This window comes from Burkholderia sp. BCC0419 (assembly GCF_902830285.1).
Taxonomy (GTDB): domain Bacteria; phylum Pseudomonadota; class Gammaproteobacteria; order Burkholderiales; family Burkholderiaceae; genus Burkholderia.
The window spans coordinates 1705886-1821228 of sequence record NZ_CADESR010000001.1; the positions used below are offsets into that span (position 1 = coordinate 1705886).

Below are 115343 nucleotides of genomic sequence, written 5' to 3' on the forward strand. Positions count from 1 at the left end.
GCATCGCCGAGCCGGTACGCCGCGTAGTCTGCAACGTCCGCGCGTCGTTCGCGGTATCCATTTGTAACCAATTGCACGGATGCATACGGAACGACGGGCGGCACGCTGCCCCGCCGCCGTTCGCACCGACCGCCGCGTTTACTGCCGTTCCTGCTTCACGCGGCTGACGAGTTGGGTCGGACTGACGAACTGCAGCGCGATCACGACCCACACAAGGGTGATGGCCATGTAGATCATCGCCATCGCGTCGATCGACTGCGGCGCGCGCACGCCGGTCGAGAACACCGCGTAATACAGCGCGACGACGAGCGTCTGCGTGCTCGGGCCCGCGGTGAAGAACGTCAGCTCGAACAGCCCGATCGTGCGCACCAGCACGAGCAGCCCCGCCGCGAGCATGCCGGGCACCAGCAGCGGCAGCAGCACGTAGCGGAAATAGCGCCACGTGTTCGCACCGAAGATGCGCGCGGCGGCTTCCAGGTTCGGATCGATCTGCTCGACGAACGGCGTCATGACGAGGATCACGAACGGCAGCGCCGGCACGAGGTTCGCGAGGATCACGCCCGGCAGCGTGCCCGCGAGCCCGATCTTGTACATGACCGTCGCCATCGGAATCCCGTACGTGACGGGCGGCACCATCAGCGGCAGCAGGAACACCAGCAGCGCGAAGCGCTTGCCGCGAAACTGCACGCGCGCGAGCGCATACGCGGCCGGCACGCCGAGCGCGATCGACAGCAGCACGACCGCGCCGACGACCTCGACGGTCACCCACAGCACGCTCGCGAGCTGGAAGTCTTCCCACGCCTTCGCATACCAGTGCAGCGTGAAGCCCTGCGGCAACGGCGTGCCGAACCAGCGCGTCGCGACCGAGTTCACCGCGACGGTCGCGATCAGCAGCATCACGTTCAGCAGGAAGAACGCCATCAGCCCCCAGACGAGCGCCTTCCACGCGCGGCCGGCGAGATGGCTTCTCATCGGGTGCGGTTTTCCCGTGTCGACGGGGCGCGCGTCGGGTGCGTCGTGCTTCGGCGGCCACGTGCGAGCGGCATGATTGTCGGTCGCCATCAGCCCTTGCCTCCCGTCACCGCGCCCGTATAGAAGAAGCGGCGCGCGCCGAGCATCGATGCGACCACCAGCAGCTGCACGAAGCCCATCACGATCGCGATCGCCGACGCGAGCGAATAGTCGTAGCTCTCGAACGCGGCTTCGGCCGCCGCGATCGAGATCACGCGCGTCGGGCCGGCCGGCGCGCCGAGCAGCACGGCCGACGGGAACACCGAGAACGCCTGCACGAACGACAGGCACGCGGCCATCGTGAGCCCGGGCACGAGCAGCGGCAGGTAGATCTGGCGAAACTGCTGCCACGGGTTCGCGCCGAGCGTCGCAGCGGCACGCGCGAGCGTCGGGTCGATGCCGCTGATGTACGACAGCATCAGCAGGAACGCGAACGGAAACCCCGACACGATCAGCGACAGCAGCACGCCCCAGTAGTTGTGCGTGAGGCGCACTTCGTCGGTGTACAGGTGCAGCCCCTGCAGCGCCTGCGGGAACCATCCGTTCGGCCCGAAATACGTGAGCATCCCGTCGGCGACGAGCACCGTGCCGAGCGTGACGGGAATCACGAGCAGCGTCGTGACGAACTTCTGGTACGGCGAGTTGCGGCGCAGTGCGAACGCGACGGGCACCGCGATGCCGACGTTGAGCAGCGTCGCCGGCACCGCGAGCTTCAGCGTGACGAGCACGGTCGGCCACATCGCGGTGTCGGTGAAGAACTGCACGTAGTTCGCGAGCGCGCCGCCGCCGTTCATCGGCTGGAACGACAGCACGAGGCCGTACGCGAACGGATAGATGAACAGCGCGGCGATGAACGCGAGCGCCGGCGTGACGAGCCAGGCTTTCGCGTCGCGCAGTGCGCGGCCGGTCGCAAGCGTGCTCATGCGGCCTCCGGGCGAGACGCCGCCGCGCATGCCGTCTGGCGCAGCCCGTTCATGGCACGTCTCCCGCATAGACCAGCGTGCGCGCCGGCGCCACGCGCAGCCGCAGCGGTTCACCTTCCGTGAACTCGCCGGCCACACGGGCCCAAATCGCGCCGAACGGCGTGATCGCGCGGATCAGCGAGTCGCGGCCGCCGTACTCGACGGTCTCGACGGTCGCGTCGAACGCATTGTCGGCGCCTTCTTCCGCGCGCTCGATGTCGTCGGGGCGCAGCGCGACCACGACCTCCTTCGCGTCGAAACCGGCCATCGGCACGCCCGCGAGACGCACGCCGCCCGACGCGACGTTCACGTAATCGCCGGCCATCCCTTCGAGCGTAAACGGCAGCACGTTGCGATAGCCCATGAAGCGCGCGACATGCAGATTGTGCGGGCGCGTGTACACGTCCTTCGGCGACGCGACCTGCTGCACGACGCCCTCCTTCATCACGACGATGCGGTCGGCCATCGACAGCGCCTCGTCCTGGTCGTGCGTCACGTAGATCGTCGCGCGTTCGAGCTGCGTGTGGATGCGGCGGATCTCCGCGCGCATCTCGATGCGCAGTTTCGTGTCGAGGTTCGACAGCGGCTCGTCCATCAGCACGAGCGGCGGCTCGATCACGATCGCGCGCGCGATCGCGACGCGCTGCTGCTGCCCGCCCGACAGTTGCCCGGGCAGCTTGCCTTCGTGGCCGACGAGCTGCACGAGCTCGAGGGCCTGCTGCGCGCGCCGCCGCGTTTCCTGCTTCGGCACGCCGCGCATCTTGAGGCCGAAGCCGACGTTGTCGAGCACCGACATGTGCGGAAACAGCGCGTAGTTCTGGAACACCATCCCGAAGCCGCGACGCTCGGGCGGCAGCACGTCGATGCGCGTGTCGTCGAGCCAGATGCCGCCGCGCGTGAGCGGCTGCAACCCGGCGATGCAGTTCAGCGCGGTCGATTTGCCGCAGCCGGACGGGCCGAGCAACGCGATGAACTCGCCGCGCCGGATCTCGAGGTCGAGCCCGTTCAGCGCGGCGACCTGCGCGCCTTGCGCATTGGTGAAGCTGCGGGACACGCCGTCGAGCCGCAACCGTTCGAAACTGTGCTTCATTACGCGAACTCCGTCGGCGCGGGCGCCGCGGCGCCCGCGGGTTCATGCGTCATTTCGACTTCTGCGAACCGATCTCGCGGTCCCACTTCTGGAACGCGGCGACCATCGCCTGCGCGTTGAGCGGCTGCACGTGCGGGCGATCGGCGAGCAGCTTCGCGTACTCCGGGCGACCGAATTTCCGGATCACTTCCTGGCTGTGCGCCGGCGCCATCTCGAGCGTCACGCCTTTCACCGCCGGGCCCGGATAGAAGTAGCCGTCGTCGTAGGTCATCGCCTGCTGCGCCGGTTCGAGCAGGAAGTTCATCAGCTTGAACAGCACGTCGAGCTTGTCCTTCGGCACGCCCTTCGGGATCACCATGTAGTGCGCGTCGTTCACCCACGTCATGTTGTCGAACGCCTGGATCCGGAATTCGGCCGGCACGATGCCGAGCGCGCGCGGGTTGAGGTCCCAGCCGGTGACGGTCACGGTCATGTCGCGCGTGCCTTCGCCGAGCTCCTTCATCACCGCCGACGTGCCGCCCGGGTAATACGGCACGCATTCGTTCAACTGTTTCAGGAACGCCCAGGTCTTGTCCCAGCCGTTGATCGGGTCCTGCGGATTCTTGTCGCCGAGCACGTACGGCAGCCCCATCAGGAACGTGCGGCCGGGGCCCGAGTTCGCCGGGCGCGCATAGATCAGCTTGTTCGGGTGCGCCTTGCACCAGGCGAGCAGTTGGTCGGGCGTCTTCGGCGGGTCGCTGACCTTCGCCGGGTTGTATTCGAGCAGCGGGCCGGCCGGCATGTAGGTGACTTCGAGGCCGAAGCCCTGCGCCACATCCTGCATCTTGCGCGGGCCGGGCGCGTACCTGTCGAGCACGCCGGGGAAGGCGGCCGCGTTGTCGGGCAGGAGCTTCTGCCACAGGTTCTGCTCGATGCCGGCAGCCAGCGCGTCGGTGCCCGTCAGCACGAGGTCGATGTCGGAGCGCCCTGCCGCCTGCATCGCCTTGATCTTGCCCGGCAACTGCGGCGCGGGTGCGTTCGTGAACGTGACGTTCGCGACGAGACCCGGGTTCTTCTCCTTGAACGCCTCGATGGCCTTCTGCGTGAGCTGCAGATTGCCTGCGACGTCGACGATGTTCAGCGATACGGGGGCGGCAACGGCCGCGGCGGCCGACAGCGTGAAGCCCAGTGCGAGTGCGATCCGGCGGACACGGCGAGCGATCGGGGTGGTGTTCATGTCTCCTCACTTCGGTCGGTGGATGGGACCTTTCTTGTCAGGAAATCATGACGGCGTTATACGATGTCGGTCAACAAAAAACCACGGAATGCGGGGGCGGGACTTTCCCTGACAAAAAGCTTCCGTTCGGTGATGAATTGCGCGCTGACCAAGGTCACGGCATCGATGGCGTAGTAAGTGTTAGGACATCGTATCTCGCCGGGCGGCGAAACGGAATCGAGTCGGGGCCGTTTGGCGGCCCGTCGGGGACGGAAGGCGCGCCAGTGGCTCGATCAGCTCCGGTGCGCGGTGGATGGATCTTCAGTCAGGCCGCGCCGAGCGCCGCCACTTCGCCGATCAACCGCTCCGCATCACACCACTCGCCATACCCGGACGCCGGGTTGAGGTGCCCGACCTCGCCGAGATCGACGAGCCGACTGCCCCACCCTGCTGCCAGTGCTCTGGTGCGCTCGAAGCGCGCGAGCGGATCGTTGCGGCTCGCAGCCACGATGCTCGAAAACGGCAGCCGCCCCGTCGGTACCGGGGTCCAGCCGTGCGCGGCGAGCGCCTCAGGCGTCGGATAGCCTTCGGGCATCGGCGTATCGAGATCGGCCGGCGCCGCGAGCAGCGCACCATGAATCGCGCGCGTGGCCTGCCGCGCCCAGTGCGCGACGATCATCACGCCCGCACTGTGCGCCACGAGCATCACCGGGCCGTCGATGGCGGCCAGCGCCGCATCGAGTGCTGCGACGCGCGCGGCGCGGCTCAGCTTGTCGGCGTCGAGCGGCGCGACAGAGCGCGTGTTCGGCAAGCGTCGTTCGAGATGCGTCTGCCAGTGATCTTCGACATGATCGCGCAAGCCGGGCACGATCAGGATGGTGGGTGCGGTCGCCAGGGTCATGCAGCCTCCAGGAAGCGTCAGGAAGAAGGTTCAGGAAAGTCGTGTCGCGCGCCGTTCGCGTTCGACGCGCGCGAGATCGGCCGCGTAGCTCGCGCGCCCGACCGCAAACAGCACGGCGGCCGCGAGCGGCACGACCGGGATCCATTGCAATGCGCCGACGAGCCCGGCGCGGTCGGCCGCCCACCCTGTGAGCAGCGGGCCCGGCGCCATGCCGAGCAGGTTGTTCGCGAGCGTGAGCGTCGCGAACGCCGACGCGTGGATCGCGGCCGGCGTGAGGTTCGCGACCATCGCGCCCGATGCGCCGGACGCGCCCGCGCCGACCAGCATGCCCGCGCAGATCAGCGCGAGCTGCAGCGGCCCCGGTGGCAGCCGGAACGCGACCGCGAGGCAAACGCCGGTGAGCACGCAATACGCGATCGCGGTCAGCCATTTGCGCGAGCCGTCGGCCCGCCCGACGCGGTCGGTGACGATGCCGCAGCCGACCATTCCGACGCCGGCGAGCAGCACGAAGCCGGCCGCGAGCACGGCCGCGCGGTCGGGCGCCATCGCGTAGTAGCGGTTCAGGTAGCTCGGCAGCCACGCGAACAGCGCGCCGGGCACGAACAGGTGCAGCCCGCTGCCGACATACGCGCAGATCACCGAGCGCGATGCGAACAGCCCCGACATCAGCGCACGCACGCTGCCGCGCAGGTCGCGTGGCGCATCGGCATCGGGCCGGCACGGTTCGACGCGGCATGCCGCGAGCCGCCGTTCGGTTACTACGCAGCGGTACGCGACGAGCAGCACGATGCCGAGCGCGGCCATCACGCCGAACGACCAGCGCCAGCCGAGATGCGCGCCGACCAGCCCGCCGAGCGCCATCCCGAACACGGACCCGAATGCGCCGCCGGCCATGAACGCGCCGGTCAGCGTCGCACGCAGCCGGGCCGGAAAGATGCTGAGGATCAGCGCGACGCCGACGCTGCCGTACGCGGCTTCGCCGAGCCCGACGAGGCCACGCGCCACGAGCATTTCCGCGTAGTTGGTCGACAGCGCGCAGCCGAGCGTCGCGACGCTCCACAACGCGGCCATCAGCACGATGCTGCGCACGCGCCCGAAGCGGTCGGCGAGCACCGACAGCGGAAACGTCAGCAGCCCGACCAGCAGCGCGACGACGCCGGACAGCGAACCGAGCTGCGTGTCCGACAGCGCCCACGCGTGCTTGAGCAGCGGAAACACCGCGTTGAGCACCTGCCGCGACATGTAGTCCGACAGCAGCAGCCCGACGGTCAGCCCGAACACGAGCCACGCATACGCAGGTGCGCGACGCTCGGTGGCCGTCAGGTCCTGCAGCGACGGCTCGACGTGATGAATCAACATGCGTGTCTCCTCCGGCACTGGGGCGGCAACGCGCCCGGCGCGGCTTGCGCGGCCCCGCTCCGTTTCGCGGAGCTTGCCTCGCGCAATACCGATACGCGAGGATGGGTGCCGCGCCACATCGATCGGCGGGCGGCGCTCGCGGGCCGCCCGGATGCGCGGCGCGTCAGGCCGCGCGCAGCGGCACGCTCACCTGGCCCGGCCGGCGGTTCGGCGCCATCCCGAGCTGCGCGAGCGTCTCGTCGACGCCGTCGTACTGCACGCCGATCCGGTAGATCGCCTTCGCCTCCTTGCCGGTCGCGATCTCGCGGCCGAGCTCGCGCGCGATCCGCACGCACTGCTCGACCTGCTGCACCGACGTCATCCGGTTGCCCTTCTGGTCGATGATCGTGTCCTCGATCCCGCAGCGCGGATGCAGGCCCAGCGCCATCGCGACCGTGTTGATCGGCAGCACGTTCTTCATCAACGATTCGAGCGTGATGCACGCGCCGTCCGGGCAACGCCGCACGAATTCCATGAAGTTGTACGGATTCGGGCCGTCGAAGCCGCCGCCGATGCCGACCCACGTGACGTTCAGCGGGCCGCGATAGACGCCGCGGCGGATGATCCGCTCGAGCGTTTCGAGCGCGTGCATGCCGGTGAGCTGGAAATGCGGCTGGATGCCGGCCGCCTGCAGGCGGCGCAGGTGTTCGTCGACCCAGCCGGGGCCGGCCGGCACGGTCATCTCGCGGTACGCGTCCCACAGCGCGGCTTCGTTCAGCGACGTGCCGGCGATGTCCTTGCGGCTCATCAGCTCGGTAATGTTCATCTGCACGGTGTTGATCGCGACCGTCACCTGGTCGGGCTTCGGCGTCAGCTCGGCGAGCATGTGGCGCGTGTCGTCGGACAGCCATTTCGCTTCGGCGCCGTCGCCTTCCGGCGCGAACGAGATCGAGCCGCCGACCTGCAGGATCATGTCGGGCACCGCTTCGCGCAGCCGGCCGAGCAGCTCGTTGAATTTCGACAGCCGCTTGCTGCCCTTGCCGTCGAGTTCGCGCACGTGCAGGTGCAGCACCGTCGCACCCGCGTCGTAGCAATCGACGGCCTTCTGCACGTGCTCGTCCATCGTCACCGGAATGTCTTCCGGAAAATCGGCGGGCATCCATTCGGGGCCGTACGGCGCGACCGTGATGACTACCTTGTCCTGGTTTTCCGGGTGCAGCGAATCGTCGAGAAATTGCATGTCGTCCTCCAGTGGGAATCGTTGTGTTTCGGGCGTACGACCGTACAGGCGTGCGTATCCCACCGCGCCGGGCGGCGGGCCCGGTGCGTTGCGTTGCGTTGGGTCGAGAATCGGTTACGGTGCGGGGGCGCTGAGGTCAGAACGGCACGTCGCCGACGATGCCCGCGCGCTCCATCCTGCGCACGCACGGCGGGTAGTCCATCACCGCGTAGTGCTGGGTGCTGCGGTTGTCCCAGATCGCGACGCTGTTCTTCTTCCAGCGCCAGCGCACCTGGTATTCGGGGATATAAGCCTGGCTGATCAGGTAGTGCAGCAGCTGGCCGGCGCCGGGGTTCGCGTCCTGCCCGAAGCGCACGCGCCCGGGCGTGTGGAAGTTCGTGAAATGCGTCGTGAACGCATTCACGTACAGCACCTTCTCGCCGGTTTCGGGGTGCGTGCGCACGACCGGGTGCTCGGCGTCCGGATACTGCGCCTTCAGCGCGAGGCGCTTGTCGATCGGCATCGCCGCGCCGAAGCTCGCCTCGATGCTGTGGCGTGCACGCAAGTCGTCGATCTGCTGCTTCACGTGCGCCGGCAGGTTCTCGTATGCGAGCACCATGTTCGCCCACATCGTGTCGCCGCCAACCGGCGGACCGTCGATGCAGCGCAGCACACAGCCGAACGGCGGCGCCACGCGCCAGCTCGCATCGCTGTGCCACGCATTCTCGTAGCGGTCGTTCGGCTGGTCGGGCGACTTGTAGATCCGCACGAGCCCCGGGTGCTCGGGATCGCTGCCGGCGACCGGATGATCCTCGAGCTCGCCGAAGCGGCGCGCGAACGCGACGTGCTCGGCGCGCGTGATGTCCTGGTCGCGCAGGAACAGCACGCGATGGCGCAGCAACTGCGTGCGGATCTCGGCGAACAGGCCGTCGTCGTGCACGGCGTCGGCGAGGCTCACGTCCAGCAGTTCCGCGCCAATCGCGCAGGTCAGGGGTTCGACTCGCATGCGCGCCTCCTCAGACGATGAATACCGACGAACCGGTCGTCTTGCGCGATTCGAGATCGCGGTGCGCTTGCGCGGCGTCCTGCAGCGCGTAGCGCTGGTTGATCTCGATCTTGATGCGGCCGGCCGCGACGTGTGCGAACAGTTCGCCGGCCAGGTCGTTCTTCTCGGCCGGATCGGCGATGTAGTCGGCCAGCGCCGGGCGCGTCAGGTACAGCGAGCCCTTCATCGCGAGGCGCTGCGGATCGAACGGCGGGATCGGGCCCGACGCGGTGCCGACGCAGACCATCAATCCGCGCCGCTTCAGCGAATCGAGCGAGCCTTCGAAGGTGTCCTTGCCGACGCTGTCGAACACGACGTCGACACCGGCGCCGTCCGTCAGCTCGCGCACGCGCTTCGCGACGTCCTCGCGGCTGTAGTCGATCGTATGGTCGCAGCCGTGCGCGCGGGCGATCGCGGCCTTGTGTTCGCTCGACACGGTGCCGATCACCGTGAGCCCGAGCAGCTTCGCCCATTGCGACACGATCAGCCCGACGCCGCCGGCGGCCGCATGCAGCAGGATCGTGTCGCCCGGCGTGAACGCATGGATGCGGCGCAGCAGGTAGGCCGACGTGAGGCCGCGCATCGTCATCGCGGCAGCCGTTTCGCACGCAATACCGGCCGGCAGCCGGACGAGCGGCGCGGCCGCGATCAGCCGCTCGGTGCTGTACGCGCCGAGCGTGTTCAGGAAGCCCGTGTAGGTCACGCGGTCGCCGACGGCGACGTTCGTCACGCCCGGGCCGACGGCCTCGACCACGCCGGCCGCCTCGACGCCGATGCCGGCCGGCAGCGGAACCGGATACAGGCCGCTGCGGAAATACGTGTCGGCGAAGTTCAGGCCGACCGCCTCGTGCCGCAGGCGCACCTGGCCGGGGCCCGGCTCGCCGACGTCGACCGCCTCCCAGCGCAGCACGTCGGGGCCGCCGGTTTCATGGAATCGCACTGCATGTGCCATCTTGTTCTCCGTCAGTCGTCAGTCCGATGCGCGTCGCGCATCGGCGGGTTCGTTCGTGCCCGGCGTCGTCGCGGTTGCGTCGTCCGCCGGCGGTTGGTCCAGTCCGGCCCAGTCGGCGTCGCCGAGGTAGCGCCGCGCGGCCGGGAAAATCACGCCTTCCATCCGCCCCATCTGCTCGAACGCGCCGTGCGCATAGCGGGCCAGCGCGGTGTCGAACGCGGCCGACGGCAGCCCGTCTTCGGCGAGCCGGGCGAGCGCGCCGAGGGCGTGCGTGTCGCGCTGCCGCTGGCGGTCGAGTTCGTCCAGTTCGGCCGCGACGCACTCCGTCCGAACGCGCAATGCCGCGAACAGCCGTGCTTCGTCGGCCGTGCCGAACCGGGCGTTCTGCAGCGCGGCGAGCGACGCCAGCGCACGCCGTGCGTCAGCCGCTTGCCGCTGCGGCGCGTGCGCGGCGTCGCCGGACGCCATCAGCGCGTGCAGCAGCACGCCGACCATGCGATGCGCATCGAGGCAACGCGCGATCACGCGCGCCGCTGCGGGCGCCCGGTGCGACGGGCAGACGAGCACCGGCACGCCGCTCGTCGCGAGCAATTGCCGCCGCCGGGCGCAGGCCGCCGCATCGGCATCGGCCGGCAGCGCCGCGACGCCGATCAGGTCGCAGTCGAGTTCGGCGGCCAGCGTGCCCGGTGATGCGTCGCCGCTCACCGGGTGGCCGGCCCCCGGATGGCCGGCCCCCGGATCGCCGGCCGCCGGATGGCCGGCCCCCGCGATCGCATGGGACAGGCCCTGCGCCCGCGCGGCGGCTTCCACTTTCGCACCGTGTTCCGGCAGCCGCGCTCCGGATAAACGCGAGTCCGGCGAGGCGGTGGGCAGCACGAACGTGACGCGGGCACCGACCGCACGTGCCAGTTCGAGCGCATCACCGATCGCGTCGATGCCGCCGGGCGCGCCGTCGACCGTCACGAGCAGATGGCGGTACATCGTGCCGCTCCGCTTATCCGGCGGTCGGCGCGCTGCACTGCGCGCCGGTCGATACGATCTTCATGGCTGCCCTCCTCGTCGTGTTCGTCATGCATCGGAATCCATGCTATCGGCGCCGTGCCGGCGCGGCCCCACTCGCCGCGGGGGGGATTGACGCGCGAACGCGGTTCGACCGATCCTTCCCCCACGCCCACCCCGGACGCTGGCCCGCAAGGCCCCGCCGGACTCCACTGCTGCCCCGATGGCCCACCCACCCGATCGCGCCGACGCGCCCCCCACCGAACTGGTCCTGAAGACGACCGCGCCGCGCGTGCCGGCGCAGTTGCTCGCCCGCGCGCGGCTGAGCCTTGCCGCGCCGGCGTTCGACGGCCGCCCGGTCACGCTGGTGCAGGCGCCGGCCGGTTACGGCAAGACGTCGCTGCTCGCACAATGGCGCCGCGAAACCGTCGCGCTCGGCCGCGCGGTCGTGTGGTTGTCGGCCGACGAGCGCGACGACGCGCCGCGGCTGCTGCAGGGGCTCGTGCAGGCGGTGCGAACCGGCTGCGCGCGGCCGGGTTTCGGGCGGTTGATCCCGGGCGGCGCGGCGCGTGCGCTGGATGGCCTGACCGCGTGGCTGGCCGAGGTCGCGCAACTGTCGATGGAAGCGCTGCTGATCGTCGACGACGCGGAGCGGCTGCCGGCCGCCGGCCTCGATGCGCTGACCTACGTGCTGCACAACGCACCGCAGAACCTGCATGTCGCCGTCGCGGCGCGGCGCGGGCTCGATCACGCGGCCGGCGACCTGCTCGCGGGCGGCCAATGCACGCTGGCGGGCCCCGACTGGCTGCGCTTCACGCTCGACGAGACGATCGCGCTGGTCGGCGCGCGCTTCGCGCAACGGGTGGATGCCGACGCGTGCGCGCGGCTGTTCGAGCGCGTCGACGGCTGGCCGCTCGGGCTGCAGCTCGCGATGGCCGCGATGGCGCGCTCGGCCGATCCGCGCCAGGCAGTCGATGCGCTCGCCCAACGCGTGGACGGTACGCGCGACCGGCTCGTCGAGCTGCTGCTCGCGAACCTGTCGGTCGACGACACCGCGTTCCTGACGCGCACGAGCATCGCCGATCGCCTGCATCCGTCGCTGTGCGCGGCGCTGCTCGACGATGCGCATGCGCCCGACCGTCTCGCGCGGCTGGCGCGCGACACGCCGCTGTTCATCGCCTCGGACGATTCGGACTGGTGCCGGCTGCATCCGCTCGTGCGAGACACGCTGCGCGATCGGCTGGCTGCGCGCCCCGCCACCGAGCGCAACGCCCTGCATGCCCGCGCGGCCGCTTGGCTCGACGCACACGGAATGACCGAGGAAGCCGCGCGCCACGCGTATGCGGCCGGCCAGTTCGAGATCGCGTACGCGCTCGCGCAGCGCTGCCTCGAGGATGCGATCAAGCAGGGCCGCATCAACGACGTGCTCGACTGGCTCGCGCTGCTGCCCGATACGGAGCTCGACAAGCGCCCGACGCTGCGGATCGCGGTCGCGTGGGCACTGGCGCTCGGCGAGCGCCACGTCGAGGCGCAGCGCCAGATCGCGGGCATCCTGGCCGACGACGGCACGCCGGCCGCGATGCGCTACGAATGCGCGCTGATCCTCAGTGCGGCCGCGTATTACGCCGACGAAATCGACCGCTTCGTCGAACTGTTCGAGCCGTGGGCCGACTTCACGCCGCCGGCGGCGACGTGGCTCGCGCAAATGCACGCGAACCGGCTGTCGGCGCGCGCAATCATCGTCGGCGAACCGGCGCAGGCGCGCCGTTTCCAGCAGGCCGCGCCGCGCGGCGAGACGGCGGCCGGGTTCGGCTACGTCGCGCGCTGGGGCGAGCTGATCACCGGCCTGAGTTATCTGCGCGAAGGCCAGATCCGGCTCGCGGACGACGCGCTGTCGCCGGCGCTGGCGCGCGCGGAAGCCGATCTCGGGCGGCGCCATCCGTTGACCTGCATGCTCGCGGCGATGTGCGCGGCGATCACGTACGAGGCCGATCGCGTCGACCAGGCCGCCGCGCTGCTCGCGAACCGGCTCGACGTGCTCGAACACGCGGGCACGCCCGATACCGTGCTGCTCGGCTATCGGACGGCCGCGCGCATCGCGCTGCTGCGGGGCGTCGAGCATCGCGCGATCGACCTGCTCGAGGCGCTCGACGCGATGGGTGTTGGCCGCCGGCTGCCGCGCCTGTCGGTCGCGAGCCTCGCCGAGCAGGTGCGCATTCACGCGGCGCGTTATCGCGAGGCGACCTGCCATGCACTGGTCGAGCGGATCGATGCGATCGCCGCGGCTGAATTTCCCGCGCACGGGCCGCTGTGGCGGCGCCCCGTCGTGCTGCTGCAGGCGACCGCGCATGCGTATGCGGCGCTTGCCGCGCGTCGCTGGGACGACGCGTGCGCGGCGCTCGACGAAGCCGCCGTGCTGGCCCGCGAAATGAGCCTGGGCCGCGAGCGCATCGAGATCATGGCGCTCAGCGCATTCGCGCTCGAGCAATCGGGGCACGGCGGCCGCGCGTTGCTCGACGAGGCGATGAACCTCGCGGACATGTTCGGGCTCACGCGCACGCTCGCCGACGCGCATCCGGCCGTTGCCGACTGGGCGCGCCGCGTCGGCGACGAGGCGGCCGCCGGTGACGGCCCCGCGCGACACGCGCTGCCGCAGCCGCGCATCGTGCCGCCGGCCCCGCGTGGCGCGGCGAGCCCGCGTGCGGTGCCGAGCGTCGTGCTGACGCCGAAGGAGCGCGCGATCCTCGAACTGCTCGCGCGCAACCTGTCGAACAAGGAGATCGCGGTCGCGCTCGCCGTCGGCGAGGAAACCGTGAAATGGCACCTGAAAAACCTGTTCGGCAAGCTCGACGCGAGCTCGCGCAAGCATGCGGTGCGCCGCGCGCTGGTGCTCGGGCTGCTTGAAAGCGCGCCTTGATGCCGGCCTGAACTGCCCGCCCGTGGCAGCGTAGCCGGCGATCCCCCTCCGATTCTCCGCAACCCTGCCCCCCGCGCATGGGGGGGAGCGGCTGCCTGCCGTTGCGTAGTCTTTCCGCACGGCTCGCGCCGGCGCCGCATGTCGCGCCTTCCCGCTGCCTCGATGCTTCCCCGCTTTACCCGGATGGGCTCGATCCCGTCCGGTCCATGACGATCCTGGAGACTTCGATGAAGACGAAACTGGCCGTGCTCGCGGCGCTTGCCGGCTGTTCGGCGCTCGCCCATGCGCAATCCTCCGTCACGCTGTACGGCGTGATCGACACGGGCCTGCTGTACCAGAGCACGTCGGCCGCGTCGTTCAGCCCGAGCGCGCCGAACACCGGCAAGGTGTTCCGGATGAAGGACGGCGGCATCTATTCGAGCTTCTGGGGGATCAAGGGCAGCGAGGATCTCGGCGGCGGCTACAAGGTCAACTTCAAGTTGCAGGGTTCGTTCGACAGCGGTACCGGCAGGCTGCAACTGAGCGACACGCCGGGCGCCGTCGCGATCTTCAACCAGGTCGCGTCGCTCGGCGTGTCGGGCCCGTTCGGTTCGTTCACGGCCGGCCGCCAGATCGTGCCGATGATCTACGCGATGGCCGACACCGACGTGCGCAACGCGCAGTTCTTCGGCAGCGTGCTGACCGCATGGCTCGGCCTGAATACCGCCGCGGGCTGGCCGGGCACGAGCACCAACGGCTCGATCGGCGCGCTGTACGACAGCAATGCGCTCGTCTACCAGTCGCCGACGTTCGCGGGCGCGTCGATCGCGCTCGAATACGCGCCGGGCGGCGTCGCCGGGCAGTTCCAGGGCGGCACGCGCGAATCAGTCGTGCTCAGGTATGCGAACTACGGGCTGAATGCGTCGGCCGTCTACTACAACGGCCACGACACGAATCCGGCGCCGGGCGTCGCGCCGACCGGCATCGACAACAATCGCTTCGCCTACGTCGGCGCGAAATACACGAACCGCGATTTCTCGGTGTCGGCGTCGTACGGCAACGGCAGGAATCCGTCGCATGCGGACAAGGTGAACCTCGACATGCTGTCGGCAGGTGTCGGCTATCGTTTCACGCCCGCGCTGCAGGTGAGCTCCGCCGTGTACTACCAGAAGGACCGCAACCGTTCGGAAAACCGCTCGACGGCGATCGTGCTCGCGGCCGACTACAGCCTGTCGAAGCGGACGATGGTCTATGCGCAGGTCGGCCACGTGAACAACCGCGGCACGATGGACCAGATGCTCGTGTACGGGCAGCCGGTCGCGCCAGGCGTCGGCACGACGGCCGCGATGGTCGGGCTGCGGCACAACTTCTGACGGCATCGGGCCAGGCGGCGCGGGCACGTGCGTAGCCGGCGCCAGCATCGATTCCGGGGATCGGCTACAGTGGGCGTCTTCGGCGCGCTCCGGCCCGCCGCCGCGCCGTGGATCGTGTTTGGGCGCGGCAGCGCGAACGCAGCGCGGATCATTCACTTCGACGAGCGAACCTTCATGCCCGATCTGTCCGCCTTCCCGATCACGCAAAAATGGCCGGCCCAGCATCCCGACCGTCTCCAGCTCTACTCGCTGCCGACGCCGAATGGCGTCAAGGTGTCGATCATGCTCGAGGAAACGGGCCTGCCGTACGAGCCGCACCTCGTGCGCTTCGACACGAACGACCAGTTGTCGCCCGAATTCCTGTCGCTGAACCCGAACAACAAGATCCCCGCGATCATCGATCCGAACGGCCCCGACGGCAAGCCGCTGCCGCTGTTCGAATCGGGTGCGATCCTGATCTATCTCGCGGACAAGACGGGCCAGCTGATCCCGAAGGATCTCGCGGGTCGCTACGAGACGATCCAGTGGGTGATGTTCCAGATGGGCGGCATCGGGCCGATGTTCGGCCAGGTCGGCTTCTTCCACAAGTTTGCCGGCCGCGATTATGAGGACAAGCGCCCGCGCGACCGTTACGTCGACGAGTCGAAGCGCCTGCTCGGCGTGCTCGACGCGCATCTCGCGAACCGCCAGTGGGTGATGGGCGATAGCTACACGATCGCCGACATCGCGATCTTCCCGTGGGTCCGCAACCTGGTCGGCTTCTACGAAGCAGGCGATCTGGTCGGGTTCAGCGAATTCCGGCACGTCAAGCGGGTGCTCGATGCGTTTGTTGAGCGGCCGGCTGTCGCGCGGGGGCTCAATATCCCGGCGCGCGGCTGATCGGTTACGCGGGCGCACCACGTGCGGCCCGCGACCTGCGACGCCCGCCGCATTGTGCGGCGGTTTTTGGGGGGTCATCGCGAATTTTTGGGGAGCGCTGGGAAGACTGTCGGTGTTTGGCCAATTTCTGCCTCTCGCCTGAGCCGTGCAGTGGTCACTTGAACGGCTAGTTCACTTCGAAACCCGCCCAATGCGCGACGCGCTTGTGGCCAAAGCCGACGTTGCCGAAGACTGAGGTTCGCGTCAGCAATGCGGCAAATCGCCGTCGGTGAGCTTCTCGCATGAGCAGACTCACGCTCGCGCCCCATTGCGACCTTCGTCTCGTCGATCTCGTGGTCCGCAAGCGGTCACTCTCTGCAGATTCGGAGGGCCTGCTATCGGTGCAACATTTTTCCCACAGCGACTTGGCGTCGATTGTCTCGCAACAAGTCAAGAGTCTCCAGCCTGATTCGAACCGCACTACGAGATACACCGTACTTTTGCATCAATCGTCCCGTTATAAAATCGTAATTTTGTATGTTGCACGGCTGATCGTCCACGTACAGTGAGCCAAATCCTTTATCCGATAACCCGATTGTCTGAAGGAGGTTGTTAAAATCGGCAATAATTTGGGCGCGCGGCAAGAGTATGCTTGAAGCCATGTAATTAGCTTGAAATTCGAGGCGTGAAATTGCCGCGTCATTCAGACCTGCACGGTGTAGAACGAAGTCGTCGTTATCACAAGATTCGCTTATCAGATATCGACCGTGATCAAGGAAGTAGTGCGCCATCTCGTGGGCCAATGTGAACCGTTCTCGGCCTCGGTTTGGCTCCTGTTGCGCGTAGACATCGATGATCGGTGGATCAAACGTGATGCGTCCTAGTGCATCCTGCCCTGCGCCCGAATTGACCACTGGGTGGTTCAGCCGCAACTGGAGTCCAGTTCGTTCAGCCTCCAGCCTGCAGATTTCTTGAAGCGCGACTTCACCGTCGGCGTAGCCGATTCTCGATAGGACGGATGCACCCATCTCTTCAATTGCTCCTTTTCCAACGAAAGCGACTTCTTCCAAGTCGCGTCGTAGGTTCTTCAATTCTCCTATGGCTACGCCCGGCGCCGATGTAAGGTCAGAAAAAGCATCGTCAATAAATTCCCACAGCGAATTAGTCAGCCGCCTAGGCGATTGAAAATAGAAATCGAACGATGAGCTCTTGAACGTTTCGTCGGAAAGTCCCAGTTCAACATTCCCATTTGAATCAGCGTTTCTTCGAACTGTCGTTGACGGTGAGCGCCTCAATTCCCATTTAAAATTTTCTGGCCCGAAATAACGTGCAAGGCCAATTCCCTTGGCCTTTGCAAACTCAAGCGCACCCCTTTGAAATGCCGCTGTACTGACCACCACAGCCTTTGTGTTCGCGGCTCCGACTTGTTGAACCTTTGTGAAGAATTCTTCGATATCATCAACCGGTACAGCATGTGAGTATCGCTTGCACTCAATGAGAAGCAGCATTGAATATTCCTGCGCCCCGGGAAAGTACAGTTCGATTGCAATATCAAAGACAATTTCCGAACAGCGATCGCGCGAATGGTAGCCTTTTTTTGAAAAAAGCTTGCAGCATTCTCTTTTAAACGGAAGGCGCTCAGCGTCTATTTCTGTTCGAAACAGCTCAAAAATACGTTTCTCGAATTCGTCGCCAACCCGTGTTGTATTTTGCAGTGTGCTCATCTAACGAAATCCGAAGAGTGGGGCCGCCACATTCTAGTTCGGCGCAGCGATTCGAAGTCTAGATGCAACTTTAGCGATTCTCTCACGCGTCGGCAAATCGTACGTCTTTGGCCATGAACGTCGGTGATACACGAGGGAAGTCTTCGGTGCGCGTGTATGAGATATCGGACATGCAGATGTCCGTGGCGACGATAACGATACGGACGGCGTCACTTGGTTTCTCGGTGTATCTGTCTAGGCCTTCGCTGAATGCCTTGGCTCAGCCTCTTTGGTCGAACAGGCATGGTATTTGCCGAAAATCAACGGTTGTATTTGACCCCTTGAACAGCCTTTGCGACCGCCGACTCTTGTCACGGCTGGCAAATGAAATGGTGGTTGGATGATCGTTTCGATACAGGAAAGCAGTCAGTCGCAGCCTGACCAACGTCGATACCGAATGACGGATCAGGCCGAGAACTTGCCAGCGGGAAGACTGCGCGAATGGCCGTTCCAGCTTGCAATCGGTCATAGCCCTAGCATTGGCTCGAAAGACGTTTGTGGGTTGGCAAGCGACGTCCACGAAAATTCACGAAGAACTCTTTTGCCCGCCGCGTCCGTTTGCATCACGCATTCTTCAACGCGACTTCCCTTCCTCCCCATCCGGCGCCGCGCCTCCCAACCCCGCCAGCAGCTTTCCCAGCAGATCCGACAACTGCGCCTGTTCCCCCGCCGACAACACAGCCAGCAGCGCACGCTGATTATCGATGTGCGCAACAACCGCTTCATCGATCAGCGCCCGCCCGGCATCCGTCAGCGCGACGAGCGTGCCGCGCCCGTCGGCCGGGTTCGGCCGGCGCTCGACCCACCCCGCCTTCTGCAGCCGGTCGATGCGCGCAGTCATCCCACCCGACGACATCATCAGCGCGTCGTACAGCGCGGTCGGCGTCAGCGCGAACGGCGCACCGCTGCGCCGCAGCGTCGCGAGCACGTCGAATTCGCCCGGCTGCATGCCGTAGCGCGCGAACAGCGGATTGAGACGATCGCGCGCGATCACGAGCGCGGCTTCCTGCAACCGCCCCATCACCACCATCGACGTTGCGTCGAGATCCGGGCGCTCGGCGCGCCATTGCGCGAGCGCATGCTCGGCTCGATCCATTAACCCTCCTCGGCTCACCAGTTATCTTGACGTCGAGATAAATCGCCGTTTATCTTGATGTCGAGATACTTTACCTGAAAACGCGCGGCGCCTCGCCGGCAGCCGCGCATCGATATCGAGGACCATGCAATGAATCGCTTCACTTCCCCCGGATGGCGGCTCGCCGCGATCGTGCTCGTCGGGCTGAACCTGCGGCCGGCGCTCGCCGCGGTCGGGCCGCTGCTCGACATGATCCAGCGCGCGACGGGGATCGGCGACGGCGCGGCCAGCCTGCTGACGACGATCCCGATTCTGCTGATGGGGCTCGGTGCGCTGAGCGCGCGGCGCCTGCAGCGCATCACCGGGATCGCGGGCGGCGTGTGGCTCGGCGTCGCGTTGATCGGGCTGGCGTGCGTGTCGCGCGTCGGGGCGCAGCACGCATGGCTGCTGCTCGCGAGCGCGTGCTGCGCGGGCGTCGGGATCGCGATGGTGCAGGCGCTGTTGCCCGGCTTCGTGAAGGCGCATTTCGCGACGCGCATCGGCGGCTCGATGGGCGTCTATTCGACGTCGATCATGGGCGGCGCGGTGCTCGCGAGCGTCGTCGCGCCGTTCGCCGCGGCGCGCTGGAACTGGCTCGCCGCGCTCGCGGGCTGGGCGCTGCCGGCAGCGGTCGCCGCACTGGCCTGGCCGCTGGCCAGCCGTGGCGGCGACGCACTGGCCAGCGGGCCGGCGTCGGTATCGGGTGAGCGGCCGTCGCGTTCGCCGCGCGCATGGCGGCTCGCGCTGTTCTTCGGCATCGCGACGGGCGCTTACACGCTCGTGCTCGCGTGGCTGCCGCCGTACTACATGCGGCTCGGCTGGTCGCCGACCGCGGCCGGCAGCCTGCTCGGCGGCGTGACGCTCGCGGAAGTCGTCGCAGGGCTGACGATTGCCGCAACGATCGACCGCCTGCCCGATCGCCGGCCCGCGCTGCATGCGGCGATCGCGTCGCTGTTCGCCGGGTTGCTGGTGATGCTGGCCGCGCCCGACGCGCTCGCGTTGCCGGCCGCGCTGCTGCTCGGCGCGGGGATCGGCCCGCTGTTTCCGCTGTCGCTGATCGTCACGGTCGACCATGCGGCGACGCCCGCCGATGCCGCGTCGCTGACGGGGTTCGTGCAGGGGATCGGCTACCTGGTCGCCGGACTGTTTCCGTTCGCGGCCGGCATCGTGCGCCAGCATCTCGCGGACCTGACGCCCGCGTGGGTCGCGATGGCGTGCCTGTGTGTCGCGCTGTTCGCGCTGGCGGCGGGGTTTGCGCCGAAGCGGGTGCTGCACGCCGCGCGCGCATAGCGTCGGCCGCCGCTCAGTTGACCGGCTCGCAAAACGAGATCTTGCCGCGCAGCGCGTTGCCTGCGGCGGCCGGGTCTGGTCCGGACGGCAACGTGACGGAAACCGACGTATGCCCGGTCTTGCTTTGCGGTTCCTGGCCCGGCCAATGGCGCTCTTTCCAGGTGGCGATCCAGTCGAGATTGCCGGCGCTTGCACCGGGCACGAAGCGCAGCCGTAGCGAACCGTCGAAGTCCTCACTGCAATGCGGCGAGTGCTGATAGTCGTGCTCGGTGAAGCAGGCTCGAATCTGCTTGTTGCAGCTGAACGGGAGCCTCGATACGCGCGGTGTGCGGGCATGTTCGCCGTTCGGCCGCAATTCGACGAAATCGGCGTTTTCCCAGCTTCCCCCGCCGCCTGAATAACTTTCGGACCAACCCGCGAGCACCGCGACCGAGAAGCGTTCGCCGCCCAACGGGTACAGCGCGGGATAGATTCGAAGTGGCGGCGGCTCGCCGTCGCCGTCGACCCGGTCAACGGGCTGGTAGTCGGAGAAATCCCAGCGCTGCACGACCTTCCAGCCCGCGGCGGGCGTGAAACTCGCTTTCAGCAACTGCGGGCCCGGCAGGATCGCGTAGTAAATGCCCGACGCGTCGTTCCGGGCGCGGTACAGCGACGGTGCGTTGTCCGCGTCGGCGGACTGCCCGACGACGCCGCACGATGTCGATGCCAACTCGCAAAGCTTGCGCGGCCAGTCGCGATCGGGCACGGCGGTTTTTGCGACTTCGGCGAAAGGCACGGCGCGGGCTTCGGTGACTTCACCGGCGGCATGGACCGCGGATGCCGCCAGCAGCGCGACCGTCAATCCCGCGATGCCGAACATGCCGGATCGAATACGGGTATCCATTCAACGTTGTCCTTGTGAAGTGGCTTGCGCGTCGTGATCGCGCGAAGTGGCCCGGCCTGCGCGAAAGTACCGGTTGGTTCGTGCGGGCTCAGCCCACGCTCGCGTACAGCGTCGAATCCGCGAACCCTTCGGCGTCGAGCACGCGGCCAATCAGGATCAGCGCGGTGCGCTCGATCTGTGTGCCCTGCACCTTGCCGACGATGTCGGCCAGCGTGCCCGTCACGCGTTCCTCGTCGGGCCAGCTCGCGCGATAGATCACCGCCACCGGGCAATCGGCACCGTAATGCGGCAGCACTTCGTCGACGATGCGCGCGAGATGGCGCACGCCGAGATGGATCGCGAGCGTCGCGCGATGCGCGGCGAGCGAGCCGAGCGCTTCGCCTTCCGGCATCGTCGTCTTGCCCGCGAAGCGCGTGAGGATCACCGTCTGCGCGACGCCGGGCAGCGTCAGCTCGACACCGAGCGTCGCCGCGCACGCGGCCGTGGCCGTCACGCCCGGCACGATTTCGTACGGAATCCCGAGCGCTTTCAGGCGGCGGATCTGCTCGCCGATCGCACCGTACAGCGACGGATCGCCCGAATGCACGCGCGCGACGTCCTGCCCGTTCGCATGCGCGGCGGCGAGCAGTGCGACGATCGCGTCGAGGTCGAGCTCGGCCGTGTTGACGACCTGCTCCGCGCAGTGACCGTCGAGCACGGCGGCCGGCACGAGCGAGCCCGCATACAGGATCACCGGGCACGTGCACACGAGGCGCTGGCCCTTCACCGTGATCAGCTCCGGGTCACCGGGGCCCGCGCCGATGAAATACACCGTCATCGAAATTTCTCCGTCAATTCGTGGGATGACCGCTGCGTCGCGTCAGGCGCGCGCGGCCGGATCGAGTGCGTCGATGAGCGCCGTGACCGAGTCGAACGCGCGGTCGGCGTCGGGCAGCGGCGGCCGGCGCAGCATCACGACCGGCAGCCTGCGTTCGCGCGCGACGTCGAGCTTGGCCTCGGTGGCCGCGCCGCCGCTGTTCTTGCTGACGACGACGTCGATGCCCGCCAGCGCGAACAGCGCGCGCTCGCCGTCGGGCGTGAACGGCCCGCGCGCGGCGACGATCTGAGCGCGGGCGTTGCCGGGGTGCGCATCGAGGCAGCGTACGAGCCAGAACTGGTGCGGCGGGATCGCGTCGAGATGCGCGAGCGGTTCGCGGCCGAGCGTGAACAGCGGGCGTTTGAACGGCGCGAGCGCGGCTTCGATGCCGGCCCAGTCGTCGACCATCCGCCAGTCGTCGCCCGGCTGCGGCGTCCACGGCGCGCGTCGCAGCGCCCAGAGCGGCACGCCCGCGTCGTGCGTCGCCGCTGCGGCGTTCGCGCTGATCTGCGCGGCGTACGGATGCGTTGCGTCGATCACGAGGCCGATGCCGGCGTCGCGAAGATACGCGGTGAGCCCCGCTGCGCCGCCGAAACCGCCGACGCGCACGTCGCAGCGCAAGTCGTCGGGCGTCTTGCCGAGGCCGGCGAGACTATAGACATGATGCGGGCCGAGCGCGCGCGCGATTTTCAGCGCATCGCCGGTGCCGCCGAGCAGCAGGATGCGTGGGCTCATCGCGCCTCCCCGACGAAGCGGCCCTGCCGGTCGATCGCGAACATCTCGACCGCGACCGACGGCGGCACGATGTCGCGCGCCACCCGCAGCGCGTGCGCACAGACGAGATCGCCGAGCGGCACGCCGTCGGCCTGCGCCAGTTTCAACGCTTCCTGGCTCGTGTTCGCGGCGCGCATCGCGGCTTGCAGCGCATCGCTCGCGCCGGCTTCGGCCACCCACTGCGCGAGCAGCGGCAGGTCGATGCTCGAATGGCGGCTGTGCAGGTCGAGGTGGCCGGCCGCGAGCTTACTGAGCTTGCCGAAGCCGCCGCACATCGACAGCCGCGCGATCGGCGCGCGCCGCAGGTGCTTGAGCACCGCGCCCGCGAAATCGCCCATCTCGACCAGCGCCATGTCGGGCAGATGATAGTGCGCGCGCATCGCGTCCTCGCTCGTATTGCCCGTGCACGCGGCGATATGCTCGATGCCGTTCGCGCGTGCGACATCGATGCCCTGGTGGATCGACGCGATATAGGCCGAACACGAAAACGGCCGCACGATGCCGGTCGTGCCGAGGATCGACAGCCCGCCGACGATACCCAGGCGCGGGTTCATCGTCTTGAGCGCGAGCGCCTCGCCGCCTTCGACGCCGATCGTCACGTCGAAGCCGCCCGCGTAGCCGTGCTCGGCTGCAAGCGCTTCCAGGTGCGTGGTCATCATCTGGCGCGGCACCGGGTTGATCGCAGGCTCGCCGACCGGCAGCGTGAGCCCCGCACGCGTGACCGTGCCGACGCCCGGCCCGGCATGAAAGCGCACGCCGGGCGCCGCCGCGAGCGCGACGCGCGCGAAGATCAGCGCGCCGTGCGTGACGTCCGGATCGTCGCCGGCATCCTTGATCGTGCCGGCTTCGGCGCCGTCGGCCGTGGCGCGGCAGAATTCGAGCCGCATCATCACGCGCTGCCCCTTTGGCAGCACGATCTCGACCGCGTCGTCCGCCTGGCCCGCGAGCAGCAGCCGCGCGGCCGCGAGCGACGTCGCGGTCGCGCAGCTGCCGGTCGTGTAGCCGAAGCGCAGCGGCGCGGGCCGTTCGGGGGTTTCGTCGCGCATCACGCGTCCGTTGCGTTCGATGGAATCGACATATTCGACGAGCCGGCCGTGTCGGCCGCGTCGGGCTTGCGCACGTCGTAGAGCGTGACCGGCAGCGGCTGCCGCCACGTGTCGAAGCGGCCCAGCGGTTCGGCATGCGCGAGCGACACGCGCGTGAGCGTGCCGCCATGCGCATCGCGCCACGCGGCGAGCGCCATCTCGCCCTGCAGCGTGACCGCGTTCGCGACCAGCCGTCCGCCGGGTTTCAGCGACGCCCAGCACGCGTCGAGCACGCCGGGCGCCGTCGCGCCGCCGCCGATGAAGATCGCGTCGGGCGCGGCGAGCCCCGTGAGCGCATCGGGCGCACGGCCCGCGACGAGTTGCAGGCCCGGCACGCCGAGCGTATCGCGGTTGTGTTCGATGAAGCGCTGCCGCTCCGCATGCGCTTCGATCGCGATCGCCTGGCAGGATGGATGCGCGCGCATCCATTCGATGCCGATCGAGCCGCTGCCGGCGCCAACGTCCCACAGCAGTTCGCCGGGCGCGGGCGCGAGGCGCCCGAGCGTCATCGCGCGCAGGTCGCGCTTGGTGAGCTGGCCGTCGTGGCGGTACGCGTCGTCGGGCAGGCCGGGCGTGAGCGCGCGGCGCGGCGCATCGGCGCCCGCCCGGCAGTCGAGCGCGACGAGATTGAGCGCGGCCGTTTCGTCGACGTTCCAGTCTTGTGCGAGGCCATCGATACGCCGCTCGAGCGGGCCGCCCAGATGTTCGAACACGCTGACGCGCGTCGGCCCGAAGCCGCGGGCGGCGAGTTCGGCCGCGACGGCGGCCGGCGTGCGGCCGTCGGCGCTCAGCACGAACAGGCGCCGGCCCGGCAACAGGTGGCGGGCCAGTGTCGCGAGCGGACGCCCGACGAGCGAGACCGCGCCGACATCCTGCAGCGCCCAGCCGAGGCGGGCGGCCGCGAGCGACAGCGACGACGGCGCGGGCAGCACGCGCCATTCGTCGGGAGAAAGCTCACGGGCGAGCGTCGCGCCTACGCCGAACAGCATCGGGTCGCCGCTCGCGAGCACGCACACGGGCGCGCCGCGGCGCGCGAGCAGCCCCGACAGGTCGAACGGCGACGGCCATGCTTCGCGCGCGGCCCGCAGCCGCGCGGGCAGCATGTCGAGATGCCGCTTCGCGCCAACCACGTGCGTCGCGTCGAGCAGCGCGCGCCGCGCGTGGCGTCCGAGCCCCGCGTAACCGTCGTCGCCGATGCCCACTACCGTCAGCCACGCCGTCATGCACCCTTCCCCATCGTTCGATTTCATCGTGTCGCCGCGCGGCCATGAAAGCGCCGGTGCGTCCGTCCGCGTTGCAAAAAACGGCATGGTACCGTGTTCCACCCCGCGTTTCACCTGCCTGCCCGCACGTGCCCGACCGTTGCCCGCTTCGCTTGCCGCGAACGGCCAGCCGGTCGCGAATCGCGACCGAAATCGGGTATCCTACGGCCGTTCGTTCGCCGGTGCCCCTCGGGGCCGAAGAGGGAACACAGGGCGCACCGCGCGCCGCTGTGGCTGCCCCCGCAACTGTAGACAGCGAGCCGATCCCCCCTCATGCCACTGGTTTCACCGGGAAGGCCGGGAGCCGGCGCCGACCTGTCAGCCAGGAGACCTGCCGGCCAGAAAGTGCGTGCGTGCCAGTCGGCGTCGGGCGGGGTGTACCGATGCGTTGGCCGCGGCGCCACACTGTTCCGGTATCCCGTTGAATTCCGCCCACGATTCGATTCCTGCGTCGCCCGTCGTGCGCCCGTCGGCCTGCCCGGGGCTCGTGCGCGTGGTCGCGGCCGCCGACGGCGGGCTGTGCCGGATCAAGCTGCCGGGCGGCCGGCTCGACGCGCGCCAGGCGCACGCGATCGCCGCCGCTGCGCGCCTGTACGGCTCCGGCGTGATCGATGCGACCAATCGCGCGAATCTCCAGTTGCGCGGCATTCGCGACGGCGCGGCCGATGCGCTGGCGCACGCGTTGCTCGACGCGGGGCTCGGCCCGCGCGCAAGCGCTGACGACGACGCCGCCGATGCGGCCGCGCTCGCGGCGAGCGACGACGTCCGCAACGTGATGCTCAGCCCGCTCGCCGGGCACGACCCCGCCGCACTCGTCGATAGCCACGCGCTCGCCGTGCCGCTGCTCGACCTGCTGGCGAGCGAGCCGCGCCGTGGCGAACTGTCGCCGAAATTCTCGATCCAGCTCGACGGCGGCGAAGCGGTCGCGGCGCTCGATCATCCGCACGACATCTGGCTGGCCGCATGGCGTCGCGGCGACGGCGCGGTACGTCTCGCGGCAGGGCTGGCCGGCTGTCCGCCGGTGGCGCACGGCGACCGGCCCGCGTCGGTCGACGTATCAATCGATCAGGGCGTCGCGCTGGTTCGCGCGCTGCTGCTCGCGTTCCTCGATCTCGCGCCGGCCGACGTCACGCGGATGCGCGCGTTGCTGGCGACATGCAGCGAACGCACGCTGCTCGAGCGCGCCCGGCACTACCTGCCCTTTCCGCTCAAGGCCGATCCGGCGCTTGCCGACTGGCGGCGCACGCGTGCCGACCCTGCGTTGCGTTTCGGCGCGCGCCCATCGCGCGACGCGGCGCGTTGCAGCGTCGGCGCGCAATTCGTGCTCGGGCGGCTCGACGCGGCGCAACTGGAACGGCTCGCCGCGCTGGCCGAAGCCGACGGCGACGGCACGCTGTCGATGACGCCGTGGCAAGGCGTGTTCATGCACGGCGTGCCGAACGAACGCGCGGCTGCGATGCGCGAAGCACTCGCGTCGCTCGGCCTCGTATGCGCAGCGTCCGACCCGCTGGCGACGCTCGTCGCCTGCACCGGCAGCACGGGCTGCGCGAAAGCGCACGCCGACACGAAACACGACGCGCTCGCGCTCGCCGCGCACGTCGGCCATCCGCTCGACGTGCATCTGACCGGTTGCGAGCGCCACTGCGCGCTGCCTCACCCGGCCGCACATACGCTCGTCGCGGTGGCGCCCGCGCACTACGACCTTTACCGGCGCGACGCGGCCGCGGGCCTCGGCGCCCCGCTCGCGCGCCATCTGACGATTGACCAGGCCGCGGTCCGACTCATGGACGCACGGCACAGCCAGGACACCACCGATGCTTGACTACATTCGCGACGGGCAGGAAATCTACCGCCAGTCGTTCGCGACGATCCGCGCCGAGGCCGACCTGTCGCGGGTTCCGCCCGATCTCGAGAAACTCGCGGTGCGCGTGATCCACGCATGCGGCATGGTCGACGTCGTGTACGACCTGCGCTTCTCGGCCGGCGCCGGTGCGGCCGGCCGTGCGGCGCTCGCGGCCGGCGCGCCGATCCTGTGCGACGCAAGGATGGTCGCCGAAGGCATCACGCGTGCGCGGCTGCCCGCGGCCAATCGCGTGATCTGCACGCTCGGCGAGCCGGAGGTGCCCGACCTCGCGCGGCAGCTCGGCAACACGCGTTCGGCCGCCGCGCTCGAACTGTGGCGGCCGCATCTCGCGGGCAGCGTCGTCGTGATCGGCAATGCGCCGACCGCGCTGTTCCACCTGCTCGACATGATCGACGCCGGCGCGCCGCGCCCCGCGCTGATCCTCGGTTTCCCGGTCGGCTTCATCGGCGCGGCCGAATCGAAGGCGACGCTCGACGCCGACAGCCGCGGCGTGCCGTACGTCGCGCTGCTCGGCCGGCGCGGCGGCAGCGCGATGGCCGCCGCCGCGGTCAATGCGCTTGCCACGGAGGTCGAATGACGAGCGTGCGCGGACGGCTGTTCGGTGTCGGGGTCGGCCCCGGCGATCCCGAACTGATGACGATCAAGGCGCTGCGCGTGCTGCAGGCGGCGCCCGTGGTCGCGTATTTCGTCGCGAAGGGCAAGAAAGGCAACGCGTACGGCATCGTCGAAGCGCACCTGCTCGACGGGCAGACGCAACTGCCGCTCGTCTACCCGGTGACGACCGAGGCGCTGCCGCCGCCGCTGTGCTACGAGACGGTGATCGCCGATTTCTACGACACCGCGGCCGAGATCGTCGCGGCGCACCTCGACGCAGGCCGCGACGTCGCGGTGATCTGCGAAGGCGACCCGTTCTTCTACGGCTCGTACATGTACCTGCACGACCGCCTCGCGCCGCGTTACGACACCGAGGTGATCCCCGGCGTGTGCGCGATGCTCGGCGGCACGGCCGTGCTCGGCCAGCCGCTCGTCTATCGCAACCAGAGCCTGTCGGTTCTGTCGGGCGTGCTGCCCGAACACGAACTGCGCGAGCGGCTCGCGCGGGCCGACGCGGCCGTCGTGATGAAGCTCGGCCGCAATTTCGACAAGGTGCGGCGCGTGCTCGACGAACTCGGGCTCGCGAAGCGCACGCTGTACGTCGAGCGCGCGACGATGGCGAACCAGCGCATCGTGCCGCTCGACGAGGTCGATCCGATGGCGTCGCCGTATTTCTCGCTGCTCGTCGTGCCGGGGGAAAAATGGCAAGGATGACGACGCCGCCCGCGATCGTGATTCTCGGCGCGGGCGCGATCGATACCGCGCGGCGTATCCAGGCGCGTTACCCGGGCGCCCGTGTGCACGGTCTCGCGTCGCGCGTCGACGCCGACGTGCCGTTCGACGAACTCGGCGCGCACCTGCGCGAACTCTATGCGCGCGGCTTGCCGATCGTCGCGCTGTGCGCGGCCGGCATCGTGATCCGCTGCCTCGCGCCCGCACTCGCCGACAAGGGCGTCGAGCCGCCGGTGCTCGCGGTCGCGGAGGACGGCTCGGCCGTCGTGCCGCTGCTCGGCGGGCTGACGGGCGTCAACGTGATCGCGCGCGAAATTGCCGAATGCGTCGGCGTCGCGCCGGCGATCACGACGAGCGGCGAACTGCGCTTCGGCGCGTGCGTGCTCAATCCGCCGGAAGGCTATGCGCTCGCCGACCTCGCGCAAGGCAAGCGCTTCGTGTCCGACCTGCTCGCGGGCGCGTCGACGCGCATCGACGGCGCCGCGCCGTGGCTCGACGAGGTCGCGCTGCCGCGCGATGCCGCGGCCGCACACGCGATTCGCGTGACGCCCGATGCGTGGCGTGGCGCGCGCGACGAACTCGTGATTCATCCGCGCAGCGTGGTGGTCGGCGTCGCCGCGGATGCCGTGCATGCCGACGAAGCACTGGCCGTGCGCATCGCAGCCGCGCTCGACGCACAGGGCCTGGCGCGGCTGGCGCTCGCGACCATCGTCGCGCCGGCATCGGCGATCGGCGAACCCGCGCTGGAAGAAGCGTCGAGCGTGCTCGACGTGCCGCTGCGTTTCGTCGATAGCGATAGCGACGCACCCGCCGATGCCGCCACGCTGCTCGGCCGCGCGTTGCGCGTCACCCACACGATGCGTGCGGCATCGCACGGTCTCGCGTGCGCGGTCGCATCGCATCCGGTCGACCCGGCCACGCTCGGCCGCGCACGCGGCCGCCTGACGGTGCTCGGCCTCGGCCCGGGCGGCGCCACATGGCTCACGCCGGCCGCGCGCGCGGCGCTCGCCGACGCGACCGACATCCTCGGCTATACGACCTACGTGAACATGGCCGGCCCGTTTCGGGCGGACCAGCGCGTGCACGGCACCGACAATCGCGAGGAAATGCAGCGCGCACGCCATGCGTTCGAACTGGCGGCCGAGGGTCGGCGCGTCGCGGTCGTGTCGTCGGGCGACCCCGGCGTGTTCGCGATGGCCGCGGCCGTGCTCGAAGCGCTCGACGAAGCGCGCGACCCGCAATGGGCCGCGGTCGACCTGCGCGTGGAGCCCGGCATCTCGGCGTCGCTGGCTACTGCCGCGCAGGCCGGCGCACCGCTCGGCCACGATTTCTGCGCGATCTCGCTGTCGGACAACCTGAAGCCGTGGGACGTGATCGAGACGCGCCTGCGGCATGCGGCGCAAGCCGATCTCGTGATGGCGTTCTACAACCCGATTTCGCGCGCGCGGCCGTGGCAGCTCGACCGTGCGCTCGATGTCGTGCGCGCGCATCGCACGGCCGATACGGTGGTCGTGCTCGGCCGCGACATCGGCCGCCCGGGCGCGACGCTCGCGACGACGACCCTCGGCGCGCTGCGCAGCGACCAGGTCGACATGCGCACGATGGTGATCGTCGGCTCGTCGACGACGCGGCGCTTCGCGATCGGCAACGCACGCGAATGGGTCTATACGCCGCGCTGGTATCGCTGAATGCCGCTGCGCCCGGCGCGGCGCGCGTACCGAATCCGGCGGCGCTCGCGTGAATGCGCATGCGAGCTAGCCGGTAATCGGCGGGCGGGCGCGTCACCGGTTCGCTGGAACCGGTCCACGCGCACCGCTTCGCGCGATCGGACGGAAAAAGTGCCCGCCCCGCGTTTCGAAATGCGACCGAATCGGCAAGTTCGTTACGTATCGAGAATCGAATAACAAAAAGAAGAACACCTAAGTTTCCTATTCGACGCGAATCCTCCAAGATAGGCACGCCGCTAGCGGGACACGTGCCTTTCCCACCGGCGGCGATACGCAGGCCAGCGTATCCCTCTTCCACTTGGAGAACACAGAATGAACAACAATGTGTTGTCGCGTTTCGTTCCGCGTGCGTTTGCCGCGGGTTGTCTGCTCGCGATGGCGAGCGTGTCGCAAGGCGCCGGCGTCTATGCGCCCTTTGTCGACGTGACGCTTTATCCGACACCGTTGGTCGACCAGATCGGCGTGCGCCAGGGTATCCAGCAGTTCACGCTCGCGTTCGTGGTTGCGGGCAACGGCTGCGTGCCGTCGTGGGGCGGCGTGCAGCCGATCGGCAACGGCGCGAGCGGCGGCCTGCTGACCGCACTGTCCACGTCGATCGCGAGCTACCGCGCGAAAGGCGGCGAAGTCGCCGTGTCGTTCGGCGGGGCGAACGGCACGCCGCTGATGCAGGCGTGCTCGACGGTGCCCGCGCTGAAGACTGCATACCAGACGGTGATCGACACGTACGGCCTCACGCATATCGACTTCGACATCGAGGGCGCGTCGCAGCAGGACACGGCGGCGGTCGCGCGCAATTTCCAGGCGGTCGCGCAACTGCAGGCCGACTATGCGGCGAAGGGCAAGCCGCTGCACGTGACGCTGACGCTGCCGACGATGCCGACCGGGCTCACGCAGGACGGTGTGAACGTCGTCAACGCGGCCATCGCGAACAAGACCACGTTCGACGCGGTGAACGTGATGGCGATGGATTACGGCCCCGCGAACATCGACATGGGCGCCGCCGCGATCAGCGCCGCGCAGGCGCTCTACTCGCAGCTCGACACGGCGTTCAAGTCGGCCGGCCAGCCGAAGACCAATGCGCAGCTGTGGCAGATGGTCGGCGTCACGCCGATGATCGGCGTGAACGACGTGCAAGGCGAAACGTTCACGCTCGCGAATGCGCAGACCGTGCTGAACGCGACAGTTGCGAACGGCTACGGCTTCTTCGGCAACTGGTCGGTCGGTCGCGATCAGGCCTGCCCGTCCGGCGGCACGTATGCGTCGCCGACCTGCTCCGGCGTCGCGCAGCAGCCGTACGCGTTCGCGGCGATCTTCAAGAAGCTCGATGGCAAGTGGGGCGCGGGCGTCACGCAGGACCCGAACTACGGCGGCGGCTCGGACGGCGGCACGCCGCAGCCGGGTGCGCCCTGGGCGGCCGGCCAGGTCTATACGGCCGGCGCGACGGTCACCTACCAGGGCACGACGTACCAGGCGCAATGGTGGACGCAGGGCGACGTGCCTGGCCAGGCGGCCGTGTGGAAGCCGGTCGGCGGCGGCTCGCCCGTGTGGTCCGCCACGACCGCCTACCAGGGCGGCACGTGCGTGACGTATCAGGGCGCGAAGTATTGCGCGAAATGGTGGACGCAGGGCGACAACCCGAGCGCGGGCGGCGTGTGGGTGAAGTCGTGATGTCGCGACACGCTCGTGCGTGACGCGCGGCGGGTCGTTTTCGGCGTGGCAGGACCGCACGCCGGCGACGGCCCGCTGCCGGCCCGTCGCGCGCCGCTGCCCTACCCGCGCGCGTGCTCGGCCAGCAGCCGCGCCTTCGCGTCGATCAGCAGCGCCGCGTGCGTGTCGCGATGCTGGCGGATCCGCTCGGTCGGCCCGACGACCGACAGCCCGTACCAGTCGCCGTCGAGCGTCAGCGCCACCGCGAGCGCCGACAGCTCGGGCGCGCTCTCGCCGAAGTTCTCCGCCCAGCCGAGTTCGCGAAACCGCGCGGTCTGCGCGACGAGCGCCGGCAGGTCGGCCACCGTCGCGTCGGTGAAGCGTTCGAACGACAGTTGCGTGCCGAGCGCCTGCTGCGCATCGCTCGCGAGTTCCGCGAAGATTGCCTTGCCGATCGAGTTCGCATGCAGCGGCCGCAGCTCGCCCGGCTGGCGCGTATAGCGGATCGCCTGCTCCGATTCGACGACGTCGAGGTACGTGACCGACGCGCCCTGGATCTTGCCGAGCACGGCGGTTTCGCGGCTCGCGTCGCGCAGCGCGACGAGGTGCGGATGCACGATGTCGACGACCGGATCGGTCGCGTCGATCGCGGCGGCGACCGTCTGCAGGCGCCGCGTCGGGTAGTAGCCGCCGCGCTTGCGCACTTCGTACAGGTAGCCGCGACTCACGAGCGTGCGCGTCATCGCCAGGCAGCTCGACGCCGGCACGTTGAGCAGGCGCGCGAGTTCGGTGAGCGGCAGCGGCCGCCGTTCGGCGGCGAACAGCTCGAACAGGTCGAGCGTGCGGGCAACGAGTTTGACGTCCATGACGAGCGCTTGATTCGGAATGGGAAACCGCGCGCCGGGCGGGCCGCCAGGTCGATACGGTAGTCAGTACGACTTCGGCAGCCCGAGCACCTTCTCCGCGATGTAGCACAGGATCAGTTGCGGACTCACGGGCGCGAGCCTCGGAATCATACACTCGCGCAGGTAGCGCTCGACATGGTATTCCTTCGCGTACCCCATCCCGCCGTGCGTCGCGATCGCCGTCTGGCAGGCCTGGAACGCGGCTTCCGCGCCGAGGTATTTCGCCGCGTTCGCCTCCGCGCCGCACGATTGGCCCGCGTCGTAGCGCGTCGCGGCCTTCATCACCATCAGCCACGCGGCCTCGAGCTGCATCCACGCCTGCGCGAGCGGATGCTGGATCGACTGGTTCTGCCCGATCGGCCGGCCGAACACGACGCGCTCGCACGCATACTGCGTCGCGCGGCGCAGCGCGGCCTGCCCGAGCCCGATCGCCTCCGCGGCGATCAGGATCCGTTCGGGGTTCAGGCCGTGCAGCAGATAGCGGAAGCCGTCGCCTTCGTTGCCGATCAGGTCGTCGCGCGACACGCGCAGGTTGTCGATGAACAGCATGTTCGAATCGACCGCCTTGCGGCCCATCTTCTCGATTTCGCGCACTTCGATGCACGAACGGTCGAGGTCGGTATAGAACAGGCTCAGCCCGTCGGTCGGCTTCGCGACCTGGTCGAGCGGCGTCGTGCGCGCGATGATCAGCATCTTGTTCGCCACCTGTGCGGTCGAGATCCAGATCTTGCGCCCGCTCAGCACGTAGTGATCGCCGTCGCGGCGCGCCTGTGTGGTCAGGTGCGTGGTGTCGAGGCCGGCGTCGGGTTCCGTTACCGCGAAGCACGCCTTGTCGCGCCCGGCGATCAGCGGCGGCAGGAAGCGCGCCTTCTGCGCATCGTTGCCGAACACCTGCACCGGGTTCAGCCCGAAGATGTTCATGTGGACGGCCGACGCGCCCGACAGCCCCGCGCCCGATGCGCTGATCGTGCGCATCATCAGCGCCGCCTCGGTCATCCCGAGCCCGGCGCCGCCGTAGGCCGGATCCATCGCGATGCCGAGCCAGCCGGCGTCGGCGAGCGCCGCGTGGAAATCGGCCGGAAAGCCGCCCGCGCGATCGCGTTCGAGCCAGTAGTCGTCGCCGAAGCGTTCGCAGATTTTCTCGATCGCGCTTTCGATCGCGCGCTGGTCGTCGGTCAGGTCGAACTGCATGGATTGCTCTCCAGGAAAACGTGAACGGCCGCGCCGTTCTCAAGACAACGCGGGGGCTTACGTTGCGAAGACAGTCATCGTCGGGGCGGCCGGCGTGAAGCGACCGGCCCGGGCGCCCTCACAACGGAAACACGCCCGTCGCGACCGCGGCGAATACCATCAGCACGGTGGCGGCGAACAGGAACGGAATCGTGAATTTCTGGTGCTCGGCGAGCTCGACACCGGTCAGGCCGACGATCAGGAACGTCGCGGGCGTCAGCGGGCTCACCGGAAAGCCCGTCGTCATCTGGCCGAGCAGCGCGGCCTGCGCCATCTGGATCGGCGGCACGCCGAGCAGCTTGCCGCTCTCCGCGAGCACCGGCAGCACGCCGAAGTAGAACGAATCGGGATCGAACAGCAGGCTGAGCGGCATCGACAGCAGCCCGAGCACGAACGGCATGTGGCGCGCATGCTCGACCGGCACGTGCGCGACGACGACCTCGGCCATCGCCTTCAGCATCCCGGTGCCGGACATGATGCCGGTGAACGCGCCGGCCGCGAGCAGCACGCTCGCCATCATCAGCGCGGCCTTCGCATGCGCGTCGATCCGCTCGCGCTGCGCCTGGACGTCCGGATAGTTGATCACGAGCGCGGCGACCGTGCCGAGCATGAACATCACCATCGGGTCGACGATGCCCGACACCAGCGTGCCGAGCACGACGAGCGTCAGCGCGACGTTGATCTCGAAGCGGCCCGGCCGGCGCAACGCGCGTTCGGCGTCGGTCAGCTCGCGCGGCGCGATCGCGAGCGACGCCGCGCCGGCGCGGTCGAGCCCGAGCCGTTTCGCCTCGCGCACGCCGAGCACGTAGGCGGTGCCGAACACGAACGCGAGCCCGACGATCTGCACCGGAATCATCGGCGTGAAGATCGCCGAGCCGGGAATGTGCAGCGCGGCCGACGCGCGCAGCATCGGCCCGACCCACGGCAGGAAGTTGACGCCGGCCGCCATCGACGCGACGCATGCGAGGATGCGGCGATCCATCCCGAGCCGCGTATAGAGCGGCATCATCGCGGGCAGCGTGACGAGAAACGTGACCGCGCCCGAGCCGTCGAGATGGATCAGCAGCGCGAGCAGCGCCGAGCCCATCACGATGCGCGGCGGATGGCAGCCGATCACGCGCAGCACGCCGGCGATGATCGGGTCGAGCATCCCCGCATCGGTGAGGATTCCGAAAAACAGAATCGCAAAAACGAACATGCCGGCGATCGGACCGATGTTCTGCACGCCGTGCACGATGAACTTGCCGGTCTGCAGCCCGAAACCGGCCGCGAGCGACGCGGCCACCGGCACGACGATCAGCGCGACGAGCGGCGACAGCCGCTTCGTGATGATCAGGCCGAACAGCGCGACGATGGCGACCGCGCCGATCCATGCGAGCATGATGCGTCTCCTCTTCAGCCGGTGCGCATGTCGATGCGTGTCGATGCGCGGGCCGGCGTGATGTCCGAATGTTGGTGTGCCGGCACGCACGGCCGTGCGCCGCAGTGCGGCACGGCCGGCGGCAGCGATGCCGGTCAGGTCCGGCGGTTGTCGTCGTTGTCGTTGTCGTCCGCGAACACCTGCGCCGCATGTTCGTTCAGCGCGGGCGGCGGGCGCCGGTACGTGGCCGGCGTGCGGCCGAGCTTGATCGGCGACGCGATGCCGCGATGCCGGCCCAGCTCGACCTTCATCTGCCGATGCGCGACATGCGAATGGTCGAGCGCCGCATCGAGCCCGAGCACGGGCGCGCACGGCACGCCGTGGCGCATCAGTTGCTCGGCGAGCGTCGCGCCGTCGTGCGCGGCCAGCGCCGTTTCGAGCAGCGTGCGCAGCGCGGCGCGATGCTGGCTGCGCGCGCGGTTGTCCGCGAAACGCGGATCGTCGAGCCAGTCGCGCGTGCCGAGCACGTCGCACAGCGCGGCGAACTGCCCGTTGTTGCCGACCGCCAGAAAGATGTCGACGCCCGCCGTCGGAAAGCTGTCGTACGGCGTGATGTTCGGATGCGCGTTGCCGGTGCGCACGGGCGCCTTGCCCGAATGGAAGAAGTTCGGCGTATGCGGATGGAGGATCGACAGCGCGCAGTCGAACAGCGTCGACTCGACGAACTGGCCGCGGCCGCTGGCGTCGCGCTCGCGCAGCGCCATCAGCACGCCGAGCGCCGCGTTCAGCCCCGTGACGAGATCGACGATCGGCACGCCGACGCGCAGCGGCGCGCCGCCGGCTTCGCCGTTGACGCTCATCAGCCCCGCGAGCGCCTGCACGGCCGCATCGTAGCCCGGCAGCCCGCCGAGCGGGCCGTCCGCGCCGAAACCCGACACGCGGCAATAAACGAGGCGCGGAAACCGCGCATGCAGCGCGTCGAACCCGAGCCCCCAGCGCTCCATCGTGCCAATCTTGAAGTTCTCGACGATCGCATCCGCGTGTTCGAGGAGGCCGAGCAGCCGCTCGCGATCGGCCGGTTGCGTCAGGTCGAGCGCGATGCCGAGCTTGTTGCGATTCACGCCGAGGAAGTACGACGCGGTGTCGCCGTCGAACGGCGGGCCCCACGTGCGCGTCTCGTCGCCGGACGGCGGTTCGACCTTGATCACTTCCGCGCCGTGATCGGCGAGGATCTGGGTCGCGTACGGACCGCCCAGCACTCGCGACAGATCGATGATGCGCAATCCCGCCAGCGCGCCCTGCTGCTCGTGTTCCGCCATGCGTCTCGCTCCTGGTTCCGGTTGATCGGACTGCCGGTTCCGGCGGCTCGGCGCGTGCGTGCGGCCTCTCCGGATTCGACGAATAATTCTTGTATGTGAATTTATATTCACATTCAGGAATTTCGTTGTCAAGCTCGGATGGACCCTGCTGCGCGCGGATCACGTCGTCGTGCGCAAGTGGGGTCGACACCGAACGCGCGCCGGTTGCGGTCGCGCCCCGCCGTTCGCTAAGCTGGCGGGCAACATTCATCCCGAACGATAAAGGCGGAAGATTCATGAAACGATTGTGGTTGGCGGCCTTCGTGCTGGCGTCGACGCTGGGCGTCGCGCACGCGCAAAACCAGACTTTCCACTTCGGCGAAGGGCAAACCGGAGTGCCGGGCGCCGCGCCGCATGCTGCCGCGCCGGCGGCCCGGCCCGCGCCCGCACGCCGGCACGTCACCGCGCCGTCGCCGCATCACCGGCGTGCCGTTCACAAGCGCCGCCATTCGCGCCACGCGAAGCCGGCGCGCAGCGGGATCTACACGCACGCGTGAGCGGTCGTCCGTGGCGCGACCGCGGTGCACGGAACTGTCACGAACGGCCGGTAATATCGGCGTGGCGGCCTGCATGCCGTCGCTGCCGGCTGGCGAACCACGCGCCGCCGACGTGCCTTTCCTCCACGATTCAGCACCTGTTTTGCCAGAACATGAGCACCGGGCCGGATACCCTCGCCGTCATCAAGGAACGCGCCACGATCGTGTGCCGCCAGCGCAGCAGCGTGCTGCTGGTCGCGCGCCCCGCGGCGCGCTGGTCGCTGCCCGGCGGCACGATCCGGCGCGGCGAGACGCCGCTCGAAGCCGCGCAGCGGGAGCTCGCGGAGGAAACGCGGCTGGAGGGGCTCGCGCTCGACTACGCGGTGCAGTTCGGCGGGCTGACGAAGCTGCATCACGTATTCGTTGCCGACGTGCCGGCGCACCTGACGCCGCGCGCGAGCAACGAGATCGCCCGCTGCAAGTGGTTCACCGTCGACCGGCTCGACACGCTCCGGGCCAGCGTGCCGACGCGCAAGATCATCGAGCTGCTGCGGCTCGACAGTTTTTCTGCATTCGTGAGCGGGCCGCTTCGCTGAGGTCGATGCCGGCTCGGGCTCGGGCACTCATTGCGGCGATTACGCGCGCAGGAACGGGCCGGCCTTGCGTTCGAGCAGCGCGACGAGTTCGGGTTGCATGAACGCGTAGCGGTCGGGGATGTCGAGGCAGACGATCTTCTTGTGCTTCAGATGCGCACCGAATTGCGTCGACAGCCTGGCCTTGTGCGCACGCTCCATCACGAACACGATTTCGGCCCAGTCGAGTTGCTCGGCGGACAGCCGCACGTCCGCGTCCGGAGCGAGGCCCGCGGAGTCGGTTTCGATGCCGGGCCACGCGGCGAACACCGCTTCGGCCGTCGGGCTGCGCAGCCGGTTGCGGCTGCAGATGAACAGTGCCCGTGTCATGTCGCTTCGCGGCGCCCGAGGGGCCGGCTCAACCTTGCGGAATCGTGCCCGGCCGGACGTACGCGAGCATGTGCGGCACGTAATCGGCCTTGCCGAGTTCGACGCCGTGATGGCGCAGGATCGCGTACGCGGCGATCGCGTGAAAGTAGAACTGCGGCAGCGCCCAGTCGCGCGCGTACTGTTCGCCCGTCATGTCGAATGCGATCCCGTTCGGCAGCTCGAGCGAGACCGGCCGCGCGGCGCCGCCATCGAGCGCATCCGGTGCGAGTTCGCCGAGAAAAGCGAGCGTACCGGCGATGATCGCCTGCGCATCGGCCGGCGAACCGGGTTGAGTATCGGCGTTCCAGCCCGCCTCGCGCAACGCGAGCAATGCAGCCGGCAGCGGTTCGCCGCGCAGCCGGTGAACCGGCTCCATCGCCTGGAAACACGAGAAGCGCACCTGGGCGGCGAGCGGATACATGTCGGGCGCCAGCCTCAGCGTCATCACCGCGTCGGGTTCGTCGCCCGCGGCCTGCCGGTGCGCGACGGCCTTGTCGAGCCACGCGGACTGCGCACGCAGCATCTGGGTGTAGGTCGGAACGAGAAGTTGGGTCGGTGGCACGCGTGCGCTCCTGTGCTGAGGGTTCGCGCCACACGATAGCAGCGTGGGCGCAAACCTGCATCCTGGCCGGGCGCCGACGGGTGCCGTTACGGCTTGCCGTGCCGCGCCAGGAACCGGTCGAGCTGCGATGCAAACGTCTTGCCGTCGCGCGGGCTGAACGGCGCCGGCCCGCCCGTGTCGATGCCGGCGCTGCGCAACTGGTCCATCATCGCGCGCGTCGACAGGCGTTCCTCGATGTTCTCGCGGCTGAACCAGTTGCCGCGCGGGTCGAGCGCATGCGCGCCCTTGTCGAGCACGGCGGCGGCCAGCGGGATGTCGGCGGTGATCACGAGATCGCCGGGTTCCGCCAGCTCGACGATGCGCGCATCGGCCACGTCGAAGCCGGCCGGCACCTGCACGGCCTTGATGAACGGCGACGGCGGCGTGCGCAGAAACTGGTTCGCGACCAGCGTCACGCAGATTTCGGCGCGACGCGCGGCGCGAAACAACATGTCCTTGATGACGGCGGGACACGCGTCGGCATCGACCAGTACTTGCATGGCGGGGGTTTCCAGTGGGCAGAAGCAGAAGCGGCGATCATAGCGCACCGCCGGCCGGCCATCAGCCGGCGAGATCCGTGCGAAGCGCGTCGGCCGTCAGCCACTGTGCACCCCACGCCGCGGCGAGCCGCATGCCCTGCCCGATCCGCACGGCCGCATCGTCGAAATCGACGAACACGACGTGATCGGCTGCCGCGGGTTTGGCCGGCATCTCGCGCGTGCGCCCGTCGGACAGCACCCACAGCCAGCGCGTTTTGCCGGGCTCGCGCCGCGCCGCGCGGGCGAGCAGCTGCGCGGCGGCCGCGATGCCGTCCGCCAGCGGCGTGCCGCCACCGCCGTCGACCGGTTCGAGCCAGCGCGCATTCCACCAGCGCGGCACGGCCGGGCCGAAGCGCCGCGCGGCGCCGTTGCCGCCGAAGCAAATCAGCGCGGTTTCGACACGCTCACGCGCGGCCTGATCGAAATACGCGACGATCAGCCCCTTCGCGAGCGCGAGCCGCGCGTGCGACAGCATCGACGCCGAACAGTCGAGCACGAAGCAATGCAGCGCGTGCGGCGTGCCCGCGCGTTTCCCGTAGCGCAGATGATCGCGATGCAGCGGGCTGCCGCGTTTCGCGGCGAGCGTCGCCAGCCACGCGACGGCCGTGCCCGCGCGCACCGTGCCCGGCACGCGCGCGGCTGCGCCTGGTTGCCATCGAGGACCGCGAATCGCGTTCGCGGTGGCGCCGGCTCGATGGCTCAGCGTTTTTTTAGCGGCAGCGGCACCACGCTTTTCACGTCGCGCAGCCCGGCCGGTTCGGGCGGCAGGTAGCCCCAGTCGCCCTGCGATGCCGACGCGTCGGCCTTCGTGTCGCCCGTCTCACTCGGTCGGTCGCCGGGCCGCTGGCGCGGGTCCGGCGGCGGACGATCGTCGCGTTCGTCGCCGTGTTGCGACGACTGGTGTGACGATTGGTGCGACGGCGGCGGCCCCGCATGGCGTCGGTGCCGCAGCACGGCTTCGGCCACGCGCGCCACATGCGACACTGTCACCGCCGCGGCCCGTTCCAGCGCGGCAAGCGCACGCGCGGCGCGCAGCATCACGAGATCGGCACGCAACCCGTCGACGGCCGCGTCGATGCACAGCGCGCTGACGCGCGCATGAACCGCATCGTCGAAATCCAGCGCAGGCAGCCGGGCGCGCGCCGCATGAATCCGGTCCGCGAGTTCCCGCTGAGCAGCCGCGTGACGCGCGCGAAACGCATCCGAATCGAGATCGAACGCGAGTCGCGCCTTCACGATCCGTTCGCGCTGCGCGGCGTCGAAGCAGTTCTCCAGTTCGACCATCAGCCCGAAGCGGTCGAGCAACTGCGGGCGCAGCTCGCCCTCCTCGGGATTCATCGTGCCGACCAGCACGAAACGCGCGTCGTGCGCGTGCGACACGCCATCGCGCTCGACGATGTTCACGCCGCTCGCGGCGACGTCGAGCAGCGTATCGACGAGCCCGTCGGCGAGCAGGTTCACTTCGTCGACATACAGCACGCCGAGATGCGCGCGGGCCAGCAGGCCCGGCCGGAAGCGCACGCCGTTTTCGGCAAGCGCATGCGCGAGATCGAGCGTGCCCGTCACCTGCTCGTCGCTCGCCGACAACGGCAGCGTGACGAACTGCCCTTCCGGCAGTAGCTCCGCGAGGCCGCGCGCGGCAGTCGATTTCGCGGTGCCGCGCGGGCCGCTGACGAGCACGCCGCCGAGCGACGGATCGATCGCGGCGAGCAGCAGCGCCTGCTGCAATGCGTCCTGCGCGACGAGCGCCGCAAACGGAAAAACCGCGCGGGCGCGGTGCGTCGTCGGATCGGTCATCGCCGTCCTCCTTCCTGGCGTTGTTCGCTGGCGAGCCAGATCGCTTCGATCCGCTCGCGATAGTGGCCCGGCTGCTGCCACAGCCCGCGCTGCATCGCTTCGACGAAGCGTTCGCAGATGCCGTGCAGCGCCTTCGGGTTGTGCCGTTCGAGAAACGCGCGGGTCGCGTCGTCGAACAGGTACGCGTCGGCGACGAGCGCGTACTGGTGGTCCGACAGCACGCGCGCGGTCGCGTCATAGCCGTACAGGTAGTCGACGGTCGCGGCCAGCTCGGCCGCGCCCTTGTAGCCGTGACGCTTCACGCCGTCGAGCCATTTCGGGTTGACGACGCGCGAGCGGATCACGCGTGCGATTTCCTCGCGCAGCGTGCGCATCTTCGGCGCGGCCGGGTTCGCATGGTCGCCGTGGTAGATGCTCGGCTGCTGCCCGGACAGGTGCCGCACGGCCGCCGTCATCCCGCCCTGGAACTGGTAGTAGTCGTTCGAATCGAGGATGTCGTGCTCGCGGCTGTCCTGGTTCTGCACGACGACGTCGATCGTCGCCAGCCGCGCGCCGAACACGTCGGCCGCGGCGTCGCCCGCGCTGTTCTGCGCGTACGCATGGCCGCCCCATTGACGGTATGCGTCCGCGAGATCGGCGTCGCTTTGCCAGCGGCGCTGGTCGATCAGGTCCTGCAGGCCCGCGCCGTAGCTGCCCGGCCGCGCGCCGAACACGCGCCAGCCGGCGCGGCGCCGCGCTTCGTCGGGCGCCACGCCCTGCTCGACCCACTTCGCGCGTTCGCGCTCGATGCGCGCGCGGATCGGGTTCAGTTCCTCGGGCTCGTCGAGCGCCGCGACGGCCTGCACGGCCGCGTCGAACAGGTGCATCAGGTTCGGGAACGCGTCGCGGAAGAAACCCGACACGCGCAGCGTCACGTCGATGCGCGGCCGGTCGAAGATCTCGATCGGCAGGATCTCGAAGTCGGTCACGCGATGGCTGCCGTGCGCCCATTTCGGGCGCACGCCGAGCAGCGCGAACGCCTGCGCGATGTCGTCGCCGCCGGTGCGCATCGTGGCCGTGCCCCAGACCGACAGCCCGATCGCGCGCGGATAGTCGCCGTGATCCTGCAGATGACGCTCGATCAGTTGCTGCGCGGATTTCAGGCCGAGCGACCACGCGGCCTGCGTCGGCACCGCGCGCGTGTCGACCGAGTAGAAGTTGCGGCCGGTCGGCAGCACGTCGGGACGGCCGCGCGACGGCGAGCCGCTCGGCCCCGGCGGCACGAAGCGGCCGTCGAGCCCGCGCAGCAGCTGACGCATTTCCTCGCCGCCGCACGCGTCGAGTGCAGGCAACAGCGTCGAACGCACGCGTTCGATCACCGCGAGCGTATGCGGCCATTCGCCGGGCGGCGGCATGTCGATGCCGGGATCTTCTGAAGCGGATCCGCACACGGCGTTCAGCCAATGCTGCGCAAGCCGTTCGAGCCGCTCGCGCGTGTCGCCCGCGTGACGCCACGGCGATTCGTCGAGCGCTTGCAGGACGGCCGGCCGCGGCCCCGCCCACGGCGCGGCCCAGTCGGCCGCGAGCGGATCGAAAGCGTCGCCGAGCGCGAGATCGCGCGCGAGCGCGCCGATCAGCCCGGCCCGTTGGCCCTTGCCGTCGCCGACCGGAAAGCGTGCAAGCGCGAGCAGCGTGTCGCGCCGCTGGCGCTCGACCGGCGACGCGCCGAACACGTGCAGCCCGTCGCGAATCTGCGCTTCCTTCAACTCGCACAGCCACGCATCGACGCGCGTGAGCAGCGCGTCCTCGTCGCCCGCATCGCGCGGTGGCGACACGCTCAGCTCGTCGTGCAGACGATGCTCGGCGATCGTCGCGAGGATCGTCTTGCGCAACAGCTTCGCGCGCCGCGCGTCGACCATCAGCGCTTCGTAGTATTCGTCGACCTGCCGCTCGAGATCCTGCAGCGGGCCGTAGTTTTCCGCGCGCGTGAGCGGCGGCATCAGGTGATCGACGATCACGGCCTGCGCGCGGCGCTTCGCCTGGCTGCCCTCGCCCGGATCGTTGACGATGAACGGATACAGGTGCGGCAGCGGCCCGAGCGTCAGGTCGGGCCAGCACGCGTCGGACAGCGCGACGCTCTTGCCGGGCAGCCATTCGAGATTGCCGTGCTTGCCGAGATGGATGACCGCGTCGACGCGATACGCATCGCGCAGCCAGAAATAGAACGCGAGATACGCATGCGGCGGCACGAGGTCCGCATCGTGGTAGCTCGCGTAGTCGTTGTCGTCGCGCGAGCGCGACGGCTGGATGCCGACGAACACGTTGCCCGCGCGCCAGCCGGCGATCGTGAAACGCTGTTGCCGCAGCGTCGGGTCGGCTTCAGGCGGCCCCCAGCGTGCGTTCAGCGCGTCGCGCACGGCCGCCGGCAGCCGCGCGAAATGCGCAGCGTAGTCGGCCAGCGGGAAGCTCTGGAACGCCGGCCGCAGCGCGTGCACGGCCGCGTCGTTGGTCACGCCTTCGGTGAGCCGCGCGATCAGCGCGTCGCCGTCGGGCGGCAGGTCGGCCACCGTATAGCCCGCGTCGCGCAGCGCCGCGAGCACGCGCAGCGCGGAGGCCGGCGTGTCGAGCCCGACGCCGTTGCCGATGCGCCCTTCGCTTTGCGGATAGTTCGCGAGAATCAGCGCGACGCGCTTGTCGGCATTCTCCAGCGTGCGCAGCCGGCACCAGCCGCGCGCGAGCGCCGCGACGAACGCGATGCGTTCGGCATCCGGCTGGTAGCGCACGACGTCGACCTCGGTGTGCGGGCAGCGATACGCGAGCCCTTTGAAGCTCACCGCGCGCGTGACGATGCGCCCGTCGACCTCGGGCAGCGCGACGTGCATCGCGATGTCGCGTGCGTGCAGGCCCTGGTTGTCGGCCACCCAAGCGTCGCGATTGCCGCCGGACAGGATCACCTGCAGCACCGGCGCGTCGCCGGCCAGCACGTCGGGCTCGGGGCTGTCGATCGCACCGGCCGCGAACGCCGTGGTATTCAGCACGAGCGCGACGTCGTGCGTATCGCAGAGTTGCGTGATGACCTCGCGGCTCACCGCATCTTTCAGCGACGTCACCGCGATCGGCAGCGGATTCAGTCCTTCGTCGATCAGTGCGTCGGCCAGCGCGTCGAACACGGCCGTGTTCGCGGCCTGCCAGTGCGCGCGATAGAACAGGATCGCGACGCCCGGCGCGCCGGGCGTCCAGCGCGGCCGCCAGTCGTCGACGCTCGCGCGGTCGCGCGCCGGGTGATACAGCGCGGCGGCCGGCAGCGGGCGCGGCAGTTCGGGCTCGTCGCCGAACCCGAGCGTGTGAAACGCGATGCTGCGCAGCAGCGCGTCGGCGTTGTGCACACCGCCTTCGCGCAGATAGCGCCACCACAGCCGGCACAGGTCGGCCTTCACCGTGCTCTTCGCGACGAGGTTCGGGTCCTCCTGCAGGTCGCCCGAGAACATCGCGAGCTGCTGCCCGCGCTTCGACGCGAGCGACACGGCCTGCTCGATCCCGTACGGCCAGTACGCTTCGCCGCCGAGATGATCGATCACGACCGTCTTCGCGTGACGCAGCACGTCGTCGACATAGAAATCGACCGACGCCGGCTGCCGCAGGAACGTGACGTTCGCGAGCCGCACGCTCGGGAATCCTTCGGGCAAGTGCGGCACGACGCTCGCGAGCAGCGACAGCGTCGTGTCGGCCGAACTCAGGATCACGATGTCGGCCGGCTGCTGGTCGATCCGGACGACGCCCTGCGTATCGTCGACGAAGCCGCCCGGCGTGGTGCGCAGCAGATGCATCGTGCGTTACGCCTGTTGCGGCTCGGCCGCGCACGCGGCGTCGAACGCGCGTTGCAGCGCGGCCGCGTCGAGATCCTCGCCGATCAGCACGAAGCGGCTCGCGCGCGTTTCGCCGTCCTGCCAGCGGCGGTCGAAATAGCTGTCGAAGCGGCGGCCGACACCCTGGATCACGAGCCGCATCGGCGCACCGGGCAGCGCGGCGAAGCCTTTCGCGCGGTAGATCGTGTGCGCTTCGACCACACGCTGCAACGCGGCGATCGTCGCTTCGCGCGTGCCGGCGTCGCCCGACACCACCACCGAGTCGAAATCGTCGTGATGGTGATCGTGATCGCCGTCGTCGGCCGAGCCGTGATGGTCGTGACGCAGGTGGATCGTTTCCTCCGACGCCGATTCGAGGCCGAGCAGCATCGCGAGGTCGAGCTCGCCGCGCGTCGCGCGCACGATCTTCACCTGCGGCGGGATCTCGTCGCGGATCGCGGTTTCGATCCGCGCGAACTCGGCGTCGCCGACGAGGTCGGCCTTGTTCACGATCACGAGATCGGCGGACGACAGTTGATCGGCGAACAGTTCGTGCAGCGGCGATTCGTGGTCGAGGTTCGGATCGGCGCGGCGCTGCGCGTCGACGGCCTGCGGGTTTTCCGCGAACTGGCCGCTCGCGGCGGCCGGCCCGTCGACGACGGTCACGACCGCGTCGACCGTGAAGCTGTTGCGGATCGTCGGCCAGTTGAACGCCTGCACGAGCGGCTTCGGCAGCGCGAGGCCCGACGTCTCGATCAGCACGTGGTCGATGTCCGCGCGGCGTTCGACGAGCGCTTCCATCACCGGATAGAACTCTTCCTGCACGGTGCAGCACAGGCAGCCGTTCGCGAGTTCGTACAGTTGGCCCGATGCTTCACCCTGCGCGCCGTCGGCATCCTCGCAGCCGATGCCGCAGCCCTTGAGGATTTCGCCGTCGATGCCGAGCTCGCCGAATTCGTTGACGATCACCGCGATGCGGCGGCCTTCGGCGTGCTGCAGGATATGGCGCATCAGCGTCGTCTTGCCGCTGCCGAGAAAGCCCGTGACGATCGTGACGGGAAGCTTGCGTAGGGTCATGGTAGGTCCGGTGACGAGTATGGAATCAGGACGGGATCGTCGCGTCGGTGGCGGCGCGGCCATTCACGGGACGGTACGCGGGAAGGTCGCCGCGCAGTCCGGCCGGACAGCCGCGGGACGGGCGGAACAACGAATCGGGCATGGTGCTTCCTTGCGAACGGTCGACATCGTGAATGCCAACACGGCTGCCGCGGCCTCGCCGGCGCCACCTGCCGTCCATCGTGCCGGCCGGGCGCATTCGCGCGCGGGCAGATCGGCGGAGACAGCGGGAAACACCGGGCGTCGGGCCTGCTGCGGCCGTGGACGATGCGCCGCCTCCCCGCGGCGCTGAACCCCAACGTTTAGGCCGGTATCCGGGCTGACGAACACGCCGCTTCGCCTTCCCGGATACGCGCGGCATCCAGTGGCGGTCGTCCGCATGCGCATGGCATGCGGCGAAGCGGCGCTGCATCGCGCTGCGCGCGACGCGTTCGCTTACCGTTGCGGGGGCAGCACAGGTTGGCTCGACTGCGGCGCAGGCAGCTCCCTGTTTCCCGTTTAACTGCGCACGCCGGAGCGGCGCGCGCGAGCACCAAAACGCGTGCGAGTGTAGGCGGCGGTGCGGGGAGCGTCAAGGCGAGCGGCCGGCGGAGAATGCGAATGATTGTCGTTTTAAATCAAACGAGATAAACTTCGCCCGACAAAAACGCAAACAAACGCGCAACGGCCATGTGAGGCAATCACTCAGTCATCCTTAAATTTCCATGTCGAAACGACAGATATCCGGGCGGCGTTTTCCTGTGCTGGCCCTATCGCTGTGCTCGATCGCCGGCGTTGCTTCCTGCCCTGCCCCGGCGGCCGAGTTCGACGACGAACTGCCCGCGGTCGAGGTGCGCAGCCGCCGCCATCCAAACGATCCGCGCGCCGAAAGCGTGAGCACGGCGACCCGCACCGCGAGCGATCCGCGCGACATCCCGCAAACCATCGACAGTGTCCCGGTCGAGGAAACGCTGTCCTATGGCGGCCGCACGCTGGCCGACGCGCTGGCCGGCGTGCCGGGTGTGTCCAATACGTCGGATACGCGCTTCGATTCGTTCCGCATTCGCGGCTTTTCCGCCGCGGGCGACCTGTTGCTCGACGGCATGCGCGACGATGCGCAATACGTGCGCAGTCTCGGCAACATCGAACGCGTCGAAGTGCTGAAAGGGCCGGCGGCGGCGCTGTACGGGCGCGGCAGCGGCGGCGGCGTCATCAACCGGATCACCAAGCAGCCGTTGCCGGAAAACTTCGGACATGTGTCGGCGGCAACCGGAAGTTATGGACGGCTCGGCGCCACGGTCGATCTGAACCGGATGCTGTCGAGGGCATGGAGCGTGCGGCTCAACGCCGGACGCGAACATGCAGGCAGCTTCCGCGACCATGTCGACGGCACGCGCCAGTACGTCGCGCCGTCGATCAAATGGCAGGACGCGCGGCGAAGCTGGCTGCTGCAGTTCGAATACGACACGTACCGACGCGTGCCCGATCGCGGCATGCCGGCGCCGGTCGCCGCGGTCGACGCGGCCGGCAAGCCGTTCGCGTTCTCGCTGCCGTCCGCGCCGCGCGCAACCTTCTTCGGCGCGGCGGGCCGCGACACCATCCGCGACGAGAACATGAACTGGCGCTCGGTCTTCACGCACGCGCTCGATGGCGACTGGGAACTGCGTCATACGCTGGGCGTGCTGGATTTGCGCAGCACCTTCGACAATACCTACGTCACGCAAAGCTACGTCACGAAGCCGCGCGACTACCGACACGTGCAACGTGCACGCTATCTGCAGGACATGACACATCTCAACGTGCAGACCGGCGTCGAACTGGGCGGCAAGGTCGCGACCGGACCGGCCTTGCATCACCTGCTGTTCGGCATCGAATACGGCTGGCAGAAACGCACCCCGACGCTGTGGCAGGCCGACGCGGCGCCGGTTCCGATTACCGGACCGGATCGTCTCGCACCGGTCGGCTCGACGCCGCGCCCGTATGCGATGAACCGCCACCGTGTCAGCGACTACGCGATCTTCGCGCAAGATCGCATCGACCTCGGTCGTGCGTGGAAGCTGCTCGGCGGCCTGCGCGGCGAACGTTTCGACGTCGATTCGACCAACGTGCTGAACGCTCTGCGTTCGCGGCGCACGACGACGGCATGGAGCCCGCGGCTCGGCGTCGTGTGGTCGCCGGTCAGCGCGCACAGCGTGTATGCGTCGTACAGCAAGAGCTTCGCGCCGGTCGGCGGCGACCTGATCGGCATCACGCCGGACGCGCGCGGCAACGCCAACGATCTCGGCCCGCAATACAACCGCCAATACGAGATCGGCGTGAAAAGCGACTGGCGCGGCGGCGCGCTGAGCACGACGCTCGCGCTGTTTCAGCTCGATCTGTACAACCGCCGCGTCGCCGACCCGGTTCGGCCGGGGTTTTTCGACCTCACCGGCCTCGAGCGCAATCGCGGCCTGGAACTGGGTGTCGCCGGCCGGCTCACGGGCGACTGGTTCGTCCGCGGCGGCATCGGCTGGCAACACGCGCGGGTGGTCGACGCCGAGCCGAAGTACGCGGGCAAGCGGTCGGCGGGCGTGTCCGGGTCGAACGGCAGCCTGTTCGTCAGCCATGCGCCGCTGCGCGGATTTTTCGCCGAACTCGGGCTGGTGTACGAAGGGGCGCGTTACGCCGATCGCGACAACCTGCTCGAACTGCCCGCCTACGTCCGTTGGGACGGCAAGGCCGGATATCGCACGCGCGACCTCGAGGTGACGCTGGCGGCCGTCAACCTCACCGATCGCGACTACTACGCGAATGCGACGGGCCTCGCGCAGATCATGCCCGGTTCGCCCCGCACGTTCACGCTGACGGCGGCGTACAAGTTCTGACCTCGCGGGCCGCGCCGACGCCCCGCGCAGCCGGTCCGCCGGGCGGCTGGTGCGTTGCACGCCTGTGCTATCGTATGCGCCGCGTTCGGTGCTCGCATGCGCATTCCGTGCATGCAGTTAAACGGGAAACAGGAGGCGGATATCCGCCCGGCCTGTGCTGTCCCCGCAACGGTACGCCGCCCGCGCCACGCGCTTTCCCGCGCGTGCGCCCAGGCCGCCCGCGATGCCACTGCCCTTCGACCGGGCGGGAAGGCTGCGGCCTGGCAAGCGGCCAGCCCGGATACCGGCCGACGCAAGGGGCGAGCGCGATGCTCGCCGAACGCCCGATCCGCGGGGGACGGATGGGGTGCGCATTCCACTCGCGTTCGCGCGGGTTTCGCCCGATCCGTCATGCACTGCCTGCCCGCCGGCCGCCGATGTGCCGCCCGCCTTCCCTGTTCCACTGTTTCGACACGGTGCGCGCCGTGCCGCGCGCGATGAGCCGCGCATGGCTCGTCGGCGCCGGCCCCGGCGACGCCGACCTGCTGACGCTCAGGGCCGTGCGCGCGATCGGCGCGGCCGACGTGCTGCTCGTCGACGATCTCGTGAACCCCGACGTGCTGCGCCATGCGCGCGCCGATGCGCTGATCGAGCACGTCGGCAAGCGTGGCGGCCATGCGTCGACGCCGCAGCAGGCGATCGTCGCCGCGATGCTCGCGCACCTGCGCGCAGGCCGCAGCGTCGCGCGGCTCAAGGGCGGCGATCCGTTCGTGTTCGGCCGCGGCGGTGAGGAACTGGTCGCGCTCGGCGCGGCGGGCTTTCCGGTGGAAGTCGTCAACGGCATCACCTCGGGCATCGCCGCGCCGGCCGCGCTCGGCATTCCGGTCACGCACCGCGGCGACGCGCAGGGCGTGATCTTCGTCACCGGCCACGGCGCGGGGGCCGACGAGCCCGACTGGCGCGCGCTCGCGGCCACGCGCATGACGATCGTGATCTACATGGGCATCCGCCGGCTCGACGCGATTGCCGCGGCGCTGCGCGACGGCGGCCTGCCCGGCGATACGCCGTGCGCGGCAATCGAGAACGCCACGCGCCCCGAACAGCGCCACATGCTCGCGACGCTCGATACGCTCGTCGAGCGCGCCGGCGCGGCCGGGATCGGTTCGCCGGCGATCGTCGTGATCGGCCGCGTCGCGGCGCTCGCCGACGATCCGGCGGTGCGTGCCGCGCTCGGCGGCCGCGCATGATGCGCGTCGCGCTCGGCGTCGGCTTTCGCGCGGGCGTCACGGCCGCGCAACTCGATGCCGCGATCCGCGCCGCGCTCGCGCGCTACCCGGCCGCCGAACCGGCGCTCGTCGCGACGCTCGCCGACAAGGCACGCGCCCGTGCGCTGCGCACGCTGTGCGCGCGCCGTGGCTGGCCGCTCGTCGCGTTCGATGCGGCGCAACTCGCGAGCCGTCCGGAACTGGCCGCGAGCGGCCCGTCGGACGCCTCGCTCGCGCGCTTCGGCGTCGCGGGCGTGGCCGAGCCGTGCGCGCAGCTCGCCGCGCCGCACGGCCGGCTGCTCGGCCCCAAATCCATCCGGGACGGCGTGACGGTCGCGCTCGCCGGCCCGCTCTGAACCCATTGTTTCGCTTTCGACAGGACGATTCCCGATGAAGACCGATTCCGAATCCCATCAGCGGATGGCCGAACGCCGCCGCGCCGGCCACGAGAAGAAGCAGGCCGCCGCCACCCAGGAGAAGGGCCTGCTGATCGTCCACACCGGCAACGGCAAGGGCAAGAGCACGGCCGCGTTCGGGATGGCCGTGCGCGTGCTCGGCCACGGCATGCGGCTCGGCGTCGTGCAGTTCATCAAGGGGGCGCTGCATACGTCCGAGCGCGACTTCCTCGGTGCGGTCGCGGAATGCGATTTCGTGACGATGGGCGACGGCTATACGTGGAACACGCAGAACCGCGACGCCGATATCGCGACCGCGCGCAAGGGCTGGGACGAGGCGCGCCGGATGATCGAAAGCGGCGACTACCGGATGGTGATCCTCGACGAGCTGAACACCGTGCTGAAGTACGAATACCTGCCGCTCGACGAAGTGCTCGCGACACTCGTCGCGCGCCCGGAGTCGGTGCACGTCGTCGTCACCGGGCGGCACGCACCCGATGCGCTGATCGATGCGGCCGATCTCGTCACCGAAATGCGGCTCGTCAAGCATCCGTACAAGGAGCAAGGCGTGAAGGCGCAGCGCGGCGTGGAGTTCTGAGCATGCCGGCCTGCCCCGCGCTGTTCGTCAGCGCGCCCGCGTCGGGCCAGGGCAAGACGTCGGTGACGGCCGGCCTCGCGCGGCTGCACCGCCGGCTTGGCCGCCGCGTGCGCGTGTTCAAGACCGGGCCCGATTTTCTCGATCCGATGCTGCTCGAACGCGCGAGCGGCGCGAGCGTGCATGCGCTCGACCTCGGGATGGTCGGCGAGGCCGGCTGCCGCGCGCTGCTCGCCGAAGCCGCGCGCGACGCGGACCTGATCCTGATCGAAGGCGTGATGGGGTTGTTCGACGGTACGCCGAGCAGCGCCGATCTCGCGGCCGCGTTCGGCGTGCCGGTCGTCGCGGTGATTTCGGCGAAGGCGATGGCGCAGACGTTCGCGGCGATCGCCTTCGGGCTCGCGCGGTTCCGGCCGGGGTTGCCGTTTCACGGCGTGCTGGCCAATCGCGTCGGCTCGGCGCGGCACGCGCAATTGCTGCAACAGGCGTTGCCCGACGACCTGCGCTGGCTCGGACACGTGCCGGCCGATGCGGGCATCGCGCTGCCGGAGCGGCATCTCGGCCTGCATCAGCCGGCCGATATCGACGATCTCGACGCGCGGCTCGAGCGCGCGGCCGATGTGCTCGCGCAGACGGCGCTGGCCGATTTGCCGCCGGCCGTCGCGTTCGCGGAACCGGACGTGGCCGCGCCGCTGCCGCGCGCGCTGGCCGGCAAGCGGATCGCGGTGGCGCGCGATGCGGCGTTTTCGTTCATCTATCCGGCCAATCTCGCGTTGCTGGATGCGCTCGGTGCGACGCTGCGGTTCTTCTCGCCGCTCGCCGACGAACCCGTGCCCGACGATTGCGACGCGCTGTTTTTGCCGGGCGGCTATCCGGAACTGCATGCGGCGACGCTTGCCGGGAATGCCGCGACCGCACGGACGATTCGCGCGCATGCGGCAGCCGGCCGGCCGATCGTCGCGGAATGCGGGGGGATGGTGTATCTGTGCGAATCGCTGACCGATGTGGATGGCTCGACGACGCCGATGCTCGGCCTGCTGCCGGGCCACGCGACGATGCAGCGCCGGTTCGCGGCGCTCGGCATGCAGCAGCTCGATACGCGCACCGGGCCGATGCGCGGCCATACGTTCCACTATTCGCGGCTCGCGACGCCGCTGGAACCGGTCGCGCGCGCCGCGCGCCCCGACGGCGCGCCGGGCAGCGGCGAAGCCGTCTATCGCAGTGGTGCAATCGTCGCGACGTACATGCACATGTACTGGCCGTCGAATCCGGATGCGGTCGTGGCGTTGTTCAGTGGGGACGCGTTCTAGACTGATCGATGCCGTGCCTGCATCGGGGCGGCACAAAGCCTGTCGGGATTGAGCGTTGCTTTGTAGCGACTACGGCATTCGACGCGCGCGACTACAGATGTCGTTCGATGCCCATCCGTTGATGCAGGATACGGATGAACGTCGATGGTTTCATCCGTTTCGCGGTAGAACACGACGTGAGAGCCAGCGGGGTATCGGAAATACCCGTCGCGAACAACGCAAATCCGCCCCGTTTTTTTGCCGCGCGCCAGCGCTTCCATAGTGCCAATCAGATCGCGGTGATAGTGCTCTGCCTGCTCAGGCGACCCACGCTCGGCGGTATAGCGCCACATGTCTTCAAGATCGATTCAGCCAACGGGGTCAGCCGAAGTTGTCTGCCTTTAACCGCCATGCGTTGCCCGCATGCGGGCCAGGAAGGCCTCGCTGTCGAAGGGCCTGGGCGCCCCGGACGCCTCACCAGCCTTCAATGCTTCCTGCAACGCACGCATTTGCGTTTCGTGTGATTCGAGAAGCCGCAATCCGGCTCGCACGACGTCACTTGCGGAACCATATCGCCCCGATCGCACCTGAGCATCGACGAATTCGGCAAAGTGATCGCCAAGGGAAACGAATGTGTTTCGCGACATGAGTCACCTCCTTTCGATGCGGTCACCATTACCAATTTTCGGTACATTTCGCATGCGGCTCCTACGAAGTCGGGCCGATGCCGCATGTCTTGCATCCTCCGTCACACCAGGAACGCCTCGGTCAGCTTGACCCAGTACGACGCGCCGGTCGGCAATGCCGCGTCGTTGAAGTCGTAGCCGGGGTTGTGCACCATGCAGCCGCCCTCCCCGTCGCCGTTGCCGATGATCAGGTAGCAGCCCGGCCGTTTCTCGAGCAGGAACGCGAAATCCTCGCTGCCGGTGAGCGGCACCATTCCGTCGATCAGATTGGCTTCGCCGACCCATTCACGTGCGACGCTGCGCGCGAACGCCGTCATCTCCGTGTCGTTCACGAGCACCGGATAGCGGCGCTGGTAGTCGATCGTCGCGGTCGCGCCGAACACGGCCGCCTGCGCATGCACGACCTCCTTGATGCGTGTTTCGAGCAGGTCGCGCACGTCGGGCTTCAGCGCACGCACCGACAGGCGCATCTGCGCGCGATCGGGAATCACGTTCGGCGCCTCGCCCGCGTGGATCGCGCCGACCGTGATGATCGCCATGTCGAGCGGCGACACGTTGCGCGACACGATCGTCTGCAGCGCCAGCACGATCTGCGCACACACGACGACCGGATCGATCGCCCGGTGCGGCACCGCGCCGTGGCCGCCGCGGCCCTGCACGTCGATGACGACGGTATCCGACGACGCCATGAACGACCCCGGCAGGAAACCGAATTTGCCGGTCGGAAAGCCCGGCATGTTGTGCATCGCGAAGATCGCGTCACAGGGGAATTGCTCGAACAGCCCCTCGTCGAGCATCTTCTTCGCGCCGCCGAGCCCTTCCTCGGCCGGCTGGAAAATCAGGTTCAGCGTGCCGGAGAAGCGGCGTTCGCGAGCGAGGTGCTTCGCGGCCGCGAGCAGCATCGCCGTGTGGCCGTCGTGGCCGCATGCGTGCATCTTGCCCGCGATCGTGCTCTGGTACGGCAGGCCCGTTGCTTCGTGGATCGGCAGCGCGTCCATGTCGGCGCGCAGGCCGAGGCGCTGCTTGCCGTCGCCCACTTTCAACTGTGCGACGACGCCGGTGCCGCCGAGCCCGCGATGCACGGTGTAGCCCCATGATTGCAACTGCTCCGCGACGAGATCGCTCGTCGCGAATTCCTCGAAACCCAGTTCGGGATGGGCGTGGATGCGGTGCCGGATCTCGATCATTTCGTCGGCGAGGCCTGCGGGAATCACGCTGTGCGTCACGGGTGTCGTCTCCTGAAGTGCGGTGGGGAATGTGCAGGCAAGGATAGTCAGTTCGACGGCAACCGGGCAGACGGATAGTCGTCGCGGTAGCAACTGATGGTTGCCATACGTTGCCATGCGGGCCGGCCATTCGGATGACTGCCGCGGAGGAACCGAACACGCGAAACTGCGCGCTCCACCTCGATTTTCCCTTCAGGAGGCGCCGGCGATGACCGTTCGAATATCGGAAATACCGCCAGCACATCAAAGGCTTGCGAATTTTTGTTCATTTTTTGACGCTTGTACATTTTTTGTGTACGCTGATAAAAAAGTGAACAAGCGATCCGTCTTGATGCCCAAGAACGCCACTCTCCCGATGTCGGAACAGCACGTGCTCGACGAAGCGTGCGCCGCGTTCGGCCGCGTAACCCGGCGCTTCAATGCGCGGCCCGTGCGCGTGCCGGCGGCATACCGCGCGCGTGCCGACGCGATGATCCGCTTCGACGTGGCGGGACAGGTAGTGGAGATGCCGGTCGCCGTGAGCCTTCGCGTGGAATCGCTGGCGGGCGCGCTCGCGGAATTGCGTCGCCGCGGCGGTGGGACCGCGCCCGCCTCCGGCGAGCGGCCGCTGATGCTGGTCGCGCCCCATCTTTCCGCCGAACTGGCCGCCGGCCTGATCGACCAGGGTATCCCGTTTCTCGACACCGCCGGCAACGTATGCCTGATCCAGCCGGAAGTGACCGTCATGATCGCGGGCCGGCCGAAACCTGCCCGCACGCCGCGCCGGCAGGCGTCCCGCGCGACCACGCCGAAGGGGCTGGCCGTGATGTTCGCGCTTGCGACGCAGCCGGGCCTCGTCGCGCAGCCGTATCGGGAGATTGCCGCCGCGTCGGGCGTCGCGCTCGGCACGGTCAATCTCGCGATGGACGATCTGATCGCGCGCGGCCTCGTCGGGCAGCGCCGCAACGGCGAGCGCCTGATTCCCGACTGGCCGCGCTTCGTACAGGAATGGGTCGCGCTGTACCCGAGCCGCTTGCGTGCGAAGCTGCCCGCCCGGCGGTTTGCTGCGCTCGCCCCCGACTGGTGGCGCGGCTTTGATTTCGCGGCCTTCGATGCGCAACTCGGCGGCGAGCCGGCGGCCGATCTGCTGACGCACGACCTGAAACCAGCCGCGATCACCGTTTATACGCACGGCGCCGTGCCGAACCGCCTGCTGCTGCAGGGCCGCCTGCGTCCGGACGCGCGCGGCGACGTCGAAATCCTGGAAGCGTTCTGGCCGCGCTCGCCGACGCTCGACTGGCGCGAGCAAGATGTGCCGCTCGTGCCGCCGCTCCTGATCTATGCGGATCTCGTCTCGTCCGGAGACAGCCGCAATCTTGCCGCCGCCGAACATATCCATGACCGATACCTCGCTCACCCGCCCGCTTGAAGTCGATGCGAGCCGGCCGCTCGAGCCGGCGGCGGTGGCGCTGCTGCAGTCGGTTGGCGCGGCCTGCACGCAACTCGACGCGGCATTCGTCGTGGCCGGCGCGACCGCACGCGACCTCCTGATGTGGCATGTCCACGGCATCCGGCCGGTGCGTGCGACGCGGGACGTCGACGTCGCGGTGTGCGCGGTCAGCTGGCCGTTTCATGAACGGCTCGTCGATGCGCTCGTCGCGACCGGGCAATTCGCCCGCGCGCCGAAGCATCAACAGAAACTGCTGTTCGACAGCGGCATCCCCGGCTTTCGCACCGAGCTCGATCTGGTGCCGTTCGGGCCGCTCGAAGCGCCCCCCGGCGAAATCGCATGGCCGCCGGGCGGCGACTTCGTGCTGAACGTGCTGGGTTTTCAGGAGGCGGTCGATACCGCGCTGGCCGTGTCGATCGGCGCCGGCATCATGGTGCCGGTGGCGAGCCTGCCGGCGCTCGCGCTGCTCAAGCTGCTCGCGTGGAAGGACCGGCGCGCACGCCAGAACAGCGACGCGTACGACCTGCTGTTCCTGCTCACGCATTTTCACGATGCGGGCAATCGCGAGCGCATCTGGGACGTCGCGCCCGACCTGCTCGAACGACATGGCTTTCAGCCGGCGCTGGCGGCAGCGGCGCTGCTCGCGCGCGATGCGAAGCGGATCGCGTCACCGCACACGCACGATGCGATCCGCGCGCTGTTGTCCGACGAAGCAACTTACGCGACGCTCGGGCAGGATCTGCAGGCCCGCGCGTTTGCGCTGTTGCCGGGTGAATTCAGCGATGACGCCGATAGGTATCTCGACGCGTTTCGCAACACCTTCCTCACTGACCCGCCCGCCCTGCACGGGTGACGCGCCGCTGCGGGACAGCCGCGCGATCGGGCGTTCGCCCCGCCGCGCTCAGGCTACCCAGTCTTCGAGCGACAACCCGGCGACACGGCCGAACTCGCGGCCGTTGTTCGTGACGAGCACCGCACCGGCCGCGATCGCGTGCCCGGCGATCGACGCATCGTTCGTGCCGATCGGCGTGCCGCGTACGGCGAGATCCGCGCGAATCGCGGCGGTGGCGTCGACTGCCGCGGAATCCCACGACAGCACACCATCCAGCCGCGAAACGAACGCCGTCACGAGTTCCGCATGCTTCGGGGACGCTTTCTTGCCAACCGCGCCAAAGCGCATTTCGGCATAGGTAACGGCCGACACGACGATCCGGTGCTGCGCGTTGACGCACGACTGCAACCGCGACAGCACCACGGGCGGCCGCTCGCGCATGATGAACGAACAGATGTTCGTATCGAGCATGTAGAGCGTGGTCACCGGCTGGACTCCGTCGGCGCATCGGCGTCGCCGGACAGGTCGAAGCGACCGGGCTCGATGACGGCCGGGCGTTCGGCAAGGAAATCGGCATCGGCCACGGGTTCGTTCGCGAACGACAGCCACGTGGGACGTACCGGTCGCAACAGCAGCGTATCGCCCTCGCGGCGGATCTCGAGTTCCGTGACGCCCTCGAACTCCATGTCCTTCGGGATGCGGATTGCCTGGTTACGGGCGTTCTTGAAAATGGAAACGGTGCGCATGAGCCACTCCATGGGAGTACGATGCGTCCATTTTAGACATATGCTGGCATATGTCAATTTGGCGGGAGGCGAATTCGCCGTGGCGTCCCACGTTGTCGAGGATGTCTGATTCATGCTGCCGGCCTGTCGTCGATGAGAGGAGCGATCCATTCTTCATGACGCAGGCCGCGCGGTCCATATACCGGACGGCCAATGCATGCGCATCGCAAGGCCGCGCACACCGTCGCACCGACGCTGCGCGCCCCGCCCCCGTCACGGCAACCGGAAAGTGTCAAAGAACGTATCGCGCTCGATCACCGTGAGCGCCGCGCGCTTGTGCGGGAAATCGAATTCCTTCAGCGTGTAGAACCCGAGCCGGTGCATGTACGCGATATGCCGCACGTGGTCGACGCGCGGCTCGCCGACGAGCCGCTGCGTACGCGGTTCATCGACGAACATGTAGTGCAGCACCCCGCTCCACCACGCATGCAGCTTGCCGGCGCTCTGGAAACGCGAGTCGCCGATCAGCAGGTGCAGCCCGCGATCGTAGTCGTGCGCGTCGTAGAACGGCGCGAGGCGGTCCTCCTTCGCCCAGTAGAACTCGAAATAGCCGAACGGCGTGTCGTCGAAATAGCCGATCATCGGATGCATGTGCGGGTCGGCCAGCCGTTCGGCGAGATATGCCGCATGCTCGTCGAGCGTGCCGCGCTGATCCCAGAAATGCGCGACGCGATCGAGGTTCATCCAGTCGCTGAACAGTTGCGCATGCGCGTCGATGTCGACGGTGCGCAGGCTGAACGTCATGCCGACCTGCGGCATATCGCGCGCATAGATCTCGCCGGCCGGCGACGGCGGCCGCACCGGATGCCGGTGGCCGTTCGTGATCGCGTAGCGCAGCGGCATCCCGCCCGACGCGGGCGCCTTCAGCCACGGCCGCGGATTCTGCCAGAACGTCGTGCGCGACACGGTGAGCCGCAGCGTGTCGCCCGCGACCTGCGCGCCGTCGATCACGCCTTCGCGCACCGCCCGCGCGACGTACGATGCCACGGCCGCCGCATCGGCGCCGCCGAGCGGCACCGAGATCGTCGCCGCGTCGTGCCGCGTGTCGGTGTTGAACAGCGCGACGAACGTCGCGAGCAGCGCATCCGGCGCGTCGTCGGGCCGCCATGCGTCGAGCGCATGCTCGACGACGGCCGGCGCCTGCCCGTGCGCGGCGCCGTCGAGCGCCGCGGCCACTTCACCTTCGACGGCGTCGGCAGCGCCGGCCGGTTTCGTCAGCGTGTCTTGCATCACAGTGCTCCCGCGTCGTGGCGATCGGCGAGCACGTGCAGCCCGCGTTCGAGCGCCGGAAACAGGCTGCGCTGGAAGTTGTTCCAGCGCAGCTCGAGGATCGTGTCGTCCGGCGCGATCGGCGTGTCGAGCACGTCGCAGATCACCTCGCCGGAATCGATACCGTTGTCGACGTAGTGGAACGACGCACCCGTCATCGTCACGGGTTCGATGGACGACGTCGCGCCGGTGGCCCAGTCGACCCGTTCGCCGCGTGCGCCGTGCAGCGCGTCGAGCGTCGCCCACGCGCCGCGCCGCTGGTACGGCGAAGCGTCGGCCGTGATGCCCGGGTGGATGTTCGCGATGCGCCGGTGAAAGCGCGCGCCCGGCCGCACGAGTTCGTCGAGGATCACGAGCAGCCCGTCGAGCACGACGATGTCGGCGTCGAGTTCGAGCAGGCGTTCGAGCAGGCGGCGCTCGAACGCCTGTTTGCCGGCCACGCGCTCACGCGCGTCGCGCGGCAGCCGCCGGTACGTCGACGCAATCGTGCAGAACAGTTCGTCGATGGGCCGGCCCTGCACCGTCAGGCCTTCCGGCAGGATCCACGGGCGGCCCGGTGTGCGCGCGAAACCGTAATCGGCTACTTTCGCGCGGTCGGCCGGCGACCCGTCGTCGTCGTCGACGATCACGCCCTGGAGCGTGTAGCGTTCGCCGAGCGGCGAATCGTTCAGGCGCTCGACGAGGAATTCGAGCGGCGCCTTCATGTAGCGCGTGCCGCCCCGATAAGCGACCGGCTGGCCGGCGCGATCGGCCGCGCCGTTGCGCAGCGACTGGATATAGACGAGATTTTTCTTCGGCATGGAGGCGTCGTGGAAAAGCGGACGAAGGCGCCGCGGCCGGCCCGCACCGGCCACGAAGGCCGGCCGGCGCGCCGCGGCGCGCGACGTCACCAGTTGTATTTCGCGGTGGCGATTACCGTGCGGTCGGTCCCGAAAATGCAGACGTTCATCGACTGGCAACCGCTGATGTAATGGCGGTTGAACAGGTTCGTCCCGTTCACGGCGAAGCGCCAGTTGCGCGTGTCGTAATGCAGGCCCGCATCGAACAGCGTGACGCTCGAGACCGTCAGCGAGTTGTCGGCCGCACCGGCCGACGCGCTCTGGTAGCGAATGCCGCCGCCGAGGCCGAAGCCGGCGAGCGGCCCCGTGTACCAGGTCCAGTCGGTCCACAGCGATGCCATCTGGCGCGGCCGCGGAATGTCGACCGGCCAGTTGTTCAGCGAGACGTCGTTGGCCTGCACGTTCTTCACGTCCTGATAGACGTACGACGCGATCACCGACAGGTTCCGCGTGACCTTGCCGGTCGCGCTCAGCTCGATCCCGCGCGAGCGCACCTCGCCCGTCTGCACCGACTTCGTGCCGGTCGTGTCCTGGCTCGGCAGCGCCGACGTGAGCACGTTGGTCTGGTTGATCTGGTAGATCGCCGCGTTCAGCATCAGGTTCTTGCCGGGCGGCTGCCAGCGCAGGCCGGCTTCGATCTGCTTGCCGCGCGTCGGCTGCGGCAGTCCGCCGCCGACCAGGTTCACGCCGATCAGCGGATTGAACGACGTTGCATAGCTGATGTACGGCGACAGCCCGTAATCGCCCTGGTAGGTGAGGCCGACGCGGCCGGTGAACGCCGTGACGTCCGCCTTCGTCGACGTGCCGCCCGCGCGATCGTCCATCCGCATGTTGACCCAGTCCTCGCGGCCGCCGAGCGTCAGCGTCCAGCGGTTCCACTTGATCTGGTCCTGCGCGTACAGGCCGAACGTGTTCATCGTCGTGTACGTGTTGGTGCGGAACGTCGAGTCGGGTGTGAACACCGCCGTCGTGACGGGCGTGTACACCGGGTTGTAGAGGTTCAGCGTCGGCGCGGCGGCCAGCCATTCGCTGTCGGTCGCGGTCTGCCGGTTGTACTGGAAGCCGAGCAGCAGCGTGTGCTGCAGCGGGCCCGTCGCGAAACGGCCCTCGAGGTTGTTGTCGATGTCGAAGCGGCTGTAGTTCATCTGGAACACGCCGGCCCAGCGGTTGACGGTGGTCAGCGTGTCATCCGAGAAGCCGTTGCCGAACACCGACCCGTTGTCGAGCGACAGGTGCATCAGGCGCGTGTTCTGGCGGAACGTCCAGGCCGGCGTCAGGTTGCGCTCGAACTGGTAACCGACCGACCACTGCTTCTTGCGGTAGTAGTTGAAGTTGCCGTCGCCTTCGTAGATGTCCTTGTTGATCTGGCCGTTCGGGTTCGGCAGCACCGTGCCCTGCGCGGGCAGGAAGTTCGACGAGATGTCGCCCCAGTCCTGCAGGTAGGTCGCGGACAGCGTCAGCGACGTATCCGCGTCCGGGCGCCAGCGGAACGACGGCGCGAGCGCGACGCGCTGGTCGTTGTTCGGGCCCGTCAGCGCGTTGCCGTCGCGCGCGACGCCGACGAACCGGTACGCATACTTGCCGTCCGGATCGAGCTTGTCGCCGACGTCGATCATGAACTGCTTGCGCGCATAGTTGCCGATCTGCACGCCCGCTTCGCGCACGCGCTCGCCGTCGGCGAGCTTGGTGTGCACGTCGATGATCGCGCCCGGATCGCCCGCGCCGTACAGCACCGAGGTCGGCCCGCGCAGCACGCTGATGCTGTCGATCATGTACGGATCGACGCGCCAGCTCGCGAGGTTGATCGTGTTCGGCACCTGCAGCCCGTTCACGTAGGCGGTCGGCGTGAAGCCGCGCAGCGCCGCGTACCAGTCGGAGCGGTTGTCCGACCCGTACGACGAGAAGCCCGGCACGTAGCGCAGCGCCGCGTTCACGTCGGTGGCGCCGGTCATCTCGATCTGCTGCGCGGTGACGATGTTGATCGTCTGCGGGATCTCGTTGAGCGGCGTATCGGTCTTGGTGCCGGTCGTGCTGCGCTTCGCGACGAGCCCGACCGTGCCGTCTCCCGCCGAGGCCGCGTTGACGGTGATCGCCGGCAGCGTGCCGTTTTGCGCGGCGGCCGACGTATTCGCCGTCGCGCCGTTTTGCGCACTGCTGGCCGACGCCACGGCGCCTGCGTTCACGGCCGGCGCCGTCTGCGCGTAGGCGTGCCCTGCCGCCGTACCGAACGCCACGCTTGCCGCGGCTGCGATCGCACGCAAACGCGTGCCTGTTGCCCACTCCATCTTCTTCTGCTCCACTTTTTTCATGCGGTCTCCGACCGCGCCTTTGTCAAAGAGCGAAAGCCATCCGGCCCGCGCTCACCCCGTTGTTCGGTCGTTTTTCGTGCGCTGCCCGGGCCACGCTTTCGTCATGCGCGGGCGCGATCCCGTCTTCGAGCGACGCGCAGATTTCGTCCGCGCGGCGCGCCAGTACCGACAGCAGCGTGTCGGACAGGCCGTGGCTGTCTTCGCAGCAGCCTTGCAGATAGATGCGCGGCGCGAAGTGCTCGGGCGTCGCGAGCAGGTAGTCGCGCGTGACGTCGCCGCGCGTGAGCGCATCGCCCAGATGCGGCGCGAGCCCTTCGAGCAGCGCCGAATGCGTGTCGCGGCGATAGCCGGTCGCGAGCACGAGCGCATCGAAACGCTCGACGCGCGTGGCGCCGCTCATCCGGTCGCGCAACGTCAGCTCGATGCGGCCGTCGGCGGCGCGCACCGCGGCCTCGATCGCGCTGTTCGCGAGCAGCGCATGACGCGGCGTGCCGTCGATGCGCTGCAGGTACAGCATTTCGTAGATCTGCTCGATCAGCGGCCGGTCGACCACCGCGTAGTTCGTGTCGCGATAGCGCTCGAGCAGCGCGCGGCGCGCGTCGTGCGGCTGCGCATAGACGACGTCGGTGAATTCGGGGCTGAAGATTTCGTTGACGAACGGGCTGTCGTCGGCCGGCTTCAGCGCGCCGGCACGCATCACGAGGTTCGCGTCGACGTGCGGGAAGCGGCGCGCGAGGTCGATGAACACCTCGGCCGCGCTCTGCCCCGCCCCGATCACCGCGACGCGGCGGCGCTCGCCGTCGGGCGACGCGACGAGCCGGTCGATGTCGGTCAGGTACGACGACGAATGGATCACGCGGTCGCGGCCGAGCGCGGCGAACGCATCGGGAATCGCCGGCGTGCCGCCGACGCCGACCGACAGCGCACGCGTGACGCGCTGGCGCTCGTGGCCGGCCGCGTCGCGCGACAGCACGCGCAGTGCGTCGATCTTCGCGCCGTCGCCGCGCACCGGTTCGATCCCCAGCACGGTCTCGCTGTAATGGACGCGATCATCGAACGCGTCGGCCACCCAGCTCAGGTAGTCGTGGAATTCGACGCGGGTCGGATAGAAGTTCTTCAGGTTGACGAATTCGTTCAGCCGGCCGCGTTCGAACAGGTAGTTGATGAACGTGTAGCGGCTTTTCGGATCGCGCATCGTGACGAGATCCTTCAGAAACGAGATCTGCATCCGGCAGTCATCGAGCAGCATCCCGCGATGCCAGCCGAACTCCGGCTGGCGCTCGATGAAGCAATGGGCGAGCGTGTGCGCACCGCCGCGCTCCGCGAGGCGCACGGCCAGCGCCAGATTCGACGGCCCGAAGCCCACGCCGATCAGGTCGAATACGGTTTCTCTCTGCATGTCTCAGTTCCCTTGTCGGTGAATCCGGCCCGTCAGACGTGACGGCCGGAGAAGAACGTCTCGCGCAGCGTGCGCATCCACAGCGGCTGCGCGTCGGCCAGTGCGAGACGGCGCTGCCGCGCGAAGCCATGCCGCGCGAGATGGTCGGCAACCCGCGTGTGGCCGGCCGGAACGGCACAGCCGACCGCTTCGGTACGCAGGTCGTCGAGAAACAGGTAATGCACGACGGACGGCAACCAGCCGGCCACGCGGTGCGGGCCGCGCCAGCGCGGCTCGCCGACCAGCATCCGCAGCCCGCGGTCGTAATCGCGCGCCGCGACGTGCGGCGCGAGCGCGTCCTCCTTCAGCCAGAACGCTTCGAAATACGCGAACGGCTCGCCGTCGAAACAGCCGACGAGCGACGTCACGTGCGGATCGGCTTCCTGCGGGCCTTCCGCGCCGCATGGCGCGGGCTGTGCGCCCGGCCAGCCGTCGCGCACGCGCGGCTCGTCGAACCAGCGCGCGAGCCGTTCGGCGTCCTCCGCCGGCTGCCAGCCGCGCAGCGTGAAGCGCACGCCGAGCGCCGGCAGGTCGCGCGCGTAGACGTCGCCGCGCGGCGCGGGCGGTCGGCGCGGATGACGCCGGCCGTCGGTGAGCGTCGGCAGCGTCGCGCACGGCAGAGGTGGGCCGACGCGCCACAGGTCGGCCTGTTGCGCCCAGCCGTCGCGCAGGCAGCGGCCGCCGTCGGCGAGCACGCCGCTCGCGCGCAGCGCGTCGAGCGCGACCGCCGGCCACGCGGCCGGGTCGAGCCGGATCGCCGCGTGGCGCGCGCTGTCCGAGAACGCCGCGGCCAGTGCGGCCAGCAGCGCCCGCCGCTGGTCGGCCGGCGCCGCGCGATGGTTGTAGGCGACGAGGCGCAGCGCGCCGTCGTCGCCGAGCTGCGCGCGCAGCAACTGCGCGCCGATGCCGTCGCCCTGCGCGACGCGGATCTCCGCGCCGTCGCGCGCGGCGAACAGGCCGTCCGCGAACGCGAGGCGGTAGGTATCGAGCATCGTGAATCCGTCCGGACGCACCTCAGCCAGCATGGCGCGCCTCCTGTCCCGTTTCCGCTTGCGCATCGAGCCGCGCGCCGAGTGCCGCGAGCGTCGGCGCCGCGAACACGTCGGCGACCGTCAGCGCGTGACCGGCACGGCTTGCGGCGTCGACGAAGCGCACGACGTCGAACGACGTCGCGCCGGCTTCGAACAGGTTCGCGTCGGGCTCGGGGGCGGCCGTCGCGAACGTGTCCGACCACAGCGCGGCGAGCACGGCGACGGCATGCGAAGGCATTGCGTTGTTCCGTGTTTCCGCATTCGCGTGGGCGCCGAACGCAGCGCGCGTGGCTGCGCGCGCATCGGGCGCGCCGAGCGCGGCTTCCGACGCGCCGGCGAAACGTGCGACTTCGTCGTGATACAGATCGACGAGCGTCTCGACGAAATCGCGTGCGAGCAGTTCGTCCGCATATGAGAACGCGGCGCTCACGCGGCCGTCCGGATGCTCGACGACGTCCAGCTCCAGCGTGAACACGACGCGATGGCGCACGTCGTCGAATTCGGCCAGCGACAGGCCGGCCCAGTCGCGCGCGGCGGCGCCGGTCGGGCGCAGGTAGTTGAACATCACCTGGAACAGCGGATTGGCCTGCGCGGCACGCGGCGCACGCAGCGCAGCCACGACGTCGGCGAACGGCACGTCGGCATGCGCATACGCGGCGAGCGCCGTGTCGCGCACCTGCGCCAGCACGTCCGCGCGGCGCGCGGCGGGGTCGAGCAGCGTGCGCACGACGACCGAGTTGATGAACAGGCCGAGCGCGGCGCGGGCCGCGTCGCCGGTGAGTTCGCGCGTCGACGCGAGCACGCCGACCGGCTGGTCGGCCGCACCCGTCGCACGGAACAGCGCGGTGTTGAGCGCCGCGTGCAGCAGCATTGGCAGCGTGGCATGCGAGGCCGACGCCGCGTCGCGCGCTGCACGAATAAGCTGTGCATCGAATTCGAACGCGATACGGGCCGCGCGCCATTGCGGCACGGTCGGCGCGTCGGCGCGCTGCGGCAACACGCGCGACGGCAGATCGGCAAGCGCATCGCGCCAGTACGCGACACGGGCCGGATGGCACGGCGCGGGCAGCACGAGCGGGACGGCCAGTTGGACGACCGGTTGGACGGCTTCATCGGCCGGCACGGCGCGGCGCTGCACGCGGGCGACATAGCGGGCGCGCACCGCATCGAGCCACAGCTCGATCGATTCGCCATCCGACACGATGTGGTGGATCGTCACCGACAGCACGTGATCGTCCGCACCGAGCCGCAACACGCGGGCGCGCCACAGCGGCGCGTCGGCTGCGAGGTCGAACGGCGCGAGTGCATCCGCGTCGGTCAACGCGGCCGCGCGGGCCGGCGCATCGGCTTGGGCCGACAGGTCGATCAGCGGCAGATCGACGGCAACGCCTGCGTCGATCCGCTGGCCCGGCAGCGCGCCATCGCGGACGACGAGCCGCGCACGCAGCGCCGGATGTACGGCCGCCGCATCCGAAAACGCGGCGCGCAGCGCATCGACATCGAGCGGGCCGCGCACGCGCAGCGCGACCGGAATGTTGTACGCGGCGCTATCCGGCTGCGCGCGCCACAGGAACCACAGGCCGAGCTGCGCGGGCGACAGCGGCCACACGCCATGCGCGTCCGGCTTGACCACCGCGACGCCCGGCGCCGCGGCGCCCGCCTGCGCGGCGCGCGGCGCATCGGCCACCTGCAGCGCGTACTGCGCGAGCACCGGCGCCTCGAACAGCGCACGCACCGGCACGTCACGGCCGAGCCGTTCGGCCACGCGCGTCGCGACGCGCACGGCCGCGAGTGAATGACCGCCGAGATCGAAGAAGTGATCGCCGCGGCCGACGCGTTCCAGGTTCAGCACGTCGCACCAGATCGCCGCGAGCGCGGCTTCGTCGCCGTCGCGCGGCGCCTCGTACACGCGTACGACGCGCACCGGCGCCGGCAGCCGCGCACGGTCGACCTTGCTGTTCGCGTTGCGCGGCAGCGCGTCGAGCACGATCAGTTGCGCGGGCACCATGTAATCGGGCAGCGTGCGGCGCAGATGCGCATCGAGCGTCGCGGCTTCGACCGGCTGCGCGGCCGCCTGCGCTTCGGCGGTCAGCTCGACGTACGCGACGAGCTGCGCGAGCGCGCCCTGCCCGTGCACGACCGCGCAGGCTTCGCGCACCGCGTCGTGCGCGGCGAGCTGCGCTTCGATTTCGCCGAGTTCGATGCGCAGGCCGCGCAGCTTCACCTGATGATCGACGCGGCCGATGAAATCGAACACGCCGTCCGCGCGGCGCCGCACGAGATCACCGGTCCGGTACAGTCGCGCGCCCGGCGCGCCGTACGGATCGGGCACGAAACGCTCGGCCGTCAGCGCCGGACGATCGAGGTAGCCGCGTGCGACGCCGATCCCCTCGCCGCCCAGATACAGTTCGCCGATCACGCCGACCGGCAGCGGATGCAGCCGCGCGTCGAGCACGTGCGCGGTGCGCGCGCCGACCAGCGTGCCGATCGGCAGATACGCGGCGTCACCGAGCTTCGCGAGATCGTCGCCGGGCCGGAACATCCACAGCGTCGGCGTGATGACCGTTTCCGTCGGGCCGTAGCCGTTGACCACGCGCACGTTCGGCAGCGCGCGGCGTAGCATCGCGAACGCCTCGCGCGACGTCGCCTCGCCGCCGACGGTCAGCGAACGCAGCGTCGGCGGTGCGCCGTGCGCGAGCGCCCATTCGGCGAGCTGTGCGGCGCAGCCGGGCGGCACGTAGGTCATCGTCACGCCGTCGCGGATCATCATTGCGCAGGTCTGCGCGGGCGGCCACAGCACGTCGGCCGTTACCGACACGGCCGCGCCCGACATGTATTGCGAAAACCAGCCTTCGTGCGCGCCGTCGAAATTGACCGACTGGAACAGCAGGAACACGTCGTTCTCGCCCGCGCCGTAGCGCTCGGCGATCGCCGCGCAATGCAGCGCGAACGACGCATGGTCGACGATCACGCCCTTCGGCTTGCCGGTCGAACCCGATGTGTAGATCGCGTACGCCGCGTGGCCGGGCAGCACGTCCGGCAGCGCGACGTGCGCGGCTTCGTCGAGCGCATCGATCGCATCGGCGCGCCATACGCGCAGCGCCGGCAATTCGGGCAGCGACGCGGCGCTTGCGGCGTCGGTCAGCACGTGCGCGATGTTCGCATCGCCGACGATCTGCGCGAGCCGTTCGCGCGGGTGGGCCGGATCGAGCGGCACGAACGCGGCGCCCGACTTCAGCACCGCGATCAGCGCGACGAGCAGGTCGACCGAGCGCTGCAGCGCGACGCCGACGCGCATCTCGGGCCGCACGCCGGCCGCCACCAGATGGCGCGCCAGGCGCGCGGCACGCGCATCGACTTCGCCGCGCGTCAACGCGCGATCGATATCGGCGACGCCGCGTGCACCGGGCCGCGCGTGTGCATGCGCGGCGATGCGCGCATGCACCGGGACGAACGGCTCGGCAGCGGTCGCGCCGTCCGGCGCGTTCCACGCGAAGAGCTGCGCGCGCTCGTCGGCGGGCAGCCAGTCGAGATCGCCGATCGGCATGTCGGGGCGCGCGAGCGCATCGGTCAGCAGCGTGGCGAAGCGCGCGGCCAGCCGTGCGATCGCATCCGCGTCGAACAGGTCGAGCGCGTAGACGAAGGCGGCGTCGAAGGTGCCGTCCGGCGTCGCTTCGACGGACAGCGTCAGGTCGAATTTCGCGGACGGCGTGCCCGACGGCAGCAACGCGGCCGACGCCGCGCCGAGCGCCGGTAGCGCGCGGCGTTCGCCATACGCGGCCATCACCTGGAACAGCGGATGGTGGCTTGCGCTGCGCGGCACGCCGAGCGCGTCGACCACCTGCTCGAACGGCACGTCCTGGTGCATCTGCGCGTCGACGAGCGCGCGCTGCGTACGCGCGACCAGCGACGAGAAATCGCCGTGCGCGGGCACGTCGACGTCGATCGCGAGCGTGTTGACGAAGAAGCCGATCAGGCCGGCGACTTCCGCGCGCTCGCGGTTCGCGGCCGGCACGCCGACGCAGATCCGTGCGTCGCCGGTCGCGCGCGCCAGCAGCGCATCGAGCGCGGCGAGCAGCACCGCGAACGGCGTCGCGCCGGACGCGGCCGCGAACGCGCGCAACCGCGCACCGATGCGCGCGTCGAGCGCAAACACATGGCGCGCGCCGCGCGCACTGCGCCGCGCCGGCCGCGCGGTCGCGCCGGGCAGCGTCAGCACGCCGCGCTGCGGATCGAGCCGCTCGCGCCAGAACGCGAGCTGACGGTCGCGCTCGCCGGCGTCGAGCCAACGGCGCTGCCACAGCGCGTAGTCGGCGTACTGGATCGGCAGCGGCGCAAGCGGCACCGGCTCGCCCGACGCATACGCGCGATAGAACGCCGCGAGTTCTTCGAGCATCACGCCCGACGACCAGCCGTCCGACACGATGTGATGCACGGTCAGGGCGAGCCAGTGATGCGTCGCGTCGAAGCGAATCAGATGTGCGCGCACGAGCGGCGCCGTGCCGAGATCGAACGGTTCGGCTTCGTCGGCCGTCGCGACCGCTTCCGCGCGCGGCACGCGTTGCGCGTCCGGCAACGCGTCGAGATCGGTTTCGCGCCACGGGCAGCGCAGCGGCGCGTGGATCGTCTGCGCGACGCCGTCCTGCGCTTCGTCGAAGGTCGTGCGCAACGCTTCATGGCGCGCAATCAGCGCATCGCATGCGAGGCGCAGCGCATGTACATCGAGCGGGCCCGTCAGCGCCAGGCGCTCGGTGATGTGGTACGCGTCCGGCGCATCGATCAGCCGTGCGTGCAGCCACAGCCGCGTCTGCGCGAACGATGCCGGAACGCGGTCGCCGCGTGGCGTGCGCGGCGGGATCGGCAGCACGCGGAAGTCGATGCCGGCCGCGCCGAGCTTGTCGATGAAAACCGCGCGCTGCGCGTCGGGCAGTTGCGCGAAACGCGTCGCGAGCGCAAGCCAGTCGGGTTGAACCTTCGTCATCCGTCGTCCTTATTGGGTTTCCAGTTCGCCGAGCAGCGCGTCGATCGCGCTCGCCGCATCGGTCGCGCCGCGTGCCGCGCAGGCCGCGTCGATCGCTTCCGCGCAGCGCGCCAGCGTGCGCGTGTCGAACAGCGTGCGCAGCGGCAGCGCGAGCCCCCAGTGCAGGTTCGCCTGCGCGTGGGCCTGCGTCGCGAGCAGCGAGTGGCCGCCGAGCAGGAAGAAATCGCCGTCGCGGCCAATCGCGTCCACGTGCAGCACGCGCTGCCAGATGTCGGCGAGCGCGCGCTCGGTATCGGTCGCGAGTTCGACGGCTTCAGTCGCTTCGCGTACCGGCGCGGGCAGCGCATGGCGGTCGCACTTGCCGTTCGGCGTGACGGGCAATGCATCGAGCTCGATCAGTTGCGACGGCACCATGTACGCCGGCAGTTGCGCGCGCAGCGCGTCGAGCAGCGCCGCACGATCGAGCGGGCCTGCATCGCCGCGGGCGACATAGCCGACCAGTTGCTCGTCGCGCACGATCACGACCGCATCGTTGACGCCCGGCGCCGCGCGCAGCAGCGCCTCGATTTCGCCCGGCTCGATCCGCTGGCCGCGCAGCTTCACCTGCGTGTCGACACGGCCGAGGTAGTCGAGCGCGCCGTCCGCGCGCCGGCGTGCGAGGTCGCCGGTGCGGTACATGCGGGCGCCCGGCACGAACGGATCGGGCACGAAACGCTCGGCGGTCAGCGCGGGACGGCCGAGATAGCCGCGCGCGAGGCCCGCGCCCGCGAGATACAGTTCGCCGGTCGCGCCGGCCGGCACCGGCTGCCACGCGGCATCGAGCACGTGCAGTTGCAGGTTCGCGATCGGATGGCCGATCGGCACCGCGACCGCGTGCGCGTCGTCGGGGCCGCAGGTCCAGTGCGACACGTCGATCGCGGCTTCGGTCGGCCCGTACAGGTTCACGAGCGTCGCGTTCGGCAAGAGGCGCGCCATCTTCGCAACGAGTTCGGGCGCCAGCGCCTCCCCGCTCGCGACGATCAGGCGCACGCTGTCGCATTGCGCGGCGGCCGAGAAATCGTCGAGATGCGCGGCGAACGCGGCGAGCATCGACGGTACGAAATGCAACACCGTCACGCCGTGCGCGTGGATCGCGGCGGCCAGGCGCGCCGGGTCACGGTGATCGCCCGGCGCGGCGATCGCGAGCTTCGCGCCGATCGCGAGCGGCCACACGAATTCCCACACCGACACGTCGAAGCCGAACGGCGTCTTGTGCAGCACGACGTCGTCGCGCGTCAGCCGGTACGCGTGCTGCATCCATGCGATCCGGTTCGCGAGCGCGCCATGCGTATTGCCGGCGCCCTTCGGCTTGCCGGTCGAGCCGGACGTGTAGATCAAGTACGCGAGCTGCGCGTCGTCGATCGCGGCGGTTTCATCGTCGACATCGTCCGCTTCGTCGGCCAACAGGTCCGCGACCGTCAAGAGTTGCGTATCGGCGCCCTCGCCCAGCGCGGCCTCGACCTGCTCGCGCAGATGCGCCTGCGTGATCGCGACGGCCGGCCGCGCGTCGCGCAGCAGATACGCAATGCGCTCGGCCGGATAGTCGGGATCGACCGGCAGGTACGCGGCGCCGGCCTTCAGCACGCCGACGAGCGCCATCACCATGTCGAACGAGCGCTCAACGCACAGCGCGACGGGCGTATCGGACCGCACGCCGCGCCGGCGCAGCGCGGCGGCGATCCGCGACGTAGCGGCGTCGAGTTCGCGATAGGTCGCGCGCTGCACGCGGCCGTGAGCGTCCGCGTATTCGAGCGCGATCGCGTCGGGCGTCGCCCGTGCCGCATCGGCGAATTGCAGGTGCAGCGGCTGCCGTTGTTCGGTCGGCCAGGTACGCGCGGTGTCCTGCGCGCGCACCAGCGCCTCGCGGGTCGCATCGTCGGCGATCGACAGCGTGCCGAGCAACGCGTCCGGCGTACGGGCCAGTGCATCGAGTGCGCAAGCGAACGCGCGATGCCAGGTCTCGACCTGACGCGCGTCGACGCGTGCGGTGTCGTAGCCGTAGTCGATCGTCAGTTCGGCGCCGCTTTCGATCACGAGCGTCAGCGCGAAATCGGTCGCTTCGATGCTGCGTACGCCGCTCAACGCCAGTGCGCGCGGATCGGCGTCACGCGCGATGTCGTCCACCGGATAGTTCTCGAACACGACCAGCGTATCGAACAGTGCGCCGCCCGACCCGCGCGCCCAGCGCTGGATATCGGCGAGCGGCGTGTGCGCGTGTTCGGCGGCGGCCGCGTTCTCGCGTTGCAGCGTTTGCAGCCAGTCGGCCGCACGTTGCTGCGGCGCCGGCGCGGTGATGACCGGCAGCGTGTTGATGAAAAGACCCAGTACCGAGTCGACGTCCGCGAGCGCATCGGGACGGCCCGCGACGGTCGCGCCGAACGCGACGGCCGGCTGGTGCGTCATCCGCTGCAGCGCGAGCGCCCATGCGCCCTGCACCAGCGTGTTGACAGTCAGTTTCAGCGCGCGGGCGGCCTGCGCGACGCGCGCCGTCGTGTCGGCATCGAGCGTCGCGCGCCACGTGACCATCTCGGCATCCGCGCGGTCGGCCGTGCGTTCCGCGATCAGCGTCGGCGCGTCGAGACGCGCCAGGCGGTCGGTCCAGAAGCGCTCGTCGGCGTCGCGGTCGCGCGTGCCGAGCCACGCGATGAAGTCGCGGTAGCGCAGCGCCGGGCGGCTCGCGAACGGCGACACGGCGTCCGGCTCGCGGTAGTCGCGCAGCACGTCGGCGAGCAGGCGCGCGGTGCTCCAGCCGTCGAGCAGCACGTGGTGACGCGTCCATACGACGCGCCATGCATCGTCCGTCACGCGGATCAGCGTGAGCCGCATCAGCGGCGGCTCGCGCCAGTCGAAGCCGCGCGTGCGGTCGGCCGCGAGCCACGCGTCGAAATCGGCGTCGAGCGTGTCGCCGCGCGTGCGCCAGTCGAGCTGCTCGACCGGCATTTGCGCGTGACGATGCACGCACTGCAGCGGCGCGGCTTCATCCGGCATCACGCTCGTGCGCAGGATGTCGTGACGCGCGACCGACGCGTCGAACGCGGCCGCAAGCCGGTCGGCGTCGAGCGCCGTTGCGGTCGCGACGAGCTGGTTCACGTAGCTCGCGTGGCCGGGCGCGAACAGCGCATGGAACAGGATGCCCTGCTGCATCGGCGACAGCGGATAGACGTCGTCGATCGTGCGCCAGTCGAGCGGCGCGCGTTCGATCGCGGCCTGCGTGAGGCCGGCGGCCTGCGCGAGCGGGAAATCGCCCGGCGTCGCGCCGGCGCCGCGATGCGCGACGCGCGATACGCATGCGTCGACGAGTTCGCGCAGCTCGGCCGCGAAGCGTTCGGCGAACGCGTCGATCGTCGCGCGTTCGAATTGCGGCGCACCGTAGACCCAGTGAACCTTCAGCGTGCGCGCGCCGTCGCCGTCCGTGTCGAGGTACGCATGGATCGCGAGCGTATTGCCGAGCGGTCCTTGAGGATCGCGCTCGACACCGGTGCCGCCGAAACGCGGGACGAGCGTCGCATCGCGCGGCGCGTCGAACTGGCCGAGATAGTTGAACGTGACGCGCGGGCGCGGCACGGCGGCCAGCGCCGCGCGCGTGGCCGTATCGCCATGGTGCGCGAGCACGCCGAAGCCGAGCCCCTTGTGCGGCACCGCGCGCAGCGCGTCCTTGACCGCGCACAGCGTGTCGCGGGCCGTCGCTTCGACCGGCAGCGTCACCGGGTAGTGGCTCGTCAGCCAGCCGATCGTGCGGCTGGCATCCGCGTCGTCGAACAGCGCTTCGCGGCCGTGTCCTTCCAGTTCGACCCGGCACGATGCGGCGCCGCGCGCGCCGGCCAGCGCCAGCGCGAGCGCCGCGCCGAGCAGTTCGATCGTCTGCGTGCGATAGGCCGCGTGCGCGTCGGTCAGTGCGGCGCGGGTCAATGCCGCGTCGATCGTCTGCACGACGACGGCCGCATCGGCGTTCGTCGCCACTGCGTCGGGATGATCGGGCACGATGTCGTCGCCCTGCGCCATGCCGGCCCAATAAGCGGCCTCGCCCGAGAACGGCGACGTCGGCTCCGTTGCCGCGCGGGCGAGCCGTGCGGCCCATGCGTCCGCGCGCAGGCCCGGTGGCGACAGACGGACCGGCGTGCGCTCGCATGCCGCGCGATAGGCAGTGTCGAGGTCGTCGAGCAGGATCCGCCACGACACACCGTCGACGATCGCATGGTGAATCGCGAGATAAAGTCGTGTCGAACCGTCCGGCAGCCGTGCCGCGCACGCGCAGGCGAGCGGCCCGCGGCCGAGGTCGAGACGGCGTTGCAGCGCGTCGAAGCGTGCCAGCGCGTCGGCTTCGTCGCGTGCGGGGACTTCGACGAACGGCAGCGCTTCATACGGCTTCGCCGCATCGCTCGCGTGCCACGTGCCGTCCGCGCTGCGTGCGAAGCGCTGACGGAATGCGTCGTGATGCGTGAGCAACGCGTCGAATGCGTGTGCGAATGCGTCCGCGTCGAACGCGCCGCGCACATCGAACGACACCGACTGGTTCCAGTGGCCGCGGTGCGGGATATCGAGCGCGAAGAAGCGCTGCTGGGCGGGCGTCAGGACCGGCATGGCAGTCGGTGTCGCATTTGCCGTTCCGACCGTGCTCGCAGGCTGCTGCGTGGCAACGGCCGTGTCGTCCGTTTTCGCGATGCGTGCAAGTTCGGCAACGGTCGGCCCGTCGAACAGCTGCTTCGGCGTGAAGCGCACGCCGCGCTTGCGCGCACGGGCGATCACCTGCAACACGAGGATCGAATCGCCGCCGAGTTCGAAGAAGTTGTCGTCGCGGCCGACCTTCGGCGCCTTCAGCACGGCCTGCCAGACATCGGCGAGCACCGTCTCGACCGCGCCCTGCGGCGCATCGCCTGACGCGACCGCGACCGGCACGGCCGCCCGTTCGCGCAATGCCGCGCGGTCGATCTTGCCGTTCACCGTCACCGCCAGGCGCGCGAGTGCGACGAACTGCGCGGGCACCATGTAGTCGGGCAGCGTCGCGGCGAGCGCGGCGCGCACCGCGGCTTCGTCGAACGCCACGCCGTCGCGCATCACGACGAACGTCGCGAGCCGCAGACGGCCATCGTGTTCGATCGCGAGCGTTTCGGCCTGCGCGATCGGGCCGGCCGCGCGCACGGCCGCACTCACCTCGCCCGGCTCGACGCGGTAGCCGCGAATCTTCACCTGATCGTCGATACGGCCGAGGAATGCGAGGCGGCCGTCCGTACGCAACCGCACGCGGTCGCCGGTGCGATACAGCCGTGCGCCCGGCGTGAATGGATCGGGTACGAAGCGCTCGGCCGTTTGCGCCGGACGCCCGAGATAGCCGCGCGCGACGCCCGGCCCGCCGAGATACAGCTCGCCCGTCGCGCCGGCCGGCACGCAGGCGCCGAACGCGTCGAGCACCAACGCGCGCGCATTCGGCAGCGGCAGGCCGAGCGGCACGCCGCTCGCGGGATCGCGCGCGTCGGCGGCAATCGACGCCGTGTCGCATGCGATCGCGCCGACCGTCGCTTCGGTCGGCCCGTAATGGTTGATCACGCGGCAGGCCGGCGCAAGCGCGGCCAGGCGCGCGACGAGCGCCCACGTGAGCGTCTCGCCACCCGTCACGAGCGCATGGCGCGGCAGCACGTCGGCCGGCACGCGCGCATCGAGCAGCGCTTGCAGGTGGCTCGGCACGATCTTCAGCACGCCCACTTCACGGCGGCGCATTTCGTCGGCGAACAGGTCCGGATCGAATGCGCACGCGGCCGGCAGCAGGTGCAGTGTGCGGCCTGCACACAACGCGCCGAACAGCGTCGTGTGGCCCAGGTCGGCCGCGACGGTCGATACCATCGCGAACGACGCGTCCGGCGCGAACGCGAGTTCGTCGAGCATCCCCTGCACGTAGTCGGCCAGCGCGCCGTGCGAGACGACGACGCCCTTCGGCGTGCCGGTCGAGCCCGACGTGTAGATCAGGTACGCGCCCTGTTCCGGGTGCGGCACGACGCGCACGCCGGCCGCATGGGCGAGCGTCGCGTCCTGCGCGAGCGCGTCGACGTCGAGCGGCTGCGCGTCGATGCCGGCCGGCCACGCGGCCGGCTCCGCGACGAGCGCCCAGCGCGCGCCGCAGTCGGCAGCCGCCGCGGCAAGGCGCGCGGCCGGCTGCGCGGGGTCGAGCAGCACGGCCAGCGCGCCGGCTTTCAGCGCGCCGAGCAGGCCGACGACGAAACGCGCCGAACGCTCGATGCAGACGACGACGGCCGCTTCGGCGGCCACGCCGCGTTGCGTCAGCGCCCGCGCGATGCGGTTCGATGCGTCGTCGAGCTCGGCGAACGTCAGCGATGCCGATGCGTCGGCAAGCGCGACACGATGCGGATACGCGGCCGCCTGCCGTGCGAAGGCGGCGACGATGTCGGCATGTTCGACGCGCCGCGCGCGGCCGTCGCGTGGCTGGCGCGACGCAGCCGACGCATCGCACGGCAGCGCGGCCGTCGTGTGCTGCGGATCGTGCGCGGCCGCGCCGACGAGCGCCGCATAGCTGTCGAGCCATGCACGCGCGGTATCGGCATCGATGCAGTCGGTCGCATAGGCCGCGACCAGTTCGATCCCGTTCGCGTCGTCGGTGAAATCCAGCGCGAAGTCGAAGCGCGCGGCGAGATCCGGCCCCGGCGTCGCGACCGCCGTGGCGTCCGGCAGCACGCTGTCGTGCCGTGCATCGAACTGCTGCGCGAACTTCACGCGCAGCCATTCGTCGCCGCGCTTGACGGGCGGCTTCACCGCGTCGACCACGCGCTCGAACGGCACGTCCTGGTGCGCAACCGCGTCGAGCGCCGCGGTGCGCGCCGCGTCGACGAGCGCACGGAACGGCAGCGTCGGCGCCACGCGGACGCGCAGCGCGACCGTATTCAGGAAAAGGCCCAGCAACGCACGCGTTTCGGGGCGCTGGCGATGCGCGACCGGCACCGCGACGACGACATCCATTTCGCCGGTCAGGCGCGACAGCCATGCGTCGAGCGCGGCCAGCAACACCGTGAAGACGGTCGCCTGTGCGTCGCGTGCGAGTTGCCGCACGTCGGCCGCGACCGCATCGGGCAGGCGCACCGACACGCGCGCGCCGTGCAGCGTGCGCGCCGCGCCCGGCTGGCGGTCGACCGGCAGCGCGAGCGGGCCCGGCACGTCGCGCAACGCGCCGCGCCAGTAGTCGAGCTGACGCTCGCCCTCGCCGCCGGCCAGCATGTCGCGCTGCCAGTCCGCATAGTCGGCGTACTGGATCGGCAATGCGGGCAGCGACGGTTCGCGGCCTTCGGCATATGCGCGGTACGCGGCCGACAGTTCGTCGAACGCGCAGCGCGAGCTCCAGCCGTCGGTGATCGCGTGGTGCGCGGTCAGCAGCAGGCGGTGGCGATCGTCAGCGAGCACAATTAGCGTCGCGCGCAGCAGCGGGCCGCGCGCGAGGTCGAATGGCTCGGCCGCGTCGCGCTCGGCGAGACGCGCGGCGTGCGCATCGCGGGCGGCCGGCGGCTGGTCGCGCAGGTCGACAGCGCCGATCGACACCGGCAGATGCGCATGAATCCGCTGCATCACGACGCCGTCGTCGTTGTCGACGAGCGTCGTGCGCCATGCTTCGTGGCGACCGATCACGTGATCGAGCGCACGCTGCAGCGCGTCGCGGTCGAGCACGCCGTCGATCGTCCAGTGCGCGGCGATGTGATACGCGGCGCTTGCGTCGCGCGTTTGCGCGAGCACCCAGAAGCGTTGCTGTGCGAGCGATGCCGCACGATCGATGTACGGCGCATCCGACGCGGCCGCATCGGCCGGCGCGCGGCGCGCGGCGATCGTGACCAGCGGTTCGCCGGTCTCGCGTTCCGCGCGATCGACCGTTTCGGCCAGTTCGGCGAGCGCCGGGTCGGCGAACAGCGTATCGAGCCGCAGGTTCACGCGCACGGCCGCACGGATCGCGGCCTGCAACTGCATCGCGGCGAGCGAATCGGCGCCCAGCGCGAAGAAGCGATCGTCGCGCGACGGCGTGACGTCGAGGCCCAGCAGCGTCTGCCACAGGCCGGCGATCTGTTGTTCGGTCGGTGTGCGCGGCGCATCGCCAGCGGCTTGCGTCGTGTCGCGTGCGGCGGCAATCCGCTCGCGCAGCGCGGCACGGTCGAGCTTGCCGTTCAGCGTGTACGGCAGCGTATCGCAACGCACGAACCGGTGCGGCTGCCAGGCGGCCGGCAATTGCGCGGCCACGTGCGCCTTCAATGCGGCATCGTCGGCCGCCGCGCGCAGCGCGACGCATGCGATCAGCCGCGTCGGCCCGTTGGCGCTTTCGGCCACCACGGCCGCGTCGGCCACGGCCGGATGCGAGCGCAGGCACGCGGCGATTTCCGCCGGCTCCACGCGCACACCGCGCACCTGGACCTGATCGTCGAGGCGGCCCAAATAGTCGTATGCGCCGTCGTCGCGCAGGCGTGCAAGATCGCCGGTACGATAGACGCGCGCGCCGGGTTCGCCGTCCGCATCGGGAATGAAACGTTCGGCCGTGAGCGCCGGGCGACCGTGATAACCGCGTGCGACGCAGACGCCGCCGAGCAGCAGTTCGCCCACGCCATCGGCTTCGGCGCCGTCGATGCGTGCGACACGCGGGCCGATCACGCGGCCGATCGGCAATGACGCATACGCGTCGTCCGCGGCCAGCACCGGCGTCTCGCCCGGCTCGACCGGCCACAGCATCGGCGAGATCACGGCCTCGGTCGGCCCGTAGCCGTTGATCAGGCGGACTGCCGGGAACGTGCGGCGCACGAATTCGAACGCCTGCTGCGGCAGCGCTTCGCCGCCGAACGCGAGCACGCGCAATGCCGGCGGCACGCCGTCGCGCGCGGCGACGGCCGCGAATTCGCGCAGGTACGCAGGCGGAAATGCCGCGACGTTGACCGCTTCGCGCACCATCAGCGCATGCGCGGCGTCCGGTGCGAACGGCTGCGGCGGCGCGACGACGATGCCGGCGCCGACCGCGAGCGGCGCGAGCCAGCATTCGTGCGCGGCGTCGAAATTGACCGACGCGAAATGCAGCAGACGGTCGCCGGCCTCGATCGGCAGCGCGGCCGCGAGCGCGTCGCAATGCGCGGCGAGCGGCCCGTGCTCGACGACCACCGCCTTCGGCGTGCCGGTCGAACCCGACGTATAGATCATGTACGCGGCCGAACGCGGGTGCACGGCCACTGTGTCGTCATCGAGCGCGTCCTCCTGCGCGACGCCCGATGCTTCCGCCGTCGCGTCGAACGCGTGTTCGAACGGCGTGCCGAGCGCCGCGCGGCCGGCGGCGTCGACGATGCCGTGCCGCAGTTGCGCGTCCTGCACGATCCAGTCGAGGCGCGCGGCCGGATGGCGCGGATCGAGCGGCACGAACACGCCGCCCGCCTTGAGCACGGCGAGCAGCGCGACGAACAGTTCGCACGAACGCTCGACGCACACGCCGACCCGCACTTCGGCGCCGACGCCGGCCGCACGCAGTTGCCGGGCGAGTTGCGATGCACGTGCGTCGAGCGCACCGCGCGACAGCCGCAGGTCGTTCTGAAAAGGCACCGCGATGGCGGGTGCGTCGGGCGCGATGCGCGCCAGTTCGCGGATTCGGTGATGCAGCGCAGTCGGGAAACTCGTCATGTGCATGAAGTCCTTCGGTCCGGCCGCTTCGGCCAAGTCTCGGGGCCGCTTGGGGCGGCTTCACTGGTGTGACGAACGACGCGGCCGATTTTTTACCGTTTTGCACGCAAAGCGCGCGCGACCGGTTTTTTTGACGATGGGGCTAAATATTTGCGCGGCCCGTTCGTCTATCAGGGAGGAAAGCCGCAACGGGGTTCGCCCCGCCCGCCGCTTTCGCGTCAGATTCGCCGTTTTTCGCGTTATTGCCTGCCTTCCCTTTACCGACGTTGCCGATGACAGCCGCCCACGAGCCCTCTTCCCCGCCGTCCCTCGACGCTTCCCCCGGCCGCCCCGCGGCGCGCCTGATCCTTGCACTGCTGCGCGAAAGCCGCGTGTCGCTCACGCTGGCGCTCACCGCGTGCGTGCTGAACGGTGTCGCGAGCGTGCTGCTCGTCGCGACGCTGAACCGCGCGCTGTCGCAACCGGGCGCCGCCGACGCAGCGCTCGCGTGGCGCTTCGCGCTGTGCGCGGTGATCGCGCTCGTCACGCGGATCGTGTCCGGCACGCTGTTTGCCCGCCTGTCGCAGGACACGATGGCGCGGCTGCGCGTGCATCTGGCGCGGCGCGTCGGCGCAGCCGAACTGCGCGACATCGAACGGATCGGCGCCGCGCCCGTGCAGTCGGTGCTGACCGACGACGCGACCAACGTGTCGATGCTGTTCTTCGCGCTGCCGAACCTGGTCATGCACGGCTCGATCGTGTTCGGCTGCCTCGGCTATCTGGCGTGGCTGTCCTGGCCCGTGTGCCTGCTGGCGCTCGCCGCGATCATCGCCGGCTCGCTCGGCTATCACACCGGCGACCGCCGCGCGATCGCGGCGCTCGAAGCCGCCGGGCAGGCGCAGGACCGCCTGTTCGGCTATCTCGGCTCGCTGTTCTCCGGCGCGAAGGAGCTGAAGCTGCACGATGCGCGCGCCCGCCAGTTCGTCGACGGCCAGCTCGGCGCCACGATCGGCGAGGTGCGCGACCACCGCCGTCGCGCGTTCAGCGCGTATGCGGTCGGGGTCGGCTGGATCATCTTCCTGTTCTACGTGTTCCTCGGCGTCGCGTCGTTCTGGCCGCAGCTCGGCGTGCATGCCGACCCGGCCACGGCCGCCGGCTACGTCGTCGTGTTCCTGTTCATGCTCGTGCCGCTCGACGGCCTGCTGAACAACTTGCCGACCGTCAACGCGGCGCGCGTGTCGCTCACGCGGATCGAAGGCGTGATGGCCGAATTCGGCGCGCTGCGCACGGTGCCGCCCGCGGCCGATGCGCCCGACGTGCCGCCGGCCGGCGCCGTCACGCTGCGCGGCGTCACGCACGCGTATTTCCACGAGCGCGACGAACGGATGTTCAGCATCGGGCCGATCGACCTGACGATCAAGCCGGGCGAGCTCGTGTTCATCGTCGGCGGCAACGGCAGCGGCAAGACGACGCTCGCGAAGGTGCTGACGGGGCTCTACGAGCCCGAGCAAGGCACGATCGAGGTCGACGGCCGCACGATCGGCTGGCGCGAGCGCGCGGCCTACCGGCAGCGCTTCAGCGCGGTGTTCAACGATTTCCACCTGTTCGATGCGCTGCTCGGCATCGTCGACCCCGACGATCCGTCGCGTGCGCAGGCCGATGCGCGGGCGAACGCGCTCGTCGCGAAACTCGCGCTCGACCACAAGGTGAAGGTGGTCGACGGCGCGTTCTCGACGCGCGCGCTGTCGACCGGGCAGCGCAAGCGGCTCGCGCTCGTCGTCGCGTACCTGGAGGATCGTCCGTTCTACCTGTTCGACGAATGGGCGGCCGACCAGGATCCGTCGTTCAAGGCCGTGTTCTACGAGCAACTGCTGCCGGAGCTGCGCGCACGCGGCAAGGCCGTGATCGTGATCACGCACGACGACCGCTACTTCGATCTCGCCGACCGTCTGCTGAAACTCGACAACGGGCGCATCGTCAGCGACACGCAACCGGCGCGCCAGCGTGCGCAGGATGGCGTCGATGCGCTGAGCGCGTAACACGACGACAGTCGATGGAAAAAATCGCCGACACGCTGCAATTGGCAGTGTGTCGGCGATTGTCGTTTCAGCAGGGAATTGAACTGATGTGTGGCGAAAAGGAAAGGCGGAAGCCGCTCGTCGTCAGGCCGATCACAACGCCCTGCCCGTCAACGCGGCATCGTTCGCCGCTCAGCGCACGGCCGGCAGCTTCAACATCGTATCGGTCATCACGTCGGCCAGCTTCAGTGCCGACATCGGGCCGCCGAACCCCCAGATGTTGCGCTCGATCAGCGCGATCCGGTGCGCCTTCAGCGCGGGCACGAAACGCCACACCGGCGAATCGAGTTTGCCCGACAACGGCACGTCCATCCCCGACGCGGTCACGAACAGCACGGCGAGGTCGCGCTGCCGCAGCAGATCGGCCGACGTCACGTACAGCGTGCCTTCCCGCGTCGGCTTCTTCGGCCACGGATCGAGCCCGAGCGCCCGCGCGAGGCCCGCGGACGTGCTGTTGCCCGTATAGGCCCAGTAACGATCGGGCAAGCCGAGATCCTGCAGCAGCGCGACACGCTCGCCGTGGCGGCCCGCGGCCGCGAGCCGCGCCGCATTGCGCGCGATGCCGGCGTCGAGTTGCGCTTCGACCGCCAGCGCGCGAGCATCGCGCCCCGTCACCGCGCCGATCGTCCGGAAGATCTGCCGCATCCAGTCGAGTTGCGTGACCGGCACGCCGCCTTCCGACACGTTCGGGCTGAACTGGAACAGGATCGTCGGCGCGATCCGGTCGAGCGCGTCGAAGATCGGCGCATGCCGGAAACCGACACCGATGATCAGGTCCGGCTTGACCGCCGCGATCGCCTCGAGCCCCGGCTCCTGCCGCGAGCCGATGTCGGTCACGTGCGCGAGCTGCTCGCTCCGGTAGCCGAGCCAGCCCGGATAGAACGCCGTATCGGCCATCCCGACCGGCACGATGTCGAGCGCGATCACGCTTTCCGCGAACATGAAGTCGAGCGCGACCACGCGCTGCGGCCGCACCGGCATCTTCGCGCTGGCCTGCGACACGACGGGATTGCCGGCCAGCGACACGGCGCCTGGCGTACCGCCGGCGCCCCCAGCCACGGAAACAGCGGCCGCCGATGCGGAAAATGCGCCGCAACATGCGGCGCCGAGTGCAGCCGCGAGTGCGCCGAGTGCATGCCGGCGGCCGGCGTGCGTCACCGGATCGCGTCCTGCTCGGCCAGCGCCGCGTCGTCCATCGTCAGTAGCAGGGGGCAGCTTCCACACAGTTGCGTTTCTCCAGGAATTTCGTAGCGCAGGCAGCACACGCGGCGCGCGCGAAACGGCGTCGGCAGCAGCGGCGAGCGCGGCACGGCATCACGCACCGGCACGCGCAGCGGATTCGGCTCGCCGTGCACGCAAGTCGACCCGAACAGCCAGTTCGCGTCGCCGACGGGATCGGCCGCGCACGGCAACGAACGACAGGTATCGAGCAGATAGTCGAGCAGATTGCCCGCGTTGCTCCACAGCACGCGCGGCGTGACGCGGCCCATCGCCGCGAGCAGGTCGATCACCGCGCCGAGATGCGCGACGAGCCCCGCATAGCGCGGCTCAGGATCGTCGCACGGCGCGCCGAGCGCATCGCTGGCGAAATACAGCGCGGCCGGCATCCCGTCGTCGAGCGCGACGAACGTGCGCTCGGGCGTCATGTCGAGCGGCCGGCCGAGCGTCAGCGCGGCGACGACGCCGGCCGGCGCCGCGCGGCCGAAATAGTATTTGCTCCATTGCGACATCAGCGCGCGTGCATGCTGCGCCGGATCGCCGCCGTAACGGTCGACCATCGCGCCGAGCACGGCGTCGAGGTGCGCGGGCAACGCGCTGACGGGCACGACGGTGCGGCCCGGCGCATGCGCATCGTCGGGTATGCCGAGCCACACGACATCGAGGTGTTCGGCGAACGGTTGCGGCGCGAACGCCGAAAAGCGCACGGCGCGCGCGCCGTCGAGCGCCGGCGTCATCGCCCCGCGCGCCGGGCGCGGCGCCCCTCGAGAATCAGCAGCCCGAGCAGGTACGGCGCGCCGATCAGCGCGGTCAGCACGCCGGCCGGCACTTCGCGCGGCGCGACGACGGTGCGGGCCGCGAGATCCGCGACGCCGAGGATCAGCGCGCCGCACGCCGCTGCGAGCCACAGCCGCGTGCGATGCCGGCGCGCGCCGAGCATCGTCGCGACGTGCGGCGCCATCAGCCCGATGAAGCCGACCGGCCCGACCGCCGCGACGGCCGCGCACGCGGCGAGCGTCGCGATGGTGAGTGCGAGCGGCCGCAGCGCGGCGACCGGCAGGCCGAGCGCGGCCGCCTGGTCGTCGCCGAGCGCGAGCATGTCGAGCGGTTTCGCGAGCCATGCGAATACGGGCACCGCGAGCACGCACCACGGCAGCAGCATCGACACCTCGCCCCAACTGCGGCCATACGTGCCGCCGACGAGCCACACGACGAAGCGCGCGGGCTGCACGCTTTCCTGCGTGATCAGCCATTGCGCGAGCGTGGTCCACAACGCGCCGATCACGATGCCGGTCAGCGCGACCGCGAGCGGCGCGTAGCGATGCCGGTGATTCAGCGCGAGTGTGATCGCAAGCGACAGCCCGCCGCCGATCAGCGCGGCGGCGGCAAGTGTCACGTGGCCCATCAGCGGCCACGTCGACAACGCGAACAGCGTGACGAGCCCCGCGCCCTGCGTGACGCCGAGCACTTCGGGGCCCGCGAGCGGATTGCGCACGACGCTTTGCATCGCGACGCCGCTGACCGCAAGCAACGCGCCGGCGAGCAGCGCGCACAGCAGGCGCGGCATGCGCAGGTCGATCAGCATGCGCGCGAGCGCATCGTGACCGGACAGCGCGGCCGACCAGCGCGCGGGCGACAGCCACTCGGGGCCGGCCGACACGCCGACCAGGACCACCAGCACGCCCGTCACGACGAACAGCGCGGTGCGCAGCGGCCAGCCGAGCCGTTCGAGCCAGCCGACGAGCCGCGTCGAGCCGCCGCCCGCCGTGCGTTCGGCATCCGCATGCAGCACGCCCGACCATGCGGCGCCGCGCCGGATCATCGCGAGCATCAGCGGCGTGCCGACCAGCGCGATCGCGACGCCGGTCGACAGCGTCGCGTCGAGGCCCGACGCGAGCACCGCGCTGTCGGTGACGAGCACGAGCGCGCCGCCGGCGAGCGCCGACAGCGGCACCAGCACGCCGAGCCGCGCCGCACGCGCACCGCGCACCTGGCGCAGCAGGTTCGGCGCGACGAGGCCGACGTACGACAGCGGGCCCGCGATACTGACGGCCACGCTCGTGAACGCGACCGCGACGATCGTCGCGGCGAGCCGCGTCGCATCGACGCGCACGCCGGCCGCGGCCGCCGCGTCGTCGCCGAGCGTGAGCGGATTCAGCGGCCGGATCACGAACGGCAGCGCGACCAGCGGCACGACGAGCCAGCGCGCGGCGAGCGCGAGGCCCGTCGCGCCCGGCTGGTACAGGCTGCCGTTGGTCCACAGCGCGGCGCCCGCGATGTTCTGCTCGAAGAACGCGAGCACGAGCGTCGACAGCGCGGCGAACAGCAGCATGCACACGCTGCCCGCGAGCACGAGCCGCAACGGCGTCGCGCGCCAGCCGCCTGCCGCGACGATCGCGCACGCGGCGGCAGCGAGCCCGCACACGAACAGCAGCGGCACCGACGCGACGCCCGCCAGCGCCGGCACGAGCATCGCCGCGAGCAGGCCGAGCTGGGCGCCGCCCGTCACGCCGAGCAGGTCGGGCGACGCGAGCGGATTGCGCGTGAGCGACTGGAACAGCGCGCCGGCGATGCCGAGGCAGCCGCCCGCGACGAGCGCGGCCGCGACGCGCGGCAGATTGAGGTCGAACAGGAATACGTGCGCGAGCGACGCGGCATCGCTGCCGGGCGCCGCGTCCCACCACACGCGCAGATCGGGGGCGATCCGCAGCGCCGCAAGGAGCGCGATCAGCGCGACGAGGCCGAACGCGATCGCGCCGGCCCGCCCCGTCGTCGCCCCTTTGCCCGTCGCCGCGAGGCGCTTGCGCATCGCGAACGTCGTCATACGGCGAGATCCCGGGCGAAAACGCCGGCCGCCTGCGGCGCGCCGTCGGTCGACGGCCCGTAGGCCGGCACGCACATCGGCGCGCCCGTCTGCGGATGCGCGAGCTTCAGCATCTCGACGCCGAACGCGGCACGCAGCCGCGCCGGATCGAGCATCGCGTCGGGCGTGCCCTGCGCGACGAGGCGGCCCGCGCGCATCAGCACGATCTCGTCGCTGTATGCAGCCGCCTGGTTCAGGTCGTGCAGCACCCACACGATCGTCAGCCCGCGCGCGCGGTTCAGCGCACGCAGCGCATCGAGGATGTCGAGCTGGTGATGAATGTCGAGATAGGTCGTCGGTTCGTCGAGCAGCACGATCGGCGCCTGCTGTGCGAGCGCCATCGCGATCCACGCGCGCTGGCGTTCGCCGCCCGACAGCGCACCGACGTCGCGCTCCGCATCGTCGGCAAGGCCGCTCGTCTCGAGCGCCTCGTCGATCGCCGCATGATCGACCCGCGACAGGCCGCGCAGGAAGCCGCCGTACGCATAGCGCCCGTACGCGACGAGCTCGCGCACCGTGAGGCCCGACGGAATCTGGTTGAACTGCGCGAGCATCGTCAGCTCGCGCGCGAGCGCGCGACGACGAAACGACGCGAGCGGCTTGCCGTTCACGTCGACATGGCCGGCACGCGCGGGCTGCAGGCCCGCCAGCGTGCGCAGCAGCGTGCTCTTGCCGCAGCCGTTCGGTCCGCACAGCGCGGTGACGCGGCCGGCCGCGATCGACAGGTCCAGCCCGTCGATCACGACATGGTCGCGATATCCCACCGACAGCCCGCGCGCGGCAAGCGCGGCGGTACTACGCGTCATCAATCCTCCATTCGGTCGCGCGGGACCGTGTAACTCTGCGCCATCGCGACGACGACCTTGCGCGGCCCCTCGAACGGGTCGCGTGCATGCGCGGTCAGCATGTTGTCGAGCATCAGCACGTCGCCGGTGCGCCACGGGAACACGATGCGCTGCTGGTCGAGCACGCCGCGGATCTGGGCGAGCGCATCGGCCTCGAGCGGTTCGCCGTCGCCGTAATACACGTTGCGCGGCACGTTCTCGAGCCCGACCGCGTCGACGAGCGCTTCCTGCATGTCGTCGTCGAGCGCCGACAGGTGAAACAGGTTCGCCTGGTTGAACCATACGCGCTCACCCGTGCGCGGATGGCGCGCGACCGCCTGGCAGCGTTCGCGCGTGCGCAGCAGCAGTTCGCCGTCATCGTCGGTGCGCCATGCGCAGTCGATGCCGCGCGCCGCACACATCCGCTCGACCTCGGCCGGCTCGTCGGTGCCGAACGACTGCTGCCACGGCAAATCGAGCCCCTGCCCGAAATTGCGCACGTACAGCAGCTCGCGCTTCTCGAAGCGCGCGACGAGCGCCGGATCGAGTGCGCGGTACACCGCGCGGCTGTCCGCGATCGGCGTCGCGCCGCCCTTCGGCGCGGCGAGCGCGCAGTGGAACCAGATCCGCAGCGGCCATTCGCGCGTGTACGACTGCTCGTTGTGCAGCGGAATCGCGCGGTGCGGCGGGTATTCGGTCGACGTGTACACCGCGCCTTCGACCTGGCTGCGCGGCGTCGACGCGTATTCATAGCCGATCAGCGGATCGCCGAACGATGCCGCGAATTGCTGGAACGTGTCGATCGACGGCACGTGAAAGCCCGTGAACAGCACGCCGCCCGCCCGTTCGAGCGTGTCGGCCGCGATCTCGCGCGCCAGCGGCGCGACGTCGTCGATCGACATCCCGTCGTTGCCGCGCGGCGACACGACGGTGGGCAGCCCCGGCTCGATACGCAGGTCGTCGAGCGTCGGCAACGAAAGCAAGGTCATGCAACGTCCTCTTCAGGTGGCGCGCCGCACCCGCGGCGCAGCAGGTCACGACGCGCGCGTCGCGCGCTCGCCGTCCATCGCGCGGCGCAGGCTCGCGGGGCGCATGTCGGTCCAGACCGTTTCGATGTGCGCGAGACAGTCGGCCTTCGGGCCGCTCACGCCGACTTCGCGCCAGCCGGCCGGCACGGGCCGGAACGTCGGCCAGATCGAATACTGTTCTTCGTCGTTGATGACGACCGTATAGACGAGATCGTCGGTGTCGGCGGAGGGCGTCGGGGCTTGCGTCATGATCGGAAATCGCTGGGCGGTTGAAGGAGGCGAAGCGGCGGATTCCGCCGCTCCTGTCTGATAGACGGTTGGCCGGCGCGTTTTTTTACCGCCGCCGTGCGCGGCCGCCCAGGAACACCGGGCATGCGACACCGCGATGGCACGCGTCGAGGCATTCCGCACAGTGGCGCTCCGCGTCGCGCACCATGAAATGCACGAGCGTCTGCGACACGTTCAGCGCGCGCGCCGCGGTCTGCAGCGTCTCCTCGCGCAGCCGCACCATCTCGAATGCCGCCCGGCTGCGCGCCGGCAGGTCGTCGAGCGCGGCGCACACGCGCCGCAGCGTGTCGCGCGTCATCAGCGCGGCTTCCGGCGTCGGCTCGGGCGACGGCACGTCGAAGCCGTCGTCCTCTTCCGTGTGATAGACGTTTTCCAGGCTTTGCCGGCGGCACGCGTCGATCGATGCGTTGCGCACCATCCGCGTCACGTACGCGACCGGCTGGCGCACCGCGTCCTGGTTCGGGAATTCGACGAGCTTCACGAACACGTCGTGCACGACGTCCTCCGCGCGGCTCGCGCAACCGACGAAGCCGCGCGCGACGTTGACGAGCATCGCGCGATGCGAGATCAGCACGTCGAGCAACGCGCCCTGCGCACGGGGCTCGGACACCCGGCGCGCCCGCGGCGCGGGGCGCGGCGGCAAGTCCGGATAACTGCCGAGGAACGGGTTTGCCGCTGTCGCCGCCGGTCGGTCGAGCACTTCCGCCATGGCCATCGATCTGCTCCGTCAAATTCCGAGATAACGAAATTTAACGTAAACGCAAATCATTCTCAATCCGATTACAGGATGCCCCTTCGAGTTGTCAGGATTTGTCTGAACAATTGCCGAAATCGTTGCCGGGGCGGACGGGTACGCGTCTGCGCTGCGTCGGCGACTTGCCCTCCGCCGACGCATGCTTTCACGTTCCTGACGAAGTGCCTGCACGTGTCATCGGCGGTAGCAACTTCTTACCACGTGAAATTTTGGGGGCTCGTACGATCGACTTGCTGTTTCCAAGGGAGAACAACATGAAATCCATCGTGTTATCCGCAGTCATGGTTGGCGCGCTGTCGAGCGTGATGCTCAGCGGCTGCGTCGCCTACCCTGGCCCTGCCGAAGTCACGATCGGCTGGCATGGCGATCGTTACTGGGACGGAAATCGCTACTGGGAGCGCCGCGACTGGGAAGCCCGGCATGCCGGCCCGCGTGACGACCGCGACCGCCGCGACGATCGCCGGGATGACCACCGCGACGACCGTCGCGACGATCAGCGGCCGCAGTGGTGATGCGGCTGCGCACCCTTGATCCATCATTCAACGACCGGACCTCGACATGAAGACGCTACTGAAAACCCTCACCGCCGCCGCCGTGGCCGCTGCCGTACTCGTGCCGGCCATCGCCGAAGCGCATCCGCACCGCGTGTGCCACTTCGAGCATCACCGTCACAGGGTGTGTCACTGGGTGCGGTAAACAAAACAAGGCGCCGTAAAACCGGCGCCTTGTTTCATCGCTTCACCTGCATGCGACCATGCTCGCTAGCGCACGGCCGGCAACAGCAGCCGGCACGACGCGAGCCGTGCCGGGATGACAGGCATGCGGCAGACGCTTCGCTGCATCGCTGCCTTCGGCTGCGCCGCCCGCACCCGCAACGCGTCGGCCCCCGGGCTCGCCGGCCGCAACGCGCGTAGTGTTGCCGCATCGATGTGCACTTGCCAGAACTGCGGCCTATAGTCGGGATCGCCGTCGCGATAGCCCTGCCCCGTGATGGTTTGCCCGTCGGGGCTCACGCCGATCACGTTGGCCAGGTTCAGCGTGCCGACCGACAGGCCGGCCCCTTCGAGCAACGCAACGAGGCTGCGCATGCCGCTTTGCGGCGTCCACACGAAGACGCGCTCGACACCGGTCTGCCCGTTGCTCGAGCCACCGATGACAACCTGCCCGTCCATACTGATCGACAACGCGTAGCTGCTGTCGTCGCCGTCGAGAAAACCGAGCCGCTGGATGCTGTCGCCACCGTTCGTCCACAGCACGGCCTCCGAGTCGACCCGTTGTCCATCCGGCGTGACCACCAGGGTGCCGAGCGAGCCGGCAATCGTCCGTTCGTCTTCGGTCACGCCACGGGCCAGATCCATTCTGGCTACGCCCGCGTTGATCGTCGGCAACAGTCGCTCGCCGAATCGTTCTGTCCACAGGAGCGCACGCGAGCCATACACGCCGTCGACATTGCCGGCGAACCCGGCTGCCGCATTCCCGGACGAGGTCATCGCAAGCAAGTGCACGAGATAGTCGCCACCCGGCGGCAACTCGCGGAAACCCCTCGGCTGGTCCCACATGAACCGTGCATTCCGGCCACCTGCCGCCATGAAGCTGCCCGTCATCCTCGTGCCGGCGAGGTTCGCAACGTCGACCCATGCGTCCCGGCCCGCCGTATCCGGAACGAGTTTCTGCGTGCGACCGTCGCCGGGCCATCGCACCGCCCATCGATCGACGTTACTGCTGTCCGCCTGGCGCGCGCTGATCGAACCGCCGATCACCTGCCCATCGGCCGACACCGTCCGTGCCTGCGAGTCATAGGCGTTCGCCGGCGCGGCCAGCCGCTGCCAGCCTGTCGCGGCCGACCACGAGAAGGCCATCGAGCTACCGGGCTGCGCTTCGCTCCAGTAGGAACCAATGATCGTCTTGCCGTCCGCGCTGACGGCATTGCCCTGGTACTGCACGTCGCGCGGCCCGCCCAGGTCGCCGATCACCGTCAGCGAATAACCGCCGGCCGATACCGTCTGCGCATGAACTGCGCTCATTGCCGACACGGCCAGCACGGCCGCGACGACACTGCGTCTCGGATGCATCTCCTTCTCCTCCGTCAGTACATCAATGAAAATCCCTTGCGGGCAGCACGTTGCGCGGCGCGCGCCGCTCATGCAGCACAATGCTCAATACAGGAAAATCCGGATCGTTGCGGCCGCGTCGAACGGCCCGATCTTCGGTGGTCCGAACGACTTGAGCACCGCATCGAGCATCACGGTCTGATTCGCAACGTTGGCCGCAAACTGCGTGAGCGTGAACTGTTTGTTGAAGTCGATTGCCTTGCCCTGGCTGTCCTCGAGGCCGATCCCGAAGTTGCTGTCCTTCGCCGGCACCAGCAAACCGTTCTGCACGGTGCCCTTGGTCGCCTCGAAATAGCCGTCGACGCGAATCGGGATGCTGCATTTCTTCGACAGCGACAGCGAGAACCGCCGGCGCGGCACGGCAGGCAGGAAGCCGTTGCCGGTGGTCTGCACCTGACCGAAATTGACGATGCCGGGCTCGGGCGTCACCAGCACGTCGACGAGGCAGGGTGTCGGCTTCAGACGCGACAACCCGCTCAACCGGTACTGGAAACTCGATCGAGCCGCGTTGAGGCCGCCCCTGCCGTCGAACTGAAAGACCGCATAGATATCGTTCGGCGGCTGTATCCATTGGCCCTTCTTGCGCACCACCACCTGATAGGTGATGCTGAGCGGCACCTTCGGGCAGAGCCCTCGGTCGAAGTTCCATTGCGAACACGTGCCAACGGTGGTGGTGGTTTCCACGCGCGCGCCCGGCCCGCTGCCCAGGCCGAAATAGTCCCGGCCACCATAGCGAATGCCGATCTCGAGCCCCCAGGCGGCAGGATCCTGCGATCTCGGGTTCGCGTAGAAGTAAACCAGTTCGGCAAAGTTCAGTGCGGCCCCGCCGTAGTCCTTGTAGCAGTACCCCGTCGTCGTGCGTGGCGGCGATACCCAGATCACGTATCCGTCCGGCGCATCCGTCGGATACGATGCGACACCGCCGATCGACTCGGTGAGTGAATCCGCGCCGCCGTCCGCCAGGCAGCGCAGCGCCCACGCAGGCTGCACGGCCGCGACCAGCACCGCGAGCACGACCCACCTCAGCCACGCCGCCGCCGGCGACACCCGTTGACACCCCGCCCCCCTCATTTCTTCACACTCCTGCAAGCACCGGCCTCGCACGCATACTCGACCGCCACCTGGCCGCCGTAATCGTCGATATGCGTGACGAACAGCGTCGCCGGCGTCGCCGCCTTGAACGGCACGTCGGCCGTGCTCATCGGGCTCACCATCACCGGGTCGATCGGCACCGGCGCTTTCTGCGCGCCCGCGCTCACGCCGACCACCGTCACGTGGTACGGCGTCGGGTTGTCGAACACCAGCTTGTGCGCGGCCGCATCCACCCGCAGCGTCATCGGCAGCGTCCAGTCCTCGTCGCGCGCGGGCTGCACGGCCTTCGGCCGGTAGAACAGCTTCATCTGCGTATGCAGCGCGATCTGCAGCGTGTTCGGCGTATCGGTCTTCGGCGGCACTTCGCGGATGTTCAGGTAGAACACCGTTTCGCGATCGGCCGGCAACTCAGTGCCCGGCAGCTTCGCGATCCGCAGCACGTTGCGCTCGTTCGCCTCGACCCGCTGCAGCGGCGGCACGACCATCAGCGGCGACGTGGTCTTGTTGCCCTTCGCGTCCTCGAGCCACGACTGCACGAGATACGGATACGTCGTGCTCTTGTTGGTGATCGTCACGATCGCGGCCTGCTCGCCTTCGTTGAAGATCACGCGCGTGCGATCGGGCACGATCGCCGCATGCGCGGCGCCTGCCAGCATCGCGCCGACGGTCGCGAACACGCACAGCGCGCGCCGCGGGAAAGGAAGGGAGAAAACGTTCTTCATCGCTGGATCCATGGAAATCATCGTTCGCCCCGCGCGGCCGCCGCATGCGACTCGCCGGGTGTCCGGCACGTCACCGGAATCGGCGTGCCTTCGAGTTGAAGCTGGTTCGGCAGTGCGTCGATCGTGCACAGCGTGCGTTCGCCCGCCCGCACCGCCAGCGCGGATTTCGGCTGAACCTGGGTCAGGAACGCCGCACCGCCCTCGCCGACGATGCCGAGTTCCTTGCCGTTCGCCGCGTCCTGCACCGACGCGCCGAACGGCAGCGGCTTGCTGGCCGCGTCGGTCAGCGTCAGGTACAGGTTGCTGCCGCGCGCGGCGGAGAACTTCACGAAGCCGATCGCGCCATCGGTCAGCACCATGCGCTGGATCGGGTTCGTCACCTGCACTTCGAGCGGCAGCTTCTCGACGTTGACGGTCGCGTCGTACACGTTGTACGGCGAGATGCCGTCGAGCACCGCGTAGCCGCGCGAATCGGTATGCGTGAGCGTGCCGGACAGCGGCACGTCGGGCACGCCGTCAGTCGACACCAGCAGCCGCGTATCGCCCGCATTGCCGTTCGCGTGCGCGGACACGCCGTACTGCGTCGCGACGAACGAACCGTCGACTTCGAGCGATGCGGCCGCATACGCATTGGCGAGCGTCGACGCCTGCGCGTTCAGCTGGTACGTCGACGTGCGCTGGCGGAAGCTCGCGTTCGCCGACGCGCGGCCGTCGGTCTCGCCCGCGTTGATCTGGTACGTGCGGCCGGCCGAATCGTCGTAGATGTAGCCCGCGTTCACGCTCGTGCTGCCGCTGCCCGTCGTCAGGTTCGACGTGACGGTGTGGCGGCCGCCGATCGGCAGCGTCGCGGTCACCGAGAACTGGTTGCCGCTCGCGCCCGCGCTTTGCGTGCGGAAGGCCGACACGCTGACGTTCAGGTTGCGCAGCGTGCCGATCGAGAACGCACGTGTGAGCGTCAGGCCGACCCGCTGCTCGGACGCACGCGCCCAGTAGGTCGTCTGGTCGTACGAGAAATAGGTCGACGTGTCGCCGAAGCGCTTCGACATCGTCGCCGAATAGCGCTGCTTGCTGTTGGCGAGGCCGTATGACGTCGGATCGCCGGAGAATTGCGCGAAGTTGGTGTACTCGCGCTCGGAGAAGCGATAGCCGAAGAAGCGCACGTCGGCATCGAGCCCGTCGAAGTGCTTCGAATAATTGATGCGATACGAGTTGCCGTTGCGTGTCGCGCCGCTCCACCACAGGCGCGCGCGCGCGTGCGTGACGTCGGCCGACACTGCGCCGAAGGCGCCGAAATCGCGGCCGACGCCGAGCGCGACCGACGTGTAGCCCGACGCGGCGATGAAGCCGCCATAGGCGGTGATGTCGAACGGCAGGCCGTACGCGATTTCGCCGAAACCGAAGAACGGCGTGATGCCGGCACCGCCGAACAGGCGCGGCTTGCCGACCGCGGCCTTGTAGCGCAACTGCCCGGTGCGCGCGAGGAACGGCACGGCGGCCGTCGTCACCTGGAAGCGCTGCACGCTGCCGTCCTCTTCCTCGACCGCGACGTCGAGCGTGCCCTGCACGCTCGTGTTGATGTTCTGCAGCGCGAACGCGCCCGGCGACACGCGCGTCACGTACAGCACGCGGCCGGCCTGCGACACGGTCACGGTCGCGTTGGTGCGCGCGACGCCCGAGATCAGCGGCGCATAGCCGCGCAGCGATGGCGGCAGCATGCGGTCGTCGCTGCGGATCGACGCACCCGTCAGCGCGAACGTGTCGAAAATGTCGGAGGTCAGGTAGTCGTCGCCGAACGTCACCGTCGACTGGATCGACGGCAGCGCGCGAAAGGCATAAAGCCGGCTGAAGCGGAACGTGCGGTCCGCGTACGCGGTGTTGCCCACGTTCGATTGCGCCTGGTAGTCGCCGCGAAAACGCCACGCATCCCAGTTCGCGCCGACCGTCCCGTAGGCCTGGATCGAATTCGTCTGCCCGCCGCCCGCACCGAAGTTGCGGTTCGTGTTCGCGATCACGCGATAGTCGAGCATCGCGCCGGGAATCCCTTCGGACCAGTGGTCCGGCGGCAGGTAAGTCGAATCGGTGAATTCGAGCGCGGCCTGCGGAATCGTGATCTTGAGCCGCCCGTCGCTTTTCAGGTAACGCACGGTCGCCCCTTCGATCGCAGCCAGGTCGACGCAACTGCCGCCCTGGAAGCGCGGCAGGTCCTTGAGCAGCGACGGCTTCAGGCCGAACCGCTCGACGAGCGCCGGTCGCAGGCACGGCTTGCCCGCACCCGTCGCATCGACGGCCACGAATTCGATCGGCTGCAGTCCGAGGTACAGGTCGTTGACCTGCACGTCGAGCATGTATTCGCCGGGCAACGTGAAGTCCGGCTGCGAGAACTGCGACAGGTCGACGTTGCTCGTCCCGTCGATGTCGAGGAACGACGAATTGAATTCCGTCGCCTGGCTCTGGCTGCCGACGACCAGCACGGAGACGCAAAGGAAGGAATGTCTGATTCGCACGCGGCGCTACCGGGAGTCCAGGGAGAAGGAAAACGGGAGGAAAGATGAAGGAGGAAGGGATGCACGCATCCCTCCTCCGGTACGGACGCTTACTGGTAGCGGACCGTGAAATTCGCGACGCCGTCGGCGGTACCCGGCGTCACGCCGGCTGCCGTCGCTTCGTACATCGCTGCGAAGCGTGCGGTGTTCGTGCCGTTCTGCAGCAGCGTCGGCGCCTTCTGCTCGGCGCCGTTGTCGAGGTATTCGCCCGACGCGGCCTGCAGGCGGATGCCGACATTGGTGGCCGAGCCGATCGTGGCGAGCAGCTTCGGCTGGCCGGCGCTCGACGTGCCCGTGAACGTGAAGTACGCGTTCTGCGCGATGCTGGTGTCGCAGTCGGTCAGCTTGATGTCGAACGACACCGGGTCCGACTTGTCGCCGGCTTGCTTGAACTTGTTGGTCGGCACCTTGCCGAGCTGCACGGTCTGGTTGACCGAGTTCGAATCGATGCCGCATGCGCCCGCGACGATCTCGCCCGTGAAGTTGATCGTGCCGGTGCCCGCTGCGAAGGCCGAGGTGGACAGGGCCGCGAGTGCGACAGCGCTCAGGATGGATTTTTTCATGACGTTTCCCGTAAGGAGTGCAAATGGAATGGACGACGTGGCGGACACAAACGGCAGCGTGTGGTGGCTCCCGTCCGACACGAGGCGGCATTATCGAGATAACCGTGAAAGATTTCTGTAAATCATTGTCAAATACATCTGACAATGTTCGATTTATCCCTCTAAAACCTCATTCTTTCCTTTTCATTTTCAATCCCGGATTTTTTATCCGCAGTCCTTTTTGATTTTCCGGAACCGATTGAAGATTAAGGGAATTTCTTGCCGATAATCGTCGCTGCCGCGCTCTCCATTGCCGGCATTGGCTTGCGCTGGACCACTACTCAAAGGACAAAACATTGTCCAGCGCCGCCATCGTTGTTCGATCACAACACGAATATCGAATCATTTTCAACTGACAGGAAATTAACGACGGCATTCCATCAATACGGATTTATCGCGCAAACGATTGCGAAAAGCATACAAACGTTTTGCTGCGACACTTTGCCGCCGTTATTAATTCCAATTCATTGATTAATTCGATCGTCAATTGCCGATCGGGAATCGTGCGCATGCGGGGCCGCTGGAACGCGGCTGGCATGCCGGATTGGATGAGATGAAAAAGGAAGGGACGCGGCACACGTTTGCGCCGGCGGGCGACACGATTGGCCTATGGATGCGGGCGGCGGCGGAAGCAGTCCTTCCGCCCTACCGAGAGAGGAAAAGGGTGCGCGGACCAGCGAAAGGAAGCGCCGATGACGATCGGCAACACAGCGGGCAACACGCCCTGTCGAAGCGGCGGCCGCACGTCGAATCGTACGGCCGCCGTCATGTCGCCCGACACGCTGCGGTGTCAGGCGACGAATCGCCCATCACGCGGAAGCCGCGGCCTCCGCCGATGCCGGCGCCCAGCCGCCGCCGAGCGCACGGTACAGCGCGATCGCGTTCGCGAGCCTGAGCTGCCTGAGCCGGATCAGCTCCTGCCCCGACTCGTAGGTGCTGCGCTGCGCGTCGAGCAGCTCGAGATAGGTCGCGACGCCGCCCGCATAGCGACGCTCCGCGAGTTTTAGCCGCGCGCCGTCCGCCGCATACACGTCCTGCTGCGCGGCAAGCTGCCGGTCGATCCATTCGCGCGCGGCGAACGCGTCGGCCACTTCGCGAAACGCGGTCTGCACCGCCTTCTCGTATTCGGCGACCGCGATGTCCTTGCGCGCGTGCGCGACGTCGAGGTTCGCGCGATTGCGCCCGCCCGCGAAGATCGGCAGCGTGATGCGCGGCGCGAACGTCCACACGCTCGTGCCGGCCGCGAACAGGCTCGAGAACGCGTCGCTCACCGAGCCGTAGTCGGTCGTCAGCGCGATGCGCGGGAAGAACGCCGCGCGCGCCGCGCCGATGTTCGCGTTCGCGGCCTTCAGCCGTGCCTCGGCCTGCCGGATGTCCGGCCGCCGTTCGAGCAATTCGCTCGGTGCGCCCGGCGCCACGGGCGCGATCGACAGCGTGTCGAGCGCGGTCGCGTCGTCGGGCACGTTGCGCGCGAAATCGCCCGCCAGCAATTGCAGCGCCCGCACGGCCTGCGCATGCTCGCGCTGCAGCCCGGCCTGCGACGCGCGCGCGGACGCCACCAGCATCTCGGCCGAGCGCAGCTCGATCGCGTCGCTCGTGCCGGCGGCATAGCGGCGTTGCGTGAGCGCGGCCATCCGCTCGCGGGCTTCGAGCGTGCGCTGAGCGAGCGCCAGTTGCTCGTGCAACGATCGTTCGGAAACGTACGCGCCCGCCACTTCGGCGATCACGCCGATGCGGACCGTGCGCTGCGCGTCCGCCGTCGCGAAGTATTCGGCGAGCGCCGCGTCGGACAGGCTGCGTACGCGGCCGAACAGGTCGAGCTCGTACGCGCTGACGCCGACGCCCGCGCGATACAGCCCGCTGATCGCGCTTTCGCGCACGACCGGGTCGTACTGGCGCGCGCGTTCATAGCCGAGATTCGCGTCGACCGACGGCATCCGATCCGCGCGCTGCACGCCGTACAGCGCGCGCGCTTCCTCGAGCCGGCCGGCCGCGATCCGCAGGTCGCGGTTGTTCGCGAGCGCCGCGTCGATCCACGCATGCAACGCCGGATCGGTGAAATACGCATGCCAGTCGTCGAGCAGCGCGGCATCCTGCGCCGCGGCCGGTTGGGCCACTGGCGCAGTACTGCCGTCGACCGGCGCATAGGTCGCCGGCACCGGCGCCGCCGGGCGCTCGTAACGCGGCGCGAGCGAGCACCCGGCGAGCGCGAGCGCGGCGGCCAGCGCGACCGGAACCCGCCGCGCGGCGCGTGCATTCAGCGCAAACATCATGGTTGCGAACCCTCCATCGTCGCCGGCTGCGACCCGCCGCGCCGGCGCGGGCCGACGTCGAACAGGCGGCCGACGATCACGAAAAACAGCGGGACGAGAAACACCGCGAGCACGGTCGCCGTGATCACGCCACCGAGCACGCCGGTGCCGATCGCCATCTGCGCGCCGGACGCGGCGCCCGACGCGAACGCTAGCGGCAGCACGCCGACGCCGAATGCGAGCGACGTCATCACGATCGGCCGCAGCCGCAGGCGCGCGGCCTCGAGCGCCGCGTCGACGAGCGACATGCGCTGCGCGACGAGATCCTTCGCGACCTCGACGATCAGGATCGCGTTCTTCGCGGACAGCCCGATCGTCGCGATCAGCCCCACCTTGAAATAGATGTCGTTCGGCATCATCCGCAGCGTCACGCCGAGCACCGCGCCGATCACGCCGAGCGGGACGACCAGCATCACCGCGAACGGAATCGACCAGCTCTCGTAGAGCGCCGCGAGCGCGAGGAACACGACGAGCACCGACAGCGCGAACAGCATCGGCGCCTGCGCGCCCGACAGCCGCTCCTCGAACGACTGCCCCGACCACGCATAACCGATGCCGGCCGGCAGCTTCGCGGCGATCCGCTCGATCGCGCTCATCGCCTCGCCGCTGCTGTGGCCGGCCGCGGCCGAGCCGTTGATCGTGAACGACGGATAGCCGTTGTAGCGCGTGAGCTGCGGCGGCCCCATCGTCCAGTGCAGCGTCGTGAACGCCGCTAGCGGCACCATCTCGCCGCGCGCGTTGCGCACGCGCAGCTTCTTCACGTCGTCCGGATCGAGCCGGTGCAGCCCGTCGGCCTGCACCATCACGCGCCGCACCTGCGTGCCGTGCATGAAGTCGCCGATATAGTCGGAGCCGAACATCACCGCGAGCGTCGTGTTGATCTCGTCCATCGACACGCCGAGCGCGGACGCCTTCGCGCGATCGATGTCGAGCTTCAGTTGCGGCGCGTCCTGCGTGCCCGCGAACATCAGGTCGGTGAGCGCGCGATCCTTGCCGCCCGCCGCGAGCAGTTGCTCGCGCGCGGCGCTGAACGTCGCGTAATCGAGCCCGCCGCGGTTCTGCAGCCGAAAGTCGAAGCCGCTCGACGAACCGAGATCGGGCAGCGCCGGCGAGTTCATCGCGAACACCGTCGTGTTCGGCGTGCCCGCGAAGCGCTCGTTGATGCGCGCGACAATCGACTGCACGTGATCGCGCGCGGCCTTGCGGTCCTTCCAGTTCTTCAGCGTGACGAAGATCATCCCGCCGTTCGGCCCTTCACCGTACAGGTTGAAGCCGCCGAGCGCATACGTATAGGCGGTCGGCTCGTCGCGGCGGATGGTCGACTCGACCTCGCGCACGCTCTGCATCGTTTCCGCGAGCGGCGTGCCTTGCGGGCGGATCACCATCACCATGAAGTTGCCCTGGTCCTCGTCCGGCAGGAACGCGGTCGGCAGTTGCGTGAGCATCAGCGCGGCCGCCGCGGTCAGCGCGCCGTACACGACGAGCCAGCGCACCGGCTTCTTCAGCATCGTGCCGACCCGTGTCGCGTAGCGCTGCGTCGCACGCGCTACGAAGCGGTTGAACCAGCCGAAGAAGCCGCGCTTCTCGTGATGGTCGCCGGACACCGGCTTGAGCAGCGTCGCGCACAGCGCGGGCGTCAGCGACAGCGCGAGGAAGGCCGAGAAACCGATCGACACCGCGAGCGACAGCGCGAACTGCCGGTAGATGTTGCCCACCGCGCCGCCGAAGAACGCCATCGGCACGAACACCGACGTCAGCACCACGGTGATCCCGACGATCGCGCCGCTGATCTGCTGCATCGCCTTGACGGTCGCGTCGTAGGGCTCGAGCCCCTCCTCGACCATCAGCCGCTCGACGTTCTCGACGACGACGATCGCGTCGTCGACGAGGATGCCGATCGCGAGCACCATCCCGAACATCGTCAGCACGTTGATCGAGAAGCCGGCCGCATACATCACGCCGAACGTGCCCGCGAGCGCGACCGGCACGACGAGCGTGGGGATCAGCGTCGCGCGCAGGTTCTGCATGAACAGGAACATCACGAGGAACACCAGCACGCCGGCCTCGATCAGCGTCGTGACGACCTTGTTCATCGACACGCGCACGAACGACGACGTCTCGTACGGGATCTGGTATTTCACGCCCGGCGGGAAGTACCTGGACAGCTCGTCCATCGTCGCGCGCACGCGCTTTTCGGTGGATACCGCGTTCGAGCCCGGCGCGAGCTTGATGCCCATCCCGGTCGCGACCTTGCCGTTCACGTACGACGGATAGTTGTAGTCGTTGCCGCCGAACTCGACGCGCGCGACGTCGCGCAGGAACAGCGCGGAGCCGTCAGGCTGCGCGCGCAGCGCGATCGCGCCGAAATCGGCCGGCGTCTTCAGCGGCGCGTCCGCGAACACGGTCGCCGCGATCGGCGCGCTGTCCGGCACCGCGCTGCGGCCGATGTCGCCGATCGTCACGCGCGCGTTGTGCGCGCGCACGGCCGACGCGATGTCCGACGCGGTGAGGCCGTGCCCGGCCAGCTTCACCGGGTCGGGCCAGATCCGCATCGCATACTCGGCGCCCCAGAACTGCACCTTGCCCACACCCTCGACGCGGCGCAACGCCTGCACAACGTTCGCCGACGCGTATTCGCCGAGCTGCACGTCGGTCATCCGGCCGTCGTCGGACGTCAGCGACACGACGAGCTGGATGTTGTCGGCGGCCTTCTCGACCTGGATGCCGTCGCGGCGCACGGGCTCGGGCAGGCGCGCGTCGACCGTCTTCAGCCGGTTCTGCACTTCGACGGCCGCGAGATCGGCGTTCACGCCCTGCTTGAACGTCAGGTACAGCGACGCCGCCCCGGCGCTGCTCGTCGCGGACGTATACAGCAGCCCCGGTGCGCCGTTCATCTCGCGCTCGATCAGCGCGGTCACCGATTCCTCGACAACCTGCGCGGACGCGCCCGGGTACGTCGCATAAATGCTGACGACGGGCGGTGCGATGTCCGGGTACTGCGCCACGGGCAGCGCGCGAATTGCGAACAGGCCGCCCAGCATGATGAAGATGGCGATCACCCACGCGAAGACGGGGCGATCGATGAAGAAACGTGCCATGTTGGTTTGAACCGATCAGGTTTGACGGGCGGCCGCCTGCGAAGCGGCCGCTGCCGGCGCCGCCTTCGACGGCGGCGCCTTTTCGACGGGCTTGACGGCCGTATCGGGCGCGAACTGCGCGGCGTCGTCGACGATCACGCGCTCGCCGCCCGCGAGGCCACGCGTGATGCGCCAGTCATGGCCGCTCATCTGGTCGGCCGTGACCTCGACGTCCTTGACCTTGCCGTTCACGCCGACCACGCGCACCGACGTACGGTCGGTCGTGCGCAGCAGCGCGTCGCGCGGCACGAGGATCGCCCGCTGGTCGACCGCCGTGTCGAGCGCGATCCGCACATACGCGCCCGGCAGCAGCTCGCGCTCCGGATTCGGGAACAGCGCGCGCATCGCGACGGTGTCGGTGGTTGGATCGACCGCGAGATCGCTGAACAGCAGCTTGCCCTTCAGCGGATACGCGGTGCCGTCGGCGCGCAGCAGCGTCACCGCGATGTCGTGCTGCGCGATGCCCGTCGCGCGCCCGCTCTTCACCGCGCGACGCAGTGCGTCGACGTCGGCGGCCGGCTGCGAGAAGTTCACGTAGATCGGATCGAGCTGCTCGACGGTCGTGAGCGGCGTCGCCTGGTCCTGGCCGACGAGCGCGCCCTCGGTCACGAGCGCGCGCCGTGCGCGGCCCGCGATCGGCGCGGTGACGGTCGCGTAGTCGAGCTGAAGTTGCGCCCGCGCGAGTTCGGCCTTCGCGGAGGCGACCTCGGCCTTCGCCTGCGTATCGGCCGCGACGGCTTCGGTGTGGTCCCGCTCGCTCACCGCGCGATCGCGCACGAGATCGTCGTAACGGCGGCGCTTGTCGGTCGCCGCGAGCGCGGCGGCCTGCGCCTTCGCGAGCGCGCCTTGCGCGGCGTCGCGTGCGGCCTTCAGCGGCGCGGGATCGATGCGGAACAGCACCGCGCCCTGCTTCACTTCCTGGCCTTCCTCGTAGGTCCGTGCGGTGACGATGCCCGCGACCCGCGCGCGGACTTCCGCCTGCCGGTATGCGTCGAGCCGGCCCGGCAGTTCGACGGTCATCGGCACGGCCGTCGGGCGCACCGTCACGACGGTGGCCTGCTTCGCGGTCTCCGGCGCGGTGTCCTTGTCGCCCTTTCCGCATCCGGTCACGGCCAGCAGGGCCGCGAGCGCGAACGGCGCCAGCCGCATGCGGCGCCACAGGGTGCGTTTGTTATTCATGTTCTGACCTCGGATCATTCGCCGCCGATACAATGCGGCGGCTCAGGGTGGCCGATTATAATCAGTCACGACTGATTAAATACGTGCTGTTTCAATGTGACTGGCACACTGTCTCAATAAAACGACAGCGAACTGTAAGGAATTTCACGACATGGCCCGCAAGACCCGGGAAGAATCGCTCGCCATCAAGCACCGGATCCTCGACGCCGCCGAGCTCGTGCTGCTCGAAAGAGGCGTCGCGCAGACCGCGATGGCGGACCTCGCCGAGGCCGCCGGGATGTCGCGCGGCGCCGTCTACGGCCACTACCGCAACAAGATGGAAGTGTGTCTGGCGATGTGCGACCGCGCGTTCGCGCGCACGTCGGAAGGTTTCGACGCGGGCGACGGCCTGCCGCCGTTCGCGACGCTGCGGCGCGCCGCGTCGCACTACCTGCAGGAATGCGGCGCGCCGGGCCCGATGCAGCGCGTGCTCGTGATCCTCTATACGAAGTGCGAGCAGAGCGAGGAAAACGGTGCGCTGCAGCGGCGCCGCATGCTGCTCGAGCTGCAGATGCTGCGCATCACGAAGGCGCTGCTGCGCCGCGCGATCACGGCCGGCGAAGTCGCCGCCGATCTCGACGTGCATCTGGCCGCCGTCTATCTCGTGTCGCTGCTCGAAGGCGTGTTCGCGTCGATGATCTGGACCAACCGGCTGCGCGGCAACCTGTGGAACGACGCGGAGGCGATGCTCGACGCCGGCTTCGACACCGTCCGCACTTCCGCCGCCCTGCGCCGACGCGCGCAAAAATTGCCGGACTGACGAAAATCGTCGTAACAAATGCTGATTTAACCCGACTTACCGCACTGCGAAACGAATGAGCTGACCCCCTTTAAAATTTTTAACGTTTCGCGGAACATCGGTAGACTGACGCTGTCATCTTTCTTTAGCGTCTTCGTGATAACCGGGTTCGACCCGGTATGCACGCCGCCGTTCGAAGCGGGCCCGCCCCGCGCGTTGGGTCGAACGGAAACGACACAGGCCCCTGGCGGGGCCTGTTTTGTTGCACGCCCGCCGCCCGCCCCGTCGCCGTTCGACGGATGTGCCGCCGGCGGCCCCCGCCCACACCCCTTTGAACCGCTTTCCTGGATGTGGACACCTTGGTCAAGTCTGTCGCAACCCCTGACGCCGTCGCGCCCGGCCGCGCGCAGCGCGCCGTGCGCGCGCTCGTGCCGGCTGCCGTGCTCGGCGCCCTCGCCGCATTCGGCCTCGCCGCCGCGCTGCCGGCCGTGTCGCAACTGCCGGGCGCCGTCGACTCGGGCACGGCCGCACTGCCGCAGCGCGTGCTGTCCGATACACCGTTTCCTACCGCGCAGCATTTCGTGACGAGCGAGCTCGCCCGCACGATCGGCGAGCGCAACGAACACCTCGATCGCAACGAGCGCAGCCTGCAGCCGGGCCTGTTCGCGCCGCTCAGCGCGCATCGCAACGACATGCTCGGCTACGCGAGCCTGTTCCAGTTCGCGTCGCCCGAACACCAGCAAGGGATGCGCGCGGGCGACATCGAGCTCACGCTGTCCGATACGCTGAACCGTCTCGACGTGCCGCCCGAAGTGCGCATCCAGCTCGGCGATCTCGTCACCGGCAAGGTCGCGATGCGCGCGAGTGCGCAGCGCGGCGACTATTACCGCGTCGCGTTCGACACGAACGACGGCACGCCGCGCCTCACCGCGCTCGAGCTGCGCGTCGCCGGCCGCACGTTCGGCGCGATCTGGTTCCGCGCGCCGGGCGCCGAGCACGGTGCGTACTACACGCTCGACGGCTCGCCGCTCGAAGCTGCCGCGTTCACGATGCCGGTCAAGTGGACGCGCATCAGCTCGTTCTTCGGCGAGCGCATCCATCCGCTGTCGCAGGCGATGGCGTTCCATACGGGCGTCGATCTCGCCGCGCCGAGCGGCACGCCGGTCGATGCGGCGGCCGACGGCGTCGTGTCGTTCGTCGGCACCGATCCGGGCGGCTACGGCCGCTATGTGATCGTCGATCATGCGGACGGCTATTCGACCTACTACGCGCACCTGTCCGCGTTCGCTCACGGGCTCAAGACCGGCGAAACGGTGAAGCAGGGCCAGCGCATCGGCTCGGTCGGGATGACGGGCGCCGCGACGGGCCCGCACCTGCATTTCGAGGTGCGTGTCGCGAACGATCCGGTCGATCCGCTCGTCACGCTCGCGAGCGCGCAGACGGCGCTGTCCGACATGCAGCTCACCGCGTTCCGCCAGGAAGCCGCGCAATGGCGCTTCCGCCTCGCGTCGATCAGTACGACGCCGTTCGCGTTCGCGCAGACCGACGGGCCGCTGTGGGGTGATTTCGCCATCGACAAGTCGACGCTGCGCGCCGTCTTCGATACGCACTACTCGGCGTCGTGACGCACGCGCCGCGCGCGGTGGCGCAACGTCACCGCGCGGGTTCCGTGTACTCGGCCGTCGCCTGCGCCGCGCGTTGCGCGCGCGGGCCTCGCGCCAACAACCAGCGCGCCGCGCCGTCGAGCGACGTGCACAGCACCAGATAGATCACCGCGACGAACAGGAAGATCGGCGCCGGATACACCATCAGCCGGTTGTTCACCTGCGTCGCGACGAACGACAGTTCCGGCACGCCGACGATATACGCGAGCGACGTGTCCTTCACGAGCGCGACCCACTGGTTGACGAACGACGGCGTCATGATCCGGATCGCCTGCGGCAGCAGCACGTAGCGCACCGTCTGCCAGCGCGTGAGCCCGAGCGACAGCCCGGCCTGCCATTGCCCGTCGCCCGCCGCGACGATCCCCGCATGCACCGCATGCGCGAGATACGCGCCGCCGATCAGCGCCAGCGCGCACACGACCGTCGCGAGCCCCGGCACGTCCATGTGCAGCAGCACGGGCATCAGGAAATACGTCCAGAAGATCAGCATCAGCACCGGAATCGCGCGGAAGAAGCCGATGAACGCGAGGAGCAGCACGCGCGCCGGGCCGCGTGCGAGCGCCATCGCGACGCCGAGCGCCACGCCGAGCACGGCCGAGGCAATGGCGCTCGCGAGCGCCAGCACCAGCGACAGCGCGGCGCCGCCGAGCGGGCCGTCGGGAAACGCGCCGACCAACAGGTACGGCAGATTCGAGAAAAGCAGCGAAAGGTCCATCGTCAGCGCCCCGCTCCGAGCCGGTCGCGCCATTGCGTGGCCGCATACGCACCGGCCTCGATCGCGGCCACCGCCGCGACGTACAGCAGCGTCGCGACGCCGAACGCGGCGAACGTCTTGAACGTTTCCGTCTCGACCTGCCGCGACGCATACGACAGCTCGGCGACGCCAATCGCCATCGCGAGCGACGAGTTCTTCACGAGATTCATGTATTGGCCGAACAGCGGCGGCAGCGCGATGCGCACGGCCTGCGGCAACACCACGTAGCGCAGCGACTGCATCGGCGTGAGGCCGAGCGCGGCCGCCGCATCGTGTTGCGCACGTCGCACGCCGCGCAGGCCGGCCTCGCATTCCTCGGCAACGAATGCAGCCGTATAGGCGCTCAGGCCGACCCAGCCCGCGACGAATTCGAACGACGGCCACGCGAGCGTGAACGGGCCCGCGCTCACCGCATGGCGCGCATTGAGCCACGCGATCCACGTATCGGGCAGCAACGACGCGACGCCGAAATACCAGAACAGCAACTGTACGAGCAGCGGCGTGTTGCGGAACGCGACGACGTACGCGGCGGCGACTATGCGCGGTGCCCTGCCGCGCGCATGCCGCATCACGGCGAGCAGCAGCCCGCCGACGGTCGCGGCGATGGCCGACGCGGCCGCGAGGCCGAGTGTCAGCAGGAAGCCCTGCCAGAGCCAGGACAGATATTTGGGAGCCAACCCGAGCATGCTGGGGAGCGCGCACGACGCGCGCGGTCGGATGAAAACGAAAAGCGCCGCGCGGCCGATGTTTAGGCCGGTCGCGGCGCGCGTGCGGGACCACCGATCAGGTCTTGTCGCCGATACGGTAAATGCGCGTGAGCGGCGTTTTCGTCGTCGGCCCGAACCAGGCGTCGTAGATCTGCGTGGCGCGGCCGTTCGCCTCGAGCCCCTTCAGCGTGTCGTTGACGAAGCCGAGCAGGCGCGTTTCGCCCTTCGGCACGCCGACGCCCATGTAGTCGTTCGAGATCGTGAACGCCGGAATCTCGTAGTTCTGCTTATCGGGCACGTTCGCGAGCAGGCCGATCAGCTTCGGGCCGTCCTGCGTGATCGCCTGCACGTTGCCGGCGCGCAGCGCGGCGAACGCGAACGGCGTGTCGTCGTACGCGACGATCGTCGCCTTCGGGAATTTCTCGCGCAGCGTGATCTCGTTGGTCGTGCCCTTGTCCGCGCCGACGCGCAGGCCGTTCAACTGGTCGGCCGATTTCAGCACGCCCTTCTTCGCGAGAAACTGCTGGCCCGACGAGAAATACGGAATGCTGAAGTCGACCTGCTTCGCACGCTCGTCGGTAATCGTGAAATTCGCGAGCACGAGGTCGACCTTGCCGGACGTCAGGAACGGGATGCGGTTCGCGGGGTTGGTCGGTTGCAACTGCAGCTTCACGCCGAGCTTGTCGGCAAGCGCCTTCGCGTAATCGACGTCGAGACCGACGATATGGTTGTTTTTCGCGTCGACATAGCCGAACGGCGGATTGCTGTCGAACGTCGCGACGCGCAGCACACCGGCCTTCTTGATGTCGTCGAGACGGTCCGCATGCGCGACCGTGCCTGCGGTAACGAGCGCGACCCCGACGAGCCACGTAGCGAGCGTGTTGATTTTCATGAGCACGACCTGATTTGTTATGGAGGCCGCCGCGGATCGCGCGGCGCGCAAGGTTCGAAGAACATCGCGACGGAGTGTGTCGCCGCGAAGCCGCTAACGTATCAGCGCGTGCGGCGAATTCGAACCAACAAATGGTGCTTTGCTCTGCGGGTTTCGTGATGAGGCGCGGCCAACGCATGGGCGCGCGCGTTCATCGCGCCGTGCCGCGCTCGCAGTCACTCGCCGCCATCATCCGTGCCGCCGGCGGCGGACACCGCACACAGGAATTCGCCGTCGCCATTGTCCTGCAGGTAGTCGAGCGAGTGGTCCATGCTCAGGAACGACAGCGTGCCCGATACGCCGAGTGCGAACAGCGTGCGGTGATCCGGCGCGAAGATTGCCTGCGACACGCCGCCCGCGACCGGGAATTCGCCGACCGTGCGGCGCGTCGCGGTCTTGATCACGCGCAACGGCTTGTCGTCGTATCCGGTCACCGCGATCAGCGTGCCGTCGCCGTTGCCGTCGAAGCTGTGCATCGACGTCTGGCAGACCGGATAGCTGTCGCGCGCGGCGAGGCTCGACGCGTCGCGCCACTGCACCGACGACGCGTTGTAGAACCACGTTCCCGCGCCATTCGCGCCCGGCGTCGCCTGAATGAAATCCTGATCGACCGGATAGGTCTGGACCGGGGCGTTCGTCGCCGTATCGAGCGCAACGATCGCGCCTTTCTGCATCGCGTAGGCATACAGTCGCCGGCCATCGGGCGACAACCACATCGACAGCGCTCGGCCGAACTCGACGCCCGCCGCATCGTGCTCGCCGAGCGGCAGCGTCGCGACGACCTGCGGCCAATGCGCGAGGCTGACGACGGAGATCGTGTCATCGAGGCTGTTCAGCACGTAGAGCCTGTCGTTCGACGCGGACGCGACAATCGCGCGCGGAAACCGGCCAAGCGCCACGCCGTCGACGATCGCGCCGCTGTTCAGGTCGATGCGCACGAGGCCGTTCTCGCGCATCGATGCGACATAGGCGTACCGCTCGTCCGGGCTCACATACACGCCGCTCGCGCCGCGCCCGCGGCACATATTGCCCGGGCAACCGTCGAGCCCCGTCTTGAACGGCTCGCCCGCGATCGTGCGCACGACCGCGCGTCGGTCGACGTCGACGACGACGAGCGAGTTCGCGTCGATGTCGGTCACGTACAGGCGCTTGCCGGATGCGCCGAGCACCATTGCGTACGGCGACTTGCCGATCGGCACGACCGTGCCCGCGGCCTGCTCGGCCGACACCGGTGCGGGACGGTGCTGCTCGTCGTCGCGGATCTGCGCGTCGATCGCAGCCGCCTGCCGTTTCGCCTGACGCTGTGCGGCGTCGTGCGCCATCTCTCGATCCATCTCGACGCGCCACGTCTGCAATTCCTCGCTGCCGGCCCGCTGCGCGGCAAACAGCATCGCGACGCTGCCGAGCACCGCGAGCACGAGCGGCACGACGACACCGCTGCGGGCCTGCCCCGACCGGCCGGCCCCGTAGATCAGCCAGCCGGCGACGAAGCCGGCGATCACGCCGCCGAGATGCGCGGCCTGGTCGATGCCGCCGATGAAGAAGCCCGACAGCAGATTGATCGCGATCACCTGCCCGACTGCGCCGAGGTTGATCACGATCGGCGCGTCGTGTCCGCCTTCGCGCGCGCGGCGCAACGCGAATGCCGCGGCCGCACCGGCGAGCCCCATCAGCGCGCCCGACGCGCCGACGCTCACGACCGGCTTGATGCCGCTCGTCTGAAGCGCGACGCCGAACGCGAGACTGGTGCTGCCGACCTCGTGATAGCCGTGCCACAGCGCGCTCAGCAACGAGCCGCCGAGTGCGGACAGCAGGTATACGACGCCGAATCGCAGCGTTCCGCCGACGCGTTCGAGCACGGTGCCGAGCACGACGAGCATGTACAGGTTCAGTGCGAGATGCGTCCAGCCACCGTGCAGGAACGCGCTGGTCAGCAGCCGCCACGGCTGCCCGGTGAGCGTATAGGGCGCGAAGTTCGCGCCCCAGTCGAGCAGGAGCCCGTTCGATAGCGGGCCATACGACGCTTGCCGCCACATCAGCAGGAAGATGACCGCATTGACGACGGCCAGCAGAATCGTCAGCCACGGCATCGGGCGTTGTTGTTGTTCTCTCATAGGGATCTTGGTATGGGTTGCCGCGCGCAAACCGCGCGAGCGCCATTATATTTCGCGTCCCGTCACGAGAACGTGGCGACACCGGCCGACGGATCCGGGATAAAAAGACGCCCGCTGCACGCAGCGGGCGCGAATCCCAGTCAAGGAGGTGTCACACGAACTACGCAGTCAGATTAAGGAAATCGCGCGCCGCGGACAACGAATCGATTTCCATATCGATATGACGCGGCACGCTCATGCCGGCACTTCCCGGGTCGAACCGCGGATGCCGCCGCGCGCGTCATCGCACGCCGCAAATAAAAAGTCCCGCCAACCGGCGGGACGTTCGTCATCATGCAAGTACGCGCAACGCGCGGCCGATCACGGCTCGTGGCGCAGATACCCTTCCTTGCTCGGATCGCGCATCCGCCACGACACGATCAGCGAGATCGCGCACAGCACGGTCACGTACCAGTAGAAGGTTTCCTCGCTGCCGATCGACTTGAACCACAGCGCGACGTACTCGGCCGAGCCGCCGAAGATCGCGTTTGCCACCGCATACGACAGGCCCACGCCCATCGCGCGCACTTCCGGCGGGAACATCTCGGCCTTGATGAGGCCGCTGATCGACGTGTAGAAGCTGACGATCGCCAGCGCAACCGTGATCAGCACGAACGCGGCCACCGGGCTCGTCACGTCCTTCAGCGCATGCATCAGCGGCACCGTGCCGATCACCGCGAACGAACCGAACAGGATCATCGACGTGCGGCGGCCGATCTTGTCCGACAGCGCGCCGAACACCGGCTGCATCAGCATGTAGACGAGCAGCGCGACGGTCATCACGTTGCTGGCCGTCTTCGCGTGCATGCCGGCCGTGTTCACGAGGTACTTCTGCATGTACGTCGTGAACGTGTAGAAGATCAGCGAGCCGCCGGCCGTGAAGCCGACCACCGTGAAGAATGCACCCTTGTGCTGCCACACGCCGCGGATCGTGCCGGCGTCCTTCTTGTCGCGCGATGCGCTCGTCGACGTCTCGTCGAGCGACTTGCGCAGGTACAGCGAGATCAGTGCGGCCGCCGCGCCGACCACGAACGGAATGCGCCAGCCCCATGCTTTCAGCTCGCCGGTCGACAGCGTCTGCTGCAGGATCACGAGCACCAGCAGCGCGCACAGCTGGCCGCCGATCAGCGTCACGTACTGAAACGACGCGAAGAAGCCGCGACGGCCCTTCAGCGCCACTTCACTCATGTAGGTCGCGCTCGTACCGTACTCGCCGCCCACCGACAGGCCCTGGAACAGGCGCGCGACGAGCAGCAGCGCCGGCGCGAACGCGCCGATCTGCGCATAGGTCGGCAGCACCGCGATCACGAGCGAGCCGCCGCACATCATCAGCACCGAGATCATCATCGCCGCGCGACGGCCGTGACGGTCGGCGATGCGGCCGAACAGCCAGCCGCCGATCGGACGCATCAGGAAGCCGGCCGCGAACACGCCGGCCGTGTTCAGCAGCTGCGTCGTCGTGTTGCCGCTCGGGAAGAACGCCGGCGCGAAGTACAGCGCACAGAACGAGTAGATGTAGAAGTCGAACCACTCGACGAGGTTGCCCGATGAGGCGCCGACGATGGCGAACACGCGCCGCCGGGTGTCATGCGCGGACAGCGCAGCTTGGTCGGTCTGGACGTCCATGGGTTGGTCTGTTCCTTTTAGTACTTTCTGGGCGAGACGGCTGGGGAGCCGCCGCGTGCGGTCGCACGTGGCACCGGTTCCGGCGCACGGCGCTACGGGATTTTAGCGAAATGTAAAGTAACAGGCTTTCCGGGTTCGTCCGGATGTAGAAAATTTTTCTCCCGCCACGCGTTCGTCATATGAAAACGCCAGCCGTCAGGCTGGCGTCCGATGCAAACATGTCCGACCGCGACGATCACACGCGCACTTCCGGCGGCACGTAGCGGCACTCATAGCGCTTGCGCACGGTGCCGGCCTCGTCGACGCTTTCCAGGTACACGTCGAACTGCCAGAGCCGCGCCATGTGCTTGAGCACTTCCTCGCTGTCGTTCGACAGATGGCGGTTGTCGGTCATGAAGTGGCGCAGCGTGAGGCTGCGGTCGCCGCGCGTATTCACCGCCCACACCTGGATGTTCGGCTCGCGATGATGGATGTCGTACTGCCGCGACAGCGCCTGCCGCACATACTGGTAGCCGGACTCGTCGTGAATCGCCGACACTTCGAGCGAATCGCGCATGTCGTCGTCGAGCACCGAGAACAGCCGCATCTCGCGAATCAGGTTCGGCGACAGGTACTGCGCAATGAAGCTCTCGTCCTTGAAGTTGCGCATCGCGTAGTGCATCGCCGGCAGCCACGGGGTGCCCGCGATCTCCGGAAACCACTTGTAGTCCTCTTCCGTCGGCGCTTCGCAGATCCGCCGGATGTCGCTCATCATCGAGAAACCGAGCGCATACGGGTTGATCCCGCTGTAGTACGGCTTCGTGACGGGCGGCTGGTAGACCACGTTGCTGTGCGAATGCAGGAACTCCATCATGAAGCCGTCTTCCAGCTTGCCCTGGTTGTACAGCGTGTTCAGCAGCGTGTAGTGCCAGAACGTCGCCCAGCCTTCATTCATCACCTGCGTCTGCCGCTGCGGGTAGAAATACTGGCCGATCTTGCGCACGATGCGGATTACTTCCCGCTCCCATGGTTCGAGCAGCGGCGCATTCTTCTCCGCGAAATACAGCAGGTTCTCCTGCGGCTCGGGCGGATAGCGGCCTTCCTGTTCCTCCGTCAGCTCGGGCTTCTTGCCCGGCAGCGTGCGCCAGAGTTCGTTCACCTGCGACTGCAGGTACGCCTCGCGCTCGCGCCGCAGCGCCGCTTCCTTCGACAGCGACGGTTTCTGCGGCCGCTTGTAGCGGTCGACGCCGTAGTTCATCAGCGCATGGCATGAATCGAGCAGCTCCTCGACGCGATCGAGGCCGTAGCGCTCCTCGCATTCCGCGACGTAGTTCTTCGCATACACGAGATAGTCGATGATCGCGTGTGCGTCGGTCCACAGCCGGAACAGGTAGTTGCCCTTGAAGAACGAGTTGTGCCCGTACGCCGCGTGCGCGATGACGAGCGCCTGCATCGTCATCGTGTTCTCTTCCATCAGATACGCGATGCACGGGTTCGAATTGATGACGATTTCGTAGGCGAGGCCCATCTGGCCGCGGCGGTAGCTCTTCTCGGTCGCGAGGAAGTGCTTGCCGAACGACCAGTGACGGTAGTTGACCGGCATCCCGACCGACGCATACGCATCCATCATCTGCTCGGCGCTGATCAGTTCGAGCTGGATCGGGTAGATGTCGAGCTCGTATTGTTCGGCGACCTGCGAGATGTGCGTGTCGTATTCCTCGAGCAATTCGAACGTCCAGTCGGACGGGCACGGCAGTGGCTTGCGTTCGGCAACGTTCATACGCGCTTCCTTTTGCCCGGAACCGGGCAAGTCGGCGGCCGGCGGCGGCGGTTCGGCCTGCACGCGTTGCTGCGGTGCGGCAGGGCCGGCCGTGTCGTCGCCGGAAGGGCGCGGCGCGTAGCCGCGCGACTCGTTGTGCAGATGGCGAGTCGTCATGACATTTCCACCTGCTTTTCGAACAATTCGCGAAACACCGGGTAAATGTCCGCAGCCGATTCCACTTTTTTCATCGCGAGATGCGGTTGCGACAGGGCCAGTTGCGCGTATTCCAGCCACAGGTTCTGCTCTTCCGGCGCGACCTGGATATACGCGAAGTAACGTGTCTTGGTGAGGATATCCTCTTCCAGGATTTTGCGACACTTGGGCGAATCGTCAGTCCAGTTGTCGCCGTCGGACGCCTGCGCGCCGTAGATGTTCCATTCGGTCGGCGAGTAGCGCTCGTTCATCACCTTGCGCATCAGTTCGAGCGCGCTCGACACGACCGTGCCGCCGCTTTCGGTCGAATGGAAGAAGGTCTCTTCGTCGACTTCCTCGGCGCGCGTGTGGTGACGGATGAACACCACTTCGATGCGCTCGTAGTTGCGCTTCAGGAACAGGTAAAGCAGGATGAAGAAGCGCTTCGCGAGATCCTTGCGCTGCTCGTCCATCGAGCCCGACACGTCCATCAGGCAGAACATCACGGCCTGGCTCGACGGTTGCGGCTGCTTCACGCGGTTGATGTAGCGCAGGTCGAACGGATCGATGAACGGAATCCGCCAGATGCGCCCTTTCAGGTGATGGATCTCGGCCTCGAGCGTCGCGATTTCCGCGCGGCGGTCTTCCGGATCGCTCTTCATCACCTCGAGCTGCGCCTCGAGCTCGCGCAGCTCGTTGACGAGCGGCGAGCCGAGCGCGATGCGCCGGCCGAGCGCGCTGCGCAGCGAACGCACGACGTCGATGTTGTTCGGCGTGCCTTCCGCCGACCAGCCCGCCCGCACGTTCTTCCAGCTCGGCACCGTCAGCAGGTGCGTCTTCACGAGGCGCGGCAGTTCGAGATCGTCGAAGAAGTACTGCATGAACTCGTCGCGCGACAGCTCGAACACGAAGTCGTCCTGCCCTTCCCCCTCGTTGCTCGCCTGACTGCCGCCGCCGCCCGAGCCGCCCTGCGGACGCGGGATCTTGTCGCCGCGTATGTAGTCCTCGTTGCCGGGGTGCACGTATTCACGACGCCCGCCCGGCGCGTGCCGGAAATTCGGCTCCGCGATGTCCTTGCGCGGGATCGTGATGCTCTGCGTGCTCTGGATATCCTTGATGCTACGGTCGCGCACCGCGTCGGACACGGCACGACGAATGTAGTTCTTGACGCGACGCAGGAAGCGTTCGCGATTGGCGATGCTCTTGTTCTTGCCGGCCAGCCTGCGGTCGATGATTTGATGAAGCACTCCCGGTCTCCCGCTCGAAAATCGATCTGCCGGGGCACTCGCCGCGCATGCCGTCTGCCGTCATGCGGGCGGCGCCTCTGAAAGCACCCGTACGGACTCGCCGCACGGGCGCGATACCGCGCGCGTCATGACGACTTGCGCACGCGCAGGTACCAGTCGCAAAGCAGCCTCACCTGCTTCGGCGTATAGCCCTTCGCGACCATCCGGTTCACAAAGTCCTCATGCTTGCGCTGCTCCTCCGCCGAACCCTTGGCGTTGAATGAAATCACCGGCAACAGTTCCTCGGTGTTCGAGAACATCTTCTTCTCGATCACGACGCGCAACTTCTCGTAGCTCGTCCACACGGGGTTCTTGCCGGCGTTCGCCGCCCGTGCGCGCAACACGAAGTTCACGATCTCGTTGCGGAAATCCTTCGGATTGCTGATTCCGGCCGGCTTCTCGATCTTCTCCAGCTCCGCGTTCAGCGCGGCGCGGTCGAAACTCTCGCCCGTGTCGTGGTCGCGGAATTCCTGATCCTGGATCCAGAAGTCCGCATACGTGACGTAGCGGTCGAAGATGTTCTGGCCGTACTCCGAATACGACTCGAGGTAGGCCGTCTGGATCTCCTTGCCAATGAACTCCGCGTAGCGCGACGCGAGCACGTCCTTCACGAAGGACAGGTACTTCTGCTCGGTTTCCGGCGGGAACTGCTCGCGTTCGATCTGCTGTTCGAGCACGTACATCAGGTGCACGGGGTTGGCCGCGACCTCGCTCGTATCGAAGTTGAACACGCGCGACAGGATCTTGAACGCGAAGCGCGTCGATACGCCCGTCATCCCTTCGTCCACGCCCGCGTAGTCGCGATACTCCTGGTACGACTTCGCCTTCGGATCGGTGTCCTTCAGGTTTTCGCCGTCGTACACCTGCATCTTCGAGAACAGGCTCGAATTCTCCGGCTCGTGCAGGCGCGACAGCACCGAGAACTGCGACATCATCTTCAGCGTACCCGGCGCGCACACGGCCTCGGCCAGCGACGAATTGCGGATCAGCTTCTCGTAGATCTTGATCTCTTCCGACACGCGCAGGCAGTACGGCACCTTCACGACGAAGATCCGGTCGAGCAGTGCCTCGTTGTTGCGGTTGTTGCGGAAGGCCTTCCACTCCGATTCGTTCGAGTGCGCAAGAATCACGCCGTCGAACGGAATCGCGCCGAAACCTTCGGTGCCCTTGAAGTTGCCTTCCTGCGTGGCGGTCAGCAGCGGGTGCAGCACCTTGATCGGCGCCTTGAACATTTCGACGAATTCGAGCAGGCCCTGGTTCGCGAGGCACAGGCCGCCCGAGTAGCTGTATGCGTCGGCATCGTCCTGCGCGTACTGTTCGAGCTTGCGGATATCGACCTTGCCGACCAGTGACGAGATGTCCTGATTGTTCTCGTCGCCCGGCTCCGTCTTCGCGATGCCGACCTGCCGCAGGATCGACGGATAGCGTCGCACCACGCGGAACTGGCGGATGTCGCCGTTGTATTCGTGCAGGCGCTTGACGGCCCACGGACTCAGGATGCTTTTCAGGTAGCGGCGCGGAATGCCGTACTGTTCCTCGAGGATCGGACCATCCTCGTCGTAGTCGAACAGCCCGAGCGGCGATTCGTTGACGGGCGAACCCTTCAGCGAATAGAACGGCACGCGCTCCATCAGTTGCTTCAGGCGTTCGGCGATCGACGACTTGCCGCCGCCCACCGGGCCCAGCAGGTAGAGGATCTGCTTCTTCTCTTCCAGACCTTGCGCAGCGTGGCGGAAGTACGCGACCACCTGCTCGATCACTTCCTCCATTCCGTAGAACTCACGGAACGCGGGATAGACCTTGATAACCTTGTTCGCGAAGATCCGCGACAGGCGCGGCTCGTTGCGGGTATCGATCTGTTCAGGTTCCCCGATTGCTTCCAGCATGCGTTCACCCGCCGTCGCATACGCGGATGGATCGTTCTTGCAGAGCGCGAGATACTCCTCCAGCGAGAGCTCTTCCTCTCGCGTTTTTTCGAAGCGGTTCGCGAAGCTGCTGTAAATATCCATGCTACCTCCCTCGCCTGAGTCTGAAGACGTGCCTGCCCTCGTATGACTGCGCAGAAGCAAGCGCGTTCGAATTCATCCTAAACCCTTTCTTATTTTTTTTCACGAACTCTTCGTATGAAGTTCGTCATTCTCGACAACACCGCTTGGACAACGCATTTCGTCGTTTTACAATCGACCTCCCGAGTCGCAGAAACTGCATCCGCCGCGTCTCGTCGAACATCGAAACGTCTCGTGCGTTGGACACCTCCGACGTCGCCACTTCTCCC

Annotated in this window: 87 protein-coding genes and 3 riboswitches; of the genes, 23 read left to right on the forward strand and 64 right to left on the reverse strand. The window is 68.7% G+C overall.

Going from position 1 to position 115343, the window contains the following annotated elements; all coding sequences use genetic code 11:
* Nucleotides 1-138 precede the first annotated feature (138 nt).
* From HWW87_RS07645 to HWW87_RS07690, 10 genes are all read right to left on the reverse strand, one after another.
* Entirely contained in the window at nt 139-1062 is a 924-nt protein-coding gene (locus HWW87_RS07645; protein WP_175819811.1) for an ABC transporter permease, read from the reverse strand.
* Nucleotides 1062-1934 carry a sugar ABC transporter permease gene (locus HWW87_RS07650; RefSeq protein ID WP_175819812.1) on the reverse strand — a complete coding sequence of 291 codons (873 nt, stop codon included), beginning with the start codon at nt 1932-1934 and terminating at the stop codon, nt 1062-1064. The genes HWW87_RS07645 and HWW87_RS07650 overlap by 1 nt, the downstream gene beginning before the upstream one ends.
* A gap of 49 nt (nt 1935-1983) precedes the next feature.
* On the reverse strand, nt 1984-3063 hold the full coding sequence (locus HWW87_RS07655; RefSeq protein WP_175819813.1) for an ABC transporter ATP-binding protein: 1080 nt from the start codon (nt 3061-3063) through the stop codon (nt 1984-1986).
* 49 nt (nt 3064-3112) lie between these two features.
* Nucleotides 3113-4279, reverse strand: coding sequence for an extracellular solute-binding protein (locus HWW87_RS07660; protein WP_175819814.1), 1167 nt, complete (start codon nt 4277-4279; stop codon nt 3113-3115).
* A 304-nt stretch (nt 4280-4583) separates the two neighbouring features.
* Complete coding sequence (locus HWW87_RS07665; protein ID WP_175819815.1) at nt 4584-5159, reverse strand: alpha/beta hydrolase; 576 nt, start codon at nt 5157-5159, stop codon at nt 4584-4586.
* A 30-nt stretch (nt 5160-5189) separates the two neighbouring features.
* Nucleotides 5190-6518: an MFS transporter gene (locus HWW87_RS07670; protein WP_175819816.1), complete on the reverse strand. Its 1329-nt coding sequence runs from the start codon at nt 6516-6518 to the stop codon at nt 5190-5192.
* 163 nt (nt 6519-6681) lie between these two features.
* Nucleotides 6682-7737 (reverse strand): 3-keto-5-aminohexanoate cleavage protein, encoded by a 1056-nt coding sequence (locus tag HWW87_RS07675; protein WP_175819817.1) that lies wholly within the window; start codon nt 7735-7737, stop codon nt 6682-6684.
* A gap of 136 nt (nt 7738-7873) precedes the next feature.
* Nucleotides 7874-8722, reverse strand: coding sequence for a TauD/TfdA family dioxygenase (locus HWW87_RS07680; protein WP_175819818.1), 849 nt, complete (start codon nt 8720-8722; stop codon nt 7874-7876).
* A gap of 10 nt (nt 8723-8732) precedes the next feature.
* Complete coding sequence (locus tag HWW87_RS07685) at nt 8733-9713, reverse strand: quinone oxidoreductase (RefSeq protein WP_175819819.1); 981 nt, start codon at nt 9711-9713, stop codon at nt 8733-8735.
* A gap of 18 nt (nt 9714-9731) precedes the next feature.
* A complete protein-coding gene (locus HWW87_RS07690) occupies nt 9732-10694 on the reverse strand; it encodes a universal stress protein (protein ID WP_175819820.1) in 963 nt (320 codons plus the stop codon).
* Nucleotides 10695-10935: 241 nt separating this feature from the next.
* Here HWW87_RS07690 and HWW87_RS07695 point away from each other — a divergent pair, with 241 nt between their 5' ends.
* The 3 genes from HWW87_RS07695 to HWW87_RS07705 all read left to right on the forward strand — a co-directional run bounded on the left by HWW87_RS07695 (nt 10936) and on the right by HWW87_RS07705 (nt 15860).
* Nucleotides 10936-13629, forward strand: coding sequence for a LuxR C-terminal-related transcriptional regulator (locus HWW87_RS07695; protein ID WP_175819821.1), 2694 nt, complete (start codon nt 10936-10938; stop codon nt 13627-13629).
* 227 nt (nt 13630-13856) lie between these two features.
* Nucleotides 13857-14981 (forward strand): porin, encoded by a 1125-nt coding sequence (locus HWW87_RS07700; protein ID WP_175819822.1) that lies wholly within the window; start codon nt 13857-13859, stop codon nt 14979-14981.
* A 174-nt stretch (nt 14982-15155) separates the two neighbouring features.
* The gene (locus HWW87_RS07705; protein ID WP_175819823.1) at nt 15156-15860 is read left to right on the forward strand and encodes a glutathione S-transferase N-terminal domain-containing protein; all 705 of its coding nucleotides are present in this window, start codon (nt 15156-15158) and stop codon (nt 15858-15860) included.
* 374 nt (nt 15861-16234) lie between these two features.
* Here HWW87_RS07705 and HWW87_RS07710 read toward each other — a convergent pair whose 3' ends face one another.
* On the reverse strand, nt 16235-17563 hold the full coding sequence (locus HWW87_RS07710; protein WP_175819824.1) for an ImmA/IrrE family metallo-endopeptidase: 1329 nt from the start codon (nt 17561-17563) through the stop codon (nt 16235-16237).
* A 613-nt stretch (nt 17564-18176) separates the two neighbouring features.
* Nucleotides 18177-18698 carry a MarR family transcriptional regulator gene (locus tag HWW87_RS07715; RefSeq protein WP_175819825.1) on the reverse strand — a complete coding sequence of 174 codons (522 nt, stop codon included), beginning with the start codon at nt 18696-18698 and terminating at the stop codon, nt 18177-18179.
* Nucleotides 18699-18827: 129 nt separating this feature from the next.
* Here HWW87_RS07715 and HWW87_RS07720 point away from each other — a divergent pair, with 129 nt between their 5' ends.
* On the forward strand, nt 18828-20006 hold the full coding sequence (locus tag HWW87_RS07720) for an MFS transporter (RefSeq protein WP_175819826.1): 1179 nt from the start codon (nt 18828-18830) through the stop codon (nt 20004-20006).
* Between the two features lie 13 nt (nt 20007-20019).
* On the opposite strand, the gene HWW87_RS07725 is transcribed toward HWW87_RS07720, so the two are convergent.
* The 5 genes from HWW87_RS07725 to cbiE all read right to left on the reverse strand — a co-directional run bounded on the left by HWW87_RS07725 (nt 20020) and on the right by cbiE (nt 24827).
* Nucleotides 20020-20889 (reverse strand): hypothetical protein, encoded by an 870-nt coding sequence (locus tag HWW87_RS07725; RefSeq protein WP_175819827.1) that lies wholly within the window; start codon nt 20887-20889, stop codon nt 20020-20022.
* An 88-nt stretch (nt 20890-20977) separates the two neighbouring features.
* Nucleotides 20978-21706, reverse strand: coding sequence for a precorrin-4 C(11)-methyltransferase (gene cobM, locus HWW87_RS07730; RefSeq protein WP_175819828.1), 729 nt, complete (start codon nt 21704-21706; stop codon nt 20978-20980).
* Between the two features lie 42 nt (nt 21707-21748).
* On the reverse strand, nt 21749-22480 hold the full coding sequence (locus HWW87_RS07735) for a cobalt-precorrin-6A reductase (RefSeq protein WP_175819829.1): 732 nt from the start codon (nt 22478-22480) through the stop codon (nt 21749-21751).
* The gene (locus HWW87_RS07740) at nt 22477-23565 is read right to left on the reverse strand and encodes a cobalt-precorrin-5B (C(1))-methyltransferase (protein WP_175819830.1); all 1089 of its coding nucleotides are present in this window, start codon (nt 23563-23565) and stop codon (nt 22477-22479) included. The genes HWW87_RS07735 and HWW87_RS07740 overlap by 4 nt, the downstream gene beginning before the upstream one ends.
* The gene (gene cbiE, locus HWW87_RS07745; protein WP_175820690.1) at nt 23565-24827 is read right to left on the reverse strand and encodes a precorrin-6y C5,15-methyltransferase (decarboxylating) subunit CbiE; all 1263 of its coding nucleotides are present in this window, start codon (nt 24825-24827) and stop codon (nt 23565-23567) included. The genes HWW87_RS07740 and cbiE overlap by 1 nt, the downstream gene beginning before the upstream one ends.
* A 202-nt stretch (nt 24828-25029) precedes the next feature.
* Nucleotides 25030-25220: riboswitch (cobalamin riboswitch) on the forward strand.
* A gap of 106 nt (nt 25221-25326) precedes the next feature.
* Here cbiE and cobG point away from each other — a divergent pair.
* From cobG to HWW87_RS07770, 5 genes are all read left to right on the forward strand, one after another.
* On the forward strand, nt 25327-26688 hold the full coding sequence (gene cobG / locus HWW87_RS07750; protein WP_279608015.1) for a precorrin-3B synthase: 1362 nt from the start codon (nt 25327-25329) through the stop codon (nt 26686-26688).
* Nucleotides 26681-27307: a precorrin-8X methylmutase gene (locus tag HWW87_RS07755; protein WP_175819832.1), complete on the forward strand. Its 627-nt coding sequence runs from the start codon at nt 26681-26683 to the stop codon at nt 27305-27307. Before cobG ends, HWW87_RS07755 begins: the two co-directional genes overlap by 8 nt.
* Nucleotides 27304-28038, forward strand: a complete 735-nt coding sequence (locus HWW87_RS07760; protein WP_175819833.1) for a precorrin-2 C(20)-methyltransferase — start codon at nt 27304-27306, stop codon at nt 28036-28038. Before HWW87_RS07755 ends, HWW87_RS07760 begins: the two co-directional genes overlap by 4 nt.
* On the forward strand, nt 28035-29744 hold the full coding sequence (cobJ, locus tag HWW87_RS07765; protein WP_175819834.1) for a precorrin-3B C(17)-methyltransferase: 1710 nt from the start codon (nt 28035-28037) through the stop codon (nt 29742-29744). Before HWW87_RS07760 ends, cobJ begins: the two co-directional genes overlap by 4 nt.
* A 351-nt stretch (nt 29745-30095) precedes the next feature.
* Complete coding sequence (locus HWW87_RS07770; RefSeq protein ID WP_175819835.1) at nt 30096-31451, forward strand: chitinase; 1356 nt, start codon at nt 30096-30098, stop codon at nt 31449-31451.
* Between the two features lie 101 nt (nt 31452-31552).
* Here the strand turns inward: HWW87_RS07770 and HWW87_RS07775 are convergent, their stop codons facing one another.
* From HWW87_RS07775 to HWW87_RS07790, 4 genes are all read right to left on the reverse strand, one after another.
* The gene (locus tag HWW87_RS07775; protein ID WP_175819836.1) at nt 31553-32296 is read right to left on the reverse strand and encodes an IclR family transcriptional regulator; all 744 of its coding nucleotides are present in this window, start codon (nt 32294-32296) and stop codon (nt 31553-31555) included.
* A 63-nt stretch (nt 32297-32359) separates the two neighbouring features.
* Nucleotides 32360-33526, reverse strand: a complete 1167-nt coding sequence (locus HWW87_RS07780; RefSeq protein ID WP_089500168.1) for an acyl-CoA dehydrogenase family protein — start codon at nt 33524-33526, stop codon at nt 32360-32362.
* 118 nt (nt 33527-33644) lie between these two features.
* On the reverse strand, nt 33645-34946 hold the full coding sequence (locus HWW87_RS07785; protein WP_175819837.1) for a citrate:proton symporter: 1302 nt from the start codon (nt 34944-34946) through the stop codon (nt 33645-33647).
* 134 nt (nt 34947-35080) lie between these two features.
* A complete protein-coding gene (locus HWW87_RS07790; protein WP_175819838.1) occupies nt 35081-36244 on the reverse strand; it encodes a CoA transferase in 1164 nt (387 codons plus the stop codon).
* 275 nt (nt 36245-36519) lie between these two features.
* On the opposite strand from HWW87_RS07790, the gene HWW87_RS07795 reads away from it, so the two are divergent.
* Nucleotides 36520-36780, forward strand: a complete 261-nt coding sequence (locus tag HWW87_RS07795; RefSeq protein ID WP_175819839.1) for a hypothetical protein — start codon at nt 36520-36522, stop codon at nt 36778-36780.
* Between the two features lie 152 nt (nt 36781-36932).
* Entirely contained in the window at nt 36933-37355 is a 423-nt protein-coding gene (locus tag HWW87_RS07800) for an NUDIX hydrolase (RefSeq protein WP_174430396.1), read from the forward strand.
* Nucleotides 37356-37394: 39 nt separating this feature from the next.
* On the opposite strand, the gene HWW87_RS07805 is transcribed toward HWW87_RS07800, so the two are convergent.
* The 7 genes from HWW87_RS07805 to cobW all read right to left on the reverse strand — a co-directional run bounded on the left by HWW87_RS07805 (nt 37395) and on the right by cobW (nt 45598).
* Nucleotides 37395-37721: a low molecular weight protein tyrosine phosphatase family protein gene (locus tag HWW87_RS07805; protein WP_175819840.1), complete on the reverse strand. Its 327-nt coding sequence runs from the start codon at nt 37719-37721 to the stop codon at nt 37395-37397.
* Between the two features lie 28 nt (nt 37722-37749).
* Nucleotides 37750-38322: a DUF1993 domain-containing protein gene (locus tag HWW87_RS07810; RefSeq protein ID WP_175819841.1), complete on the reverse strand. Its 573-nt coding sequence runs from the start codon at nt 38320-38322 to the stop codon at nt 37750-37752.
* Between the two features lie 86 nt (nt 38323-38408).
* Nucleotides 38409-38861: a YaiI/YqxD family protein gene (locus tag HWW87_RS07815; RefSeq protein ID WP_174430393.1), complete on the reverse strand. Its 453-nt coding sequence runs from the start codon at nt 38859-38861 to the stop codon at nt 38409-38411.
* A gap of 61 nt (nt 38862-38922) precedes the next feature.
* Entirely contained in the window at nt 38923-39531 is a 609-nt protein-coding gene (locus HWW87_RS07820) for a VWA domain-containing protein (RefSeq protein WP_175819842.1), read from the reverse strand.
* A gap of 68 nt (nt 39532-39599) precedes the next feature.
* On the reverse strand, nt 39600-40697 hold the full coding sequence (locus tag HWW87_RS07825) for an AAA family ATPase (protein WP_175819843.1): 1098 nt from the start codon (nt 40695-40697) through the stop codon (nt 39600-39602).
* Complete coding sequence (gene cobN, locus HWW87_RS07830; RefSeq protein WP_175819844.1) at nt 40694-44503, reverse strand: cobaltochelatase subunit CobN; 3810 nt, start codon at nt 44501-44503, stop codon at nt 40694-40696. The genes HWW87_RS07825 and cobN overlap by 4 nt, the downstream gene beginning before the upstream one ends.
* Before the next feature lie 6 nt (nt 44504-44509).
* A complete protein-coding gene (cobW, locus tag HWW87_RS07835; protein WP_049034055.1) occupies nt 44510-45598 on the reverse strand; it encodes a cobalamin biosynthesis protein CobW in 1089 nt (362 codons plus the stop codon).
* 326 nt (nt 45599-45924) lie between these two features.
* A riboswitch (cobalamin riboswitch) is annotated at nt 45925-46189 on the reverse strand.
* A gap of 188 nt (nt 46190-46377) precedes the next feature.
* Here cobW and HWW87_RS07840 point away from each other — a divergent pair.
* From HWW87_RS07840 to HWW87_RS07860, 5 genes are all read left to right on the forward strand, one after another.
* On the forward strand, nt 46378-48480 hold the full coding sequence (locus tag HWW87_RS07840) for a TonB-dependent siderophore receptor (protein ID WP_244107150.1): 2103 nt from the start codon (nt 46378-46380) through the stop codon (nt 48478-48480).
* 69 nt (nt 48481-48549) lie between these two features.
* Nucleotides 48550-48787, forward strand: a riboswitch (cobalamin riboswitch).
* Nucleotides 48788-48896: 109 nt separating this feature from the next.
* Nucleotides 48897-49706, forward strand: a complete 810-nt coding sequence (gene cobA / locus HWW87_RS07845) for a uroporphyrinogen-III C-methyltransferase (RefSeq protein WP_175820691.1) — start codon at nt 48897-48899, stop codon at nt 49704-49706.
* Nucleotides 49703-50080 (forward strand): cobalamin biosynthesis protein, encoded by a 378-nt coding sequence (locus tag HWW87_RS07850; RefSeq protein WP_175819846.1) that lies wholly within the window; start codon nt 49703-49705, stop codon nt 50078-50080. Before cobA ends, HWW87_RS07850 begins: the two co-directional genes overlap by 4 nt.
* A 34-nt stretch (nt 50081-50114) precedes the next feature.
* Entirely contained in the window at nt 50115-50717 is a 603-nt protein-coding gene (gene cobO / locus HWW87_RS07855; protein ID WP_006476035.1) for a cob(I)yrinic acid a,c-diamide adenosyltransferase, read from the forward strand.
* Between the two features lie 2 nt (nt 50718-50719).
* Nucleotides 50720-52024, forward strand: a complete 1305-nt coding sequence (locus HWW87_RS07860; RefSeq protein ID WP_175819847.1) for a cobyrinate a,c-diamide synthase — start codon at nt 50720-50722, stop codon at nt 52022-52024.
* Here HWW87_RS07860 and HWW87_RS07865 read toward each other — a convergent pair.
* The 4 genes from HWW87_RS07865 to HWW87_RS36940 form a co-directional block, all read right to left on the reverse strand.
* The gene (locus HWW87_RS07865; RefSeq protein ID WP_244107151.1) at nt 52021-52356 is read right to left on the reverse strand and encodes a type II toxin-antitoxin system RelE/ParE family toxin; all 336 of its coding nucleotides are present in this window, start codon (nt 52354-52356) and stop codon (nt 52021-52023) included. The genes HWW87_RS07860 and HWW87_RS07865 overlap by 4 nt on opposite strands.
* Nucleotides 52357-52404: 48 nt before the next feature.
* A complete protein-coding gene (locus HWW87_RS07870; protein WP_175819848.1) occupies nt 52405-52650 on the reverse strand; it encodes a type II toxin-antitoxin system ParD family antitoxin in 246 nt (81 codons plus the stop codon).
* Between the two features lie 101 nt (nt 52651-52751).
* Nucleotides 52752-53915: a M20 aminoacylase family protein gene (locus HWW87_RS07875; protein ID WP_175819849.1), complete on the reverse strand. Its 1164-nt coding sequence runs from the start codon at nt 53913-53915 to the stop codon at nt 52752-52754.
* Between the two features lie 47 nt (nt 53916-53962).
* Complete coding sequence (locus HWW87_RS36940; RefSeq protein WP_208449930.1) at nt 53963-54202, reverse strand: hypothetical protein; 240 nt, start codon at nt 54200-54202, stop codon at nt 53963-53965.
* Nucleotides 54203-54246: 44 nt separating this feature from the next.
* Here HWW87_RS36940 and HWW87_RS07880 point away from each other — a divergent pair, with 44 nt between their 5' ends.
* Nucleotides 54247-55323 carry a type IV toxin-antitoxin system AbiEi family antitoxin gene (locus HWW87_RS07880; RefSeq protein WP_175819850.1) on the forward strand — a complete coding sequence of 359 codons (1077 nt, stop codon included), beginning with the start codon at nt 54247-54249 and terminating at the stop codon, nt 55321-55323.
* Nucleotides 55292-56197, forward strand: a complete 906-nt coding sequence (locus tag HWW87_RS07885) for a nucleotidyl transferase AbiEii/AbiGii toxin family protein (protein ID WP_175819851.1) — start codon at nt 55292-55294, stop codon at nt 56195-56197. Before HWW87_RS07880 ends, HWW87_RS07885 begins: the two co-directional genes overlap by 32 nt.
* Before the next feature lie 48 nt (nt 56198-56245).
* Here the strand turns inward: HWW87_RS07885 and HWW87_RS07890 are convergent, their stop codons facing one another.
* The 9 genes from HWW87_RS07890 to HWW87_RS07930 all read right to left on the reverse strand — a co-directional run bounded on the left by HWW87_RS07890 (nt 56246) and on the right by HWW87_RS07930 (nt 78506).
* A complete protein-coding gene (locus tag HWW87_RS07890) occupies nt 56246-56662 on the reverse strand; it encodes a type II toxin-antitoxin system VapC family toxin (RefSeq protein WP_175819852.1) in 417 nt (138 codons plus the stop codon).
* Nucleotides 56659-56922 carry a type II toxin-antitoxin system VapB family antitoxin gene (gene vapB / locus HWW87_RS07895; protein ID WP_175819853.1) on the reverse strand — a complete coding sequence of 88 codons (264 nt, stop codon included), beginning with the start codon at nt 56920-56922 and terminating at the stop codon, nt 56659-56661. The genes HWW87_RS07890 and vapB overlap by 4 nt, the downstream gene beginning before the upstream one ends.
* Nucleotides 56923-57174: 252 nt before the next feature.
* Nucleotides 57175-58191, reverse strand: a complete 1017-nt coding sequence (locus HWW87_RS07900; protein WP_175819854.1) for a GNAT family N-acetyltransferase — start codon at nt 58189-58191, stop codon at nt 57175-57177.
* The gene (locus HWW87_RS07905; protein WP_174390948.1) at nt 58191-59030 is read right to left on the reverse strand and encodes a N(5)-hydroxyornithine transformylase PvdF; all 840 of its coding nucleotides are present in this window, start codon (nt 59028-59030) and stop codon (nt 58191-58193) included. The genes HWW87_RS07900 and HWW87_RS07905 overlap by 1 nt, the downstream gene beginning before the upstream one ends.
* Before the next feature lie 86 nt (nt 59031-59116).
* Nucleotides 59117-61378, reverse strand: a complete 2262-nt coding sequence (locus HWW87_RS07910; RefSeq protein WP_175819855.1) for a TonB-dependent siderophore receptor — start codon at nt 61376-61378, stop codon at nt 59117-59119.
* Nucleotides 61379-61400: 22 nt separating this feature from the next.
* A complete protein-coding gene (locus HWW87_RS07915) occupies nt 61401-62777 on the reverse strand; it encodes a lysine N(6)-hydroxylase/L-ornithine N(5)-oxygenase family protein (RefSeq protein ID WP_175819856.1) in 1377 nt (458 codons plus the stop codon).
* A 32-nt stretch (nt 62778-62809) separates the two neighbouring features.
* The gene (locus HWW87_RS07920; protein ID WP_175819857.1) at nt 62810-63841 is read right to left on the reverse strand and encodes a GNAT family N-acetyltransferase; all 1032 of its coding nucleotides are present in this window, start codon (nt 63839-63841) and stop codon (nt 62810-62812) included.
* On the reverse strand, nt 63831-68828 hold the full coding sequence (locus HWW87_RS07925) for a non-ribosomal peptide synthetase (RefSeq protein WP_175819858.1): 4998 nt from the start codon (nt 68826-68828) through the stop codon (nt 63831-63833). The genes HWW87_RS07920 and HWW87_RS07925 overlap by 11 nt, the downstream gene beginning before the upstream one ends.
* 9 nt (nt 68829-68837) lie before the next feature.
* Entirely contained in the window at nt 68838-78506 is a 9669-nt protein-coding gene (locus tag HWW87_RS07930; protein ID WP_175819859.1) for a non-ribosomal peptide synthetase, read from the reverse strand.
* A gap of 272 nt (nt 78507-78778) precedes the next feature.
* On the opposite strand from HWW87_RS07930, the gene HWW87_RS07935 reads away from it, so the two are divergent.
* The gene (locus HWW87_RS07935) at nt 78779-80524 is read left to right on the forward strand and encodes a cyclic peptide export ABC transporter (RefSeq protein WP_175819860.1); all 1746 of its coding nucleotides are present in this window, start codon (nt 78779-78781) and stop codon (nt 80522-80524) included.
* Between the two features lie 171 nt (nt 80525-80695).
* Here the strand turns inward: HWW87_RS07935 and HWW87_RS07940 are convergent, their stop codons facing one another.
* The 7 genes from HWW87_RS07940 to HWW87_RS07970 form a co-directional block, all read right to left on the reverse strand.
* Nucleotides 80696-81721, reverse strand: coding sequence for an iron-siderophore ABC transporter substrate-binding protein (locus HWW87_RS07940; RefSeq protein ID WP_175819861.1), 1026 nt, complete (start codon nt 81719-81721; stop codon nt 80696-80698).
* Entirely contained in the window at nt 81718-82518 is an 801-nt protein-coding gene (fhuF, locus tag HWW87_RS07945) for a siderophore-iron reductase FhuF (protein ID WP_175819862.1), read from the reverse strand. Before fhuF ends, HWW87_RS07940 begins: the two co-directional genes overlap by 4 nt.
* A complete protein-coding gene (fhuB, locus tag HWW87_RS07950; protein WP_175819863.1) occupies nt 82515-84605 on the reverse strand; it encodes a Fe(3+)-hydroxamate ABC transporter permease FhuB in 2091 nt (696 codons plus the stop codon). The genes fhuF and fhuB overlap by 4 nt, the downstream gene beginning before the upstream one ends.
* Nucleotides 84602-85450, reverse strand: a complete 849-nt coding sequence (locus HWW87_RS07955) for an ABC transporter ATP-binding protein (protein WP_175819864.1) — start codon at nt 85448-85450, stop codon at nt 84602-84604. The genes fhuB and HWW87_RS07955 overlap by 4 nt, the downstream gene beginning before the upstream one ends.
* The gene (locus HWW87_RS07960; protein WP_175819865.1) at nt 85450-86457 is read right to left on the reverse strand and encodes a TauD/TfdA family dioxygenase; all 1008 of its coding nucleotides are present in this window, start codon (nt 86455-86457) and stop codon (nt 85450-85452) included. Before HWW87_RS07960 ends, HWW87_RS07955 begins: the two co-directional genes overlap by 1 nt.
* A gap of 45 nt (nt 86458-86502) precedes the next feature.
* Nucleotides 86503-86745 (reverse strand): MbtH family NRPS accessory protein, encoded by a 243-nt coding sequence (locus HWW87_RS07965; protein WP_006476052.1) that lies wholly within the window; start codon nt 86743-86745, stop codon nt 86503-86505.
* A gap of 85 nt (nt 86746-86830) precedes the next feature.
* Entirely contained in the window at nt 86831-87499 is a 669-nt protein-coding gene (locus HWW87_RS07970) for an RNA polymerase factor sigma-70 (protein ID WP_174430368.1), read from the reverse strand.
* A 293-nt stretch (nt 87500-87792) separates the two neighbouring features.
* Here HWW87_RS07970 and HWW87_RS07975 point away from each other — a divergent pair, with 293 nt between their 5' ends.
* Together HWW87_RS07975 and HWW87_RS07980 are read left to right on the forward strand one after the other, a co-directional pair.
* Nucleotides 87793-88050: a hypothetical protein gene (locus HWW87_RS07975; protein ID WP_174430367.1), complete on the forward strand. Its 258-nt coding sequence runs from the start codon at nt 87793-87795 to the stop codon at nt 88048-88050.
* Nucleotides 88051-88096: 46 nt separating this feature from the next.
* On the forward strand, nt 88097-88234 hold the full coding sequence (locus HWW87_RS07980) for an HHHH-motif protein (protein ID WP_175819866.1): 138 nt from the start codon (nt 88097-88099) through the stop codon (nt 88232-88234).
* 65 nt (nt 88235-88299) lie between these two features.
* Here the strand turns inward: HWW87_RS07980 and HWW87_RS07985 are convergent, their stop codons facing one another.
* From HWW87_RS07985 to HWW87_RS08020, 8 genes are all read right to left on the reverse strand, one after another.
* Nucleotides 88300-89511 (reverse strand): calcium-binding protein, encoded by a 1212-nt coding sequence (locus HWW87_RS07985; protein ID WP_244107152.1) that lies wholly within the window; start codon nt 89509-89511, stop codon nt 88300-88302.
* A gap of 183 nt (nt 89512-89694) precedes the next feature.
* The gene (locus tag HWW87_RS07990) at nt 89695-90720 is read right to left on the reverse strand and encodes a fimbrial protein (protein ID WP_175819868.1); all 1026 of its coding nucleotides are present in this window, start codon (nt 90718-90720) and stop codon (nt 89695-89697) included.
* Nucleotides 90717-91463 (reverse strand): molecular chaperone, encoded by a 747-nt coding sequence (locus HWW87_RS07995; RefSeq protein WP_175819869.1) that lies wholly within the window; start codon nt 91461-91463, stop codon nt 90717-90719. The genes HWW87_RS07990 and HWW87_RS07995 overlap by 4 nt, the downstream gene beginning before the upstream one ends.
* A gap of 17 nt (nt 91464-91480) precedes the next feature.
* Nucleotides 91481-93934 carry a fimbria/pilus outer membrane usher protein gene (locus HWW87_RS08000; protein ID WP_175820692.1) on the reverse strand — a complete coding sequence of 818 codons (2454 nt, stop codon included), beginning with the start codon at nt 93932-93934 and terminating at the stop codon, nt 91481-91483.
* Nucleotides 93935-94056: 122 nt separating this feature from the next.
* Nucleotides 94057-94569, reverse strand: a complete 513-nt coding sequence (locus HWW87_RS08005; RefSeq protein WP_011545365.1) for a fimbrial protein — start codon at nt 94567-94569, stop codon at nt 94057-94059.
* An 848-nt stretch (nt 94570-95417) separates the two neighbouring features.
* Nucleotides 95418-96878 (reverse strand): efflux transporter outer membrane subunit, encoded by a 1461-nt coding sequence (locus HWW87_RS08010; protein WP_175820693.1) that lies wholly within the window; start codon nt 96876-96878, stop codon nt 95418-95420.
* Nucleotides 96878-100018, reverse strand: a complete 3141-nt coding sequence (locus HWW87_RS08015; RefSeq protein ID WP_175819870.1) for a multidrug efflux RND transporter permease subunit — start codon at nt 100016-100018, stop codon at nt 96878-96880. The genes HWW87_RS08010 and HWW87_RS08015 overlap by 1 nt, the downstream gene beginning before the upstream one ends.
* 15 nt (nt 100019-100033) lie before the next feature.
* Nucleotides 100034-101236 carry a MexX/AxyX family multidrug efflux RND transporter periplasmic adaptor subunit gene (locus tag HWW87_RS08020; RefSeq protein ID WP_175819871.1) on the reverse strand — a complete coding sequence of 401 codons (1203 nt, stop codon included), beginning with the start codon at nt 101234-101236 and terminating at the stop codon, nt 100034-100036.
* Nucleotides 101237-101387: 151 nt separating this feature from the next.
* Here HWW87_RS08020 and HWW87_RS08025 point away from each other — a divergent pair, with 151 nt between their 5' ends.
* Nucleotides 101388-102035 (forward strand): TetR family transcriptional regulator, encoded by a 648-nt coding sequence (locus HWW87_RS08025; protein WP_175819872.1) that lies wholly within the window; start codon nt 101388-101390, stop codon nt 102033-102035.
* A gap of 338 nt (nt 102036-102373) precedes the next feature.
* Entirely contained in the window at nt 102374-103639 is a 1266-nt protein-coding gene (locus HWW87_RS08030) for a M23 family metallopeptidase (protein WP_175819873.1), read from the forward strand.
* Nucleotides 103640-103667: 28 nt separating this feature from the next.
* On the opposite strand, the gene HWW87_RS08035 is transcribed toward HWW87_RS08030, so the two are convergent.
* The 8 genes from HWW87_RS08035 to HWW87_RS08070 all read right to left on the reverse strand — a co-directional run bounded on the left by HWW87_RS08035 (nt 103668) and on the right by HWW87_RS08070 (nt 115077).
* Nucleotides 103668-104393 (reverse strand): amino acid ABC transporter permease, encoded by a 726-nt coding sequence (locus HWW87_RS08035; RefSeq protein WP_175819874.1) that lies wholly within the window; start codon nt 104391-104393, stop codon nt 103668-103670.
* Nucleotides 104394-104395: 2 nt separating this feature from the next.
* Nucleotides 104396-105118: an amino acid ABC transporter permease gene (locus tag HWW87_RS08040; RefSeq protein WP_174430357.1), complete on the reverse strand. Its 723-nt coding sequence runs from the start codon at nt 105116-105118 to the stop codon at nt 104396-104398.
* Nucleotides 105119-105215: 97 nt separating this feature from the next.
* On the reverse strand, nt 105216-106031 hold the full coding sequence (locus HWW87_RS08045) for an ABC transporter substrate-binding protein (RefSeq protein ID WP_175819875.1): 816 nt from the start codon (nt 106029-106031) through the stop codon (nt 105216-105218).
* 215 nt (nt 106032-106246) lie between these two features.
* Nucleotides 106247-108184 carry a rhomboid family intramembrane serine protease gene (locus HWW87_RS08050; protein WP_244107153.1) on the reverse strand — a complete coding sequence of 646 codons (1938 nt, stop codon included), beginning with the start codon at nt 108182-108184 and terminating at the stop codon, nt 106247-106249.
* 360 nt (nt 108185-108544) lie between these two features.
* Complete coding sequence (locus HWW87_RS08055) at nt 108545-109849, reverse strand: MFS family transporter (protein WP_175819876.1); 1305 nt, start codon at nt 109847-109849, stop codon at nt 108545-108547.
* Between the two features lie 235 nt (nt 109850-110084).
* Nucleotides 110085-111764 carry a SpoVR family protein gene (locus HWW87_RS08060; RefSeq protein WP_175819877.1) on the reverse strand — a complete coding sequence of 560 codons (1680 nt, stop codon included), beginning with the start codon at nt 111762-111764 and terminating at the stop codon, nt 110085-110087.
* Nucleotides 111761-113029, reverse strand: a complete 1269-nt coding sequence (locus tag HWW87_RS08065) for a YeaH/YhbH family protein (protein WP_175819878.1) — start codon at nt 113027-113029, stop codon at nt 111761-111763. The genes HWW87_RS08060 and HWW87_RS08065 overlap by 4 nt, the downstream gene beginning before the upstream one ends.
* Nucleotides 113030-113154: 125 nt before the next feature.
* The gene (locus tag HWW87_RS08070; protein WP_174388863.1) at nt 113155-115077 is read right to left on the reverse strand and encodes a PrkA family serine protein kinase; all 1923 of its coding nucleotides are present in this window, start codon (nt 115075-115077) and stop codon (nt 113155-113157) included.
* Nucleotides 115078-115343: the final 266 nt, after the last annotated feature.

Coding starts and splice junctions, on each gene's coding strand:
- HWW87_RS07645 (WP_175819811.1), bottom strand. CDS start 1,062: ATGGCGACCGACAATCATGCCGCTCGCACGTGGCCGCCGAAGCACGAC.
- HWW87_RS07650 (WP_175819812.1), bottom strand. CDS start 1,934: ATGAGCACGCTTGCGACCGGCCGCGCACTGCGCGACGCGAAAGCCTGG.
- HWW87_RS07655 (WP_175819813.1), bottom strand. CDS start 3,063: ATGAAGCACAGTTTCGAACGGTTGCGGCTCGACGGCGTGTCCCGCAGC.
- HWW87_RS07660 (WP_175819814.1), bottom strand. CDS start 4,279: ATGAACACCACCCCGATCGCTCGCCGTGTCCGCCGGATCGCACTCGCA.
- HWW87_RS07665 (WP_175819815.1), bottom strand. CDS start 5,159: ATGACCCTGGCGACCGCACCCACCATCCTGATCGTGCCCGGCTTGCGC.
- HWW87_RS07670 (WP_175819816.1), bottom strand. CDS start 6,518: ATGTTGATTCATCACGTCGAGCCGTCGCTGCAGGACCTGACGGCCACC.
- HWW87_RS07675 (WP_175819817.1), bottom strand. CDS start 7,737: ATGCAATTTCTCGACGATTCGCTGCACCCGGAAAACCAGGACAAGGTA.
- HWW87_RS07680 (WP_175819818.1), bottom strand. CDS start 8,722: ATGCGAGTCGAACCCCTGACCTGCGCGATTGGCGCGGAACTGCTGGAC.
- HWW87_RS07685 (WP_175819819.1), bottom strand. CDS start 9,713: ATGGCACATGCAGTGCGATTCCATGAAACCGGCGGCCCCGACGTGCTG.
- HWW87_RS07690 (WP_175819820.1), bottom strand. CDS start 10,694: ATGTACCGCCATCTGCTCGTGACGGTCGACGGCGCGCCCGGCGGCATC.
- HWW87_RS07695 (WP_175819821.1), top strand. CDS start 10,936: ATGGCCCACCCACCCGATCGCGCCGACGCGCCCCCCACCGAACTGGTC.
- HWW87_RS07700 (WP_175819822.1), top strand. CDS start 13,857: ATGAAGACGAAACTGGCCGTGCTCGCGGCGCTTGCCGGCTGTTCGGCG.
- HWW87_RS07705 (WP_175819823.1), top strand. CDS start 15,156: ATGCCCGATCTGTCCGCCTTCCCGATCACGCAAAAATGGCCGGCCCAG.
- HWW87_RS07710 (WP_175819824.1), bottom strand. CDS start 17,563: ATGAGCACACTGCAAAATACAACACGGGTTGGCGACGAATTCGAGAAA.
- HWW87_RS07715 (WP_175819825.1), bottom strand. CDS start 18,698: ATGGATCGAGCCGAGCATGCGCTCGCGCAATGGCGCGCCGAGCGCCCG.
- HWW87_RS07720 (WP_175819826.1), top strand. CDS start 18,828: ATGAATCGCTTCACTTCCCCCGGATGGCGGCTCGCCGCGATCGTGCTC.
- HWW87_RS07725 (WP_175819827.1), bottom strand. CDS start 20,889: ATGGATACCCGTATTCGATCCGGCATGTTCGGCATCGCGGGATTGACG.
- cobM (WP_175819828.1), bottom strand. CDS start 21,706: ATGACGGTGTATTTCATCGGCGCGGGCCCCGGTGACCCGGAGCTGATC.
- HWW87_RS07735 (WP_175819829.1), bottom strand. CDS start 22,480: ATGAGCCCACGCATCCTGCTGCTCGGCGGCACCGGCGATGCGCTGAAA.
- HWW87_RS07740 (WP_175819830.1), bottom strand. CDS start 23,565: ATGCGCGACGAAACCCCCGAACGGCCCGCGCCGCTGCGCTTCGGCTAC.
- cbiE (WP_175820690.1), bottom strand. CDS start 24,827: ATGACGGCGTGGCTGACGGTAGTGGGCATCGGCGACGACGGTTACGCG.
- HWW87_RS07755 (WP_175819832.1), top strand. CDS start 26,681: ATGCTTGACTACATTCGCGACGGGCAGGAAATCTACCGCCAGTCGTTC.
- HWW87_RS07760 (WP_175819833.1), top strand. CDS start 27,304: ATGACGAGCGTGCGCGGACGGCTGTTCGGTGTCGGGGTCGGCCCCGGC.
- cobJ (WP_175819834.1), top strand. CDS start 28,035: ATGACGACGCCGCCCGCGATCGTGATTCTCGGCGCGGGCGCGATCGAT.
- HWW87_RS07770 (WP_175819835.1), top strand. CDS start 30,096: ATGAACAACAATGTGTTGTCGCGTTTCGTTCCGCGTGCGTTTGCCGCG.
- HWW87_RS07775 (WP_175819836.1), bottom strand. CDS start 32,296: ATGGACGTCAAACTCGTTGCCCGCACGCTCGACCTGTTCGAGCTGTTC.
- HWW87_RS07780 (WP_089500168.1), bottom strand. CDS start 33,526: ATGCAGTTCGACCTGACCGACGACCAGCGCGCGATCGAAAGCGCGATC.
- HWW87_RS07785 (WP_175819837.1), bottom strand. CDS start 34,946: ATGCTCGCATGGATCGGCGCGGTCGCCATCGTCGCGCTGTTCGGCCTG.
- HWW87_RS07790 (WP_175819838.1), bottom strand. CDS start 36,244: ATGGCGGAACACGAGCAGCAGGGCGCGCTGGCGGGATTGCGCATCATC.
- HWW87_RS07795 (WP_175819839.1), top strand. CDS start 36,520: ATGAAACGATTGTGGTTGGCGGCCTTCGTGCTGGCGTCGACGCTGGGC.
- HWW87_RS07800 (WP_174430396.1), top strand. CDS start 36,933: ATGAGCACCGGGCCGGATACCCTCGCCGTCATCAAGGAACGCGCCACG.
- HWW87_RS07805 (WP_175819840.1), bottom strand. CDS start 37,721: ATGACACGGGCACTGTTCATCTGCAGCCGCAACCGGCTGCGCAGCCCG.
- HWW87_RS07815 (WP_174430393.1), bottom strand. CDS start 38,861: ATGCAAGTACTGGTCGATGCCGACGCGTGTCCCGCCGTCATCAAGGAC.
- HWW87_RS07825 (WP_175819843.1), bottom strand. CDS start 40,697: ATGACCGATCCGACGACGCACCGCGCCCGCGCGGTTTTTCCGTTTGCG.
- cobN (WP_175819844.1), bottom strand. CDS start 44,503: ATGCATCTGCTGCGCACCACGCCGGGCGGCTTCGTCGACGATACGCAG.
- cobW (WP_049034055.1), bottom strand. CDS start 45,598: ATGACCCTACGCAAGCTTCCCGTCACGATCGTCACGGGCTTTCTCGGC.
- cobA (WP_175820691.1), top strand. CDS start 48,897: ATGTGCCGCCCGCCTTCCCTGTTCCACTGTTTCGACACGGTGCGCGCC.
- HWW87_RS07850 (WP_175819846.1), top strand. CDS start 49,703: ATGATGCGCGTCGCGCTCGGCGTCGGCTTTCGCGCGGGCGTCACGGCC.
- cobO (WP_006476035.1), top strand. CDS start 50,115: ATGAAGACCGATTCCGAATCCCATCAGCGGATGGCCGAACGCCGCCGC.
- HWW87_RS07860 (WP_175819847.1), top strand. CDS start 50,720: ATGCCGGCCTGCCCCGCGCTGTTCGTCAGCGCGCCCGCGTCGGGCCAG.
- HWW87_RS07865 (WP_244107151.1), bottom strand. CDS start 52,356: ATGTGGCGCTATACCGCCGAGCGTGGGTCGCCTGAGCAGGCAGAGCAC.
- HWW87_RS07870 (WP_175819848.1), bottom strand. CDS start 52,650: ATGTCGCGAAACACATTCGTTTCCCTTGGCGATCACTTTGCCGAATTC.
- HWW87_RS36940 (WP_208449930.1), bottom strand. CDS start 54,202: ATGTACAAGCGTCAAAAAATGAACAAAAATTCGCAAGCCTTTGATGTG.
- HWW87_RS07880 (WP_175819850.1), top strand. CDS start 54,247: ATGCCCAAGAACGCCACTCTCCCGATGTCGGAACAGCACGTGCTCGAC.
- HWW87_RS07885 (WP_175819851.1), top strand. CDS start 55,292: ATGACCGATACCTCGCTCACCCGCCCGCTTGAAGTCGATGCGAGCCGG.
- vapB (WP_175819853.1), bottom strand. CDS start 56,922: ATGCGCACCGTTTCCATTTTCAAGAACGCCCGTAACCAGGCAATCCGC.
- HWW87_RS07900 (WP_175819854.1), bottom strand. CDS start 58,191: ATGCAAGACACGCTGACGAAACCGGCCGGCGCTGCCGACGCCGTCGAA.
- HWW87_RS07905 (WP_174390948.1), bottom strand. CDS start 59,030: ATGCCGAAGAAAAATCTCGTCTATATCCAGTCGCTGCGCAACGGCGCG.
- HWW87_RS07910 (WP_175819855.1), bottom strand. CDS start 61,378: ATGAAAAAAGTGGAGCAGAAGAAGATGGAGTGGGCAACAGGCACGCGT.
- HWW87_RS07915 (WP_175819856.1), bottom strand. CDS start 62,777: ATGCAGAGAGAAACCGTATTCGACCTGATCGGCGTGGGCTTCGGGCCG.
- HWW87_RS07920 (WP_175819857.1), bottom strand. CDS start 63,841: ATGCTGGCTGAGGTGCGTCCGGACGGATTCACGATGCTCGATACCTAC.
- HWW87_RS07925 (WP_175819858.1), bottom strand. CDS start 68,828: ATGACGAAGGTTCAACCCGACTGGCTTGCGCTCGCGACGCGTTTCGCG.
- HWW87_RS07930 (WP_175819859.1), bottom strand. CDS start 78,506: ATGACGAGTTTCCCGACTGCGCTGCATCACCGAATCCGCGAACTGGCG.
- HWW87_RS07935 (WP_175819860.1), top strand. CDS start 78,779: ATGACAGCCGCCCACGAGCCCTCTTCCCCGCCGTCCCTCGACGCTTCC.
- fhuF (WP_175819862.1), bottom strand. CDS start 82,518: ATGACGCCGGCGCTCGACGGCGCGCGCGCCGTGCGCTTTTCGGCGTTC.
- fhuB (WP_175819863.1), bottom strand. CDS start 84,605: ATGACGACGTTCGCGATGCGCAAGCGCCTCGCGGCGACGGGCAAAGGG.
- HWW87_RS07955 (WP_175819864.1), bottom strand. CDS start 85,450: ATGACGCGTAGTACCGCCGCGCTTGCCGCGCGCGGGCTGTCGGTGGGA.
- HWW87_RS07960 (WP_175819865.1), bottom strand. CDS start 86,457: ATGACCTTGCTTTCGTTGCCGACGCTCGACGACCTGCGTATCGAGCCG.
- HWW87_RS07965 (WP_006476052.1), bottom strand. CDS start 86,745: ATGACGCAAGCCCCGACGCCCTCCGCCGACACCGACGATCTCGTCTAT.
- HWW87_RS07970 (WP_174430368.1), bottom strand. CDS start 87,499: ATGGCCATGGCGGAAGTGCTCGACCGACCGGCGGCGACAGCGGCAAAC.
- HWW87_RS07975 (WP_174430367.1), top strand. CDS start 87,793: ATGAAATCCATCGTGTTATCCGCAGTCATGGTTGGCGCGCTGTCGAGC.
- HWW87_RS07980 (WP_175819866.1), top strand. CDS start 88,097: ATGAAGACGCTACTGAAAACCCTCACCGCCGCCGCCGTGGCCGCTGCC.
- HWW87_RS07990 (WP_175819868.1), bottom strand. CDS start 90,720: ATGAGGGGGGCGGGGTGTCAACGGGTGTCGCCGGCGGCGGCGTGGCTG.
- HWW87_RS07995 (WP_175819869.1), bottom strand. CDS start 91,463: ATGAAGAACGTTTTCTCCCTTCCTTTCCCGCGGCGCGCGCTGTGCGTG.
- HWW87_RS08005 (WP_011545365.1), bottom strand. CDS start 94,569: ATGAAAAAATCCATCCTGAGCGCTGTCGCACTCGCGGCCCTGTCCACC.
- HWW87_RS08010 (WP_175820693.1), bottom strand. CDS start 96,878: ATGTTTGCGCTGAATGCACGCGCCGCGCGGCGGGTTCCGGTCGCGCTG.
- HWW87_RS08015 (WP_175819870.1), bottom strand. CDS start 100,018: ATGGCACGTTTCTTCATCGATCGCCCCGTCTTCGCGTGGGTGATCGCC.
- HWW87_RS08020 (WP_175819871.1), bottom strand. CDS start 101,236: ATGAATAACAAACGCACCCTGTGGCGCCGCATGCGGCTGGCGCCGTTC.
- HWW87_RS08025 (WP_175819872.1), top strand. CDS start 101,388: ATGGCCCGCAAGACCCGGGAAGAATCGCTCGCCATCAAGCACCGGATC.
- HWW87_RS08035 (WP_175819874.1), bottom strand. CDS start 104,393: ATGGACCTTTCGCTGCTTTTCTCGAATCTGCCGTACCTGTTGGTCGGC.
- HWW87_RS08040 (WP_174430357.1), bottom strand. CDS start 105,118: ATGCTCGGGTTGGCTCCCAAATATCTGTCCTGGCTCTGGCAGGGCTTC.
- HWW87_RS08045 (WP_175819875.1), bottom strand. CDS start 106,031: ATGAAAATCAACACGCTCGCTACGTGGCTCGTCGGGGTCGCGCTCGTT.
- HWW87_RS08050 (WP_244107153.1), bottom strand. CDS start 108,184: ATGAGAGAACAACAACAACGCCCGATGCCGTGGCTGACGATTCTGCTG.
- HWW87_RS08055 (WP_175819876.1), bottom strand. CDS start 109,849: ATGGACGTCCAGACCGACCAAGCTGCGCTGTCCGCGCATGACACCCGG.
- HWW87_RS08060 (WP_175819877.1), bottom strand. CDS start 111,764: ATGACGACTCGCCATCTGCACAACGAGTCGCGCGGCTACGCGCCGCGC.
- HWW87_RS08070 (WP_174388863.1), bottom strand. CDS start 115,077: ATGGATATTTACAGCAGCTTCGCGAACCGCTTCGAAAAAACGCGAGAG.